Source organism: Paucibacter sp. KBW04 (assembly GCF_003852425.1).
GTDB lineage: Bacteria > Pseudomonadota > Gammaproteobacteria > Burkholderiales > Burkholderiaceae_C > Paucibacter_A.
The window spans coordinates 171,792-284,067 of the sequence record NZ_QAJN01000014.1; the positions used below are offsets into that span (position 1 = coordinate 171,792).

Below are 112,276 nucleotides of genomic sequence, written 5' to 3' on the forward strand. Positions count from 1 at the left end.
CGCGGTGGCCGATGTCCTGGCGGTACTGCTTGCCGTCGAACTGGATCTTGACCACGGTATCGTAGGCCAGTTGCTGGGCCGTGCGCACCGACTCGCCCAGCGCCGTGACGCAGAGCACACGGCCACCCGAGGTCTGCAAAGCGGTCTCGGTCTTGGTGGTGCCGGCATGGAAGACCATCACGTCTTCCGCGTCGGCCGGCAGGCCACTGATGGCGTCACCCTTGCGGGGGCTGAGCGGATAGCCTTCGGCCGCCAGCACCACACCCAGGGCCACGCGACGGTCCCATTGCAGCTCGACCTGGTCCAGCGTGCCATCGGTGGCGTGCAACAAGACCTCCAGCAGATCGCTCTTCAAGCGCATCATGATGGGTTGGGTCTCGGGGTCACCCATGCGGGTGTTGAACTCCACCGTGCGCGGCTGGCCGTTGGCGTCGATCATCAGACCGGCATACAAGAAGCCGGTGAAGGGGATGCCGTCGCGCGCCATGCCCTGGATGGTGGGCATGATGATCTCGTGCATGGTCTTGGCATGCACATTGGGGGTGACGATGGGCGCAGGCGAGTAAGCGCCCATGCCGCCCGTGTTCGGGCCTTCGTCGCCATCCTTCAGGCGCTTGTGATCCTGGCTGGTGGCCAGCGAGACCACATTCTTGCCGTCGCACAGCACAATGAAGCTGGCTTCCTCGCCCTGCAGGAACTGCTCGATGACAACGCGCGCGCCACCGGCGTTGTGCACCACACCTAGCTTGTTATCTGCCAGGATCCAGTCGATGGCCTCATGCGCCTCGGCCAGGGTCATGGCCACGACCACGCCCTTGCCCGCCGCCAGACCGTCGGCCTTGATGACGATGGGGGCGCCCTTCAGATCCACATAAGCATGGGCCGCAGCGACATCGTCAAAGGTCTCGTATTCCGCCGTGGGAATGCCGTGACGCTTCATGAAGTCCTTGGCGAAAGCCTTGCTGGACTCCAGCTGAGCGGCCGCCTTGCTGGGGCCAAAGATGCGCAGGCCGCGCGCACGGAACTCGTCCACCACACCGGCGGCCAGATAGGCCTCGGGGCCGACCACGGTCAGGCCGATCTTGTTTTCGATCGCGAACTCGGCCAGTTCCTTGACGTCGGTGATGGGGACGTTCTTCAGGCGTGAATCACGCGCCGTGCCGCCATTGCCCTGCGCCACAAACACCTGACTCACCCGAGCGGCTTGCGCCAGCTTCCATGCCAGCGCGTGCTCGCGCCCGCCATTGCCCAGAACCAAAACCTTCATTCGTTGATGCTCGCATTGTGGAAGACGTCTTGCACGTCATCCAGGTCTTCCAGCACGTCGAGCAGCTTTTGCATGCGCGTCGCGTCCTCACCTGTCAGCTCGATGGTGTTCTCGGCCCGCATGGTCACCTCGGCCATCTCGGCCTTGAAGCCCGCGGCCTCCAGCGCTTCCTTGACCGCTTCAAACTCGGTCGGCGGTGTCAGCACCTCGATGGCGCCATCGTCGTCGGTGATCACATCGTCGGCGCCCGCTTCCAGGGCCACTTCCATGATCTTGTCTTCATTGCTGCCGGGGGCAAACACCAGCTGGCCGCAATGTTTGAACTGGAAGGACACCGAACCATCGGTACCCATATTGCCGCCGTACTTGCTGAAGGCATGGCGCACCTCGGCCACCGTGCGGACCTTGTTGTCCGTCATGGTGTCGATCATGATGGCCGCGCCACCGATGCCATAGCCCTCGTAGCGAATCTCTTCGTAGCTGATGCCGTCCAGATTGCCCGAGGCCTTGTCGATGTTGTACTTGATGCGATCGGCCGGCATATTGGCGGCCTTGGCCTTTTCGACCGCCAGACGTAGGCGGGGGTTGTCCTTGACGTCGGGGCCGCCTTGACGGGCTGCGACCGTGATTTCACGGATGATGCGTGTCCAGATCTTGCCGCGCTTCTCGTCTTGCCGGCCCTTGCGATGCTGAATATTGGCCCACTTGGAATGACCCGCCATAAGGCTCCTGCTCCTGCTGCTGCAAGCCGCCACGGGCTTGCACTTTAGTTGGTTAGACTGCGATTTTAGCTTTGCGCGACGCACCCCACCATGTCCGACCCGATTCTGCTGGCTCGCCACGACAACACCGAGTGCTTTTTGCTCCCCGCCCTGGCCAATCGCCACGGCCTGATCACGGGCGCCACCGGCACCGGCAAGACCATCAGCCTGCAGACCTTGGCCGAGAACTTCAGCCGCCTGGGCGTGCCGGTTTTCATGGCCGATGTGAAGGGCGACCTGACTGGAATCTCGCAGCCAGGCGCCCCCAGCCCCAAGCTGCTGGCCACCTTGAAAGAGCGTGGCATCGAAGCCCCCAGGGCGCTGGCCTGCCCCACCACCTTGTGGGATGTGTTCGGCGAACAAGGCCACCCGGTGCGCGCCACCGTCTCCGATATGGGCCCCCTGCTGCTGGCCCGCATGCTGGCCCTGAACGAGACGCAGCAAGGCGTGTTGCAGCTGGTCTTCAAGATCGCCGATGACAACGGCCTGCTCTTGCTGGACCTGAAAGACCTGCGCGCCATGCTGCAGTATGTGGGCGACAACGCCAGCCAGTTCACCACCGAATACGGCAATGTCTCGGCCGCCAGCATAGGCGCCATCCAGCGTGGCCTCTTGCAGATCGAGACCCAGGGCGGCGACCAGTTCTTCGGCGAGCCCATGCTGAACATCGCCGACTTCATGCAGACCGAGGGTGATCTGGGTGTGATCAACATCCTGGCCGCCGACAAGCTGATGAACGCGCCGCGGCTCTACGCCACCTTCCTGCTGTGGATGCTGTCCGAGCTGTTCGAGCAGCTGCCCGAAGTGGGCGATCTGGAAAAACCCAAGCTGGTGTTCTTCTTCGACGAGGCCCATCTTTTGTTCAAGGATGCGCCCGCCGCCTTGGTTGAGCGCATCGAGTTGGTGGTGCGACTGGTGCGCTCCAAGGGCGTGGGCGTGTATTTCGTCACCCAGAATCCGCTGGATATTCCCGACACCGTGCTGGGCCAGCTCGGCAACCGGGTGCAGCACGCCCTGCGCGCCTTCACCCCGCGGGATCAAAAAGCCGTCAAAGCGGCGGCGGACACCATGCGCGCCAACCCTGGCCTGGACATCGCCACGGCCATCACCGAGCTGGGCGTGGGCGAGGCCCTGGTCAGCCTGTTGGACGAAAAAGGCCGCCCCAGCATGACCGAACGCGTGTTTGTGCTGCCTCCGGGCAGCCAGATTGGGCCCATCACGCCCGAGCAGCGCCAGGCCTTGATCAAGAACTCCCTGGTCGCCGGCGTCTACGAAAAAACGGTGGACCGGGAGTCGGCCTTTGAGCGCCTCAAGGGGCGGGTCGAAGGGCAAGCCGCCAATTCAGGCGGCAGCATGGCCGATGAAGCCACGGGCGCGGCACGTGCCCCCCTGCCCGGCGGCGCCGCCCCCACCGAAGCGGGCGGCGGGCTCTTGGACGGTTTGAAGGATGTCTTGTTCGGCAGCACCGGCCCGCGCGGCGGTCGCCACGAAGGCCTGGCCGAGACGGCGGCCAAATCGGCCATACGCGCCATGAGCTCCACGGCGGGCCGCGAGATCATCCGCGGTGTGCTGGGCAGCATTCTGGGCGGGGGCAAGAAGCGCTGATCGCGGCGACCGTTCGCGACCATTCGCGCCCACGACCAGCGATTCGCGCCGCAGCGAGGCTCTTGGTCGCAAGCGGCTTTGGATTCGGCGCGGGGTTTTGCATGATGAAGTCATTCCCGCTTCAGTCATCCCACCCCTTCTGACAGGACTCGCATCATGCAAAGCAGCAACAGCCCCCTCCTCGCCATCCTCGGCCACGTCCCGCTGTGGGTCTGGGCCATCCTGGCCTTGCTCTTGGCCCTGGGGCTGAAGCAGAGCCGGGATCAGCACCTGCCGCGCGCCCGCCTAGCCTTGCTGCCCATGATCTGGCTGGCCTACGGCGTCTGGGGCGTGCACAGCGCCTTCGGGGCCAGCGCCCACACCCTGCTTGCCTGGGCCCTGGCTCTGATCGTTTCACTCAAGCTCATGCGCGAACTCGGCGCGCCCGCCGGCAGCCGGTTTGACAGTGCAAGCCAGCAATTCTTTGTTCCGGGCAGCTGGCTGCCGCTGGCGGTGATGCTGAGCTTGTTCTGCGCCAAGTTCGCCTTGGGGCTGAGCCTGGCCCTGCGGCCGGAACTGGCGGCCAACAGCGTCGTGGCCATGGGCTTTAGTGCCTTGTTCGGCGCCCTGAGCGGCTGCTTGCTGGGCCGCGCCCGCAATATCCTGGGCCTGCAGCGCTTGAGCTCCGGCCAAGCCACGCTGACGCCAGCCCCCCTCTGAACCCGACTCCCGCGCGCCATGAAGCTCCCCAACACGGACCACTCTTTCAGGGCTTTTGGCGCCTTGGGCAGCAACGAGGCGGCGCAGATCACCTACAAGCAGTGGCTGCTGCGCCAGGCGCGCATCGTGCTGATCATCTCCCTGGTGCTGGCCACCTTGATGCGGGTGCTGGCGGGGCAGGCCTTCATCCCCTCGTTCTTGTTTTGCCTGTGCATCTCGATCTGCTGCTCCAGCCTGATCCAGACCATGAGCTATGGCGCCACCTGGCTGATCAACCGCTGGCGCGGGCCCGAGGCCGAGCAGGCCAGCTGGCCCGGCTGGCCCTTGATGCTGGTCTGCCTGATCGTGGGCAGCACCTTGGGCTATGGCCTGGGCAATGAGCTGGGGCGCTGGCTCACCGGCATCGAGTCGGTCGGCATTCTGCGCGCCGGCCCAAAGCAAGGCCTGAGCATGGTGCTGCTGTCCCTGCTGCCCGGTCTGGCGGTGACTTACTTCTTCGTCAACCGCACCCGCTTGCAAGCCGCCCAGGTACAGGCCCAGACGGCCCAGCGTCAGGCGGCCGAGCATCAGCTGCGCCTGCTGGAGTCCCAGCTGGAGCCGCATATGCTGTTCAACACCCTGGCCAATCTGCGGGTGTTGATTGCCCTGGACCCGCAGCGCGCCCAGGCCATGCTGGACCAGCTGATCGCTTTCTTGCGCGCCACCTTGACGGCCTCGCGCGCAAGCACCCACAGCCTGCGCGAAGAGTTCGCCCGCCTGCAGGACTATCTGGCCCTGATGCAGATCCGCATGGGCGCCCGCCTGCGACCCTCGCTCGACCTGCCCGCCGATTTGTCCGAGCTGCAAATGCCCCCTCTGCTGCTGCAAGCTCTGGTGGAAAACGCCATCAAACACGGGCTGGAGCCCAGCATCGAAGGCGGCGAGCTACACATCAGCGCCCGCCTGCAAGGCCAGGGCGATGCGGCCCAGCTGCTGCTGGAGGTGCGCGATGGCGGCGTCGGCCTGGCCTCGCGCTCGCCCAGTTCAGCCGGCACTGGCTTCGGACTGCACCAGGTGCGCGAGCGCCTGCAGACCCAGTTCGGCCCGGCCGCCAGCTTCCAGCTGACCCCGCGCAGCGATGGCCAAAGCGGCAGCCTGGCCAGCATCCGCATGCCGATTCAAACCACCACCCCCGCGCGCCCCGCATGAACACTCCGCAACGCCCCACCGCCCTGATCGCCGAAGACGAAGGTCTGTTGGCCGAGAATCTGCGCCAGGAATTGGCCAAGCTCTGGCCGGCGCTGGAAATCGTGGCCATGGCCCCGCATGGCCAGGCTGCACTGGACCTGGCCCTGCGCCATCGGCCCGATCTGTGTTTTCTGGACATCCGCATGCCCGGCCTGAGCGGCCTGGAAGCCGCCGCCGCCCTGGCCGAGGATTGGCAAGAAGGCCCCGGCGCCGAGCGCCCCTTCCCCTTGCTGGTCTTCGTCACCGCCTACGACCAATATGCTTTGCAAGCCTTCGAGCTGGCGGCGGTGGACTATGTGCTCAAACCCGTGCAGCCCGAGCGGCTGGCCCAGACCTGCCAGCGCCTGCAGCAGGCCCTGAACCAACGCCAAGCGCCGAGCCAGGCAGCCAGCGCCAGCGATGCGCCCGAGCTGCAGGCCGCCGTGGAGCAGCTGCGCCGTCTGCTGGGTGCGCCTCAAGCCCCAGCAAGTGCGGCGAGCCCGGCGGCGGCGCCCCTGCGCCTGCTGCAGGTCAGCGTGGGCAATCAGATCCTGATGGTGCCGGTGGACGAGGTCATCTACTTCGAGGCGGCCGACAAATACGTGCGGGTCATCACCGCAAGCAAGGAGCACCTGATCCGCATCTCGCTGCGCGAGCTGCTGCCCCAGCTGGACGGCCAACGCTTCTGGCAGGTGCACCGCAGCCTGGTGGTGCGCAGCGACGCCATCGCCCGCGCCGTGCGCGACGAGGCCGGCAAGATCAGCCTGCATCTGCATGGCAGTGCAGAGAAGTTGGCCGTCAGCCGCATGTACGCGCATTTATTCAAAGGCATGTAATCGCGAAGCCAAGAACGGCCACAATGCAGGCCTTCTCCAACTTTGCCTGCCGCTCCCATGAAGCTTGCCAACACCAAAGCCTTGTCCACGCTGGGCCTTGCCGGGCTCTTGCTGGCCTTGAGTACCACCGCCCAAGCCCAAGCCTTTGATGCCTTCCGCAACTACGGCGCCAAGATCAACGAAGACGGCGGCACCATGGGCGCAGGCGCCTTCTACGGCAATAAGTACCGGGGCTCCAAGGACCAGGAATGGCGTGTGCTGCCCCTGCTGGACTACCGCTGGGCCAATGGCTTTTTCGCCGGCACCCGCAACGGCCTGGGCTATGACTTCTCGCGCAGCGAGGGCGAGCAGTACGGCCTGCGCATCACCGCCGATCTGGGCCGTGACGAGACCGACAACCCGCGCCTGACGGGCCTGGGCGACATCCAGATCCGCCCCGAGATCGGCGGCTTCTTCAACTACAGCCTGGGCCAGGGCCTCAGCTTCACCAGCTCTCTACGCTACGGCTCCGGCAATGACCGCAAAGGCCTGGTGGCCGATCTGGGTCTGAGCTATTTTCGGCCACTCACGCAACAGCTCTACCTGGGCTTTGGCGGCGGCTTGACTGTGGTCAACAGCAGCTATATGCAGGAGTACTTCGGCGTTTCAAGCGCCCAGGCCGCCAGCAGCGGTTTGAAAGCCACCGAGGCCAAGGCCGGTGTGCGCGATGTGCGCGCCAATGTCTTGCTGAGTTACTACCTGAGCCAGCGCATGGGCGTCTCATTCGGCCTCTCGGCCAGCCAGCTGCAAGGCGATGCCAAGAACAGCCCGGTCACCGAGAAGAGCACCAGCGTCAGCGCCCTGGGCGGTTTCAGCTACACGTTCTAAGCCATTCCCTCGGGAATTCGTCGCTGCGCCGGGGTTGCCCCCTGGCGCACCGATAAAATCACTCGCTTCAATTCATTCCAAACCAGCGGCCGACCCCGGTCGCTCTGACCATCCGATGTCCCATCCCACCGAAGACGCTCTCAAGCCCAGCAATTTCCTGCGCGCCATCATCGAACGCGACCTGGAGCAAGGCAGTCTGCAGGGACGTCACTTCGCCGGCACGCCGGGCGATGCGGCCCACCACGAGGCCGGCCCGCTGGACCCCGCCAAGATCCGCACCCGTTTCCCGCCCGAGCCCAATGGCTATCTGCACATCGGCCACGCCAAAAGCATCTGCCTGAACTTCGGCCTGGCGCGCGATTACGGCGGCATCTGCCATCTGCGTTTTGACGACACCAATCCTGAGAAAGAAGAGCAGGAGTACGTCGACGCCATCAAGGAGATGGTGAGCTGGCTGGGCTGGAAATGGGATGTCGCCGACGCGGCCGGCCACAACACCTCGCACCTGTTCTACGCCAGCAATTACTTCGACTTCATGTACCGCGCCGCCGAGTATCTGGTGAGCGCCGGCCTGGCCTATGTGGACGAGCAAACGCCCGAGCAGATGCGCGTCAACCGGGGTGACTTCTCCACCCCCGGCACCGACAGCCCTTTCCGCAGCCGCTCGCCCGAAGAAAACTTAGCCCGCCTGCGCGAGATGAAGAACGGCGTCCATCCGGACGGCGCCATGGTGCTGCGCGCCAAGATCGATATGGCCTCGCCCAATATCAATCTGCGTGACCCGGCGCTCTATCGCATCCGCCGCGCCACCCACCACAACACCGGCGACACCTGGTGCATCTACCCGATGTACACCTTTGCCCATCCCATCGAGGACGCACTGGAACGCATCACCCACAGCGTCTGCACGCTGGAGTTTGAAGACCAGCGCCCCTTCTACGACTGGCTGCTGGGCAAGCTGGCCGAGGGCGGCCTGCTGGCCCATCCCCTGCCGCATCAGTACGAATTCGGCCGCCTCAACCTCACTTACGTCGTCACCTCCAAGCGCAAGCTGCGCCAGCTAGTGGATGAAGGCCATGTGAAGGGCTGGGACGACCCGCGCATGCCCACCCTGGTCGGCATGCGCCGCCGCGGCTACACGCCCGAGAGCATCCGTGCCATGGTCGAAGCCACCGGCGTGACCAAGAGCAATGCCTGGCTGGACTACTCGGTGCTGGACGGCTGCCTGCGTACCGACCTCGAAGGCAAGGCTGCCCGCGCCAGCGCCGTGTTGGACCCGCTCAAGCTCAAGCTGACCAACTGGGCGGAGCTGTTTGGCAGCGAAACTCATCGTGAAGCCTGCAGCGCCCCGGCCCACCCGCATCACCCCGAGATGGGTCTGCGCCAGTTCACGCTGGGCCCCGAGGTCTGGGTGGAGCAGGAAGACTTCATGGAAGTGCCCAGCAAGGGCTATCACCGCCTGTTTCCGGGCAACAAGACCCGCCTGAAATACGGCTATGTGATCGAGTGCACCGGCTGCGAGAAAGACGCAGACGGCAAGGTCACGGCCGTGCTGGCCACCGTCGTGCCCGACACCAAGAGCGGCACACCGGGTGCGGACAGCATCAAGGTCAAGGGCGTGATCACCTGGGTGGGCGCGCATGAGGCCGTCGCGGCCGAAGTGCGGCTGTATGACCGCCTCTTCACCACCGCCCAGCCGGGCGCGGGTGAGATCGATTTCCTCACGGAGATCAATCCGGCCAGCTGCAAGATCGTGCAAGCCTATCTGGAGCCCTCACTGGCCCAGTGGCCGGCGGCGCAACAGGTGCAGTTCGAGCGTCACGGCTATTTCGTCAGCGACCGAGAGGATCACCAGGCCGACAAGCCGGTCTTCAACAAGATCACCGGTCTGCGCGACGGCTGGGGCAAGTAAGCAAGCCCAGCGTCGCCAAGGTGGTGCAGGGCAAGACTTGACCCCGCTGCGCTGACCTTCTTCTTTCTTTCCGATGCCGAGGCCTTGCGCCTCGGCATTTTTCTTTGCATGCCTGAAATGGGCTGCCCGGCCTTTCGGCAGGGCAGCGCGGCAGCTCAAGCCGGGTCGCAAGCCTGCACCAGGGGTGCGGCGTACTCGCGTCCCACCACGGCGCGGGCGAAGAGGTAGTTTTCCAACGCCTTCGCGCTCAGCGCATCCAACTGCACATCGCCATGGGCGTTGCAGGGAAAGGCCAGGGCCTTGCCGGTGTGAAACAAGGATTGGAAGCGCAACTCAAACTGGCTCGCCTCGCGGGCATCACGTGGCTTTGGGGTGTTCAACTGCAGGTCCATGCTGTTCTCCAACGATGTCACCATATTCAAGGGCTCCATGCTTCAAGACTAGGCCCCAGATGAGGGGGAAACCATGTGCAAAGGTCTCGAAATGAGGTCAGACAAAAGCCCCAATCACACTAGGACTTGCGCTGACATCAATAAATCACGAAAGAGACGCTGCACTGCTACAACGCGAACGCTGCATCTTCGGTTGATCCCCGCTGCGCGAGGGACAGTTTGGGAAGAGGCCCGACTCTAGATTCAAAAGTGCTGGGCCTCGTGACCAGCCACTCGGCGGCTCAGCCGAGCTCAACCAGATCGGCCATACGGCGCACCTTGACCTTGCGGCCCTTGAGCTTGCCGTTGGACAGGCGCTTGACGGCCTCGCGCGCGATCTCGCGCGACACCGCCACATAGCTGTGGAACTCGGTGATATTGATCTTGCCGATCTGCTCGGCCTTGAAGCCAGCCTCGCCGGTCAAGGCGCCCAGGATGTCGCCGGGGCGGATCTTTTCCTTGCGTCCACCGAGGATCTGCAAGGTGTCCATGGGCGGCAGCAGCGGGCCACCCGCAGCCGGCTGCAAATCCTCCAGCTTTTGCCACTTGAACTCGCGGCCCAGCATTTGCTCGATGCGGCCGACCCGGCCCATCTCGTCCAAGCTGGCCAGGCTCAGGGCCAGGCCTTCGGCGCCGGCGCGGCCGGTGCGGCCGATGCGGTGCACATGCACCTCCATATCGGGCGTCATCTCCACATTGATGACGCACTCCAGCTGGGCAATGTCCAGGCCACGCGCCGCCACATCGGTGGCCACCAGCACGGAGCAGCTGCGGTTGGCGAACTGGATCAGCACCTGATCGCGGTCACGCTGCTCCAGATCGCCGTGCAAGGCCATCGCGATCAAGCCCTGGGCCTGCAGGACATCGACCAAGTCGCGGCACTGCTGCTTGGTATTGCAAAAGGCGATGGTGCTGGCCGGGCGGAAATGCGCCAGCAGCTGCGAGACCGCATGCAAGCGCTCTTCCTCGCGCACCTCAAAAGCCAGCTGGCGGATTTGCGACGGAGCTTGGGTCGTCGCCGCGGGAGACAGTTTGACCTCCTTGGGCTCGCGCATGAACTGGGCGCTGAGCTTGGCGATGCCTTCGGGGTAGGTGGCCGAGAACAGCAGGGTCTGGCGCTTCTTGGGTGCTTGCTTGGCGACGGTGAGGATGTCGTCGAAGAAGCCCATGTCCAGCATGCGATCGGCCTCGTCCAAGACCAAGGTGTTGAGCGACTTCAGGTCCAGGCTGCCGCGCTCCAGATGGTCCATCACCCGGCCGGGCGTGCCCACGGCGATATGGCAGCCAAAGCCCAGGCTGTCCATCTGGGGCTTCATGGGCGTGCCGCCGCACAGGGTCAGAATTTTGATGTTGTCGGCCGCGCGGGCCAGGCGACGCAGCTCCTGCGTCACCTGATCGGCCAATTCGCGGGTGGGGCACAGCACCAGGGCCTGCACATTGAAACGCTCGGCATCCAGGCGATGCAGCAGGGAAAGGGCAAAGGCGGCGGTCTTGCCGCTGCCGGTCTGGGCCTGGGCGATCAGGTCATGCCCCTCCAGGGCCAGAGGCAGGCTGGCGGCCTGGATGGGCGTCATCTGCGTATAGCCCAGCTGGGCCAGATTGGCCTGCATGGCGGGGCTCAGCGAGAGTTGAGCGAAGGAGAGTTTGTCTATCGATTGGGGGGCGTTCATCGATGGATTATCCCAGCATGCCCGCAAGACGCGGTCTGGAAGGGGCGTCGCCACCACAAAGTCGGCCCAAACACGGCAGGCCAGGCCTGCAAATCAAACAGCTCTGGCTATCATCCCAAGAACAATTTCAGACCGCGCACAAAGGCGGTTAGCAATCGCTTCGCCCTCCAGCAGATCCCAAACCCCCAAGCCCCCGCAAGCGCCGCGACCGTCAAGGGACGATATGCCAGACGCCGACCTCGAGATTTCGACGCACAAGCAGCAAGATTCGAAAATTGAAGCCGAAGCGCATGCGCAGCACTTGCAGCGTCGCGTGATGCTGAGCGCATTGGCCGCCATCCTGCTCTTGTGGCTCGCGGTCAGCGCCCTGCTCCTGCTGCGAAGGCAGGAAGCCATCGACGGCCAGTTCCAGCAAAACGCCAATCTCGCCCGCGCCTTTGAGGAGCAGACCTTGCGGGTGCTGGAGGCCGCCAATCAGGCCACTTTGCGCGCCCGCGATGGCATAGCCGCCGGCCATGGCGAATCCTCCGAGCTGGTGCGTTTTGCCAACGAGACGGGGCTCGCACCCAAGATCCTGGCCCAGCTTTCCTGGGTGGACAACAACGGCCATCTCGTCGCCAGCAATCTGGACCCAAAGGCATGGAGTGCAAAGGGGCTGGATCTTTCCGCGCGCGATCACATCCGGGTCCACCTCGCGCCGCAAAGCCTGCCAGAGCAGGCTCGCTTGAGTGAACCCGATGCGCTCTATATCGGCAGGCCCGTGCTCGGCAAGGTGTCGAACAAATGGACCATACAGCTCTCCAGGCGTGTTGCCGATGCGCAAGGCCGCTTGCTGGGTGTGGTCGTAGCCTCGCTCGATCCCAGCTATTTTGAGGACGTGTTCCGTCGGGTTGACCTGGGTCGCACAGGCGGTGTGACCTTGATCGGCCAGGATTTGCTCATACGCTCCCGCGTCATTGGGGGCGCGGTCGCCAAACAAGGCGGCAGCTTTCCGCCGCACTCAGTCTTTGCTCAACAAGCCTTGGGCAAGCAAGAAGCTCGTTTGATTGGCATTGGCACGGTCGACGGCATTGATCGCTTGATCACGTCCAGACATATCAGCCCCTACCCTCTGTATCTGCTGATCTCCGTCGGCCGGGAGGAGGCTTTGGCGCGCTGGCACGACGCCACCGTGGCCACCCTGGTGCTGAGCTTGCTGCTCAGTCTTTTGATCGCGGGCGCGGCAGCCGGTTTGATCGCCAGCCTGCGCCGCCAGGAACGCAGCGCCGCCGCCTTGCGCCGCAGCGAAGCCCAGGCCCAGGCGGCCAATCAGGCCAAGAGCGAGTTCCTCACCGCCATGTCGCATGAGTTGCGCACGCCCTTGACCAGCATCCGTGGCTTTGCCGAATTGATGGAGCAGCGCCTGGAGGACCCAAAATTCCGCAAGCAGGCCGGCCTGATACGCAAGGGCGCCGAGCACCTCAGCACCTTGCTGACCGAAATCCTCGACCTAGCCAAGGTCGAGGCCGGGGGCATGACGCTGAACCAGGACTTGGTCAACCCAGCTGAAATCGTGCAAGGCTGCGCGGACTTCTTCGCCCTCTCGGCCGCCAACAAAGGGCTGGAACTGAAGATCCAAGTCGACGAGCACTTGCCCGCCAGCCTCAGCTGCGACGGCCTAAGGCTCAAGCAAATCCTCAACAATCTTCTGTCCAACGCCATCAAGTTCACCGTGCAGGGCGGCGTGACGCTGTCGGCTCAAGTGCAGGCGGGGCGCATCGACTTTCATGTGGACGACACGGGGCCGGGCATTCCAGCAAGTTTGCAGCAGCGCATCTTCGAGAAGTTTCGCCAGGCCAATGATCAGGTCAGCACCCAACACGGGGGCACCGGCCTGGGCCTGGCCCTGTCGCGCGGCCTGGCCGAGCTGATGCAAGGTGAATTGACGGTGAGCTCAGTGCCTGGACAAGGTTCGCGCTTCACCCTGAGCCTGCCTATCGCGCCCGCAGCCGCAGAGCAGCCTGAGGCCTAAGCCCGGCGCTGCACTCAGCCGCCCGCCTGTTTCACCGTCCAAGTGCCCTTTTTCTTCAGCAGCTCGATCACCCGCTCGCGGTGGTCGCCCTGCACCTCGATCACCCCGTCTTTGACCGTGCCGCCCGAGCCGCAGGCGGTCTTCAACTCCTTGCCCAGGGCCACCAGGCCTGCCTCGTCCAGGGGCACGCCCTTGACCAGGGTGACACCCTTGCCCGCCCGTCCCTTGGTCTCGCGGGAGACGCGCACGATGCCATCGCCCTTGGGCAGCACTGGGCGGCCGCAGCGGCAGTCCGCCTTGGCCTGGCGGCAAGTTGGGCAGGTGCGGCCACTGTCGGTGGAATAGACCAGACCGGTCAGCTGGCCCAGAGCACCCAGGCCGGACAGAGGTTTATTGGATTTCATGAGATCAAAAAAAGAATAGTGAGGGACTCAGTCCACCAAGGCACAGAGTTCGGCCTCGGCGTGCTCAGTCTGCGGCGGCTCCACGCCGCGGCCAAACATCTGCGCGTGCAGATCGGCCGCCTCGTTGACCGTGCGCAGGCGCAAATAGGCTTCCTCGGCCTCCGGGTAGTGGCGGCGCAGATAGTGCAGCCATTGCTTGAGCCGGCCGGCCTGGTGGCGGGCGGCCACGTTTTGGCGCACCTGCAAAAAGAAGATTTCCATCAAGGGCAGCAGCTCGGGCCAAGTCAGCGCGGGCGCAGCCGGTGAGCGAATCGCCAGGGCCAGGCCCGGGTTGGCCACCATGCCACGGCCCAGCATCAAGTCCTGGCAGCCGCTTTGTGCACGCGCCGCTTGGGCGTCCGCCGGCGTCCAAATCTCGCCATTGGCCACCACGCCTACCCCCACATTCGCACGCACCTCGGCAATGCGATCCCAGTAGGCCGGGGGTTTGTAGCCATCGGCCTTGGTCCGGGCGTGGATGACCAATTCCTCCGCCCCACCCGCCACCATGGCCTGGGCGCAGTCCAGGGTGCGGTGGCTGTCCATATAGCCCAGGCGCATCTTGGCGGACAAGGGCATGCCCGCAGGCATGGCACGGCGCACGGCGGCGACGATCTCGTAGATCAGCTCGGGCTCGTCCAGCAGAACCGCGCCACCGCGATGGCGGTTCACGCATTTGGCTGGGCAGCCGAAATTCAGGTCGATGCCCGCCGGCCCCAAGGCCGCCAGCTTGGCCGCGTTCTCGGCCATGCAGACGGGGTCGGAACCCAACAACTGCGCCCGCACCGGCACGCCCGCGGCCGTCAGCCCGCCGTTCAGCAGCTCGGGCACGATGCGGGTGAAGACGCGGTTAGGCATCAACATATCCGTGATGCGTATGAACTCGGACACGCAGCGGTCGACGCCGCCCACCCGGGTCAAGGCATCGCGCAGCATGTGGTCGAGCAAGCCCTCCATGGGCGCAAGCAGAATCATTTGCAAGCCTCGGCCGCGAGCAAGTCCAGATGCGTCATGTACAGGCGCAGATCAAACTCCAGCTGGCCGTAGTTGGGCGCCATGTGATGGCAGAGCTGGTAGAAGGCCTTGTTGTGCTCCTGCTCCTTCAGGTGCGCCAACTCGTGCACCACGATCATCTTCAGAAACTCAGCCGGCGCCTCGCGAAACAAGGTGGCGACGCGAATCTCCCGCTTGGCCTTGAGCTTGGATCCTTGCACTCTGGAAGCGCGGGTGTGCGTGCCCAGGGCATGCTGGATGACCTTGAGCTTGGCGTCAAAACACACTTTGTTGAGCGGCTCGGAGCTGCGCAGATAACGCGTTTTCAGCGCCTGCGTGTACTCGAACAAGGCCGAGTCGCTGCGCACCTCGTTGGCCTCGGGGTAACGGCGCGCCATGGTCTCACCCAGGCGGCCGGCATCGATGATCTGGCGGACTTGGGCTTGCAGCTCGGGCGGGTAGCCGTTCAGGTACTTCAGGGAATTCACGAGGCGGAAACTGTTTCTGGCTGGCGGGGGAAGTGCTGAGCCACCCAGGCCTCGAAAGCCTGGCACATGGCCTCGTCACCGCCCGAATTGTCCGCGATCAGCTCGGCCCCATGCACCAGGCGGATGTGCGCGGCCAGATCATCGGCCGGCTTCAGCGCGATTTGTTCACGCTGCGCGGCCGCCGCCATGCAGGCCTGCGCCTGGGCCCAGGCCTCCTCCACCGACTCGTTGCAGGCCTCGGCCAGGTAGCGGGCCGAGAAGCCCTCGCCGGTGAGGCTGCGCAGGGTGGCGTCGTGATCGATGCTATTGCCCGGCACCCAGTAATGCTGGCAAAGCGCAGGGCCTATGGCCGGGTTGTCGGTCAAAAACCCCTGCTCGCGCAGGAAGAAGGCGCGGGTCTGGTAGACCGCCATATGGGCCAGCAGATAGCCCTGGTAAGAGGCGGCCGACTCCTGATTGAGCAGGTGCGGGATGGCCAACATGGGCCGAGGGCTGACCACGCCCAAGACCCGCAACTCGGTGGCGCGGGCCAGGTTGAGCACGGTCTCGGCCGTCAACTCCTCATCGCTCAAGGCGTACAAGGCCGCTTCAAAGTAGGGCACGACGGCGATGGAGCGCTCCTCAAAAGCTCGCAGCGGCTGGCTGCTGGCGATGCGCGCCTGGATCAAATCGTCGGGCATGGCCTCGCCGGCGGCATTGCGGGCATAACGCTTGAGCCAGTCGGCATCATTCAAGAGGCTGTCGCAGAACATGGACTGGGTCTCGGCATAGGCCATGGAGGTCGGCGCGAACTCCTGGGCAAAGCAAGGCGAGTTCTGCGCCACATTGGACATATGGGCCGCATGCCCGCCCTCGTGGAACAAGGTGTTGATGCCGCGCAGGCCGCTGCCCATTTGATCGGGCTTAGCCGTGGCGGTGAAATTGACCGCTGCGGCCACCCACTCGCCGCGCTCGTTCACATAGCAGGGCACGGGGCTGTGGCAGAAACCGTTTTGATACTTGCCCGGCCGCTCCAGCAGGTCCAGCTGCAAGGTGGCGCCGCGGTACTGGATGCCCAGGCGCTTGAAACTCTCCACCCAACGCCGCAGGGCGGCGGAGAAAGGCATGTACTCGTCCATGCGCCGCAACACATCGCCCGCGCTGTAGAAGCGCAGATTCCAGGGCTGCAAGGCCTGCATGCCATGCTTGGCGCTCAGCTCTCCATGGGCGCGCTGCTGCGCCGCCTGGGTGCGGGCCACAAAGTCGTCCAGGATGGCCATCAGCTGCTGGGGCGTCATGCGCTCGTTTTTGCGCAGCTTGAGCTCGAAGTAATTCGCAAAACCCAGGGCCCGAGCCAGGCGGTTGCGCAGCTTGACCAGGTCCAGAAAACCATTGGCCAGCACCCAGCGCTCGATCGCTTGCATGCCCTCAAAAGAGCTGCGCCGATGCGCCTCCACCGGATTGCTGGCCGCATTGGTGGCCAGCATGGACAGCGAGGCCACTTCCGACTGGCCATGCTCATTGATGTGACGAATCTCCAGCCCACGCTTCTTGCTGAACAAGGCCGCCTCGGCCTCGATCAAGGCCTGCATCAAGTCACGACCTACGTCGTTGTCGATGATATTGGCCTCGAACAGCGCCAGCCAACCGCGCAATCCATGGCTTAGCGCCGCATATTCAGCGGCCTCGGCGCCAGACGGTTTGTGGTTACCCAAACGCGCCAGATGCGCTCGCGTCTCCTGCAAGGCCTGCGGGTCGGAGATGAAATTTTTGTACGCCGACTCGGCCCTCGCAAAGCCCTCGGCATCCTCGCTGGTGGCCATATAAGTGGACCAAAACAGCAGCTCCTTGCTCTTGTGGACGGCGTTGTAAGCATTGTTGAGCTGATCGAAATAGGCGCGGGCGGCATGCATGGCGTGGCTCTTGTGGAGTCGTCAAAGAGGGCCGCAAGCATAGCGCCAGCCGCTCTTCAAAGCCCAGGACTTGGCACAAGTCCAGCACTTTTTGCGCACAAGCTTATGTGCAGGCACGGTCGGCCGCTCCGACAGAATGCCATGAGCATCTTATTTTTTGCTCGATGAGTAGGCGCAAAAAATGCCGCGCCGATTCACGTCAAATCTCGCTACCCAACATGACACTGCCTCTGAAGACGCTCACGACGGGTCTGCTAGTGCTCAGCCTTTACGGACTTTGGCTCGCCAGCGCAGGTGAAGGCGAAGGCGCCCAAGCCACCGAAAACACCAAGCCAGCGCCGGCCATCGCTCAACAAACAGCGGTGTCCGACCCAGTTGCGCCAACCGCCCCACATGCATCGCCCTCCGTCCCCGCAAGCTCGCATCCCGACACCGAGCCCGAAGTTGCAGGTGCCCGTTCAGCGCTGACATCGGAAAACTATGCCGAGTTGATACGCCAAGCCGCGGAAAGCAAGGACCCCAAGGATTGGCTGGCGGCCGCCAAGAGGATTGCAAATTGCCGATGGGTTCCGCGGCAGCTTGATTTCGTCCACAGCTACAAGGCCGAGCAAGCGCCGGGATCCTTCAACGAAGAGATCACGACGCTTGAAGCGGAAGCCCGCGCCTGCCAAATCTTGGGCAGCCAGCATCTCGCCCTGGAGTTAGACCTTTTGCGGCGGGCACTTGAGCAGCGGGCTCCCGGGGCCGCCCTCAGCCTGGCCACCGCCTTGGGCAGCAAACCCGCGCCCGCGGACAAGGCGCTGGCCTTGCAAGGCTTGCGCTCAGACGCCAGGTCGGCCCACATCGACAGCTTGAATTTTTTGGCAGCCTTTGGCGACCTGCGTTTCAATTTGACGGATGTGGCGCGGCGCAGCTATGTCTTGGTGCTGCAAGCCCTGGGCACGCCCAACAAGCCCTTGCTCAAGCACCACTTTGCAGAAGTCCTGCCCAGCGCTATTGCCAAGGGCCTGCCGGCGCAGCAAGAAGCCGCTGCAGCCGAGCAAGCCCGCCTCATCTTGAGCCAATAAACGGGGGGCTAAGCCCTGGCCGAGCCCAGCTTGAAAACCCCGACCGCCCGCACCAAGTTCTGCGCCTGCTGGCTCAGGCTCTCTGCCGCGGCGGCGGACTCTTCCACCAGGGCCGCGTTTTGCTGGGTGACCTGATCCAACTGGCTCACCGCATCGCTGACCTGGCCTATGCCCGTGGTTTGCTCCAGGGTGGCCGCGCTGATGGCGTTGATCAGCTGCGTCACCTGCTGCACCTGGGCCACGATTTCGCCCATGGTGGCGCCGGCCTCGCCCACCAGGCGGCTGCCGGCATCGACCTTGTCCACGCTATTGCCGATCAAGGCCTTGATCTCCTTGGCCGCCTCGGCGCTGCGCTGGGCCAGGCCGCGAACCTCGCTGGCCACCACCGCGAAGCCGCGGCCTTGTTCGCCGGCGCGGGCGGCTTCGACCGCCGCATTTAGGGCCAGGATATTGGTCTGGAAAGCGATGCTATCGATGACGCCGATGATGTCCGAGATCTTGCGCGACGCATTGTTGATCTCCTCCATGGTGGACACCACATCGCCCACCACCTGGCCGCCACGGCTGGCCACCGCGCTGGCCGCGCTGGCCAAGCCGCTGGCTTGGCGGGCCACATCGGCATTGCTGCGCACGGTGCCTGAAATCTCTTCCATCGAGGCCGCCGTCTGCTGCAGATTGCTGGCCTGCTCTTCGGTGCGCTGTGAGAGGTCGGAGTTGCCGGTGGCGATCTGGCCCGCGCCCATGGCAATGCTGTCGCTGCTGCTGCGCACGGTGCTGACCACGCGGCGCAGTGAGGCCTGCATCTCATGCATGGCCGCGATCACGCTGCCAGGTTGAGCCCGAGAGGTGTCGATTTCGGTCGTCAGATCACCGGCGGCCACCGCCACCGCGACCTTGGCCACATCGGCGGGTTCACCACCGAGCTGGCGGGTCAAATTGCGAGTCAGGACCACGCCTATCGTCACACCCACGGCGAGTCCGCCCAAGGTCAGCAGAATCATCACGCCACGGATGCTGGCGTAGATCTTGTCGGTTTCCTCGTTCAAGGCACTGGCGGTGGCATATTTGCGCTCGACCAGCTTGTCCATCAAGGCATCGGCGCGGTCCCCCGCGTCTCGCGCGCCACTCAGGGTGTTCACCGAGCCCAGGGCCTGGACATGGGCCTCATGACGCAGCTGCTCGACCACCTTGCGTATGCCTTGCTCATACTCCCGCGAAGCCGCCATCGCATCCTTCATCATGGCCTGACCGGCGTCGGTGGCGAAGGTCTTGCGAGCCGTCTCTAGCTCCTCATGCATTTCCTTCAGGTTTTCTTCCACTACGGCCAGCTGGCGGGCGCGCTCTTCGGCCGTGGTGGCGAGAATGGCGCTGCGCACATGGCGGCCGACGGCCAGCAAATGCATATTCGCCTCGGCCGTGTGGCGCAGGCCTACGGTCTCGCGCTCATACATTTGCGAGGCGAGATCGTTCAGCTCGCTGCTTTTCAAAACGCCGTGAGTGCCGATCAGGGCGCCGATGGCCGCCACGATCAGAAAGCCGCCAATCAGCTTGCTGCCGACCTTGAGGCTGTTGAGCCAATTCATGACGAAAACCCCCTGCTACCTACGCTTAGACCTTGGCCTGGACTGCGCTTCGGCTCAAACCAAGCGACCGGTTCGAGACGAAACAGCACACCTCTTCGATGAGGTTTTATGCCTGGAAGTCTGCCTGTTTTAGGCCTTAGCTGTTCCTTTCATTGACGTGAAAAATGCATGACTAATCAGCACAAACCCTCAGGCGAGAAGGAAGCGCGCCTAGCCAGGCCCAAGGCCGGGCCGGCCGGCTTTGAGGCCATCGGCACCGACTACCGCGTCGAGCTGCAGGGCCGGCTTCAAGCCATATTCCGCAGCCCAGCCGGGCAAAGCCTTTTGCAAGCCGCCCTGGCCCAGGGCGTGGCCCTGCCCAGCTCCTGCCGCAACGGCACTTGCCGGGCCTGCCTCTGCAAGCTGGTGGCGGGCGAGATCGCCTACCGCATCGAGTGGCCGGGCCTGTCGCGGGAAGAAAAAGCCGAGGGCTGGATCCTGCCTTGCGTGGCCGAATCACGCAGCGATCTGCGCCTGTTCTTGCCCGGCTGAGGCGCAGCAAAACCGAGCCCGCCGGTCGCGCCAGGCCAAGCGCGGGATAATCGGACCCTGACAAAGGCCCAAGAGCAGCCCGTCTGCTTTGGTCCCCCGGCCCTTGTTTCCCCCTCTCCTTGCCCTGCATCCGGCCCGCACTCCTGTGAACGGGCCGCCTCGAAGTACCTTATGCACAGAACCATTTTCACGACGCCGCTTGTCAACACGGCCCTGCGTGCCTTCTCCCTGGCCTTCCTCAAGCTCAAGGGCTGGAAGCTGGACGGCAGCCTGCCGGCCGGGCAGAACAAATGCGTGTTGATTGCCGCGCCCCACACCAGCAACTGGGACCTGCCCTATACCTTGATGGTGGCCTTTGCCCTACGCCTGAATATTTACTGGATGGGCAAGCGGCAAATCTTTCGTTTCCCTTTTGGCGGCTTGATGCGCTGGTTGGGCGGCATCGAGGTCAATCGCGAGCAGTCCAGCAATCTGGTGGCGGCCTCGGCCGCGGCCCTGGTGGCCGCCGACGGCCCGGTGCAGCTGATCGTGCCGCCCGAAGGCACGCGCAGCAAGACGCGCTACTGGAAGACGGGCTTTTACTGGATCGCCCATACCGCCCAAGTGCCCATCGTGATGGCCTATATGGACTACGAGCGCAAGCTCAGCGGCCTCGGGCCGGTGTTCCAACCCTCGGGCGATGTCGAGGCCGATATGCAGGCCATCAAAAACTTTTACGCCCAGTTCAAGGGCAAGAACTGGCAGCAGTTCGATCACGAATGAATCACAACGCCAAAGACCCTTTGCACGGCCTCACCCTGGAGGCCATCGTCACCGCCCTGGCGGACTATTTCGGCTGGCAGGAGCTGGGCGAGCGCATCGCCATCCGTTGCTTCCAGAGCGACCCCAGCGTTGCCTCCAGCCTGAAATTCCTGCGCAAGACACCTTGGGCCCGCGCCAAGGTTGAAAGCCTTTATCTCTTCATGCTGCGGGAACAAGCGCGGCAAAACGGCGGCCGTTGATACAAAAGGAGTCCCCGCCCACGGTCCGCTAGGAGTCTGCGCATTTTTTTGAATCCGACAACACCCTATTACCTGCCCGCCTCGGCGGCGCATATGCTGGGGCTGTGGTCAATGGGGTCAAGTCTTGCCTTGGCCCCGCTACACCAGAAGAAAGGGCTTGGCATGCAGAAATGGATCTCAGCCGGAACAATCGCCATCGTCGTGTTGTGGGGCTTGATCGCCCCGCAATCCATGTCGGTCTTTTTCAGTGGCGCCTTGGCGCAGGTCACCCGCAACTTTGGCTGGCTGTATTTGTGGATCGTGCTGGGCCTGGTGCTGATGTGCGTGGTGCTGGCTTTCAGCCGCTACGGCCAGCTCAAGCTGGGCAATGAGGACGACGAGCCCGAGTTCTCCGGCAGCGCCTGGTTTGCGATGCTGTTCTCGGCCGGCATGGGCATAGGCCTGGTGTTCTGGGGCGTGGCCGAGCCCATCTCTCACTACGTCAACCCGCCGCCCGGCGTGCTGCCACGCTCGGTGGACGCGGCCAACACGGCCATGCGCTACAGCTTCTTCCACTGGGGCATGCATCCCTGGGCGGTCTACAGCGTGGTGGGCCTGGCCATCGCCTTCTTCCAGTTCCGGCGCAACAAGCCGGCCCTGATCAGCTCGGCCACCGACGCCCTGCCCTGGCACTTCGCCCGCCGCATCGGGCCGCTGGCCAATGTGCTGGCCATCGTGGCCACGGCTTTTGGCGTGGCCGCTTCGCTGGGCGTGGGCGCTTTGCAGATCAATGCTGGCTTGAACCGACTGTTCGGCATGCCGCTGAACTTCAGCTCACAACTGATCATCATCGTGACGACCACCTCGCTCTTCCTGCTCTCGGCCGTCAGTGGCGTGGGCCGGGGCGTGAAATGGTTGTCCAGCGCCAATCTGGTCCTGGCGGCCCTGCTAGCCCTGGCAATTTTGGTGCTGGGCCCCACGGTCGCCATCATCGACACCCTGACCAACACCCTGGGCGCCTACCTGGGCGACTTTGTGCGCATGAGCTTGCGCATGACGCCCTTCCGCGACAGCGAGTGGGTGGGCAATTGGACGGTGTTTTACTGGGCCTGGTGGATCTCCTGGTCGCCTTTTGTGGGCGTCTTCATCGCCCGTGTCTCGCGCGGTCGCACGATTCGGGAATTCATCCTGGGCACGGTGCTGGCCCCCACCCTGGCCGCGGCGCTGTGGTTTTCCATCTTCGGCGGCACCGCCCTGAATCTGGAAATCTTCAAACAGATTCCGATCGCCGATGCCGTCAAGCTTGATGTGGCCACCGCCATGTTCGCCATGTTCGACGCCCTGCCTCTGGGCGGCTTGATGAGCGTGGCGGCCACCATCCTGGTCGCCGTCTTCTTCGTCACCTCGGGCGACTCCGCCACCCTGGTTTTGAGCATGATGAGCAGCGAGGGCAAGCCCGATCCCAGCAATCAGGTCAAGATCATGTGGGGTCTGCTGGTGGCGGCGATTGCGGCCAGCTTGCTGTCGGTGGGCGGGGTGGACGCGGTGCAGACGGCCACCATCGTCTTTGCCCTGCCCTTCTCTGTGGTGCTGATCCTGATCGCCGTCTCGCTATGGCGCGGGGTGCGTGAGGACTACCAGGAGGTCGAGAGGCAAGAGCGCAAGATGCGCCAACGCATGCGGCGCCTGATCGACGAGTAAGCCGGCGACAAAGCAAAAGAAAAGGGCGCCAAGCTATGCAGCTTGGCGCCCCTTTTTTTCGCTCGGCAACGAAGGCCTAGCGGGCCGAATCCGGCAGCTCGATCTTCACCTCCAGCACCTCCAGATCGCCGGAATGCTCGACATTGATCTTGAGGTCCTCGGCCTTGATATTGACGTATTTGGAGATGACGGCGATCAGCTCTTTTTGCAACTGCGGCAGATAGTCCGGCTTGGCCGAACGGCCATTGCGCTCATGCGCCAGGATCAGTTGCAGCCGCTCCTTGGCGACGCTGGCCGTGCTTTTCTTCTCGCCCAGAAAGAAACCTAGAAATCCCATGACCCGCCCTCCTTATTTGCCGCCGAAGAGGCGCTTGAAGAGGCTAGGCTTGACGGCCTCGATGAATCGCATGGGCTTTTCTTCGCCAAGAAAGCGCGACACCACATCCTTGTAAGCCTCGGACACATCGGTGCCCTGCATATGGATGGCGGGCGAGCCTTGGTTGGAGGCTTGCAAGACCACCTCAGACTCCGGGATCACGCCGATCAAGGGCGTGCGCAGGATCTCGTGGATGTCTTCCAGGGACAGCATATGGCCGCCTTCGACCCGGTTGGGGTTGTAGCGGGTGATCAGCAGATGCTCTTTGATCGGCTCCTTACCCTCGATGGCCCGCTTGGTTTTGCTGTTCAGCATGCCCAGGATGCGGTCCGAATCGCGCACCGAGGAGACTTCGGGGTTGGTCACCACCAGGGCCTCGTCGGCAAAGTGCATGGCCATCAGCGCACCGGTCTCGATGCCGGCGGGTGAATCGCAGACGATGTACTCGAAGTCCATGGTCTTGAGCTCTTCCAGCACCCGCTCCACGCCCTCGACCGAGAGCGCGTCTTTGTCGCGGGTTTGCGAGGCGGCCAGGATGTAGAGCTTGTCCAGCTGCTTGTCCTTGATCAGGGCCTGGCTCAGCTTGATCTCGTCGTTGATGACATTGATCAGGTCATAGACCACGCGGCGTTCGCAGCCCATGATCAGGTCCAGATTGCGCAGACCCACGTCAAAGTCGATCACGCAGGTCTTATGGCCGCGCAGGGCCAGGCCTGTTGCAAAACTGGCGCTGGTGGTGGTCTTGCCGACGCCACCCTTGCCCGAGGTCACCACGACTATCTTGGTCATCGAAATCAATCCTTTCAAAAACTCGATTCGAAAGTGCCGGCCGTTCTCGCCCGGCACCTGTTCAGAACATTCTTCTTGATAAAAATTCTTGGCCGCCGCCGATGGCGCGGCTCGCAGGCAGAGCACTCACAGCTTGAGCGGCTCCATCAGCAGTTTTTCGCCCTCCAGGCGAATCTGCGCCGCACGGCCCAGCACCGCTTCGGGCAGGGGATTTTCGGTGGTTCGGTAGGTGCCGGCGATGGCAATCAGCTCGGCCTCCAAGCTCAGCGCAAAGATGCGCGCGCTGGTATCGCCCTTCGCACCCGCGATCGCCTTGCCGCGCAGCGGGGCATAGACATGGATGCTGCCGTCCGCAATCACCTCGGCACCGGGGTTGACCACCGCCAACACCACCAGATCGCCGCCCTTGGCATAGACCTGCTGGCCCGAACGCAGGGGCTTGTCTATCACCAAGGTCTTGACCACGCCGCTATCGGCGGGCGCTGCGGGGGCTGCCGGTGCGGCGACCGGCACTTCCACAATCACCTCGCGTATCACTTCACGAATCACTTCTTGCACCGGGGCCGGCGCTGGCGCCTCGGCACGGGGCGCTTCCTTGCGCGGCGGCGCTTCGTCGGCCGGAGCCTCGGCCAGACCCAGGGCCAAAGCCTGGCTCAATTCTTCCGGCAAGGCTCCCCGCAAGGCCACGGGCTGCAAGCGGTACTGGCGCAGCAAAGCCACCAGGGCTGCCACATCAAGTGGCGCATCGCCGCTCTCACGCTTGAGCAAGCCCAGCTCCAGCAGCAGAGGCTCCTGGCTGAAAACATCGGGGGTATCGCCCAGCTTGGCCGCCAGTTCCGCCGCCAAATCTGGCAGGCTGGCAGATTTCAGGACCAGCGCCAGCAGGCTGAGGCTGGCACTCTTCAACTCGAAAACGTCAGCCGCTCTGGAGCTAGTCCGAGCCGCCGCCCTTCCCATCTGTGCCTGAGCCATCGAATGCTTTGCTGTTGTGCGAATCGAAAGATTCTAGTGGCTCAAAAATGAGGCTGACTCAGGCATTGCCCGCAAGCCACAGAGCGAGCCCCTGTCGCGCGCATCCAGCCCCTGCCCCATTTTCACGCATCCTAGGCAATAGCCTTGTAAATCAATCACTTAGACCTCGCTTTCCAACTTGGCCCACAGCGATATCCACAATCCTTGGGGATAGGTTCAGAGCAGGACGACCCGCCTTCTTGCGCGAGCCGACAGCTGTGTGCATTCAAATCACGGCGCGGCAGAAATTTTCCTAATCCAATCAAACACTTAGCTATCTTTTCGCAGGCCGCTTCAGCCTCGCCAAAAGCAGCTGGAAAACAGAAAACTCAGCTATTCGCACAAGAGAGATGGATTTATTGGGGCGCTGCACCCAATTTGAGCAGGCTAGCAAAGTCCTAGGCCCCACAAGCACTTAGCGAAGCTGTGGTCAGGTCACCCACAAAGATATCCACAGTCGCTGGGGATAGGCCGCCCACCAAGGCGTCGCCAAACACCAGAAAAGCCCAAAAAACTATGCTAGCCCGAGCGACTTATCCCCATTTTGAAGCGCCGTCAAGAGTTTGTAACCCACATTCGGGCAAGACCCGATATCGACGCCAAGTCAAGGCTAAGTGATTGATTCATATAGAAAGCCCGCAAGTGCCGCGAAATGAGGCAAGCTAAGCCTAGGCACGGCGGGACAAGGGTTTGGGGCCTATGCAGAGGCCTTGTCCACAAAGTTATCCACAGCTGCGGTGGATAGCCTTTTCAGGCCATAAGAATCAGCAACTTAGCGGCGTTGTTTGAAGCAATTTTGAAGTTCCGGCGCTAACTGAAGTTCAAAGTCGGGCCGATCAGACCAAGGGTCGGCAAGGCCACGGCGAGCCGCAAGTCCCTCGCAGCGGTTACATTGAAGGCAAACCCGCACATTGCGGGCCTCAAGCAGGAGCACGGCTTTGGCCACACCCAACTACTCATACGAAAAACGCCAACGCGAGCTGGCCAAGAAGCGCAAGACCGAAGAAAAACGCATGCGCAAGGCCAACAAGCCCGAAGGCGGTGACGCGTCGGGTCAGGACGAAACCCAGGACCAGGCCGAGGCCGGCAGCGAGCCCGGCGCGGCCGACACCACGCCACCCAGCACGACGGCCTGAGTTTTTTGGCTCCCTGCCGGGCACTGATTGCCGCGCGAACGCACAGGGCCTGAAGCAAGGAGCCAAACAAAGCCGGGGCACCGCCTGACGCGCAAGCTCAGCGGTTGCCCGCTCGGCACTGGCAGGGCTTATCGCCACTCTGCCCCTGGCCGCCCAGACTGCGCGCCAGGCAGGGCCTGAGCGGCCCTGCGCTTGCCCGCAAATGTGATGGCCTGCCAAGGCCTAAAATGCCTCTCTTGCTCTCCCTCCCGGCGCAGCCGCTGAGCCCACCTCACCGTCGCCCCAGACACCATGACTCGCAAGCTTTTCGTCACCACCGCCCTGCCCTACGCCAACGCCAACTTCCATATTGGCCACATCATGGAATACACCCAGGCCGATGTCTGGGTCCGCTTCCAACGCATGATGGGCCAGGAGGTGCATTTCGTCTGCGCCGATGACGCCCATGGTGCGCCCATCATGATTGCGGCCGAAAAGGCCGGCATCACCCCGCAGCAATTCGTGGCCAATATCGCTGCGGGCCGCAAAGCCTATCTGGACGGCTTCCATATCAGCTTTGACAACTGGCACTCGACTGACGGCGAGGAGAACCACGAGCTGTCCAAGGACGTCTACCGCGCCCTGCGTCGCCAGGAGCTGATCGATGTGAAGTCCATCGAGCAGTTCTACGACCCCGAAAAAGGCATGTTCCTGCCCGACCGCTTCATCAAGGGCGAGTGCCCCAAATGCGGCGCCAAGGACCAGTACGGCGACTCCTGCGAGAACTGCGGCGCCGTTTACACCCCGACCGAGTTGAATAACCCCTTCTCCGTGCTGACCGGCGCCACGCCGGTGCTGAAGAGCTCGGAGCATTACTTCTTCAAGCTCAGCGACCCGCGCTGCATCGCCTTCCTGGAAGAGTGGACGCAGAGCAGCGGCCGCCTGCAGCCCGAGGTCTTCAACAAGATCAAGGAATGGTTTGCCAAGGACGAAGAAGGCAAGGGCGGCCTGGGTGACTGGGACATCAGCCGCGACGCGCCCTACTTCGGCATCGAGATTCCTGACGCGCCGGGCAAGTATTTCTACGTCTGGTTGGACGCGCCCATCGGCTACCTGGCCTCGCTGAAGAATTACTTCGGCAAGACCGGCCGCGACTTCGACGCCTTCATGGCCGACGAGACGGTGGAGCAGATCCACTTCATTGGCAAAGACATCACCTACTTCCACACCTTGTTCTGGCCGGCCATGCTGCATTTCAGCGGCCGCAAGACGCCCAACCACGTCTTTGTGCACGGCTTCATGACCGTCAACAACGGCGAGAAGATGAGCAAGAGCCGCGGCACCGGCCTGGACCCGATGAAGTATCTGGGCCTGGGCCTGAACGCCGAGTGGCTGCGCTACTACATTGCCGCCAAGCTGAACAACCGGGTCGAAGACATCGACTTCAACCCCGAGGACTTCGTCGCCCGCATCAATAGCGATCTGGTCGGCAAGTACATCAATATCGCCTCGCGCGCGGCCGGCTTCCTGGCCAAGCGCTTTGGCGGCCATCTCTCCGGCGACCTCGGCGTGGAAGGCCGCAGCCTGCTGGACGGCCTGCGCGCCCAAGCGCCCGCCATCGCCCAGCTCTACGAGGAGCGCGAGTTCGGCAAGGCCTTGCGCGAGACCATGCTCTTGGCCGACCGCGTCAACGAGTATGTGGACCAGAACAAGCCCTGGGAGCTGGCCAAGCAAGAAGGCAAGGACGCCGTGCTGCAAGACGTTTGCAGTGTCTGTATCGAGGCCTTCCGTCTGCTGACCATCTACCTCAAGCCGGTGTTGCCGGCCCTGGCCGCCAAGGTCGAGGCATTCTTGCGCGTGCAGCCTCTGCAGTTCGCCGACGCCGCCCGCGCCCTGGGCGCCCACCAGATCGGCGCCTACGAGCATCTGATGCAACGGGTGGATGCCAAGATGGTGGAGGCCTTGTTTGAAGCGCCACCTGCGCCCAAGGTCGTGCCGGGCGGTGAGGACATCGCCCCCGAGATCAAGATCGACGATTTCAGCAAGGTCGATCTGCGCATCGCCAAAATCGTCAAGGCCGAACATGTGGAAGGCTCTGACAAGCTGCTGCGCCTGACCTTGGACGCGGGCGAAGGCCGCCTGCGCAATGTGTTCAGCGGCATCAAGAGCGCCTACAAGCCCGAAGACCTGGAAGGCAAGCTGACCGTGATGGTGGCCAATCTGGCGCCGCGCAAGATGAAGTTTGGCATCAGCGAAGGCATGGTGCTCGCCGCCAGCCACGCCGATCCCAAGGTCAACCCCGGCATCTTTGTGCTGGAGCCCTTCCCCGGCGCTCAACCCGGCATGCGTGTGGGGTAAATCGAATCAGCGCGGGCCATTGACAGGGCGCAAGCACTGTTAAAAAACGCCAACAAATCACGGGCCGCTCCCTGCAAATTGCAGGGGCGGCCCGTTCCCTTTTGCGGGCTCGCGGGCGCACAATGATTCGCACATGTTGCCCTCACTCCACCGCTTTCGCCCCCGCTCCCTGGAGCTGTTGAAGGATTACTCCCGCGCGCGTTTCGTCGGGGATCTTGGGGCGGGCTTCACCGTCGGCGTGGTCGCCCTGCCCCTGGCCCTGGCCTTTGCCATTGCCTCCGGGGTCAAGCCCGAGCAGGGCTTGTTCACCGCCATCATCGCGGGCTTTCTGATCTCGGCCCTGGGCGGCTCGAATGTGCAGATCGGCGGGCCGGCCGGTGCCTTCATCGTCATCATCTACGGCATCGTGCAGCGCTATGGCCTGGCCAATCTGCTGATCTCCACCATGCTGGCCGGCGGCCTGCTGTTTGCGATGGGTGCCTTGAAGCTGGGGGCCCTGGTGCGCTACATCCCGGTCAGCATCGTGATCGGCTTCACCAACGGCATCGCCATCCTGATCGGCTTGTCACAGCTGAAGGACTTCATGGGGCTCAAGATCGAGAAGATGCCGGCCGACTTCTTCAGCCAGATCGGCGTGCTGATGGGCCATTGGCGGGAGTTCAATCCCTGGTCCTTGCTGGTCGGCACGGGCTGCATCCTGATCGTGCTGCTCTGGCCCAAGACCTATGCAATGGAGCGCCACGCCCCGACCCTGGGCGGCAAGGCCAAGCGCTGGATGGCCCAGCTACCCGGCACCGTTATCGCCTTGGCGGCAGCCACCGCCGCCACCTACTTTTTGAAGCTGCCGCTGGACACGATAGGCAGCCGCTTCGGCGGCATACCGCAAGGCCTGCCCAGCTTTGCCTTGCCGGAGCTGAGCTGGGCCTCGGCGCGGCTGCTCTTCATGCCCACCTTGACCATTGCCATTTTGGGCGCGATCGAATCCCTGCTCTGCGCCCGGGTGGCCGACAACCTCACCGAGTTCAAGCGCCACGACCCCAACCAGGAGTTGATGGCTCAGGGCATTGCCAATATCGTGACGCCCTTCTTCGGCGGCATCCCCGCCACCGGCACCATCGCCCGCACCGTCACCAATGTGAAGGCCGGAGGCAGCAGCCCGGTGGCAGGCATGGTGCATGCCCTCTGCCTGCTCATCATCGTGCTGGTAGCCGCGCCGCTGGCCTCCAACATCCCCCTGGCTGCCTTGGCCGGGCTCTTGCTGGTGGTGGCCTGGAATATGGGTGAGTGGCACGAGTTCGCCCGCCTGCGCCATTTCAGCCTGCCCTATCGCACGATTTTGCTGGGCACTTTTGTGCTGACCGTGGTGTTTGACCTGACGGTGGCGGTCGAGGCCGGCCTGGTGCTGGCCTGCGTCTTCTTCATCTACCGCATGAGCACGCTGTTCAAGGTTCAGCCCCTGGAACTGCCTTATCTGGCCAGCGATGTCGCGAGTCAGACCCGTGTCTACGAGCTGTATGGCTCGCTCTTTTTCGGCGCGGTCGGCAAGGTGGAGGGCCTGGCCGAGAATCTTGGCAGCGAGGTGCGCACCCTGGTGCTGGACACCCAACGCCTGATCTCCATCGACACCTCGGGCCTGGACGCCCTGCTGCAGCTGCAGCGCATCCTGGAACGCCAGGGCCAGAAGCTGATCCTGTGCGGGCTCAATGAGCAGCCCGCCAGCCTGGTGCAGCGCGGCGGCCTGGCGCAAGCCCTGGGCCCCAAAGGCATTTACCCCGAGCTTTCAGACTGGTTGCTGAGCCAAATGCATATCGACCGGGTCAGGGGCGATGCCAGCCCTGTAAAATGAAGGCTTCGTCCGTCCGTAAACCCTCATCCCACACCGCCATGCCATTGTTCTGGAAAGCCTACAAGTCCGAAGCCACCACCTTCATCGACGAGCTGAAGGCAAAGCGCCCGACGCTGGAGCAAGAGCAACTGGCCGGTCGCGCCCTGCTGTGGGACAAGGCCGTGGACCGCAGCGCCCAAGCGGACTACCGCATCGCCCGCGTGGCCCAACAGCCCTACGTCTACCAGACCAAGTCTAAGTAAGCCCTGGGCTTCACTCAGACCCCTGTCATCGCCTCCCATTCTTCGCCTTGAGCCAGAAGGCTGAACTGAGCCTGCCGCCTCTGGCCGAGGCGGACCAGGACCTGCCCGGCCTGCCCGAGACGGTGGATGCCGTGGCGGTGGCCCGCCTCTACGGCGAGCCCTTGTTCCAGATGCCGCTGGACCTCTACATCCCGCCGGATGCTTTGGAGGTGTTTTTGGAGGCCTTCCAGGGGCCGCTGGATCTTTTGCTCTACCTGATTCGGCGCCAGAACTTCAATATTCTGGACATCCCCCTGGCGGATGTGACTCGCCAATACCTCAGCTACGTCGACCAGCTGCGCAAGCACAATTTGGAGCTGGCCAGCGAGTATTTGCTGATGGCGGCCATGCTGATCGAGATCAAATCTCGCATGCTGCTGCCGCCCAAGAAGACCGAGGACGGCAGCGAGCCCGAAGACCCGCGCGCCGAGTTGGTACGCCGCTTGCTGGAATACGAACAGATCAAGCTGGCTGCGGCCAAGCTGGACGCCCTGCCGGTGATGGGCCGGGATTTTCTGCGTGCCGCCGTGCATATCGAGCAGTCGCTTCAGCCGCGCTTCCCCGATGTAGAAGCGGTCGACCTGCGCGACGCCTGGCTGGACATTCTGCGCCGCGCCAAGCTCAACCAGCATCACCGCATCAGCCGCGAGCAACTCTCGGTGCGCGAGCATATGAGCATCGTGCTGCGCCGCCTGCAGGGCCAACGCTTTGTCGAGTTCGAGTACTTATTCGACGTCAGCCGCGGCCAAGCCGTGCTGGTGGTGACCTTTATCGCCATGCTGGAGCTGGCCCGCGAACGCCTGCTGGAAATCACCCAGGCCGAGGCCTTCGCCCCTATCTACGTCCGCCTGGCTTACCAACCAAGCTAGAACCGACTCAAGGCTGCCCGTTGCGCCAGGTGGAGAAATGCGCCTCCGGCTGCTTTTGCACCAACTGACCCACGGCCAGCACGGCCTGGGTGCGTGAACCCACGCCCAGGGCCTTGAGCACGGCGGCGACATGGTCCTTGATGGTTTCCACCGACACCCCCAGCTCGCGCGCGATGATTTTGTTGGGCTTGCCTTGCAGCAGCAGGGCCAGCACATCGGTCTGGCGCGGAGTCAGGGACAAACCCTCCAAGCCGGTCGTCGTCTGGTAGCTGGAGGCCAGGGCCTCTTGTTGAATCTGCTGCAGCTTGTTTTGCTGAGCGGTGGCCGGACCCTTGGCCGGCGTCGGGCTGGACGCCACCGCCTCCTGGCCCAAGGTCATGGGCGGCACATAAATGCCACCGGCCATCACCAGCTTGAGCGCCTGGGCCAGCAGCTCGGTGCTATTGCGCTTGGGCACAAAACCCATGGCGCCCTGGTCGATGGAGCGGATCACATCGCTGGCCCGATCCGAGGCCGAGATCACCACCACAGGCAGGGCCGGATAGCTCTCGCGGAACTCGTCCAGCACATCAAAACCGCTGGCGTCTCCCAGTTGCAGGTCCAGCAGCACCAGATCGAAATCGTCGCTCTGCTGCAAGGCCAGGCGGGCGGCCGCAGCGCTGTCCGCTCCGACCACCACCACCTCCTTGTTGAGGCCCTCGATCACCGTCTTCAAAGCGGACAAGATCAGCGGATGATCGTCAATCAACAAGACCTTCATGCCCACCCACCCCTGCTTTGCTTCAAATTCATCTTCATAAGGCTGGGCATGATAGGTCAGGGCCAGCGGAATTGGCACACCCACAAAGGGTGATATCGCAAGCCCAGGGGCGCCAAGCTCGCGCCTATTCGAACTGGTGGGTCAGCGATTCGGCAATGCAGACCGGTTTGTCCGAACCCTCACGTTCCACAGACACCTCGATGCTGATCTGCGCGCCTCCGGCGATGGGCTCCAGGCTCCTGAGCTTGAAGCGGCCACGCAGCCGGCTGCCCACCGGCACGGGCGCCGGGAAGCGCACCCGACCCAGGCCGTAGTTGAGGCCCATGCGCACGGTCTTGATGCGAAAGCCGGTCTCGAAAAAGATGGGCAGCAGGCTCAGGGTCAGAAAACCGTGGGCAATGGTGCAGCCAAAAGGCCCGGCGGCAGCGCGCAGCGGGTCGGTATGAATCCATTGCTGATCGTCGGTGGCGTCAGCGAACTTCTGGATGCGGTCCTGATCCACCAACACCCATTCGCTGACACCGATGTCCTGCCCCACCAGAGCGGACAGTTCCGCCAGATTCTCAAACTCACGCATGCCGACGCTCCAACCAAGCCACCAAGGGCTGCCACTGCTGCAGATCCCGCTCCACCCGACCGGGCGCAACATCCCAAAGCGTCAGGCCGCGAGCGGCCAGTTGCACATAGTTTTGTGTGTCGCGCAAAAAGCCAAGAAAAGGCGCATTCATCTGGGGTAAGAAATGTTGCAGCTGATCGACTGACAAAGTGCCTTCCTTGGCGCGCATGCCCACCAGCGCCAGCTCGGGCCGGTGCTTGGTTTGATCGGGCTGACGAAACTGTTCGTGCAAGTGGCTGACGAAGTCAAAGCTGGCCTGGATGTCGAACAAGCTGGGCTGCAAGGGGATGATGATTTTGTCGGCCAGCTTGTAGAGCAGCTTCAGCTTCTTGCCGTCCAGGCCGGCGGGAGTGTCTATCACCACATGGCTGACACCCTTGGGCGGTTTGACCGTGTCACGACCATCGAAGTCCCAACCCTGAATCTGCGGTAAATGCGGCGGGCGCAGAGCCAGCCAACGACGCGAGGATTGCTGCTTGTCCACATCGCCCAACATCACCTTGTGACCGCGCCAAGCCAGCATGCCGGCAATATTGGTGGCCAAGGTACTCTTCCCCACCCCACCCTTGGGATTCGCGACCAGGATCACGGGCATGTTGACTCCTTGCATGAGATGCGTGCGCGCAATGGTAGCGCCCCGGTCGCCGTCTCGGGTTAGGCTAGGTGCATGAGCGAGATCCTGATCCTTCAAGCCCACCCCGATCTGAACCGGTCCCGGGTCACCCGCGCGATGGCCCAAGCGGTCGCGGCGGCCGCCTCCCCGCGCATCGCGCTGAGGGACCTGTACCAGCGCTACCCCGACTACGCCCTCGATCTGGACGCCGAGCAAGCCGCCCTCGGCCAGGCCCGGCTGATCGTGCTGCTGCAGCCCTTGCACTGGTATGGCATGCCGGCCCTGCTCAAGCTCTGGGTGGACGAGGTGCTGGCTTTCGGCTGGGCCTATGGCCCCGGCGGCCGGGCGCTGGCGGGCAAGGACTGCTGGCTGGCCACATCGACCGGAGGCAGCCGCTCGGACTACAGCCCGCAAGGCCCGCACGGCCATGCCATCGAAGATTTTCTGCTGCCCTATGCCCAGATCGCGCGGCTTTGCGGCATGCGCCAGCTGCCGCCCCTGATCCTGCACGAGGCGCACCGGGTCTCAGACGCAGAACTGCACCAGCATGCGCTGGGCTTTGTGCAAACCCTGCTGGCCTATCCGCACATTGGCGGCGGCAACGCCGAGCCCACCGCCAGCCCGGCGGAAGAGCTGAGCCTGGATGAGCGCCCGCCGCTCTTCAGCCCCCTGCCTCCCCAGCAGCTCAGGAGCCTCTGAAATGGCCGTTGATTCCTGGTTGCATCTGCCCCTGGTCTTCCTCGCCGCGGCCGTGCTGGCCGTGCCCCTGGCGCGCTGGCTGCGCCTGGGCTCCATCCTCGGCTATCTGGTGGCCGGGGTTTTGATCGGCCCGGCCGTGCTGGGCCTGGTCAGCTCGCCTGCCACCATTCTGGAGGTGGCCGAGTTCGGCGTGGTCTTGATGATGTTTCTGGTCGGCCTGGAGTTGGAGCCCAAGCGGCTCTGGGCCATGCGGCGGCCGATTTTTGGCTGGGGCTCGGTGCAGCTGCTGGGCTCCACCGCCCTGCTATTCGGCCTGGCCCTGCTGCTGGGTGTGACTTGGAATCTGGCCCTGGTGGCCAGCCTGGGCCTGGCCATGTCCTCCACGGCCGTGGCCCTGGCGGTGCTGGCCGAGCGCAATCTGGGCCGCACCACGGCGGGCGAGAGCATTCTCAGCGTGGCCTTGCTGCAAGACATCGCCGCCATCCCCGTGCTGGCCCTGGTGCCCATCGTGGCGGCCAGCGGCGCGGCGACCGCCGCTGAGGGTTCAGGCGGCTGGCAGGCGGCCAAGGCACTGGGCGTGATCCTGGCCATCGTGTTTGGCGGTCGCCTACTCTTGCGCCCGGCCCTGCGCTGGATTGCCCAAAGCCGCACGCCCGAGATCTTCACCGCCGCCGCCTTGCTGCTGGTCTTGGGCACGGCGGCGCTGATGCATGAGGTGGGCTTGTCCATGGCCCTGGGCGCTTTCTTGGCCGGTGTGCTGCTGGCCGAGAGCGAATACCGGCGCGAGCTGGAGACCGATCTGGAACCCTTCAAAGGCCTGCTGCTGGGCCTGTTTTTCATCGCCACCGGCATGGGCCTGGATCTGAGCGTGGTGCTGACGCATGCACCCCTGGTTTTTGGCCCGCTGGCGGCCTTGCTGCTGTTCAAAGGCCTGCTGCTGACGCTGATGGCCCGCTGGATGAAGATCCCACTGCTGGAGCGGCCGGTGTTCGTAATCCTGCTGGCCCAGGGCGGCGAGTTCGGCTTTGTGGTGTTCCAGCTGGCCCAGAGCTCGGGCCTGATCAACGCCACGCAGAACTCGGCCCTGGTGGCGGCCGTGGCCCTGTCCCTGGCCTGCACACCCGCGCTTTTGCAGCTGGCCGACCGCTTGCTGCTGCCTCGTCTGGCCCGGCGCGCCTTGCCCGACGCGGCCAGCCAAGCGCCGCTCACGCCGGCACCCATCATCATTGCCGGCTTCGGCCGCTACGGCCAGATCGTCGGCCGCCTGCTCTACGCCAATGGCTATGAGGCCACGGTGCTGGACCAGGATGCCGAGATGATCGAGCTGATGCGGCAATTCGGCTGGCGGGTGTTTTACGGCGACGCCACCCGGCTCGATCTGCTGCGCAGCGCAGGTGCCGAGACCGCCAAAATCCTGGTGCTGGCGGTGGACGATGTGGGACAAAGCCTGGAGATCGCCACCCTGGCACGCAGCCATTTCCCGCAGCTGCAAATCGTGGCGCGCGCCCGCAATGTGCAGCACTACTACCGTCTGCGCGAATTGGGCGTCACGCTGATCGAACGCGAAACCCTGGACGCCGCCCTGATGAGCGGCCGCAGCGTGCTGGAGCTGCTGGGCTTGCAAGCCCATGCCGCGCGCAAACTGGCCTGGCGTTTTCGCCAACACAATCTGCAGCAATTGGAAACGACCCTGCCCATCGCCCGTGACCGGGCGGCGCTGATCGCGGTGGCCAAGCAGGGCCGGGAGCAGTTGGAAGCCTTGTTCGCCAAGGAACGTGCCGAGGGCCAAAGCCCGGCCCAGGACTGGCATGGCGAGCAGCGGCGACAATAGCCCCCATGTTTGCCCCCTCACAACTCGAAGTCCGGCGTTTTTTCTGCGCCACCTACCGCAAATTGCGCGATGGCGCGCCGCTGATTCCCATGGAGGTGATTGCCGCCGACTGGATCCGCGAGCATCCCGAATACCACGCCGAACTGGCCGACGAAGAGGCGGCGCTGGCGGCCGTCTACAGCGTGGAAGAAGGGCGCACCAACCCCTTTTTGCACCTGTCCATGCATCTGACCATCAGCGAGCAGCACTCCATCGACCAGCCCCACGGCATCCGTCAGGCGGTGGACCTGCTGGCCGCCCGCCGCAACTCTTTGCACGAGGCGCATCACGCCGCCATGGACTGCCTGGGCGAAATGATCTGGGCCTCGCAGCGCAGCGGCCTGCCACCTGACGGTCACGCCTATCTGGATTGCGTCAGCCGCAAGGCCACTCGCTGAGCTTGGCGCCGCCACAATGCAAAAGGCCACGCATGCGTGGCCTTTTTGCTGGGGTTGAGGCGGATCACTCAGGCCTGGATGGAGCCCCCCAGGCTCTTGCGTTCGGTCTTGCCCAGGGCGGAATAGACGGCATTGGCTTCGGCCGGCATCAACACATCGATGGCACGGTCCAGCGCGGCGGTGGCACGGGCCAGTGACTCGCGCTGAGCGGCAACGCGGCCGCCGGCCTGCACCAGGCGATGGCGCAGATGGGCGGGCACGGCGCCGCTACGAGCGGCTTCGCTGAAGGAGTTGATGGCCAGGGCCAGGGCTTGATGCAGCTTGGCGGCGTTTTGCTCGATCGCTTGGCTGTCGCGGCGCAGCAAGGCCTCGCCCAGCAGATTCAGGCAGTTTTCCACCTCCACCAGAGGCTGTTCAAGCTGCTGACTCGCCGCAGCGGCGTTCGGTTCGGAGGGAGGCAAAGCTTGCATGACTATCCCCGCCATCAGGCGTTGAGAAAGCGTGATCGAGACCGGCGAGCCCGTCAAACGGCCTCACCCATATCTTCAGTCCGGGCGGTGGCGGCAGCCCCAAGGCCTGGCCGCAACCGGGGCGAACAATCAGTGAGGCGCCATCCGGCCCATCAATTCCTGCGCATTGGCGATCAGCTTGTCGGCAATCGCGTCGGCATTGACTGTGAACTTGCCGTCGGTGATGGCCTGGGAAATCCGATCGACCTTGGCCGCATCGAAGCTACCCTCTTCCGAAACGCCCGACAGCAACTTGGTCGCGGCACTGGAGAGCTGGATGGTGGCGCTGGCTTGCGGAGTATTTTTTGCTCCACTGGCCGCACCAGCCCCCGGGGCCGGCGCACGACCGGCCTGGCCGGCCGCGGATTTCTCCGTGCCAACCGCGGTCGCGGCTATGTCTGGGCTATTACCGATTTTCATGATGTTCTCCATAGGCTTGGGCGCACCCAAACCTCTCTACGTTGTCCGGTGTATCGACGCGGGGCATGAAACCTTGAGGACTTTCGACACAAAACCCGCCAGCACCGGGCATTTCATCACTGGCAGGTCGCTTGCGCAGAGCCGGGCTCTCACAAGACTGAAATTTCGTGTTCATCTTCACAGCAGCACCTCGACCCGTCGTTCGCCAATCGCACGACCGGTCACAACGCGACCATTGTCAAACCGCACTTTGACGTTCTGCCCTTCCAGGCCGGCCGCCAAAGCTTGTCCTTCACCGGCCACGGAATAGCCCGGGCCGCTCGCCAAGACGGTGACGGTGTCACCCGCCGCGAAAACTTGGCGCAGCTTCAAGCTGCTGCTGCGTACCGCCTCACCGGCCGCCACGGGGCGGGCCAGCGCGCGGCCATTCAGGCTTGTTGCGTCGGTGAACACCGCGCCCGGTTCGGCGGCTATATCTATTTCGGCCATGGACAGCTGTTCCTGAGCCAAGACCGCCCCTGCAGGCAGGGGGTCGGTCGCCACCACGGCGCGGGCGAATACCCGCACCTTGACGGGCAGGCTGACATTCCAACGTGCTCGGCCATCCACACAGCGCAGGCCGATACGGGTCTGCCCCCACATCTGCAAGCCGGCAGGCAGATAGGGCTGCACCTGCAAGCAGGGCGCCAGACGCAGGCGCGGATCCAGCTTGCCCACTTCCACATCCACCCGGGCCTGAGCCGGCATACCGGCCCGCGCACCGTTCTGGGCCAAGGACTGCACCCGGCCCAGCAACTCGGGCGCCAGCACCCCAGCCTCCTGGGCCTGGGCCTGGGCCTGGGGCAGCACCAGCCCAGCGCAGGCCAGCACAGCCAGGGCCTGGGCGGCGCTGCGCTGCCAAGCAAGGCGGCGCAACTGGGAGGGGGGGCGAATTTGGAACATGGCTGGACTTTAGACCGATGAACCCTGGGCCTAGCGCCGAAATGCAGGCCAAAGCACTTGTTATTCCCGCTAATGTTTTTGAAGCAGGCCAACACAATCCGGTCACATCGTCTATTCACCCGCAGACCGAGACCCGCCATGCGCCGGGCAGGTTGGAGCGAAAGACGCAGGAATACAAGGGGTACGCATCATGCTGAACCGATTGACCGACTCGCTGAACTTTCAGACCCAGGCCCTGGCCTTGCGGTCGGAACGTCAGCGCATGCTCGCCAGCAATATTGCCAATGCCGACACCCCGGGCTATCAGGCCCGCGATATGGATTTCGCCCGCGCTCTGCGCGAGGCCACCGGGAGCAGCCTGAGCTCCGGCGCTTTGAACACCACCCAGAGCGGCCATATCGCTCCGGCCGCGGGTGCGCGCAGCGAATCGCAGCTGCTTTACGCCACCTCAGCGCAAACAAATCTGGACAGCAACTCGGTGGATATGGACCGCGAGCGGGCCAATTTTGCGGACAACTCGGTCAAGTACGAGGCCACGCTGCGTTTCATCAATGGCTCGGTGCGCACCGCACTGGACGCGATGAAGTCGCCCAACGCAGGCTAAGCCCTGAGCCGCAGAACAGGCAGGAGCCGCTCTTATGTCCATGTTTCAAATCTTCAGTGTGGCGGGCAGCGCGGTCAGCGCGCAAAGCCAACGTCTCAATGTGGTGGCCAGCAACCTGGCCAATGCCGACACCGTGGCCGGCCCCGATGGCCAACCCTACAAGGCAAGACAGGTGGTCTTCCAGACCGCCTTGATGGGTGCGGGCAATGACATCGCCTCCGCCGGCGTGCGGGTCAGCACCATCAGCGAGGACCAGACCCCCGGCCGCCGCGTGCTGGACCCCAAGCACCCCCAGGCCGATGCCGATGGCTATGTGACCTACAGCAATGTGAACACCGTGGAGGAGATGGTCAACATGATCTCGGCCTCGCGGTCCTATCAAAACAATATCGAGGTGATGAGCACGACCAAGAACCTCTTGCTCAAGACCTTGCAGCTGGGTCAGTCCTGATCTAGGCGCCTGCCGCTCATCCCTCCACAGGAGCATCCTCCATGGCCATCACCACAACTTCGCCCACCACCGCCACCAACGGTTCGGTCACCAACCTCACGGGCGGCGCGACCAAGAATGCGGCCGACACGCAGGACCGCTTCCTCAAGCTGCTGGTCGCACAGATGCAGAACCAGGACCCCATGAACCCCATGGACAACGCCCAGGTGACCAGCCAGATGGCGCAAATCCAGACGGTCAGCGGCATCAGCACCCTGGACAGCAGCATCAAGTCGCTGAGCACCCAATTCAATCAGATGCAGGGCTTGCAAAGCATCTCCCTGGTGGGCCACACCGTGACCACACCGGGCAATCAGCTGAACATCAACAACGGCGTCGGCGCCGGCAGCTACAGCCTGGATTCACCCGCCAGCGCGGTCAAGCTCGAGGTCCTCAATGCCGCCGGCATCGTGATGGACACGGTGCAGCTGGGCGCACAGGGCACGGGCCAACAAAACTTCACCTGGCCAGCCAGCAGCGTTGCAGCGAACGAAAAGATGACCTTCCGCATCACCGCCAGCAATGGCGCCAAGGCGGTCAATTCCAGCACCTTTGCACAGGACAAGGTGGTGGCCGTCAACACCAGCGGTACCGGCCTGAAGCTGCAATTGCAGAACCTGGGCTTGGTCGACTACAGCAAGATTGCCAGCCTCAACTAAGCCCGAGACACCCCTCCCGGCGCCCGCAAGAAGAACCCACCAGGACTCCACATCATGAGCTTTCAACAAGGTCTCTCCGGTCTCAATGCCTCCAGCAAGAATCTGGACGTCATCGGCAACAACATCGCCAACTCCAGCACCTACGGCTCCAAGTCCTCACGCGCGGAGTTTCAGGATGTGTATGCTGGCGCCTTGAATGGTGCGGGCTCCAATCCCGTTGGTATCGGCACCAGTCTCGCTGCGGTGGCTCAGCAATTCACCCAGGGCAATATCACCACCACCGAAAGCCCCATGGACCTGGCCATCAATGGCGGCGGTTTCTTCCAACTCAGCGACGGCGCCAACCCGGTGCAGTACAGCCGCAACGGCCAGTTCAAGGTGGACCGCGAGGGCTTTATCGTCAACAACAACCAGCTCAAGCTGATGGGCTACCCAGCCGACGGCTCGGGCATCATCCAGCCCGGCCTGGCCCAGCCTCTCAAGCTGCCCACCTCGGGCATCGCGCCCAAGACCACCACCAAGATCACCACCGAGTTCAATCTGGACTCGCGGGTCAAGGTCACGGCCCCCAATGACGGGGTCGACACCGGCATCGACCTGAAGAGCCCGCTGACCTATAACAACGCCACCTCGCTGACGGCCTATGACGCCAAGGGTCAGGATGTCGCGGTGACCCTCTACTTCCAGAAGGGCGCGACGGCCGACGACGGCAGCACCACCTGGAATGTCTACGCCACCGCCAATGGCACGCCGTTTGACACCGACTCCGCTGGCAACGCCATCGAAATCGACGCGGCCGGCAACCCCACCACGCCCTACACCACCGTGACCTTCCCGGCCACCGGCGGCTCACCCAGCTCGCCCACCACCGTGGTCAATATGGACATCCCGGCGGGCAAGAACGCCAAGGGTGCCGACACCCTGGCCATCCCCGGCATCAGCTTCGACATGCTGGGCGCCACCGAAAACGGGTCGGGCTTTGCCGTCACCAATCTGACCCAGGACGGCTACGCCCCGGGCCAGCTCTCCGGCATCTTGATCGACAACAGCGGCATCGTGATGGCGCGTTACTCCAACGGTCAATCCAAGCCGGCCGGTCAGGTCGAACTGGCCACCTTCCGCAATCCGCAAGGCCTGCAACCCATGGGCGGCAATGTTTGGGCCCGCACCTTCACCTCGGGTGAGCCGGTGGTGGGTGTGGCCGGCGACGGCAATCTGGGCAAGCTGCAATCGGGCGCCTTGGAGGAATCCAATGTTGACCTGACCGCCGAGCTGGTCAATATGGTGACGGCCCAGCGTGCCTACCAGGCCAATGCGCAGACCATCAAGACCCAAGACCAGGTGCTGCAGACCATCGTCAATCTGCGCTGATCTTTTCTTGCCTGACTCACACTGATCGGACGCCGCCATGGACCGCATGATTTACCTCTCGATGGCCGGGGCCAAGGCCTCGATGCAGCGACAGGACGTGCTGGCCAACAATCTGGCCAATGTCTCGACCAATGGCTTTCGGGCCGAGCTGCAAGCCTTTCGCGCCGTGCCCGTACAAGGCAGCGGCGCCAGCACCCGCGCCTATGCCTTGGAGACCACCACCGGCTACAACCCGGATGGCGGCGTCATCCAGTCCACCGGCCGCAATCTCGATGTGGCCATGAAGGGCAATGCCTGGCTGTCGGTGCAAGGGCTGGACGGCACCGAGGCCTACACCCGCGCGGGCGCCCTGGACGTCAGCTCCGAGGGCCTGCTGGTGATGCGCAACGGATTGCAAGTCCTGGGTGATGGCGGGCCCATCAATGTGCCACCCAATGCCGAGCTGAGCATCGCCGGTGACGGCACCGTCACCGCCACGCCGCCCAATGGCAAACCGACCGCGATCGGCAGGCTCAAGCTGGTCACGCCAGAAGCACCGCTGACCCGCGGCACCGACGGACTCTTCCGCGCCGCCGACGGTGACCTGCCCGCCGACGCCGCGGCGCGCTTGCAAGACGGCGCGCTGGAAGGCTCCAACGTCAGCCCGGTGGAGACCATGGTCAGCATGATTGCCGCGGCCCGCCAATTCGAACAGCAGATGAAGCTCTTGCAGATCGCCCAGACCCAAGGTCAGCAGTCCGCCAAGCTGCTCGGCACCAGTTAGACCTTTTCATAGGAACCCACCATGATCCGCTCACTCTGGATTGCCAAGACCGGCATGGAGGCCCAGCAAACCCAGCTGGACACCATCTCCCACAATCTGGCCAATGTCGGCACCAATGGCTTCAAACGCTCGCACGCGGTGTTTGAAGACCTGATCTACCAAAACCTGCGCCAAAGCGGCGCCAACAGCACCGAGCAAACGCAGTTGCCCACCGGCTTGCAACTGGGCCTGGGTGTGCGCCCCGTGGCCACCTCGCGCATCTACAGCCAGGGCAATCTGCAGCAGACCACCAACAACCTCGATCTGGCCATCAAGGGCAATGGTTTCTTCCAGGTGCAGATGCCCGATGGCACGACGGCCTATACCCGCGACGGCTCCTTCCAGCTCGATGCCAATGGCCAGATGGTGACCAACAATGGCTACACCCTCTTGCCGGGCATCACCGTGCCCAGCAATGCCACCAGCGTCACGATTGGCAATGACGGCACGGTCAGCATCACCGTGCCCGGCCAGACGACACCACAAACCTTGGGCCAAATTCAGCTGGCCAACTTCGTCAATCCGGCCGGCCTGGACCCCAAGGGCCAGAACCTGTTTGCCGAGACCGCCTCCTCCGGCACGCCCAATGCCGGCGCACCCAACGCCAATGGCCTGGGCGCCTTGCAGCAAGGCTATGTGGAAACCTCCAACGTCAATGTGGTGGAGGAGTTGGTCGCCATGATCCAGACCCAGCGCGCCTACGAGCTCAACTCCAAGGCGGTGCAGACCTCCGACCAAATGCTGCAAAAGCTGGCGCAGATCTAAGCGCCGAGTGAGGCAAGCCATGACAAAACTCAAAGCCATTCCTCTGCTGCTCCTCGCCCCGCTGGCGCTAACCCTGAGCGGCTGCGGCGCGCTCTACCCGCAACAGCATGTGGAGTTGCAGCACACCCCGGTGGTCAATCTGCCGCCCCTACCCACCCAGGCCCCGGCCAACGGCTCCATCTACCAGGCGGCCAGCTATCGGCCCTTGTTCGAGGACCACCGCGCCCGCCTGGTGGGCGACACCTTGACGGTTCAAATCGTCGAGAAGGTCTCGGCCAGCCAGTCCTCCACCAGCACCCTGGACAAGAGCGGCTCGCTGTCCGCGGGCGTCAGCGCCATCCCCTTCGTCAGCCCCGGCGCTTTTGCGCGGTCCACGGCAACCGGCAGTTCGGCCATCAAGTCAGAAGGCAAGGGAGCCAATGAGAACACCAATGACTTCTCCGGCAGCATCACCGCCGTGGTCACGGCCGTGCTGCCCAACGGGCACCTGATGATCTCGGGCGAAAAACAGATCGGCGTCAATCACAACGTCGATGTGCTGCGCTTCTCAGGCCAGGTGGACCCGCGCGCCATCGCACAGGGCAATGTGGTGCCCTCGGCCTCGGTGGCGAATGTGCGCATCGAGCAGCGCGGCCGCGGCCCGACTTCCGATGCCCACGGAATAGGCTGGTTGTCCCGCTTCTTTTTGAACCTTTCGCCGACTTAAGTTTGCCCAGAATCGGTCGTGAGAGTCCCTCTTCACGACCATCATGCAAACCTCCTCAAAAACCCAGCCTTTTTACAGCCTCGGCCACTGCTTCGTCCTGCTGTGCGCCCTGTTCGGCTGGCTGGGCTTGAGCACCGACGCTCTCGCCGCTCGCATCAAGGAAGTCGCCGCCGTGCAAGGCGTGCGCAGCAACTCCTTGACCGGCTATGGTCTGGTGGTGGGCCTGGACGGCACCGGCGACCAGACCACCCAAGCCCCCTACACCGGCCAAAGCTTGGCCGCCATGCTGCAGCAGTTTGGCGTCATCCTGCCGCCCGGCGTGACCATGCAGCCGCGCAATATCGCGGCCGTGATGGTGACGGCCTCCCTGCCCCCCTTCGCCCAGCCCGGCCAGCCGCTGGACATCAACGTTTCCTCGGTCGGCAATGCCAAGAGCCTGCGTGGCGGCACCCTGATCGCCACCCCGCTGCGAGGTGCCGATGGCCAGGTCTACGCCATGGCCCAGGGCAATCTGATCGTCGGCGGTGCAGGCGCCGCTGCCGGTGGCGCCAAGGTGCAGATCAACCATCTCTCGGCCGGCCGCATCCCCGGCGGCGCCACGGTGGAGCGCTCGGTGCCCACCCCACTGCAGAACAGCGAATTCGTCCAACTGGATCTGAACGCCAGCGACTACAACACCGCCCGTGCCGTCGCTGCTGCCATCAACAAGGCCAAGGGCGCAGGCCTGGCCCAGGCGGTGGACGGCCGTGTCGTGCGCGTGCGCGCGCCCAGCAACCCGGATGAGCGGGTCAATTTCCTGGCCGATATGGAGAACCTGACGCTGGAGTTGAGCGCACCCGCCGCCCGCATCGTCATCAACGCCCGCACCGGCTCGGTGGTGATGAATCAAGCCGTCACGCTGGCCGCATGCGCGGTGGCGCATGGCAATCTGTCCGTCACCATCAGCTCCACCCCCCAGGTCAGCCAGCCCAATGCCTTGTCGGGCGGCCAGACCACGGTGACCGAAAAGACCGACATCACGATCAAGCAAGACCCCGGCTCGCTGATCCAGCTGCCGGCCGGCGCCCGCCTGGCCGATGTGGTGAAAGCGCTCAACTCCCTGGGCGCCACACCGCAAGATCTGCTGGCGATTCTGCAAGCGATGAAGAGCGCCGGCGCCCTCAACGCTGAGCTGGAGGTGATTTGAAATGGGCATCTCACCCAGCACCATGAACAGCATGAGCGCCAGCCTGAGCAGCAGCCTCAAGAGCAATCTGAGCAGCAGCAACGCCAGTGTCGGCACCGACAACCGCTCCATCGAGGCCTTGCGCGCCGCTGCCGCACGCGACCCCAAGTCCAGCATCCGCGAGACGGCCAAGCAATTCGAATCGCTCTTCATGCAAGAGGTGATGAAGAGCATGCGCGCCTCCACCCTGGCCTCCGGCATGCTGGACAACCCCGGCTCGCAACTGGGCACCGAGATGCTGGACACCCAGTTTGCCGGCAAGATGACCGGCCTGCCGGGCGGCCTGTCCGACGCCATCCAGCGTCAGCTGCAGCGCCAGATGGGCATCAGCGAAAAAGGCGATGCCGCCAAGACCTTGCAGCCCCTGCCGGCCCTGGCCAAGAAGGGCATCGCGCCCCATGTGCAGAGCTTTATCCAGAAGCACGATGGCGCGGCCAAGGCCGCCGAGGCTGCCACCGGCATCCCCGCCAGCTTTATGCTCGCCCAGGCCGCTCACGAGTCGGGCTGGGGCCGCCGCGAGATCACGGCCAAGGACGGCACGCCCTCGCACAATGTCTTCGGCATCAAGGCCACGCCGGGCTGGACCGGCAAGGTCGCCGAGGTGCAGACCACCGAATTCATCGACGGCAAAGCCACCAAGGTCACGGCCAAGTTCCGCGCCTACGACAACTACCAGGACGCCTTCAAGGACTATGCCAAGCTGATCGGCAACAACGACCGCTACCGCAATGTGGTGGCGCAGGCGCAAAACGGCAGCGCCGAAGGCTTTGCCCGCGGCCTGCAAAAAGCCGGCTATGCCACCGACCCCGAGTACGCCGACAAGCTGGCCCGGGTCATCAACACCACGGTGCGTGTGCAACGCGCCATGGCTTGACACCACAGCACTAGGGAGCTTGCAGCATGGGCGCATTGCTATCCATCGGTATCCGAGCGATGTTCGCAAACCAGGCGGCCTTGCAGACCGTGGGGCAGAACATCGCCAATGCCAATACACCGGGCTACTCCCGCCAGTCCGTGGTGCTGACCACGCCCGACGGCCAGTACACCGGCTCGGGCTATTTCGGCAAGGGTGTGGCGGTGCAGACGGTGGAGCGCTCCTACAACGCCTTCCTGACCAAGAACGCCTCGGCCACCCAGGCCACGGCCTATATGGACTCCACCCGCGCGGCCTCCTTGGCCCAGCTGGAAAAACTCTTCCCGCCCGGCGAACAAGGCATTGGCAATGCCGCGGGCCAGTTCCTCAACGCCATGGTCGATGTGGCCAGCCGCCCCGGTGACCCTTCGGCCCGCCAGGTGGTGCTGGGTCGCGCGGGCGAGTTGGCCGCGCGCTTTTCCAGCGCCGGCCAGCAGCTGGTGGACATGCAGGCCGGCGTGGTCAGCGATCTGCGCGCCAATGTGGATGTGGTCAATCAGATCACCCAACAAATCGCCGCCGCTAACGACCAAGTCGCTCGGGCCAATGGCTCGGGTCACACGCCCAATGACTTGCTGGACAAGCGGGACGAGCTGATCGCCAATCTGAGCCAGTACATCCAGGTCACCACCCTGCCCGCGACCGACGGCACGGTCGGCGTCTTCATCGGTGGCGGCCAGCGCCTGGTACTGGGCAACAATGCCCAGACCTTGTCGGTCACGCCCGACCCTTACGACAGCAACCGTGCCCAGGTCAGCATCAACGAATCCAACGGCAGCCGGCCGCTGGACACCAGCGTCCTGACCGGCGGCTCCATCACCGCCTTGCTGCAGTACCAAAACGTTGACCTGCAGGATGCTAAGAATCTGCTGGGCCAGATGGCGGCGGCCTTCTCTGCCCGAGTGAACGACCAACAAGCCCTGGGCCTGGACCAGTCCAATCCGCCCGGCAAAGGTCCACCTATTTTCACGGTGGGTGCACCGCGCAGCTTGCCGGCCGCCAGCAATCAGCGCAATGCGGACGGCAGCTTCGCCGTCAATGTGGGCATCACCATCAGCAACCCCAAGCAATTGCAGGCCAGCTCCTACAAGCTGCAGGCCGATCCTGCGGGCACGCCCGGCTCCTATCAGATCACCCGTCTGAGCGATGGCCTGGTGCGCACCGTGGCCGAGGGCGACACCATCGATGGCTTCACCTTCAGCATGGGCGGCGCCACGCCGGCCCCGGGCGACTCCTTCTTGCTGGAGCCCGTCAGCCAGGCCGCCACCAATATGAAGCGCTCGCTGGACCAAGCCACCGGCATTGCCGCGGCCTCGCCGCTGACGGCCCGCACCGAGGTCAGCAACAAGGGCTCGGTGACGGTGGACTCCATGTACGCCGTCAACAGCAAGGTGGACCCCGGCAACGCCCCCATCAAGATCGCCTTTGGCGAGGCCGATCCGGCCGACGCCAGCAAAGTGCTCTACACCCTGACCCTGGCCGACGGCAGCGTCTACAACGGCTCCTGGAAGGCCGGCCAGCCGATTGGCAATGAACCCAACGCCAGCCCGCCCATCGACCTGGGCTTTGAGCTCAGGCTCAACGGCGTGCCGCGCAAAGACGACCAGGTCACGGTGGAAGCCACCAAGTTCACCAATGCCAATAACGGCAATGCCAAGGCCTTTCTGAACATTCAGACCGAAACCTTTGTCGGCCAGCGCCTGCAGGCCGATGGCAGCCTCGCCCAAGGCAGCACCATCAACGACGCCTACGCCTCGGCCATGAGCGATATCGGCTCGCGGGTGCAAGGGGCCACCTATCTCTCCAGCGTTTCCACCAGCGTGGCGGCCAATGCCGAGGCCGAGCGCAGCGGCCAGGCCGGCGTCAATCTGGACGAGGAAGCCTCGCGCCTGATGCAGTATCAGCAGGGCTACCAAGCGGCCGCCAAGGTCTTGCAAGCCGCCCAATCCATCTTTGACGAGCTGCTCAAGATAGCAGCGCGATAAGGAGTCGCCACCATGCGCCTGTCCACCGCCAATACCTTCAACGCCTCCATCGCCAACCTCCAGCAGCGCCAGCAAAAGCTGCAGGAAGCGCAGCAGCAACTCACCTCGGGCAAGAAGATCGCTTCGGCCAGCGACGACCCCACCGGCGCAGCCCGGGCGGAGCGCGCCCTGGTCTCCATCGGCCGGGTGGACGCCAACCAGCGCGCCCTGGAAGCCAGCCGCAACAGCATGACCTTGAGCGAGTCGGCCTTGGGCGACGCCAACGAGTTGCTGCAGCAGATGCGCGAGGCCATGATCTCCGCGGGCAATGCCAGTTATAGCGATGCCGAGCGCGCCGGCATCGCCAACAAAATTGCCGGCTTGCGTGACCAACTGCTGTCCATCGCCAACCGCCCCGATGGCTCGGGCGGCTATCTGTTTTCCGGCCAGGGCTCGGCCAACCCGCCGTTTCTGGATCAAAACGGTGGCGTGGCTTTCACCGGCGTCCCCGGCTCGATACAGACCGGCAATATGGACAACTTCCCGATCTCCCTCGATGGCGAGCAGGCCTGGATGCAGGCCGCCACCGGCAATGGCAGCTTCGAAACCCTGGCCTTGCCAAACAGCCTCAGTTCGGCAGCGGCCAAGGGCTGGATCGACACCGGCCGGGTCTCCGACCCCAGCGCCCTGACCGGCCACAACTACAACATCACCGTGAACGGCAGCCCTCCGCTGCAGACCTACAACGTCACCGACAACGATCTGGGCGGCACCGTGGTCAAGAGCGACAGCTTCAAGCCCGGTCAAGCCATCACCTTCGACGGCATGAGCATGACCATCTCCGGCGCCCCGGTGGATGGCGATCAGTTCCAGATCAAGCCCTCCACCAACACCTTGAAGGTGTTTGATGTGGTCGACCGCACCGTGGCCGAGCTGCGCACCCCCTTGCGCGGCCAGGCACAAATCTCGCAAAGCAACTCGGGCCGCATCCGCGACCTCGATGCGGTGATGGGAAATTTACAAAATGTGCGCAGCCAGGTCGGCGAACGCATGAACAATCTGGATGGCACCGAATCGCGCATGGCGGCGCTGAAGCAGTACAGCAAATCCGAGCAGTCGGCCGCCGAGGACCTGGACATGACCCAGGGCATCTCCGATTTCCAGAACCAGCAAACCGGCTACGACACGGCGCTGAAAACCTATGCCATGGTGCAGCGCATGACTTTGTTCCAATACATCAACGTTTGATTTCTCTGAACCCGGCCCCATGAATTACTCTGTTTTGGGCGCAGTCGCGCTCGGCTTCGCCCCCTTGATCGACCGTCAGCGCATGGTGACGGCGACTCAGCTGACCCTGATGCCGCTGCGCCCCGACGCCCGGCTGGACAGCGCCGAGGTGCTGGCCGCCGTGGCCGAGGTCTGGCCCGCCGCGGGCGGCGGCCAGCTCATCCTCAATGTGCTCAGCGAGCCCCTTTTGCGCGAGCTGCTGCAGGCAGCGCCGCCCGCCCACATCTGGCTGGAAGTGCCCAGCTTCATGGCCGCCGACCCGGCCTTGGGTGAAGCCCTGGCGGGGCTGAAACAAGCAGGCAATCGTCTGGTGCTGAAAGGCCTGCCCTCGCAAGCCCTAACGCCGGAGCTGAACGCCAGCTTCAAGAATGCCTTGCTGGAGCTGGACGAACACAGCCGTGGCGCCGCCACCCACAGCCTGCCCAAGCTGCCGCTCTTGCTCGGCGGTGTGCGCAGCGCCGAGGACATTGACGCCGCGTTCAAGCGCAATGCCGAGGGCGTCATTGGCTGGCCCATGCAAGGCGCGTTCGAGCCCCAGCCGGGCGCCGGCAAGAACGAGATTCAGGCCGATCTGCAGGTCATCGTCGAGCTGATGTCACGCGTCGACCAAGACGAGGACATCGAGCGCCTGGAACAAACCCTCAAGCGCGACCCCAGCCTGGCCTTCAAGCTGCTGCGCTACCTCAATTCAGCCGCCTTTGGCTTGCCGGTCGAGGTCTCCTCCTTCCGCCACGCCATCATGCTGCTGGGTTACCCGCGCCTGAAGCGCTGGCTGGCCCTCTTGCTGACGACGGCCAGCAAGGACCACAGCATGCGCCCCATCATGTTCGCCGCCCTGCGCCGCGGCCTCTTGATGGAAGAGCTGGCCAAGAGCATGAGCGACAGCGAGCTGCGCGACGAGATGTTCATCTGCGGCCTGTTCTCCCTGCTGGACCATATGCTCAAGCAGCCCTTCACCAAGCTGCTGCAATCCATCCCCATGCCCGAGCGCGTGCGCCAGGCCTTGGTGGACGAGTCCGGCCCCTATCAGCCCTATCTGGAACTGGTGCGCGCCATCGAGCAGTCCTCGGTCTATGACTACCGCGCCGCCGCCGAAGGCCTGATGTTGGGTGCAGAAGAAATCAATCAGTGCATCTTGCGGGCCCTGTCCAAGGCTGCCCAGCTCGAGTGAGATCCAGCATGCTGCCGGGCACCGTAAACTCGGGCGCAATGCCCAACACCTTGTCCCCGCTCTCGCAGCTCTCACTCTTGCCCCAAGATCTGGCCGCCTTGCGCGGCCTTTTGCTCTTGATCAGCGATCCGGTCCTGCTGCTGGGCGAAAACCTGGAGCTATTGGAGGCCAATCCGGCCGCCCAACAGCTGCTGGGTCAAGGCCCGGGCCAGCAAGCCAAGCCGCTGCACACCCTGCAGACCAGCCATGGCGGCCGCCTGGGTGATTGGCTGCGCCTGGCCAGCCGGGCCCAGCTGGATGGCCGTCGCGGCCCACCCGCCCCCGGCCTCAAGCTGGACAAGGGCCAACACGCCACCCTCTCCCTGGTGGCCCTGGAGGCGCAGGAAGACAATCCCGCGCGCTGGCTGCTGCACGCCCGCAGCGAAGAAAAAACCAAGCCCAAGAGCAGCCTGCCCAAAACGCCGCTGAGTGCCAAGCCCGCTACGGCAGGCGCCACGACTGAGGGGCAGGACAGCCCGCCAGCCTCGGTTGAATCCTTGACGCAGCCCGGAGAGGCGAGCGTCCCGGCAGCCACGCCAATCGCGGGCAGCCCCCCGGCCTCCAGCTTAGCCATGCCGACCGACCAGGGTCTGGCCGAACAACTGGCACAGCAGCAAGCGCGTGAGCAAATCCTGCGCGAACAGGCCGAACGCACCCAGACCGAGTTGGCGAGCTGGCTGGCCCTGAGCCCCCTCCCCATGGTTTTGTTCGACGAGAACGGCCTGCTGCTCAAGAGCAACGCCGCCTTCGCCGCCCTCTCCCTGCAAATGCCCGTCACCCTGCAGCAGGCCGAAGAAGCTTTGCAACAGCTGCTGGCCTGGGAGCACAAAAAACCCTCGGCCGCCCTGACCAGCGCCAGCAGCTGCCTGCTCACCCAGGCCAGCCTGATCGACCCCAGCGGCCGCACCCGCTGGTTGGCCGGCCGGGTGCAAGCCCTGGACAGCACGGCCGCCAACCGCAGCCTGCCGCGCCGCTTCATGGCCATCCTGGAAGACCGGAGCTCCGACCAGGAGCGCGATCTGGCCTACCAGCAGCTGGACGCCTTGATGGACACGGCCGGCGTCGGCCTGGCCACCTTTGCCCAGGACGCGGGCTGGCTGCGGCCGCGCACCTCGCGGGTCAACAAAAGCAGCGGTGAGGCCAAACGCAACAGCCTGGCCGGTCTGCAAGGCGTGGGCCGCGACATCGTCGAGCCCGCCTCCCTGCCCGAATTCGAGCGCCTGCAAAAAGCGCTCAAAAAAGGCGACCGGGTGGAGGTGCGCTACGCCGTGCGCCACCCCGAGCTGGGCCGTCGCTGGCTGCTGACCCGGGTGGAGCCCGGCCAGCTGGCCTCGGGCCAGCGCACCACCTCGGTCGTCACCCTGGACGTGACCGCCCAGGCCCAGGCCGAGAACCGCAGCGAGCAGTTGCTGCACGAGCTGCGCACCATCATGGACGGCGCCGGCCTTGGCCTGGCCTATTTCCGGGGTGACAAGCTGCAGCGCTGCAACCAAGGTTTTGAACAGATGTTGGGCTTGGAGGAAGCCATGCCCGCCGGGGCCACCGTGGCCCAGCTGTTTGCCGCCCTGCCCGAGCTGTCCGACAAGATCCAGGCCGTGCTCGGTGAGTTGGACGAGTTGGAACACAAACAGGGCTTTGAGGCCGAATTTCTGCAAGTGGGCAGCGAGGCCGACCAAGCACGCTGGCTCTCGCTCAGCCTGCGCCGGGTCTCCTCGGTCGACAAAGAGTTCGACGTCGGCCCCAGGCTGGAGCGCTACGAGACGATTGCCGTCATCAGCGACATCAGCCGCCTCAAGGCCCAGCAAGCCGAGCTCGAGGCCCTGGTACAGGACCGCGAGCTGATGTTCAGCCTCTCGGACGTGGGCATCGCCATTCTGCGCAACGGCCGCATCGCCCGCGCCAATGACGCCCTCGCCAGCCTGACCGGCTACCGCATCCATGAGCTCAGCGGCCTCAAGCATCAGGACTTGTTCGAAGACCCGCTGGATTACGAACACCACAGCGCCCTGGTCAAGGAAGACCTGCAACGCCAGGGCCTCTGGCGCGGCGAGCGCCGGGTGCGCCGCCGCGACGGCTCGGCCCTGTGGATGCAGGTCAGCAAGCGGGTGATGCGCCCCGGCGCCCCCGATGAAGGCCTGATCGCCACCTACGTGAATGTGGACGACCGCTGGCGCGCCCAACAGTCGCTGATGTTGCAGACCGAGCGCGAGCGCGCCGTGCTGGACTCGGTGCTGGTGGGCATCGTCACCGTGGGCCGTGGCGGCATCGAGTGGATGAATCGCTCGGCCCGCCGTATGTTCGGTGGCGACCTGAGCGAATTCGCGGGCCTGCCCATGAGCATGGTGGCAACACCTGACCCCGAGCATCCCTTCCGCCACACCCACTATCTGGACGAGCTGACCGAGGGCGAGACCGAGGCCTTCGAGTGCCGCCTCAAGGCCCGCGATGGTCGCGAGTTCTGGGTGGTGGGCAATGCGGTGGTGACCGGCTCACGCAGCAGCGGCCGCCAGCTCACCTATGCCTTGCTGGACATCGACCGCCGCCGCCAGGCCGAGGCGCAAACCCAGCAGGCCCAGGCCTCGCTGTCCCGCATCATCGAGGCGGCGCCCCTGGCCATCAGCTTGCATGACGCCAAGACGCTGCGGGTCGAGCAGATCAACCAGGCCGCCGCCGAGCTAGCCGGCCGCAGCGAGCAATCCCTGCTGGGCGCCAGCCCCGAGGATTTATTCGGCCGCGAGCAAGGCGAGATAATACGCCGCGACATGCTGGAAGCCCTGCAAGCCGGCGCCGTCACCCAGCGCGAGTACCGCCTCGGCGAGGGTGAGCAGATACGGGTCTGGGATGCGCGCTTCCTGCATCTGGCCGGCACCGGCGACGGGGCCGACGCCAGCAGCGACGGCTCGCCCGAACAGCTGCTGCTGGTGGCCAGCGATGTGACCGAGCACCGCGCCGCTGAAGAAGCGCGTTTGCACGCCGCCATCTCACAGCGCGAGCTGCTGGTGCGCGAGGTGCATCACCGCATCAAAAACAATCTACAGGGCGTGGCCGGCCTGCTGCAACAAATCGCCGCGCGCCGCCCCGAGGTGGCCAGCGTGATCAGCGAGGCCATCGGCCAGGTGCATGCCATCGCCCAGGTCTACGGCCTGCAGGTCGGCAGCTCGGGGCCCTTGATGGTGCGCCGGGTGATGGAGGCCATCATCGGCTCGGTGCAACGCATGTCGGGCCGCAATATCTCCACCCAGGTGACGGGCGAGACGGCCGAGCAGTCCTATGCCTGGGCGCTGCCGGAGGCGGAATCCATCCCCATCGCGCTGACGCTCAATGAGTTGCTGACCAACGCCATCAAACACAGCCCGAATAGCGATGTGCATTGCACGCTGATCTGTGGCGTGGACCGGGTGGCGGTGGAGATCGTCAACCCCGGTCGCCTGCCGTCCGAGTTCAATCTGGCCCAGGTGCCCGGTGGCGTTTCGGGCCTGGGCCTGGTGCGCGCCCTGCTGCCCCGCCGCAGCGCCATTCTCAGCCTGAGCCAGCGGGGCGAGGACGTGGTCTGCCGGGTCGAGTTGCTGCCGCCCAGCGTCAGTCTCAGCGATGCCCCCCAGGCGGGGGGGCTCTGAGCTTGTATGGGATGGATTGGGCGACAATGAAGCGCCACGGCCTTTACCGACAAGACCGGCAACAGGGGAGATTGGCTACAGTGAGCAGCAAGGGCAAGATTCTGGTTGTTGATGATGACCGACTGGTGTTGGCAACGCTGACCTATGGTTTGGCGCAGGCCGGCTTCGAGGTCATCGACGCGGACAATGGCGATGACGCCATCCTGCTGGCCCGCGAACACCGGCCCGAGCTGGCCCTGCTGGACATCCGCATGGAAGGCATGAGCGGCTTCGACGTCGCCGCCTATCTGCGCGAGTATCTGCAGATCCCCTTTATGTTCCTGTCCGCTTTTGCCGACGAGGAAACGGTGGCCAAGGTCAAGGAGCTGGGCGCGGTGGCCTATCTGGTCAAGCCCCTGGACATCCACCAAATCGTCCCCGCCGTCGAGGCCGCTTTTGCCAATCGCAGCCTGCAAGTGGCCAGCGCGGCAGCAGGCAAACCGCTGCCCGCCACGGCCGCCAAGCCGCCGGTGCTGGACCAGGTCGCGGCCCTGGCCGTGGGCATTCTGATGCACCGTTACTCGCTGTCACGCCAGGAGGCCTTGCAGCGTTTGCAGGCCCTGTGCCAAGCCGATGGCCGGGATCTGGATGAACAGGCGCTGCGCCTGGTGGAAGCGGTGGAGCTGCTGGCCCTGCCGGCCAATCAAGCCGCCAAGGTGAAGTAAAAGCGCGCGCCGGCGCCCACCTCGGCCTCGGCCCAAATCTCCCCGCCATGGCGGCGCACGATGCGCCGCACCGAGGCCAGGCCCACACCCGTGCCCTGGAAGTCGCTGGCGCTGTGCAGGCGCTGAAAAACGCCGAAGAGGCGGTCCGCAAAGCGCATATCAAAGCCGGCCCCGTTGTCGCTGACGCAGAACACCGGCTGCGAGCCACCCGCCTTGTCGGCTTGCAATTCAAAACGGATCTCTGCCTGCGCGCATTTGCCGCTGTACTTCCAGGCATTGCCCAGCAGGTTCTCCAGCACCATGCGCAGCAAGGTCGGGTCGCCCTGCACCACCATCTGCGGCTGCACAAACACCGCAACCTGGCGCTCGGGCGCCGCGCGGGCCAACTCCTCGATCACGAACTCCGCCATCTGCGAGAGATTGACAGGCTGGCGTGCCAGCGGCTGCGAGGACAGCTGGGTGAGCGAGAGCAGCGAGTCGATCATGCTGTTCATGCGCGAGGCCGCACCCATCACCCGGTCGAGGTGGTCGTTGCCGATGCGGTCCAGCAGGCGGCCGTAGTCTTCTTTCAGAATGCGGGCAAAGCCCTCCACCACCCGCAGCGGTGCGCGCAAATCATGCGAAACGGTGTAGCTGAAGGAGGCTTGTTCATGCGCCTCATTGGCCTGCGCCTCCATCTGTGCCTTCAGCTGTGCCGCCATCAAGGCCTGGGCGGCCACCTGCTCGGTCGCCAAGCCCACCACCTGGGCGGTTGCCGCCATGGAGCTCTGCAAGGCGCGCGCTTCCAGCTGCGCATTGGGCGAGAGGCTGACCAGGGCCAGCGGACGCGAGCCCTCCTCGAAATTGTGCGGCAGCTGTTCGGCCAAGGCCTGGTGCAGGCCGCTGGGCATGACGGTGGCCATCTGGCTCAGGCATTGCGACCAGGGCGTGCCCAGCAAGGTGCCGGCCTCGCACAGCTCGGCCGCCTTGCGGTTGAGCGCCAGCAAGGGCGAGGGCGCCTCCCCGCTGAGCAACCAGGCCGGGCCGGGCAAGGCCTCCAGCCAGGCCGGCGTGCAAGCCAGAACAGGCCCGGACGATGCCGGCGTTGTCGGTGTGGCCTGGGGTCTTGTCATGGGCAGAGGCCGAGCCAGACCCTGGTAGCCCTGAAAGCGCCCCTGCCCGTCCAGGCAGGCCAGGCCTTGCAGCAGCCAGACCTGATCCGGCGCCTCATGCGGGCAGACCTGGCAGACCAGCTCCGGCAGTTGTTGCTGCAAGAGCTGTTGCAAACCCAGCACCGAGGGTGTGGCCGGCGCCTGGCCACTGCCTGCCCGGGTTTCGGCCAGCTTGAAGTGATCCCACAAGCTGGAGCCGGGCGTTGCCAGATCAAGAGCCGCACTTGTCTGCATCAAGGTCTGCGCGGGGCCACGCCACTGCAACAGGCGATGCTGGGCATTGCTGCGCCATTGCCAGTCGGGCTGCAGCTCCAACAGGTGCTGAACTCTTTGATTGCTTTGCTGCAGGCCTTGCAGCGACTCACCGAAGGCCTGTCGCGTTAGGCGCTGGCCAAGGCCCCAGCCCAGGGCGCCCACCGCGCCCACCAGAAGCAGCAGCGACCACAGGCCCAGGATCAGCGCAGCCAGGCTGCTATTGCCGTCTTTTTGCAGCAAAAGCAGCAAGCCGAACAGGCCTGGCAGCAGCAGAAGCAGCGCCAGCCAGAAGACGGGGCCAGCAAGCCTCCAACTCTTGGGGTGTAGCGTGTTGCGGGCATCACTGACACTGTTCATGGCTGGCATTGTAAGGACGCTCCCGGCGCAGGCGATGGGCTGTATTTTGAACATCACAAACAAGAACAGGCAAAGGATTCGGCGGCCGGTTCGCCCGGCAGGGTGCACCCGGCGCAAGCGCGCAGGGCGGCGGATTCTGCCCAAGCCCGCAAGCCCTGCCTTTGCTTTGTCGCAATAACAGGCTTGTTTCTGGCCCTTGACCTCGTATTGAGCCCGGCGAGATCGGGCTACATTCCAGCGTGAGCTTGTCGTCTGGAATTTTTCATCCCGAGTCTCAAAACGCCTCAATGCCCAGCCCATCGCCTGATCGGCCCCGCCTTCTGCCCTCGTCACCGCCTATTGCGTCGCGCATCGCACAGGCCGGGATATGCCTTCTGGCTGGGCGCTCTGCGCATGGCAGTATCCCGCTCAGCTTTGCAGCGGCCGGAGCAAAGCGCACAAAGCGCGGTTGCCCGGTCCAGCTCGCCAGGCAAAGCCGCAATAATTTAACGCTCACCCCCTTGTTTACATCATGCTGTCGCGCCCTATGCAAGACACTGCATCGCTTGAAAAGCCAAACGATGCGAACCGCTTCAGCTCTTCCCCGCGCACATCGCTTGATGGAGGCGTCATGACCAATCAAAACAGTGCTGTGCCCCCCCTTGCCGAAACCGCCTCGCCCGCCTGCCTGGACCCCGAGTCCCTGGCGCGCCTGCACGAGCTCGACCCGGACGGCCACAACAAATTGGTGGAGCGCGTCATCGACGCTTATCTGAAGTCCCTGGACAAGCTGGTGCCCGAGCTGCACAAGGCCCGCCAGAGTCCGCCTGATTTCAACGTCATGCGCCATGTGTGTCACACGCTCAAATCCTCCTCGGCTGCGCTCGGTGCCCTGCAGTTGTCGGAACGCTGTGCAGAAATCGAACAGATGGTGCGCAATGGTCAAACTGACGGCATCGAAGGCCGTTTAGACCTTATGCTTGCAGGCCTTGCTGAGGTGCAGCAAGCCTTGACGACGCTTTTGAAGAGTCAGCAATGAATCCAGCCGGACCCCCGCTCGATCTCGATCTGCCGATGCAGCCCAAGGTGCTGCTGGTCGACGACGACGAGGTCAATCTGCTGCTGACCGCCAGCGCACTGCGACAGCGCAATTTCGAGGTCACCGTCGCCCCCAGCGGCACGACGGCGCTGGGCATGCTGGCGGCCGATGCGCCCGACATCATCGTGCTCGACGCCATGATGCCCGAACTGGACGGCTTCGAGACCTGCAAGCGCCTGCGCGAGATGCCGGGCTTTGAATCCACCCCGGTGCTGATGTTGACCGGCCTGGACGACGAGGCCTCCATCAACCACGCCTACCAGGTGGGCGCCACCGACTTCTTCGTCAAGACCCCGCAGTGGAGCTTGCTGGCGGGGCGGCTGCGCTATCTGCTGCGCTCCTCGCGCACCCGCATTGAGCTGGAGCGCAGCAAGGCCAAGCTGGCGCGCGCCCAGGATCTGGCCCGCATGGGCAGTTTCGAGTGGCAGGCCCAGCGCGGCTTTCATCTGGCGACCGAGGCCTTGCGGGTGTTTGGCCGCGGCCCGCATGAGCGCCTGGATTTCATCGGCGTCATGCGCATGGTGCCGCACGAAGAACGCGTCATTTTTCTGCGCCTGCTGCGCGATGTGATCGCGCACAACTCGGTGCTGGTAACCGATCTCTCGGTGACTTTGGTGGACGGGCGACATCGCGTCGTCCACATCGAGGCCGAGCCCGAATTCAACGAACACGGCAATGCCAACGGCTATACCGGCGTGCTGCAGGACGTGACCGACCGCCGACAGGCCGAGGATCGCATCCGCCAACTCGCGCACTTCGACGCCCTCACCGGCCTGCCCAATCGCCGCCAGCTGATCTGGCGAGTGGAGCGCGCCATCGAGCAGGCGCGGCGCGGCAATCACGAGGTCGGCCTGCTGCTGATCGATCTGGACCGTTTCAAAATCATCAACGACACCCTGGGCCACACGGCCGGTGACGAATTGCTGATCGAGGTGGGCCGCCGCCTGCGCAGCTGTGTGCGCCATTCCGATCAGGTGATGGAAGGCATGCTGGAAACCATTGGCGGCCACTCACACCGCAGCCTGGAGGCCGTGGGCCGCCTGGGCGGTGACGAGTTCGTCGCCCTGCTGCCCGAGATTGCCGACGAGCGCGACGCCGAGCGCGTGGCCGAGCGGGTGCTGGAGGCCTTGCGCGAGCCCATCTTCATCTCCGGCCAGGAGTGTTTCGTTACCGCCAGCGTGGGCATTGCCATCTACCCGCGCGACGGCCTGACCATGGCCGATTTGCTGCGCAATTCCGACGTCGCCATGTATGCGGTGAAGTCGCAGGGCCGCAATGCCGCAGCGCTTTACACCCCCATGCTGGCCGGCCAAGGCCGCGAGAAGCTGGAGCTGGAAAGCGCCCTGCACAAGGCCCTGGAGCGCGGCGAGATCGTCCTGCACTACCAGCCCAAGATCGATGTGCGCGCCGCCCGCATGGTGGGCGCCGAGGCCTTGATGCGCTGGAAGCGCGGTGGCAAGCTGGTGCCGCCCGGCGACTTCATCCCCCTGGCCGAGGAAACTGGCCTGATCGTGCCCCTGTCCGAGTGGGCGCTGAAGGAAGCGGCCCGCCAGGCCAAGCTTTGGCAGCTGAACTTCGGCTTTAGCGACTCCATCGCCGTCAATCTGCCCAGCCGCATGTTCGAGCGTTCGGACCTGGTCGAGCACATTCATCAATGCGTCAGCGCCTACGGCGTGCCGCATCGGGCGATCCAGCTGGAGATCACCGAAAACAATCTGATGAAGGATTTGCAAAACGTCATTCCGGCCCTGCACCGCCTAAACGAAGTGGGGGTGGAAATCTCCATCGATGACTTCGGCACGGGCTACTCTTCGCTGGCCTATCTGACCACCCTGCCCATCTCCGAGGTCAAGATCGACCGCACTTTTGTGCGCGATCTGGGCATCACGCCGCAGAGCTCGGCCGTGGTCACCGCCATCATCGCCCTGGCCCGCGCCATGGGCTTGCGCGTCATCGCCGAGGGCGTGGAGACCCTGCGCCAAATGGACGTGCTGCACCGCCTGGGCTGCAGCCTGATGCAAGGCTTTTTGTTCAGCAAGCCACTGCCACCTGAGGAGGTGGAGCAATGGTTGTCGCAGACCGTGCTGCCGCGCAAAGCGCCTTGGATCGCCCGCGCCGATGCCGACCCGCTGGCTGAGATCGCCTCCGGCGCCATCCTGATCGACGACTTGTCCACCGGTTCGCCGCGGCCGCTTGGCAGCCGGCGCTGAACCCCAAGAATCTAGAGAGAAGGCTGTACGCATGGAAGAGCGCCGCCCCCCTACCGCCCGCGTCTCCCCCGGAGCCACGGCCGCGCAGATCGCCAAGGCCGCTTTTCTCCGTCTGGCCCAGGCTCAGCTGGAGCCCACCCCCGAAAACTACGCCCGCGCCTACGCGGTGGAGTCCGGCACCGAGGCCGCGCCCGTGGCCTTGCCCGAACGCGCCCAGACCTTGCTGGTCAAGCTCTTGTCGCTCGGTGTCGCCAGCGGCCAGGCGCGCCTGGACCTCCAGGTCTGCGTGCGCGAATCACGTTGGGATGAGGCCTTGCGCCAGGTCGAGCGCCTGCAGCAAACCGCCAGCCCGAGCGCCCAGGCCGAGGCCCTGGCCCAGGTGATGGAGCGCCTGGTACGCGGCCTGGAGCGTGGTGGCCGGCAATGGACGGTGGCACGCAAGAAAGACGGCCTGCAGCGCGTGCTGGAAGGCAATCGCACGGACAGCCAACGCCTGGTCAAACGCCTGCAACAGCTGGTGGCCAGCTGGGACTCCGATGTGGCCGACGCCAGCATCGCCACCCAGGACAGCGCCGAAGAGGCCGGCGGCACGCCCAGCCAGTTCTTCATGGACGAGGACCAGGGCACGGGCAGCAATTTCGCCACGTTGGATGAGCTGAGTTTCAGTAACGCTGAGGCCTCCTTGCCCCAGGCTGCGGGTGGCGCCACGCCAGCCGCGCCCGCGCCCCTCGCCAATCTCTGGCCCGGCATCGAGACCAGCTTGCACGACACCGTGCAGCACGCCTTGCAAAGCCCCGAACGCTATGCCGACGAGTTGATGGCCGAGCTGTTGAGAGCCCAAAACCAACTCTTGATCCAAGGCCCGAACTCCGAGCGCGCCGCGCAGATGGAAAAGCTCTGCCAGCGCGCCCGCCATATGCTGGACCATCGCCAGCATATGTTTGGCGAGCTGGGCCAACTCTGCCGCGAACTCAGCGCCAGCCTGGTCGATCTGGCCGAGGACGACTCCTGGGCCCGCGGCCAATGCGAGGCCATGAATAGCACACTGGAACTGGGCCTGAGTGGCCGAGGCGTGCGCTCGGTCACCGAGATGCTCAGCGGCACCCGTGAGCGCCAACGCGCCCTGCGCGAGGAACGCAAGAATGCCCGCGATTCCCTCAAATCCCTGATCCACCAGATGCTGGCGGAATTGGGCGAATTGGGTCAGCACACCGACCGCTTTCAAAACAGCGTCGGCCGCTATGCCGATGTGATCGAAAAAGCCGACAGCCTGGAAAGTCTGGCCGGCGTGGTGCGCGAGATGGTGGAAGAAAGCCGCAGCGTCCACACCCTGGTGCAGCAGACCCAGGAACGTTTGAGCCTGGAACACCAGCGCGCCAGCGATCTCAACCAAAGAGTCGGGGAGTTGGAGAGCGAGTTGCTGCGTCTGTCCAACGAGGTGCAGACCGACCAGCTGACCCAGATCGCCAATCGCCGCGGCCTGCTGGCGGCCTTTGCCACCGAGCAGGCCAAGCTGGAGCGCGGCAGCGGCGAAGCGGCCGAAGCCGCCGGCGACGCAGAGCCCAGCGGCATCGCCCTGGCCTTGCTGGACATCGACAATTTCAAAAAGCTCAACGACAGCCTGGGCCATGGCGCCGGCGACGAGGCGCTCAAATCACTGGCCGAACGGGTCTCGCAAAACCTGCGGCCCGGCGATCTGGTGGCCCGCTACGGCGGTGAAGAATTTGTGCTGATGCTGCCGGGCACTCCCCTTAGCGAGGCACAAGCCGTGCTCGCCCGCCTGCAGCGCTCTCTCTCCGCCAGCCTCTTTATGCACGAGGGCAAGGATGTGTTCGTCACCTTCTCGGCCGGTGTGACCCTGTACCGCAACGGCGAGACCCTGGAAGCCGCCCTGGACCGCGCCGATGTGGCGCTCTACGAGGCCAAGCACACGGGCAAGAACCGGGCTTGCGTGGCGCCCTAAGCGCGAGTTTCAGCGGCCCATAAAAAAAGCGGATCGTCTGATCCGCTTTTTCTTTGCCCGGCGTCCGAATGCCGCTGCCGCCCAAGCCCTGCCTGGGCCGCCGGCCTCACCAGTCGCGCAACTTGACGCGCAGCCGGGCGATCGCCTGGCTGTGCAGCTGGCAGACGCGCGATTCGGTGACCTTGAGCACCACCGCGATCTCCTTCAGATTCATATCGTGCTCGTAGTACATGCTCATCATGAACTGCTCGCGTTCGGGCAGATTCTTGATGGCGGCCACCAGGGCTTCGCGCATGCGATGGTCCTGCAGCTTGAGCATGGGGTTGTTGCTGTGATCGGCCACATGGCGATCCAGAAAGTCCTCATCGCCTTCGTCACCGGACATGTCTTCCAGATACACCAGCTGGGTGCCACGCACCTTGCCCAAGAGGTCTTGGTACTCGGCCAGGGGGATGCCCATCTCGGCAGCGATCTCGCTCTCGGCCGGTGCGCGGCCCAGCTTTTGTTCCAGCTTGCGCACGGCGCTTTCGATATCGCGCTGCTGGCGGCGGGTGCCGCGGCTCATCCAGTCGCCGCCGCGCAACTCGTCCAGCATGGCGCCACGGATGCGCTGGGTGGCAAAGGTTTCGAACTGCACGCCCTGGCCGACATCGAAACGCGAGAGCGCATCGGTCAGGCCGATCAGTCCGACCTGAATCAGATCGTCGATCTCGATATTGGCGGGCAGCTTGGCGATCATCTGATGCGCCAGCCGACGCACCAGCGGGCTGTACTGCTTGATCAGCGAGGAGTTATCGAGGCGGCCTTTGGCGGTATACATGATCAGCTCCAGCGGCTTTTCAAAGAGTGGCGGCGAGGGAGGCGCGGGCAGCAGCCAAGCGCGTATTGCTGGGTCGCACAGGCGGGCGCAGCGGGCTGGCATTGACCGACGCTTCCAGCGCCGCTCCGGGAGGCGCGGCCATCAGCAGCTCGCGCGCCAGATGGCGGATTTCAGCGGAAATAGGGGCGGTGGGCGGCGTCTTGGGGTCCAGGCAGGCCCAGTCGCGCAGCACGGCGCCGAGGAAGCCGTCGGCGCAATTGCTCATCTGCTCGGCGATGCGGTCCGACAGACGCAGCTGCGGCGAGCAGGCCATCAACAGGCTGTAGACCATCAGGCCCGCGCGGTTGGCCAGCCACTTCATGCCGGCATAAGCATGGGTGACGCTTTGCGAGTCGGTGTCGGCCAGCAGCACCGGGCGCACCTCACGCAAGGCCACGACCCGGGCCAGCTCGGCGGCGCTGGCATGCAGCAAGACCACATCGGCCTGCGGTGCGGCGTCGGTCACCACCTCCAGAAACTGGGCGGCCGAGCCGTTGGCATTGATATAGCGCATGGGCAGGCCACGCGCGGCCAGATAGGACACGTCCTTGGACAGACGCTCGATGCAGGCACCCAGATCCACCGAGGCCAGCTCGGAGGGCTGGGGCGCCGTCTCACCCGCGTCCACCACCAGGGTGTGCAGGCCCAGCTCGGCAAAGGCCGCGCACAGGCCTTCGAGCAAGACGCCACCGCCCATCACATGGGGGTTGCTGACCACGGGGATGAAGCGCACCCGTGAGCTGGCGAAGAGCCGGCGCAGCCCATGGGCCTGGTCTTGCGGAGCGAGGGTGTGAGGATTGGCGTCGCGCATCATGATGGGGTCCGTATCTTTTGTTTTCTTGAGGCTGCGGGCTGGCTGCTTGCGTGCTTAATGGGTGCCCATGGCGGCCGGGTGCGCGGAGGCCAGCGCGGGGCTTCCGGCAAAGATCAGGTTCACGTCGGCACTGTCCATGCGCCAGGCGCCACCGGCCGTGCTGCGCAGGGCGCGTTGCACCAGGGCCTGGGCCGAGAGGCGGTGCCAGTCTTCCGGCACGCGCTGGCCATTGGCCACGCCCAAGACCTTGAGCTTGTGGCGGATCAGGGTGTCCAGCGCCGGGGCCAGCTTGACGGCCTCGTCGATCTTGGACAGCACCACGCCATGGCATTCCTGGGCACGCCAGGCGGTGATCACGTCTTCAATCGTCTCGCCCTGTTGAGCGGCGTTGACGACCAGGATCTTGCGCACGCTGGGGTGGGCCAGCATGTCCAGCAACTCGGTGGTGCGGGTGTCGCGCTGAGCCATGCCGGCGGTGTCGATCAAGACCATCTTCTTGCCAGACAGCAGTTCCAGCAGGTCTTCCAGCGAGGCGCGGTCATGCGCGGTATGCACAGGCACACCCAGGATGCGGCCGTAGGCGCGCAGCTGCTCGTGGGCGCCAACCCGGTAAGCGTCCAGCGTGATCAGGCCCAGATTGGCAGCGCCATAACGGGTCGCGAAAGCGGCAGCCAGCTTGGCTGTGGTGGTGGTCTTGCCCACACCGGTGGAGCCAATCAGGGCGAACACACCGCCTTGGTCTTCCAGCGCCGGCGAGCGCTCGTCGGTGATCAGATTGCGCGAGAGCACATGGGCGGCCCAAGACGTTTCGTCCTGCGCCTCGCCCTTGGGCGCATTCAGGCCCTTGAATTCATTGGGGCAGCCTTCGACCAGCTTGCGCACCAGAGCGGGCGAGAAGCCGACTTCCAGCATCTTCTGGGTCAGGCGGGCCTGGGTGGGTTGGCGCTGCAGCTTTTCCATAAAGGCCAGGGCGCCGAAGCGCTCTTCGATCAAGCCCTTCATGGAGCGCAGCTCGTTCATCATGTCTTGCTGGTCGCGGCGGCCCCGGCCGGGCAGATCGGGCAAGTCACCGAACTCGCTCAGGCTGGGCAGATCGCGGCTGGCAGCAGCGGCCGGCATGCGAATCTCGTCGCGCAGCACCGGTGGGGTGCGACGGGCAGGCGCCATCGGTGCTGGCGCGGGCGCTTCGGCGCGGCGCGGCTGCATGGCGGCCAGGGCGGCTTGGGCGCGTTGTTGGCGGGCCGCAGCCAGCGAGGCGGTGCCGGCGGGCAGCTCGGGCTCCAGATCGGCGGCCATGGTGCTGACCGGGTCGGGCAGACCGTCGAGCTCGGCCTGGCGGCGCTTGAGCACGCGTTCGCGCACATAGTCCTGGAAGGACAAGGTGCTCATGGCCAGGGTCTCGACATCGGCGCCCACTTCATTGGCGGGGTCGGCATAACCAAAGCTGGGTTCGGCGCGCTGACCCGCTTGCTGGCCGGTGCGAGCCGCAAAGCTGCGTGCTGCCGGGGCCGCTTGCCCCCCCGCCACGGAAGCGGCCTGGGCGGTATTGGGAGCGCCGACGGGGCGGGCCTGAACACGGCCGGGCGAGCTGATGCGCGGGGCGGTAGCCGCCACGCGTTCGATCTGCGACATGCCTTCCGGGGCCATGGCCAAGACCTCCACGCCTTCGGCGCAGGGCTTGTTGGACAAGACGACGGCGTCGTCGCCAAAGGCCCGGCGCACCAAGGCCATGGCTTCACGCGAATTGCGGGCAGTAAAGCGCTTCACATTCATGCTGTGCCCCCGATGATGGAACCAATGCGGATGGAATGGGTTTCAGGAATTTCGCTATGGCCCAGCACCTTCAGGCGCGGCGCGGCGCGGCGCAGCAGGCGGGCCATGGGGGCGCGGATCAGGTCCGGCACCAGCAGGCAGGCAGGCACACCACGGTCTTCCTGGGATTGAGCGGTTTCGGCGGCGCTGCGGGCCAGGGTGTCGGCGACACCGGGGTCCAGGGCGGCGCCGTGGGGGGAATTCAGGGCTTGGGTGACCAGACGTTCCAGCTCGGGCTCCAGCGCGATCACGTCCAGCTCCTTCACCGGGCCATAGATCTGCTGCACGATGGCCGGGGCGATGTGGACGCGGATGCGGCGGGCCAACTCGGCCGGGTCGGTGATGTTGCTGTTCTCGGCCACGCTTTCGACGATGGAGCGCATATCGCGGATGTGCACACCCTCTTCCAGCAGCAGCTGCAGGACTTTTTGCAATGAGGCGATGCCGAGCATTTTGGGTATCACGTCTTCGATCAGTTGAGGCGCTTGTTTGGTCAGGTGTTCGACCAGCGCCTGGGTCTCCTGGCGGCCCAGCAACTTAGCTGCGTGGACCTGCATCAAGTGTGAAAGATGGGTGGCGATCACGGTCGAGCAATCAACCACGGTAAATCCGGCCATTTGCGCCATTTCCTTCTGGCGATCGTCAATCCACACCGCCGGCAGGCCGAAAGCGGGGTCGGTGGTGGTCGTGCCAATCAATTTCTGGGTGGCGCCGCCGGGGTTGATGGCCAGCCACATGCCGGGGAAGGCCTCGGCCTCGCCGATCACCGCGCCACGCAGGGACAGGCGGTACTGGCTGGGCCGCAGCTCCAGGTTGTCGCGGATATGGACCGAGGGCGGCAAGAAGCCCACTTCCTGGGCGAACTTGCGTCGCACGCCCTTGATGCGGCTGAGCAGATCGCCTTCGCGCGATTTGTCCACCAGAGCAATCAGGCGGTAGCCCACCTCCAGACCCAGGGTGTCCACCGGCACCAGATCGTCCCAGCTGGCCTCGGCATTGGGCTCGGGCGCGGCCTGGGCCGGGCTGGCCTTGGCGGCGAGCTCTTCGACCGCCTGCTTTTGCTGCTTGGTCCGCAACCACCAGGCCAGATAGCCCAGGCCGCCCGAGATCAGCAGGAAGACCACATGAGGCATGCCGGGGATCAGGCCCAACATGCCGATCACGCCGGCCGTGATGGCCAGGGATTTGGCCGAGCCGAACACCTGCTTGCCGATCTGGCTGCCGATGTCTTTGTCCGTGCCCACGCGGGACACCACCATGGCCGCCGCCACCGAGATCAGCAGGGCCGGCACCTGGGCCACCAGGGCATCGCCCACGGCCAAGAGGATGTAAGAGTCCGCCGACTGGCCCGCGCTCAGGCCATGCTGCACCATGCCGATGATGAAGCCGCCAACGATATTGATGAACAAAATCAAGATGCCGGCCACCGCGTCGCCGCGCACAAACTTGCTGGCACCGTCCATGGAGCCGAAGAAGTCGGCCTCGTCGCCCAGCTCGGCACGGCGGCGCTTGGCCTCTTTTTCGTCGATCAGGCCGGCGTTGAGGTCGGCGTCCACCGCCATCTGCTTGCCGGGCATGGCATCCAAGGTGAAGCGAGCGCCGACCTCGGCGATGCGCTCCGCACCCTTGGTGACCACGATGAAGTTGATCACCACCAGGATGGCGAACACGATCAGGCCAACCGCGAAATTGCCACCAATCAGGAAGTGACCAAAGGACTCGATCACCTTGCCGGCCGCGCCGGTGCCGGTGTGACCTTCCATCAACACGACGCGGGTCGAGGCCACATTGAGCGAGAGGCGCAGCAAGGTGGTCAGCAGCAGCACGGTCGGGAAGGCCGCGAAGTCCAGGGGCTTGACCATATTGGCCGCCACCATCATCACCATCACCGCCATGGCGATATTGAAGGTGAACATCAGGTCCAGGGCGAAGGGCGGCAGGGGCAGCACCATCATGGCCAGGATCAGGATCACGGCCACCGGGGCGCCCAGGGCGCTCAGCACGGCGGCGCGCGGGCCCAAGAGGGCCTGCAGGCGTGCGGTTATCTCATTCATGCCGAGGCTCCAAACTCATCTTCTGGGTCCAGGTCGGCGGGCCGCCAACCGGGTTTGTTATGCGGGTCCAGCTCCGGCGGCACGACCGGATCAGGTTGCTCGGGCGCGGCCATGCGCGTGGCCATGGCCTGCTTGAGCTGGTAGACATAGGCCAGCACCTGGGCCACGGCGCCGAACAGCACGGCGGGGATCTCGCGATCCACCTCGGCGTGGGCGTAGAGGGCACGGGCCAGCACGGGCGACTGCAGCACCGGCACCTTGGCGTCCTTGGCCAGATCGCGGATCTTCATGGCCAGCAGATCGGCGCCCTTGGCCACCACCTTGGGGGCGGCCATGCTTTTGTCGTCGTACTTGAGGGCGACGGCATAGTGGGTGGGGTTCATCACCACCAGATCGGCCGTGGGCACGGCGGCCAACATGCGACGCTTGGCCATCTCGCGCATCTTGGCGCGCATACGGCCCTTCATCTCCATATTGCCTTCGTTCTCCTTCATTTCCTGCTTGACCTCTTCGCGCGTCATGCGCATGCGGCGCATATACAGCTGTTGCTGCAGAGGCAGGTCGATGACGGCGAACAAAGCCAGGGTGATCGCCAGCAGGCCCAAGCCTCCCATCAGCTGCTGACCGGCATAGGCCAAGGCGGCAGGAAGAGGCACGGACATGATGCCCACATAGGCGGCCAGGCGGTCCTTCAAAATCATGGCGCCCACAATGCCCAGCACCAGGGCCAAGGCCACGGCCTTCATGGCCTGGCCCAGGCCTTGGCCGCTGAACATGCGGCCAAGTCCGCTTAAAGGATTGAGGTGGGAGAACTTGGGCGCCAGCGGCTTCATGGTCCAGTTCCAACCACCCGAGGCGATATTGCTGGCAATGCCCACCAAGGTCAGGATCAGCGCGATGGGCAGCACGACCAACAAGAAGCTCAGCGTTAGCTCCCAGAGACGCTCCCCCATCAAGCCCGAGCGCGCCAACATCTGGGCGTCGAAATGCAGGGCATGGATCAGCATCTGCTTGAGCGTGTCGACGATGCGCGAACCGCCGACGCTGAGGATGATGCCGCCCGCCACCATCATGGCAAAGTGGGCCAGATCACGCGAACGCGGCAGCTGGCCCTCGGCCCGAGACCTTTCGATCTTCTTGGGCGAGGCCGGTAAATTTCTGTCCTGTGCGTCTTGGTCGGCCATGGCGAATAGATGGAGACGAGCCTAGAAAAGCTCGCATCGCCATTGTTCGCGGCCCGGCGGAAAACTTAAGCGAGATAAGGGCCAGGAAAGCGCCGGTGATCCGGGCTCAACAAGCTTGACCCTCCCGCAAAAGCTGGGTGCAAAAAAACCCGCCGCGGCGGGTTGTTTGCTTGCAGTGGCAGCGGCAGCTGCCCTGCGCGGGCTCAAAAGCCCAGGCTGGCCAGCAAGTCGTCGACCTCGCCCTGATTGGCCACCACATCGGTGCGGCCTTCGGGGTTGACCACGGGGCCTTGCAAGATATTGGGGTCCACCTTCTCGCGCTGATCGGGCGGCACCACAGACACCAGCAGCTTGACCAGGCTGTCTTCCAGGTCATTGGCCAGGGTCACGACCTTGGCGACCACCTGGCCGGTCAGGTCGTGGAAGTCCTGCGACATCATGATGTCGGTCAGATGCGAATCGATGCGGGCCGTGCTGGTTTCCACGTCCTTGACGAAGTTCAGCAAGGCGCCGCTGGCCACGGCCTTGACCGGGTCGGACATGATGGCCTCGGCCATGGCCCGGGTGGCGGTCGTGATGTGGGCGTGATCGGCCTTGGCCTGATCGACCGAGTTCAAGACCTTGTTGGCGGCCTCGGCCGTCTTGGTGGCGATATAGCTCAGGCGGCTGCGTGCGTCGGGCAGGCCATCGGTGGCGATCTGCAGCTTGGGCATCACGCCCAGTTGCTGCATGGTGTCATGCAAAACCCGGGTGATGGTGCCGATTTGCTGAAATACCTCAGGCGACACCGTGAGCGGATCGGTGCCGTGATTCAATTTGGCGAGATCTTCCAATTGCATGGCCAACTCCAGGTTCAGGCCGCAGCGGCCAGTTTTTGCATGATCTTCAGAACCTTTTCCTCCAAGGTGGCCTTGGTGAAGGGCTTGACGATGTAGCCAGCTGCGCCAGATTGGGCCGCCAGCACGATGTCTTCCTTGCGGGCTTCGGCGGTGACCATCAAAACCGGCAGATGCTTGAGATTGGGATCTTCCTTGATCGCCTTGAGCAGCTCAAAGCCCGTCATATTGGGCATATTGATGTCGCTCACGACGAAATCAAACTTGCTCTGCTTGAGCATATTGAGGGCTTCCACCCCATCCTCAGCTTCTTCGCAATTGTTGTAGCCGATCTCCTTGAGCAAACCACGCACGATGCGGCGCATGGTAGAAAAGTCATCGACAACCAAAAATTTCATGTCTGCGCTCATGGCAATCCTCGCTGGGGCTAAATGGTTTTATCGGGGCTTTGTGGGCAAACTTGAGGGGCTTTTCACCGGCTCGGCCGCTGGGGCTTCGTTGGGTGCTGCTTCTTCCTCGTCCGGAACATTCTTCAACACGGCATCCTCGGCATCGCGGTTCATCACAATAATGCTGATGCGTCGATTGATGGGACTATCGGGCTGCTTGCTGTCTAGCAGCTTGCTGGAGGCCAGGCCTTGCACACGCAAGGTCCGCGCTTCCGGCAATCCGCCAGCAATCAATTCTCGCCTGGAAGCGTTGGCCCGATCGGCTGATAACTCCCAATTGCTATACCCACGATCGCCACCCGAAAACGGCTGGGCGTCAGTATGACCTTCCAAAGTCAAACGATTCGGAACTTCCGACAAGACCGCGCCCAATTCGTGTAGCAATTCATGCATATATGGCTTCACCACGGCGCTGCCGCTGTCGAACATGGGCCGGTTACCCTCGTCAACGATCTGGATGCGCAGGCCTTCCTTGGTCATATCCAAGCGGATCTGCCCGCCCAATGCCGCCAGCTTGGCGTTATTGGCCAGCACGTCCTCGACCTTGGTCTTGAGTTGCTCCAAACGCGCCTTTTCTGCCTTGCGCTGCTCTTCCTTGAGTGCGCGCAGATTGAAGGTTCGCTTTTGTGATTCTGTCTCACCGGACTTCACCTGCCCAGTCTCGCGGCTCAAATCTCTGCCGCCGCCCTTGACCAGGCTGGAGGAGTCACCGGAACCCGAGCCGCCCTGCATGGCGATCTTCAGCGGTGAGCTGAAGTAGTCGGCAATACCTTTTTTGTCGCCCTCGGTGGTCGAACCCAGCAGCCACATCAAGAGGAAGAAGGCCATCATGGCCGTCACGAAGTCAGCGTAGGCGATCTTCCAGGCGCCGCCATGCGCTGCATGGCCCCCCTTCTTGATCTTCTTGATGATGATGGGCTGAAGCTTTTTGGCGTCACCGGCCATGACCGACCTCCTGCCCTGCGCTTGAAATTCTCATCCTTGCCTGCGACCTTGGCTTACTTCTTCTTCACATGAGCTTCCAGCTCACTGAAGGTAGGGCGATCACCCGAGTAAAGCACCTTGCGGCCGAACTCGATCGCGACCTGGGGGGCGTAACCCTGCATGCTGGCCAAGAGTGTGGTCTTGATGCACTGCAGCTCCTTGCCGGCGTCTTCCACTTTTTGCTCCAGCAAGCCACCCAGGGGCTCAACAAAGCCATAGGCCAGCAAAATGCCCAGAAAGGTGCCCACCAAGGCGGAGCCGATCATGCCGCCCAGCACGGCCGGGGGCTGGCCCACCGAGCCCATGGTGTTCACCACACCCAGCACGGCCGCCACAATGCCGAATGCCGGCAGACCGCCGGCCAAACGGGCGATGGCGGCCACGGCCGCATGTTCTTCCTGGTGATGGGTTTCGATCTCGGCGTCCATCAGGGACTCGATCTCGTGCGCGTTCAGATTGCCCGACACCATCATGCGCAGGTAATCGGTAATGAAGTCGGTCACATGGTGGTCATTGCCCACCGTGGGGTATTTTTGGAACAGCGGCGAGGAATGCGGATCCTCGACGTCTTTTTCGATGGACATCAAGCCCTCTTTGCGGGCTTTTTGCAAGATGTCATACATCAAGGCCAGCAGCTCCATATAGCGGGCCTTGCTGAACTTGCTGCCCTTGAAGCACTGCCCCAGGCCCTTCATCGAGGCCTTGACCACCTTCATCTGGTTATTGGCAAGAAAAGCGCCGGCAGCGGCGCCGAAAATGGTGATCATCTCGAAAGGCAGGGCGTGCAGAATCACGCCGATATTGCCGCCGTGGGCAATATAGACACCGAAGATACAACCGAGCGCGATGAGCCAACCAATGATGACAAACATGGTGTTTTCTATAGAGACTTAAGCAGCCTTATCGGCCTTTGACCGACGCTCTTGAGTTTGCCTGTGCGCTAGGGCGGCCAATCCACGCAAGAAGCCGGCTTTGCACCGGCTTTCATGGCCTTGCCCTCATGCCCGGGCTGGCATACGGTAGACCCACAGCCGATGAGCACGGGGCAGATCGATGCTGGCCAAGGCGCCCTGCCCTTGAATCTCAAAGTCCAGACTGACCAGCCAAGCCCCCGGCGCCAGCTGCTGGCAGGCCTTGGCCCAGACCCGCTCCATGGACTCCGGGCGCTGGAAGACATAAACCATCTGGAAGGGCTGCCAGTCCTGCGCCCACATATCGCCACGGCGGATGCGAGCCCAGGGGCAGAGCAGGCGCACGGCACCGGCCAGCAGCAGACTCCATTCAATCCCCTCGATGCTGGCCTGCGGATAGATGCGACGCAGCTCGCGCAAGCCATGGCCCAGGCCGCAGCCGGCGTCAAGAATGCGCGCCTGCGGCGGCAGGGGCGCCAGCTCGGCCAAGCCTTGCAAGGCGTTTTTGGGGGTTGGGAACAAGGGGGCGTCGCCCCAGCTGCGGCGCGGGTATGCCAGCGCCAGCAAGAGCAAAGGAATCAACCAGGCCCAGGCCGGCAGGTCCAGCGAGCGGGCGCTGATCAACAAAGAAAGCGGAAAACCCGCCGCCACCATCAGGCGGCGCCAGCGCGGCAGCTGCAAGAACGCCAGCGCCAGACCCAGGGCGGCTGCCATGACGAAGGCGGACAAGGCCTCAAGACCCGCCGAGCGCAGGGCCAGAAACAAGCCCCAGGCCAAGCCCCAGCTCAGCAAGGCGGGTACAGGCCAGCGCAGCAAAGGCATGGCGAGCAGGCTCCGAGCGATTTAGTGCATCTGGATGGAGCCGCTGGCGCGACCCTTGCCTGCGCGTGCCGGCGGGTTGCACATGCCGCAGACGTAGTGACGGGCGATCTCGTGCGGATGGGTCACGAAGTGGCCACCGCAGGTCGAGCACTTGGTCATGGTCAGCATGCCGTTGTCGATGAACTTCACCAAGCGCCAAGCGCGGGTGACCGACAGCATCGCCTCCAGGCCCTGGGCCTGGGTTTGTTCTTGATAGAGCTGGTAGGCCTTGATGACCGCGTCGATCTCGTCCAGCTCCGAGACCTTGTTCAGGTACTCGTGCACATTCAGGAAGAGCGAGGCATGGATATTGGGCTGCCAGGTCATGAACCAGTCCGTCGAGAAGGGCAGTTGGCCCTTGCTGGGGCTCTTGCCCGAAACTTCTTTGTACAGGCGCAGCAGGCGCTCGTAGGACAGATCGGTCTCAGACTCCAGCACTTGCAAGCGCGCACCCAGATTGATCAGGGTCACCGCACGTTCGATTTGGCGGGCTTCGGTCAGGATGCTTTTGTTGCGCATGATGGAGTCTCTCTTCTTGGGTTTCTTTTGGACGGGGCGGACGGATCAGGCCGCTTCTTGGTGGCGGCCGGCCATCAGAATGCTGGCGTGCAGGCGGCTGACGCCGTCGTTAGCGGCCGACTTGCCATGGCTGGTCAGCAGACCCCAGACCAGGTCGTCGTCCATGCGGAAGCGGCACAGCAAGGTATTGCCCGAGGCAATCTTCATCAGCTGGGCCGGGCTCAGCGTACCGATCAGGGTGGCCGTGTCTTCCGAGATGCCCAGGCGGTAAAGCGCTTGCTCACGGTCCGCACGGATCAGGCTTTGCGCCAGCATCAGATAGGACAGATTGGCTTCGCGAATCTCGGCGAGGATTTGGTCTGCGTTCATGTTGCGGCTCCGGTAAAAACTGTGTTGGGTGTTGAAAGCATTTGCTATCAACTTGCAACGAATTGTGAAGACCGGAAGTAATCCTCAACATCGGCGCATTTCCGTCCCTGAAGTCCTCTTTCCTCCCTCCCCTCTGTCAGGTTTCTTCCTACAAGCGAGCTGAAGACGGCACTTTCCTAGCCTTTTCAAGGCTCGCGAATCAGGGCGGAGGATCGCCCACTGTCATAGGAGAAGCTGAGGCTTGGGCCTGTTTTTCAGCGCACTTCACAGCGCGCTTGGGCTTGTAAGGCTTTTTCATCGGCCCGGCCACGGACGCGCGACGCCTGCGTGCCTGACAGGCAGGTCTTAGAGCCTGTTAAGGCCATGGAAATAGGCCTAGGCAGCCGGCGCTTGCAGGCCAAATGCTTGCCGCAGGGCCTGGGCTTCAGGCGCCCTGCCCGTTCCTTCCAGCAACAAAGCCAGATTGTGGGCGGCAGAAAAACTGCCACGGCCGGCGACGGCGCCGCTTTGCTCCGGTCGTTCACCCAATTCCAGGCAGCGCCGCCAGGCGTCTTCGATGGTGGGCAGCAAGAGCTCGGCCTGGGCCGGCTGATCGGCCGCAAAGTCCAGCAGCAAATCGCCGAGGGTGAAGAAAAAGTCGGGCGACTCGGCGCAGATTTGCAGCTGCGTCTCGGCAAACTGGATGCCGGCCTCGTGCTGCTTCAGTTGCTTGAGGCCAAACAGACGGCGCGCGACCAGATCGGTCCACCAGGCATGGGGCAGTTCGGTCAGCTCGGCGGCGCAGGCAAAACAGCTCTCGGCCTCGGCATAGTCCTCGTAAACCGAGGCGTCCTTGCCGGTCTGGTACCAGAGATAGGCATCCCCCGGTCGGTGCGCCAGTTCCTGCCGCAAGAGCGCCTGGTTACGGCCCCGCTTGCGCTGCAAATGCTCGGGCAGATAGCCATCGTGGCCGATACGCAGGGCCAGTGGTCGCAAAGCCAGGCCGTGCAGCACTTGTTCATGCACACGCCCGGCGTAGCGCAAGGCCCCGGGCAGGATGCGAGACAGGCGGGAGATCGCTTGCTGGGTGCGCCCACCGGAGGCCGTGTCGGCAAACTGGTCCAGCAGCGCTATCGTGCCGACGAAGTCGGGGCGTTGCTGGCGCAGCGCGGCCAGGGCCTCGCCGCCAGAGATCAGCCACTCATCTGCGTCCAGCACCACATGCCAGTCGGCAGCAGCCAAGTCCAGGGCGGTATTGCGCGCCGCCGCGAAATCATCGCACCAGACAAAGTGCTCTACCCGCGCGCCTGCGGCCTGCGCCAGGGCTGGGGTGTCATCGCTGGAGCCGGTGTCCAGCACCAGCATTTCGTCCACCCAGGGCCGCAAGCTATGCAGCAGGCGCTGGATATGCGCGGCTTCATCGCGGGCAATGACGACGAGGCAGACTCGGTACATGGGCGAGACGGTGCGCGCGAAGCTTGCGATCAGTGCATCTGGATGGAGCCGCTGGCGCGACCCTTGCCGGCGCGTGCCGGCGGGTTGCACATGCCGCAGACGTAATGGCGGGCGATCTCGTGCGGATGGGTCACGAAGTGCCCCCCGCAGGTCGAACACTTGGTCATGGTCAGCATGCCGTTGTCGATGAACTTCACCAAGCGCCAAGCGCGGGTGACCGACAGCATCGCCTCCAGGCCTTGGGCCTGGGTCTGCTCTTGATACAGCTGGTAGGCCTTGATGACCGCGTCGATCTCGTCCAGCTCCGAGACCTTGTTCAGATACTCGTGCACATTCAGGAAGAGCGAGGCGTGGATGTTCGGCTGCCAGGTCATGAACCAGTCGGTCGAGAACGGCAGTTGGCCCTTGCTGGGGCTCTTGCCCGAGACTTCTTTGTACAGGCGCAGCAGGCGCTCGTAAGACAGATCGGTCTCAGACTCCAGCACTTGCAAGCGCGCACCCAGATTGATCAGGGTCACCGCACGTTCGATTTGGCGGGCTTCGGTCAGAATGCTTTTGTTGCGCATGATGGAGTCTCTCTTCTTGGGTTTCTTTTGGACGGAGCGGACGGATTAGGCCGCTTCTTGGTGGCGGCCGGCCATCAGGATCGAAGCGTGCAGACGCGACACGCCGTCGTTGGCGGCCGACTTGCCGTGGCTGGTCAGCAGACCCCAGACCAGGTCGTCGTCCATGCGGAAGCGGCACAGCAAGGTGTTGCCCGAGGCAATCTTCATCAGCTGGGCCGGGCTCAGCGTGCCGATCAGGGTGGCCGTGTCTTCCGAGATGCCCAGGCGGTACAGGGCTTGTTCGCGGTCAGCGCGGATCAGGCTTTGCGCCAGCATCAGATAGGACAGATTGGCTTCGCGAATCTCGGCGAGGATTTGGTCTGCGTTCATGTTGCGGCTCCGGTAAAAAACTGTGTTGGGTGTTGAAAGCATTTGCTATCAACTTGAAACGAATTGTGAAGACCGGAAGTAATCCTCAACATCGGCGCATTTCCGTCCCTGAAGTCCTCTTTCCTCCCTCCCCTCTGTCAGGTTTCTTCCTACAAGCGAGCTGCGAGACCTCGGCAAGCCCGCCGCCAATCGCAGGTTTTTGCGCGGTGAGCCCGCAGCCCAGAGTGGCGAGCCGCAGGCGTAAGGCAGACAGCCGCCAATTCCAGGCTGCTTTCACTTCATCGAGAACGGGGCGGATGACAAGCCGCCGACCACGCGCGGACGCTTGGAGCAAGCTCAACATGCGTCGTGTGGTGTGCGTCTGCGGACCAAGAAGTTAGGCCGGCGAAGGCTAGGCCAATTCCCGGCGCAAGCGCTAGTGCGGGCCGATCAGCTGCGGCGGGAATACTGCTCAGCGAGGGGGCTTTGCGGCACAGGCCGACGGCGACAAAGCCAAAAGGCCCGAGAACAATTTGACAGTTCTAGGCACACGGAACTCATTGCCGATGGGGCGCGGCCTGAGGAGGCGCGCGCCCCAGCCAGGCATCAAGACTCAGCGATTCGCGCTGTCAAGCAGTGCGTCCAATCGCGCCAACTCGATGCGCGCGATCTCCGCAAGCTCGGGCGCTTCGTCCATCAGATTGCTCAAGGCAGGGCCTTGCAGCAAAAGCTCCAGCGCTTCCTTGCCGCGCAGGACTTGACCCTGGCCCGACAGTGCAAAGGCAAGGGTGTAGAGACTGGCACCGTGGGCAGGTTGCAAGAGCAAGGCCCGCTCGGCCGCAGCCTGGGCTTCGGCCAGCTTGCCGGCACTCAGCAACAAGGCCGCCATATCGCTGAGCAGGTCATGGGCCATGGGCTCATGGCTCAGCGCCTCATGCAAGACGCTCAGACCCAGGTCCAGATGGCCGCGCGCCACCTCGGCGAAGGCACGGTTGCGCGCCTCGGCCAATAGCAAAGCGCCTTCGGCGCTGAGGCTTTCAATCAGGCCGCGTTCATTCGTCATCTCACCCAAGTGCTGCTGAGCATGCAGCGTTGTAGGCGTCGTTGCTTGCGTCATGGCATGCATAAGGATCTCCAATAGCTTGAACAAATTGTTCGGTATGCGCCAGCGGCGCCAGCCTGAAGGGCGATCCCACCATTTCCCTCCACCCTTGGGGCGGGCCCACACGAGGCGAGCGAGGGGCGCAGTTTCGACTTCAGTAAAGGAAACTTTAGGGCTTGCCGGCAGGGCTATTCGTTAGAAAAGCCCGCTCTTGCGCCCTCTTCTTCAAGCCTTGTGCTTGACCCGGCAACCGAAAACAAGGACAGAGCCGCTGCAAGACACGGAGACCCCCGAGAGGGGCCCGCTTGCCCAGCCACTCTGTGACCTGACTCCTGATTTCAAACACCGCGACTTCAGCGACAACAAAGAAGGTTCCGCCCAAGAAACAGCTCAGCCCGCCAACCCAGTAAGCGACGCACCGGCCCCTCGCCACTCGCCTCCTCTGCTCACGCGGACCCAGCGAAAAGTCGATCCAAGGAATAAGCCGAAAGCCCAGTCGCTTTTCAACAGATCAAGCCTATTGACAAACAGTCCTCAAGTTCTCTTGAGTGCTGTCCGATACCCATTTCAACGGGTCTGGAAACGGACACGTGGTCCGGTAAGTAGGCCGCAAGTTGAAGCTCCCCCGATTGGGGAGTCCAGGGTTGCAAAGCTTGACTGAGCCGGGCGGGGCGGGGGAACTTGCTCCTTAGGAATCAAGTCCCCGCGTAACGGATGTCTCTCGTTAGGGGGGTGTTCGCAACACGTCGGCGCTCAGCCGGAAAAACTTTGTAGCTGAAACAGGAGTCAATCATGCCCGCAATCATCAATACCAATCAGCTGTCCCTGAATGCACAGCGCAATACCTCGACCTCGCAAGGCTCCTTGGCCGTTTCCATGCAGCGCCTGTCTTCGGGTCTGCGCATCAACTCCGCCAAGGACGACGCCGCCGGTCTGGCCATCTCTGACCGCATGACCAGCCAAGTGCGCGGCATGAACGTCGCGATGCGTAACGCCAATGACGGCATCTCCATGGCACAGACCGCCGACGGCGCGCTGAGCAAGGTGACCGACGCGCTGCAACGTATGCGTGAACTGGGCGTGCAAGCACGTAACGCCACCAACACCACCTCCGACCTGGATTCGATCGGCAAGGAATTCGCGCAACTGGGTTCGGAAATCACCCGCGTTCTGGGTGGCACGACCTTCAACGGCAAGTCCATCCTGGCCACGGCCGGCACCTCGACTTTCCAGATCGGCGCCAACACCACGGGCAATGACTCGGTGGATGTGACCACCACCGATCTGACGGCCGACGCCAGCATCACCGCCGTCACCGGCGCCACCATCAGCAATACCGACACCGCGGCCACGCTGAAGACGGTGATCGACAATATCGACACGGCCATCACCACCGTCAGCGGCGAGCGCGCCACCTACGGTGCGGTGCAGAACCGCTTCGACGCGATCACCTCGAATCTGCAGATCTCGGTGGAAAACCAAAGCGCCGCTCGCAGCCGCATCACGGACGCAGACTACGCGACGGAAACCGCCAATCTGAGCCGCTCGCAGATCCTGCAACAAGCAGGTAACGCGATGATCGCGCAGGCCAACCAGTTGCCGCAGCAAGTCCTCTCCCTGCTTCGATGATCCCGGGCCGCTCCAGCCGGCCCTGAGTAATCAAACCAGTACAGGAAGACTCATGCCTCCGGCACAAGCCCCCTGACCTCAAGCCCCCACCGCCGCTCGTCACAGGACGAGCGGCACTTTTGATGAAAAGGCCTTAAGTCAAGCCAAGGTGTCGACGATAAACAGTCAACGGGTCCGAGAAAGTGCAAGGACTACGTGGTCCGGTCAACCGGTTCAAGCGCAGCGCGATTTCAGCGCGTGATTGACCAAGACGCGGACGGTGCAAGCCCCCGGGTGAAAGCCTGGGATTTTGCTGACAGGGTCGCTCCCAGGAGCGATCAAGTTATCGACCGCGAATACCGGGATTCCGGCAAGTCGTTCAACACCGAAAAAGGATTGTCATGGGCTCCATCATCAACACCAATCTGATGTCGCTGAATGCTCAGCGCAACACCTCCACCTCGCAAGGCTCGCTGGCCATTTCCATGCAGCGCCTGTCTTCAGGTCTGCGCATCAACTCCGCCAAGGATGATGCCGCCGGCCTGGCCATCTCCGATCGCATGACCAGCCAGGTGCGCGGCATGAATGTGGCCGTGCGCAATGCCAATGACGGCATCTCCATGGCGCAGACCGCCGACGGTGCGCTGGCCAAGGTCACCGATGCCCTGCAGCGCATGCGTGAACTCAGCGTGCAAGCCCGCAACGCAACGAACACCACCACCGACCTCGATTCCATCGGCAAGGAATACGCGCAGCTGGGCGCTGAAATCGGCCGCGTCGTGGGCGGCACCACCTTCAATGGCAAGGCCATCCTCGCCACCACCGGCACCTCGACCTTCCAAATCGGCGCCAACACAACGGCCAATGATTCGGTCGATGTGGCCACCACCGATTTGACCCTGGACGCCACCATCACGGCCGTGACCAGCGCATCGATCAGCAATGCCGACACCGCCGCCACATTGAAGACGGTGATCGACAATATCGACACGGCGCTGACCACGGTGAGCGATCAGCGCGCCACCTTCGGCGCGGTGCAAAACCGCTTCGAAGCCATCATCTCCAATCTGCAGATCTCGGTGGAGAACCAGACCGCTTCGCGCAGCCGCATCACCGACGCCGACTACGCCTCGGAAACCGCCAATCTGAGCCGTGCGCAAATCTTGCAGCAAGCGGGCAATGCCATGGTTTCGCAGGCCAACCAGATGCCGCAACAAGTGCTCGCCTTGTTGCGCGGCTGAGTCCGCGCATAGAGGGCCGGAAGGCGCTTTGTGGCTGACGAAGGATTCGCCGCGATACAAGCGGCGAAGCTGAGGCTCCCTCATCGACCGCCCGTCCCAAGCATTGAAAACAGCTCCAGCTCTGACTCGCGTCGGGGCCGGAGCTGTTTTTTTTTGGCCGTGGTTTCCCGCCCTTATTGGGCTTTTGAAAGGCGACAGCACTCAGAGAATTTGCACATCGGGTTCAAAAGTGATTGAGGACTCGACGTCCGCCGCCAAGAGAGATGCACTGAATCTGATTTCTTGGTTTGGCCGGGCCGCTTGGAAAGTTTTGGTCCTTCACACCGATCGCGACGATCCAGATCACGCCGGCCCGCGCCGGGATTACCGGATTTTGCAGGAGTGCTCAAATGCCCCAAACCATCAACACCAATATTGGCTCGCTGAACGCCCAGCGCAACCTGAATATGTCGCAAGGCTCGCTGGCCGTGTCCATGCAGCGGCTGTCCTCAGGCATGCGAGTCAATTCCGCCAAGGACGATGCCGCCGGTCTGGCCATCGCCGAGCGGATGAACTCCCAGGTTCGCGGCATGAATGTTGCGATCCGCAATGCCAACGACGGCATCTCGCTGGCGCAAACCGCTGAAGGCGCCTTGTCCAAGGTGGGTGACAACTTGCAGCGCATGCGTGAGTTGGCGGTGCAGGCGCGCAATGCCACCAACACCACGGCCGACCTGGACTCCATCGGCAAGGAGTACACCCAGCTGGCCTCGGAAATCACCCGGGTGCTGGCGGGCACGACCTTCAACGGCAAGAAGATTTTGGGCGCCGATGCCACGACACCGCAGGACTTCCAAGTCGGCCCCAACACCGGCCCGGAAGACGTCATCACCGTGACCACCTCGGACATGACGGCAGACCCCACCATCCTGGCGGTGACGGCCTCCTCCATTTCGGCCGCCGACGACTCGGCCTCCTTGAAGACCTCGATCGACGCCATCGACGCGGCCATCAACACCGTGTCCAGCCAGCGCGCTACCTTGGGCGCCTCGCAAAACCGCTTCGACGCGGTGATCGCCAATCTGCAGGTCTCGGTGGAAAACCAGAGCGCTGCCCGCAGCCGCATCATGGATGCGGACTACGCGGCGGAAACCTCGAACCTCAGCCGCACCCAAATCCTGCAGCAGGCCGGCAATGCCATGGTGGCCCAGGCCAACCAGATGCCGCAGCAAGTCTTGGCCCTCCTGAAGGGCTAAGGACGGAATCGCCCGCCTCGGGGCAAAAGCAGTAATTTTTCTCAAGGCGGCTCGGCTACGGCTCGGCCGCCTTTAGTTTTTCTTGCCGCAACCGACAACATCGATATCCCGTGATTGCCTTGGGCCTCGCAAGAGCCCACGCCTTCTCGGTTCACTGGAGATCTGACCATGGCCACTATTTCATCGATCGGCGCAGGCAGCGGCTTACCTGTTGAGGAGATCATCGCCAAGCTGATGTCCATCGAGAGGCAGCCCGTCGTTGATCTGCAGACCAAGGCGACCAGCTTGCAGGCCAAGCTGTCCTCCTACGGCAAGCTGCAAAGCAATATCAGCGCGGTGAAAGATGCGGCCACCAAGCTCAATGACCCCGTCACCTGGGGCGCCAATCTGTCCACCTCCTCGGACGCGACTTCGGTCACCGCCTCGACCACCCAAGCCTCGGTGGCCGGCACCTATGCGGTCAGCGTTTCCAAGCTGGCGGCGGCGCAGACCATCACCGGCGCAGCCATTCCCAGCGACGCCACCACCATAGGTCAGGGCTCCATAACCATTGAGTTGGGCGCCTGGAATGCCGACAACACGGCCTTCACCCCCACCGCCGGCAAGTCGGCGGTCACCATCAATATCGGTGCGGGCGAAGACAGCCTGACGGCGGCGCGGGACAAGATCAATGCCTCGGGGGCCGGCGTCGTCGCCTCGGTGGTGAGCGACGCACAGGGCTCCCGCCTGGTGCTGCGTTCGGCCAATACCGGCGCCAGCAACGCCTTTCGCGTCAGCGCCACGGAAACGGCCCCCGGCCCTAACGGCGGCCCCGGCCTTTCATCACTGGCCTACGACCCCAGCAATGGCATTACCACGGCCAAGGTGGCGCAGTACGCGCAAAGCGCCGTGGGCAAGATCAATGGCATCGATGTGGTGTCCGAGAGCAATACCGTCAGCAATGTGATCGACGGTCTGACCGTCAATTTCAGCAAGGTCACCAGTGCCGACGTGAGCGTCACCGTCGGGGCAGACAAGGAAGCGATCAAGAAGGCCATCAATGATTTCGCCACGGCCTACAACGCCTTGGCGACCTTCATGAAAGACCAGACCAAGTACACCCCCAAGTCCGGCACCACCGCCGCATCGTCGGGGCCCTTGCAAGGCGACAGCACCGCCATCACCATGCAAAGCCAGCTGCGCACCCTGGCCAGCAGTTCCAGCACCTTGGGCGGCAGCCTCACCCGCTTCGCCGACATCGGCCTGGACCCGCAGGCCGACGGCACGCTCAAGGTCAACGCGGCCAAGCTGGACGGCGCCCTGGGCAATTTGCCCTCGCTCAAAAAGATGCTCTCGGGCCTGGACAGCGCCGACCCGAACAACAACGGCATTACCCAAAGAATGGCGGCACTGACCACGGCGGCCCTGAGTTTTGATGGCTCGCTGAACTCCAAGCAAACCGGCCTGCGCGAAACCATCAACCGCAACGGCGATGACCAGGACAAGATCAATATGCGCTTGACCCTGGTGGAAGCCCGTATGCGCGCGAGCTACACCGCCCTGGACAAGAGCATGGCCAAGCTGACCGGCCTGCAAAGCTACGTCAACCAGCAGTTCGGCGTGAAGTAAATCACGCGCAGCGCCCCGCACCCCAGTGCTCAACGCCCAGTGCGCCCTTGCGGGCTCGCCGGGCGTTTTTCATGGGCCGAACCCCGCGAGCGCTGCGCACACTGGCGACGAAACAAGCCCGAACGCAGTTCGCACAAGGCAGGCCCTTCAACACGGAAGGGGCTACAAATCCTCACATCCGGCGACTCAAGTTTGCCCACCCCAGGCCGAAAACTATTCAAGACGGACAAAACTGGGAAACAACACATGTACGGCAACACCTCATCCCCCTTCGCATCTCGCGGCCAGAAGGCCTCGATGTATAGCAAAGTGGGCTTGGAAACCGACGTACACGGCGCCAGCCCGCATCGCCTGATTGCGATGCTGTTCGACGGCCTCTTCGACGCCATGAACCAAGCCCAGGTCGCCATCCAAACCAAGAATTTGGAGCTGAAGAATCGCAGCCTGATGCGCGCCGTGCGCATCCTGGACGAGGGCTTGAAGGCTGGCCTGAATCTGGAATCCGGCCCTCTGGCGGCCGACCTCAACGATTTGTACGCCTATATCTGCATGCGTTTGACCCGCGCCAATCTGCACAGCGATGCCGAGGCCGTGGCCGAATGCCAGCGCATCCTGACCCCTGTTCGCGAGGCTTGGACGGCCATCGGCAGCAACCCCGAGTTGCAGCGCGCCGCCTGATCAAGGTCACCAGCCCACACACTCAACACTGTCTCCTGCGGAACTAGCGATGAATACCCAACTCCTGAGCTATTACGAAGCCATCGAACAAGCCAGCGCAGACATGCTTTGCGCCGCCCGTTCCGGCAACTGGGATGAAGTTGTCAAGCTCGAGGGCGCTTGCGTGCTGCTGATCTCGCAGCTCAAGCATGCCGCTTCCAGCGAGAAGCTCGCCCCCGACGAGGCCAAGCTGAAGACCCGCATCATGCAGCGCATCCTGGTCAATGACGCCGAGATCCGCCACCTGGCCGAGCCCTGGCTGGATGATCTGGACCGCGTCATGACCGGCAAGAGCAAAACCCTGCACTGAGTTTGTCTCAACCAGCCCAGGGGCGCGAATCAGCGCTCCGGCTTGACACCCGATGAGCCGCTTCAACAGCCCAATCCATCCCGCCTCGCCCGACGCCTCCGATCCGGAAGCCTCGGGCGATTTTCGTATCCAGGGCAGCGCCGAGGTGCTGGTCCTGCTGCAGGCTTTGCAAGAGCAGCAGATCCCCATCACCCTCAGCACCCCGGCAGGCCTGTCGGTGCAGAGCTGCCTGAGCGCCGTCGACGCTCAATTTGGCGCCCTGGGTTTCGATGTGCACCCCGACGATCCCTTGCTGCCCGAATTGCTCAGTGCCGAGGAGGTCACGGCCGTGGCCTATCTGGACCAGATCAAGCTGCAGTTCGAGCTTGAAGGCCTGCTGCTGCTCAATAGCAAGGCGCTGGCTCACGGCGCCGTCCTGCGCAGCCCCATGCCCAGCCGGCTTTACCGCTTCCAGCGCCGCCAGGCCTTCCGCGTGCGGCCCAGCACCCGCACACCGCAGCTACGCCTGCCCCACCCCCAGGAAGCCGGGCAGACGCTGCAACTGCGCATCCTGGATCTGAGCCTAGGCGGCGTGGCCGTGCTCTGGCCGGCGGGGTTAGAGGCCCCCGAGGCGGGCAGCGGCTTCGTCAGCGCCCAAGTCGAGTTGGACCGCGACACCCGCTTTGAAGCCGGCCTGCGGGTGCAGAACATCCGGCCCGAGGCCGAGGGCGGCGTGCTGCTGGGGCTGAACTTCGCACGCATAGACAACGAAGCCGAACGGCTCTTGCAGCGCTATATCGACCAGGTACAAAAGCTCGGTCGCCTGCTGCGCAAAAAGCCCACGCCATGAACACCGCCCGCCCGCTGCAGAAAGGCTTCACCTTGCTGGAGGCGGTCGCGGTGATGGCCATCACCGGCATCTTGATGGCCGTGGCCGTGCCCAGCTATCACAATCTGCTGCAGCGCCAGCAGCTGCGCCACGCCGCTGAGGCCCTGGCTCAAGACATGCGCATGGCGCGCGAGCTGAGCATTCGCGAGAACACGCCCATCTTCATCAGCTACAGCCCGGGCAAGCAATGGTGCTGGGGCGTCAGCCGCGGCCAAGCCTGCGATTGCGCCGCACCGGCCGGCCGCGCACAAACCTGCAGCATCAGCCGCATGGACAAGACGGAGTTCCCCAATGTGCTGCTGGACATCGCGCAGGAAGCCGCCTTCTCGGCGGGTCGCGGTCAGGTGGAACAGTTTGGCGATGCGGCCTTCAGAACCGAGCGAGGCCACAATCTGCGCGTCTCACTCAACGCCATGGGGCGGCCCAAGCTCTGCGGGCCCGACGCGCCTGAGCATCAACCCTGCTGAAGTCCACCGCCTCAAAGGGTGAGGGTTTTCGTAGCGAGCAGGCGTCAGGCTAGGCGGCCAGAGCACAGGAGGCGGAACGTACTTCCTGTACCTGAGGATTCCGAGCATCTGGCCAACAAGGCATGGCGGCTGCGCAGTAGAAAGCCCTTGCCCTTCAGACCTGCATATTCATGATTTCGGAATAGGCTGAGACCAGCCGGTTGCGCACCTGCAAAGTGGCTTGAAAACCGATCTGCGACTTTTGCATCGCGATCATGGTCTCTTCCAGGCTGACGGTGGGGTTGTCTAACTGCACCTCACGCTGCAAGCGGGTCGCTTCCGTCTGCGCCTGGCTCACCCCCTTCATGGCCTGCGCCATCGCATCACCAAAGCTGGGGCCGCCCACGGCCTTGGGCTTGGCCAAGGGCTGGCCGTTGACGGCCAAGCCGGCACGGGCCGCGGCTTGGGCGAAATCAAACGGTTTGAGCTTCAGATCCATGGTGAACCATCCTTGCCTGGGCTGGCCAGATGCGGGACGCAGGAGTGGCGATGGAGAGAAGTCTAGGGCTAAGCCTCCGCCCTGAAGGAGGGAGATAAGGCCGCTTCCTCGGCTTGTTCGCCGCTTTCTTTAGGGTGCAAATCCGAATAATTCAGTCATCGCGTCACCTTGGCGGTGGCGCTGTGAATTCGCTCACGATTTGCCCAGCCAGCCCACGCCATCCACCGGATCACCTCTCGGTCAGCTCATGGACAACGCCCTCAGCCCCAACGTCACCGCCTTGCCCGTGGCCGTCCCCAACGGCAGCGAGAGCTTCGGCACACGCCTGGCCGCCCTGCCCATGCGCAACAAGCTGATGATGGGTGCAGGGCTGGCCATGTTGGCCGCCGCCGTGCTGGCCATCACCCTGTGGTCCAACCAGGGTGACTTCCGCCCCGTTTTCACCGGCCTGTCAGACAAGGATGGCGGCGCCGTCATCGCTCAGCTGACCACCTTGGGCGTGCCCTATCGCAACGAGCCCGGCGGCACCATTCTGGTCCCCGCCGCCCAGGTCTACGACGTGCGCATGAAGCTGGCCTCGGCCGGCCTGCCCAAGGGCAGCACCGTGGGCTTCGAGCTGATGGACAAGACCTCCATCGGCCAGACCCAATTCAATGAACGCCTGAACTTCCAACGCGGCCTGGAAGGCGAGCTGACCCGCACCATCACCGCCCTGGCCGATGTGGCCGATGCGCGGGTGCATCTGGCCATGCCGCAGCAAAACGGCTTCTTCCGCGAGCAGCAAAAGCCCAGCGCCTCGGTCATGCTGACCCTGCGCGGCGGCCGCACGCTGGACCGCGCCCAGATCGCCGGCATCGTGCATCTGGTCTCGGCCTCGGTGCCCGAGCTCTCGCCCAAGGCCGTCAGCGTGCTGGATCAGACCGGCGCCCTGCTGTCCAACACCAGCGACAACGGCAACGGCCTGGACAGCCAACAGCTGCAATACAAGCAGCAGATCGAAGCCAATATCAACAAGCGCATCTACGAGCTGCTGGAACCAGTGGTGGGCCGTGAGAATCTGCGCGCCACGGTGACGGCCGATGTGGACTTCTCCCAGATCGAATCGACCGCCGAAGAGTACAAGCCCAATCAGGGCAACAACCTCACGGCCGCGGTGCGCAGCTCGCAGACCAACGAAAGCCAGAACGGCACGCCCGCCCTGCCTACCGGCGTGCCTGGCGCTGCCACCAACCAGCCGCCGGTACCCGCCACCGCCCCCATCAACGGCGCCTCGGCTCCGCTGCAAACCGCTGGTGGCGCGCCGGGCAGCAATAGCAGCCGCCGTGAAGCCGTCACCAATTACGAGCTGGACAAGACCGTGCGGGTGGTGCGTAACGCCACCGGCACCGTGCGTCGCCTCAATGCCGCCGTGGTGCTCAACCATCGCTCCAGCACCGACCCCAAGGGCAAGGTCAACAGCCAGCCCGTGCCCCAGGAAGAGCTGGACAAGCTGACCGCCCTGGTCAAGGAAACCATGGGCTTCAACCAGGAACGGGGTGACTCGCTGAAGATCGTCAGCGCCCCCTTCATGGTGGACAAGCAAGACAGCGCCGATGTGCCGCTGTGGAAGCAGCCTTTTGTGCTGGACATGGTGCGCAGCTCCATCGTGCCCCTGGCCCTGGTGGCCGTCGCCCTGATCGCCGTCTTTGGCATGGTGCGGCCCGCCATTCGCGCGGCCTACCCGCCGCCACCCGAGCCGGCCGAGGACAAGGACGCTGAGAGCGCCGAACTCAAGGCCGTCGTTGACGACGAGAACCAGCTGCCCGCTCTGGGCCATGGCGGTCTGCCCGCCCTGGAAGCACCGCTGGCCAATGACAAGCTCGAACGCGCCCGCCTCTTGGCCCGCGAGAACCCGATTGCCGTGGCCAACATCATGCGCTCCTGGATGTCGGGAGAAACCGCTTGAGCGCGGCCGCCCTGACCCATTCAACCTGACCGACGCAGAGAATACCCATGGACGAATCTGGAGTCGAAGACGCCGCCATCCTGCTGATGTCGCTTGGCGAGGAAGAAGCCTCCGAGGTCTTCAAGCATCTGCAACCCAAGGAGGTGCAAGCCCTGGGCGAGCAGATTGCCAAGCTCAAGGTGGTCTCGCGTGAGAAGGTGGAGCAGGTGCTGGTCCGCTTTGACGAGGTGGCCGGCACCCAGAGCACCCTGGTCAGCGATACCGATGAATATGTGCGTTCTGTGCTGCGCAAGGCCCTGGGCGACGACAAGGCCAATCTGCTGCTGGACCGCATTCTGCAAGGCAGCGATGTCTCCAGCATCGAAAGCCTGAAGTGGATGGACGCCACCTCGGTGGCCGAGCTGCTGCGCAACGAGCACCCGCAAATCATCGCCGCCGTGCTGGCCCACCTGGACTTTGACCAGACCAGCTCGGTGCTGCGCGTCTTCACCGAGCGCCAGCGCAATGAGGTGCTGGTGCGCATCGCCACCCTGGACGGCATCCAGCCCACGGCGCTGAAGGACTTGAACGAGGTGATGAGCCAGCTGCTGGCCGGTGGCGAGCGCATGAAGAAGTCCAATCTGGGTGGCGTCAAGTCGGCCGCCGAGATCATCAATATGCTGGGTTCCAGCGTCGAGGCCTCGGTGCTGGACTACATCCGCGAAGCCGACGCCGACCTGGCCCAGAAGATCATGGACAACATGTTCACCTTCGACGATCTGGAGAAGATCGACGACAAGGGCATCCAGGCCGTGCTCAAGGAAGTCCAGTCCGAGTCCCTCATCGTGGCCCTCAAGGGCGCCAGCGCCGAGCTGCGCGAAAAGATTCTGCGCAATATGTCCTCGCGCGCCGCCGAGACCCTGCGCGAAGACCTCGAATCCCGCGGCCCGGTGCGCCTCTCCGAGGTGGAAGCCGAGCAAAAGGAGATGCTCAAGATCGTGCGTCGCCTAGTCGACGAAGGCACCATCGTGCTGGCCGGCGGTGGGGACGATCAGTTCGTCTAAGCGCTGAATCATGTCCGCCAACCGTCCCCCTCCCCGCCAGGTGCCGCCACCGCAGCGCGATGCCAACGCGCCGCGCGCCAGCAGCTACAGCCGCTTCATCCCACGCGAGGAGTTGCAAGACTTTGCCGCCTGGAACCCAGGCGCCTTGCATGGCGCCATGAACGAGAAGCGGCCCTCGGTCAGCGCCCCCGCGCCTGCCCCCACGAGCCCACCACCGACGCCTGAACCTGAACCCGATCTGCAAGAACTGCTGCATGAGGCGCGCCAGGCCGGCTATCAAGACGGTTACCGCGATGGCATGGCTGCGCTGGATGCTTTCAAACAAAGCTTTGCCAAGCAGATGGCCGCTCAGCTGGGCGTGCTGGTGCAGAACTTCGATGCCGACTTTCGCGCCATGGAAGACGAGATGGCCCAGACCCTGGCGCGCTGCGCCCTCGAGTTGGCACGTCAGGTCGTGCGCAGCGAGATCAGCCAAAGGCCCGAGCACATTGCCAAGGTGGCGCACGACGCGGTGGAAGCCTTGCAGCTCTCGGCCAAGCATGTGCGGGTGCGCGTCAACCCGGCCGACTATCCCCTGGTGATGGACGGTGCAGGCGAAGAAATGCGGGCTCGCGAAGCCCAAGTCCTGCCCGACCCCGAGGTGCCGCGTGGCGGCTGCAAGGTGGAATCCGATATCAGCAGCGTGGACGCCAGCCTGGCGGCCCGCTGGCAGCAAGCGGCAGCGGCCATGGGCCAAGCCTCGCTGTGGGAGGACCGCCGAGGTGGCCGCAACGGTGACAGCAACTCGGCAGCCAGCCAGAGCGACGACGCCGAGGAGACCTTGTGATGAGCGGTTTCGCAGACCTCGATCTGGGCGGCCTCAGCGCCACCAAGCCCGAGCAGGAAGCAGGCAGCACGGCCCCACGCTACAGCACCCGCACGGGCCGCTGGCAGCAATACCTCAGCGATATGCAGGCCTTTGCCGGCAACCCCGTGCCGCTGGAGTCACAGGGCAAGCTGGTGCGGGTGGCCGGCCTCGTGCTGGAGGCCACCGGCGTCAAGGTGCCGGTGGGCTCGGTGTGTGAGATTCAAATGCCCAGCTCGGGCGCCAACCCGCAACGCGGCCTGCGTCCGGTCAAGGCCGAGGTGGTGGGCTTCTCGGGCGACCGCGCCTATCTGATGCCTACCGATGATATTCAGGGTTTGTCCAGCGGTGCCATGGTGCTGCCGCGTGCCCTGCCCCTGATCAGCCCTCAGCTGGGCAAGCCCATGCACCCCTGGCGCCGTGGCGAAGACCGTGGCCTGCATCTGCCCATGGGCGACGGCCTCTTGGGCCGGGTGGTGGACTCCCACGGCCACCCGCTAGACCGCGCCGGCCCGCTGCAGATGACGCATGCCGAGCCCATGGTGCGACGCCCCATCAATGCCATGGACCGCGACCCGGTGCGCACCCCGCTGGACACCGGCGTGCGCGCCATCAACACCATGCTCACCGTAGGCCGAGGCCAGCGCCTGGGTCTGTTTGCCGGTACCGGCGTGGGTAAGTCGGTGCTGCTGGGCATGATGGCTCGTTACACCCAGGCCGATGTGATCGTGGTCGGCCTGATCGGTGAGCGCGGCCGGGAAGTGAAGGAATTCATCGAGGACATCCTGGGCGAGGAAGGCCTGCGCCGCTCCGTCGTTGTGGCCGCCCCGGCCGATGCCCCACCCCTGGTGCGCATGCAGGGTGCGCATTACGCCACGGCGATTGCCGAGAACTTCCGCGACCGCGGCCAGCATGTGCTCTTGCTGATGGACTCGCTGACCCGTTACGCCATGGCCCAGCGAGAGATCGCCCTGGCCATCGGCGAGCCACCGGCCACCAAGGGCTACCCGCCCAGTTGCTTCGCCAAGCTGCCCCAGCTGGTGGAGCGCAGTGGCAACGGCCTGGCGGGCGAAGGCTCGATCACCGCCTTCTACACCGTGCTGAGCGAGGGCGATGACCAGCAAGACCCGATTGCCGATGCGGCACGCGGCATCTTGGACGGCCACATCGTGCTGAGCCGCGAGCTGGCCGAGGCCGGCCACTACCCGGCCATCGACATCGAACGTTCGATCTCGCGGGTGATGACCAATGTGGCGACCCGCCCGCATATCGAATCCGCTCGGCGTTGCCGTCAGCTGCTCGCCAAATACAACAAGGCGCGCGACCTGATTCAGCTGGGCGCCTATGTGCCCGGCAACGACTTTGAGCTGGACCTGGCCGTGCGCCTGCACCCAGACATCACCCGTCTGCTACAGCAAGACATGCACAGCCCGGCCCACCTGAATGAAAGTATTAACCAGTTATCGGCCGTCATTAAGGAAGCTTAAGAACGGCCGATATGCGCGATAACAGGAGCTCGGCCGCAAACCCCTTGCGCCGCTGCTCCCCCTGGAGTGAGTTTCATGAGTTCATCCAATCTGCAAGTCCTGAGCATCCTGCTGGAGCGCGCCGAAAGCGAGCGCGACGAAGCCCTGCGCCTGTTCCAGGACGCGGAAAAACGCGCCCAACAAGCCCGCCAGCAACATGGCGAGCTGTCTCAGTACCGCAGCGACTACCAGCAACGCTGGACCCAGCAATTCGCGGCCCGCGGCACCATGGACATCGTCGGCTGCTACCAAAGCTTTGGTGGCCGCCTGGACGAAGCCATCAGCAGCCAGAGCAATATCACCCAGTACGCCGACCAACGCATGGCGGTCAGCCGTGACAAATTGCGCCAAGCCGAGATGCGCGTGGCCTCCATCGCCAAGCTGATGGAACGCCGCCGCCTGGAGATCAGCCGCGCCACCCAGCGCCAGGAACAAAAAGCCTGCGACGAGCAAGCCGCCCGCAGCACGCAAGCTGCCTACAACCCCTTTGTGCGCTTGCACGTCTGAGCCCCGCCCGCCTCAGCGCAGCCATTGAAAGTACCCCATGAGTACGCTAACCAGCAGCATTTACGGAAACACCGGCCCCCTACGCCCGCCCACGCCCAGCACGACGGACCGGGCGAGCGCCGGCACCCAGCCGGGTAGCGCCCAGTTCGCCACCCTGCTCAACAACTTCACCCCGCCCAAACCCAGCCTGCCGCCCAGCGCCCAGCTGCCCCCACCCCCNNCCTGCCCACCCCGGTGCCGCCCCCCTCGCAAACCGCCCAGCAAGAGCAGGCCCATGCCGAGAGCAATGGCAGCGCCAGCAAGGATCTGGAGCGCAGCACGACGGCGCGCCGCGAAGCGCAGCAGCAAGAAGCCCGTCTGACGGCGCGCCGCAGCCAGAACGGCGGCGGCAATGCTTCTGGCAACGGCATCACCGACCGGGTCGGCCGCTCCACCCAACCCACCCCCGCCTACACCGGCAAAGTCGCCCTGCCCGCCGAAGACGGCGGCACGCCCAAGCCCGAAGCGAGCGAAATCGCCGCCCAAGGCGAGGAAGCCGTGGCCAGCAGCGCCAGCGCCAAGAGCAAGAAGGCCGAGGCCAAGGATGGCAGCGAAGACGCGGCGGCCAGCGATGCCAATGGCACGAACGCCAGCAAGCCCGACATCGACGCCAAAGCGGTCTTGCCGGTGAGCGATCAGGCCGGTGGCCGGCCCTATGGTGGGAACGGTGGAGGCCCAGGCGATGAAGACGACAAGCCCGGCAAGCCGCAAGCGTCCAGCGACGAAACTGGCCCCCTGCTCGCCGCCCACCATGTGCGCCGCGGCGGCGCCAACGCCCTCGACGGCGCAGGCGGCGCGACCCAAGCGGCCGCGAGCCGCAGCGCAAGCGCCAGCGCTGAGGCTCTCGACAAGCGCACGGCCGAAGGCGCCGACAAGGCCACGGCAGCCTTGTTTGGCCAGACCTCGCAGGCCGCGGGCGCTTCGGCGGCAGCCGGCCCCGCCGCCGCGCCTGCTGCCGAAGCCGGTGCAGACTTCAGCGCAGCACTGAACGCGGCCACGGCCGGGACAGCAGCTGGAACAGCGGCCGGCAGCGCCAGCGCTGCGGCCAGGCCCGAGGCAACGCCAATGGGCAGCAATCCCATCCTGCTGGCCCAGCCCCTGCACAGCCCGGCCTTTGTGCCCGAGATGGCGGCCCGCCTGAGCGTGTTGGCGGCCGAGGGCGTGCAAGAGGCGCAGCTGCATCTGAACCCCTCGGAAATGGGCCCGGTGGCGGTGCAGATCGTGGTGGACGGCCAGCAAGCCCAGATCTCATTCCATGCCGAGAATGCCGAGACCCGTGCCGTGCTGGAGCGTGGCCTGCCCGACCTGGCGGCCGCCTTGCGCGACAACGGCCTCACCCTCAGCGGTGGCGGCGTGTTTCAGCAGCAGATGAACCAGCAAGGCCAGGCCTCGGCTCAAGCTGGTGACGAAGGCCGCCGGGCTAATCGTCCATCTGATCGCAGCACATTGCCCATCGAGCAAAACGTCGGCGGCCTCGGCCAGCCAATCAGCAGCCGCAAGAGCCAGGGCGTGGTCGATCTCTACGCCTGAGGGCCGGTTCAGCGGCCTGGCCTGAGCCCGAAATTTCAAACGAAGAGAGATTAAGCGAGCCCCCGTCCTTCTTTTCACGGTTTGCCCGTTTGCTGCCGCCTCAATAATGGGCCTCAACAAGCGCCCTTTGCTACTCTTGTTTGGACAAGAGGCCGAGGGCCGGATCGAATATCACAGGAGTTCTCATGGCCACTGCAGCCGCAGCCGCTGAAGCCCCCAAGGGCGGGGGCAAGAAAAAACTGATCATCATCATTGCTGCCGTCCTGCTGCTGGTCCTGATCGGCGGCGGTGCTGCACTGATGCTGATGAAGAAGAAGGCCCCTGCCGATGGCGAAGAGGGGGGCGAAGAAGCGGCCCATGAGGCACCGGCTCCGGCGGCTCATGCCCCCAAGCCCGGCACCCCACCGACCTTCGTGCCCTTGGACCCCTTCACCGTCAATCTGTCGGACAAGGAAGTCGACCGCTTTGCCCAGATCGGCGTCACGCTGGAAGTGGGTGACGCCCACACGGCAGACCAGATCAAGGCCTATCTGCCGGCCATCCGCAGCAATATCTTGATGCTGCTCTCACACAAGTCTTCGGCCGAGTTGCTGACCCTGGAAGGCAAGGAAAAGCTGGCCCGCGAGATCAAGCGCGAGTCGGTGCGCCCCATGGGCATTGAGCTGGACGACGAGGACGAAGATCCGCCGCCGGAAGGCACCAAGAAAAAGAAGAAGAAAAAGCGCCACGTGGAAAGCCCCGTGAGCAATGTGCTGTTCTCGACCTTCATCGTCCAGTGAGCCTGCTGTGCAAGGGTGATTCGCCATGAATCAACAAATCCTCTCCCAAGACGAAGTTGATGCGCTACTTCAGGGCATCACCGGCGAAAGCCAGAAGCTCGACGCTGAAGAAGAGCAGGTCGGCGGCATACGCGACTACAACCTGGCCAGCCAGGAACGGATTGTTCGTGGGCGCATGCCCACGATGGAAATCATCAACGAACGCTTCGCCCGCAATATCCGCGTCGGCCTGTTCAACTTCATCCGCAAGAGCCCTGAAGTCGCCATCGGCGGCATCAAGGTGCAGAAGTACAGCGCCTTCTTGCGCGAGATCGTGGTGCCGACCAATTTCAATATCGTGTCGGTCAAGCCCCTGCGCGGCTCCGGCCTGATCGTCTGCGACCCGACCCTGGTGTTCGCGGTGATCGACTCGCTATTCGGCGGCATCGGCAAGTTCCACGCCCGCATCGAAGGTCGTGATTTTTCGGCCACCGAGCAGCGGGTGATTCTGCGCTTGGTGGAGGTGATCACGGCCGAGTATCACAAGGCCTGGAAGGGCATCTACCCGCTGGAGCTGGAGTTTCAGCGCTCGGAGATGCAACCCCAGTTCGCCAATATCGCCACGCCCAGCGAGATCGTGGTTTCGACCTCGTTCACGCTGGAAATCGGCGAGACCAGCGGCACAGTGTACTTCTGCATCCCCTACGCGACGCTGGAGCCGATTCGCGATGTGCTGTACTCCACCACGGTGGGCGACTCGACCGAGCCGGACCGCCGCTGGGTGAATCTGCTCAAGCACCAAATCCAAGATGCCAAGGTGGAGCTGGTGGCCGAGCTGGGCACGGCCCCGGCCACGGTGGAACAGCTGCTGGCCTTCAAGCCCGGCGACTTCATCGAGCTGGACCTGGAAACCATGATCAAGGCCAAGATCGACGGCGTGCCCGTTTACGACTGCCACTACGGCACTTCCAACGGCAAGTACGCGATCAAAGTTGAAAAAATGCTGACCAGCCCCGACCAGGGCTGGCTGGGAGCACGCAATGTCACCTGATACCCCCTCCTCCGAAGAACAAGACGCAATGGCGGCCGAATGGGCCGCCGCCCTGGCCGAAGCCAAGCCCAATGATGTGGCGGAAGAGGTGCAGCAGGCCTCCGAGCAGGTGGCCCCGGCCAGCTTCGCCAATTTCTCGCCCACGCCCAACAATCTGCCCAGCGGCGACATCAACATGATTCTGGACATCCCTGTCCAGCTGACCGTTGAGTTAGGCCGCACCCGCATCCCCATCAAGAACATCCTGCAACTGGCTCAAGGCTCGGTGGTGGAGCTGGACGCTCTGGCCGGTGAGCCCATGGACGTGCTGGTCAACGGCTATCTGATCGCCCAGGGCGAGGTGGTGGTGGTGAACGACAAATTTGGTATCCGCTTGACCGACATCGTGACGCCGTCAGAGCGCATGCGCCGCCTGTCCAAGGCCTGAATGCCCAGGGCCTGAGTCGAATATGAGGGTAGGCAAGACCTGACCCTCTCCGTATCACCAAGCGCCGCATTTCCCTGCGGCGCTTGGTTCTTGGTAGGCCGCTTTCCTGCCCTTTTTAGGCGCATTGCCCAGAGCCCCGCTGGAGACAATCTCCAGCATGAACTCCTCCCTGCTTCCCTTTGTGTGGTTTCTGGCCATTCTGTGCCTGATCCCCCTGGCCTTGTGGCTGCTCAAGCGAACCCCGCTAGGCGGCGGAGCACATACCCAAGGCATCATGCGCGTGGTCGCACAACTGCCCATCTCGCCCAATCAGCGCCTGCTGACCGTCGAGGTTGGCCAAGGCGAAGACCGCCGTTGGCTGGTGCTGGGCGTGACCGGCCAGCAAATCAGTGCCCTGCACGAGATGCCCCCACAGGCGGAAAGCCCCACTTCGTCCTTGAGCGCGCCCTTTGCTCAGATGCTGGGCGCGCGTTTGCGCGGCGCCAGCAGCGAATCGAAAGCCGAGGGAGAGCGCAATGCCTAAGCCGGCCGGCCCGCGCGGCCTCGCTCGATTTGCTCTGTTCGCCCTGCTAAGCCTGCTTGGCAGCGCGGCCTGGGCCCAAACAGCAGGCCCCAACCCTCCCCCCGCCACCCTGCCCTTGCTGATCGGCCAGAGCGGTGGCGGCAGTAGCTATTCGGTGCCCATCCAGACCCTGCTCTTCTTCACGGCCCTGGGCTTCTTGCCCGCCGTGCTCTTGATGATGACGGGCTTCACACGCATCGTGATCGTGCTGTCACTGATGCGCCAAGCCCTGGGCACCCAGGCAGCGCCACCGAATCAGGTGATCGTGGGCCTGTCCCTATTCCTGACCTTTTTTGTCATGAGCCCGACCCTGGACAAGGTCTATGCCGAAGCCTGGCAGCCCTATAGCGCGGGTCAAATCCCCTTCGAGCAAGCCATCCAAAAGGCCGAGCCGCCGATGCGCAACTTCATGCTCAAGCAGACCCGCCAAGCCGATGTCGCCCTGTTCACCCGCCTGGCCAAGCTAGACAGCAGCATCAAGCCGGAGGACGTGCCCTTCAAGGTCCTGGTTCCGGCCTTTGTGACCAGCGAACTCAAGAGCGCGTTTCAGATCGCCTTTCTGATCTTCATCCCTTTCTTGGTGATCGACATGATCGTCTCCAGCGTCTTGATGAGCTTGGGGATGATGATGCTGTCGCCCGTGCTGGTGGCCCTGCCCTTCAAGCTGATGCTCTTTGTGCTGGCCGATGGATGGAACCTATTGCTCGGTTCCTTGGCCGCCTCCTTCGTGACCTGATTCCAGCAAAAAATGGACGCACAACAAGTTTTCACCGTAGGCCAACAAGGCCTCTACATCCTGATGCTGGTGGCCGCGCCGGTGCTGCTGAGCGTGCTGCTGGTGGGCGTGCTGGTGAGCGTGTTCCAGGCCGCTACCCAGATCAATGAATCCACCCTGAGCTTTGTGCCCAAGGTCATCGCCGCCGTGCTGGTGCTGGCCATCACCGGCCCCTGGATGGTGACCACCTTGGTGGAATACATCCAGCGCACCCTGCAATCCATTCCCCAGGCCGTGGGCTGATCTCAGGGCTTAGACCGAGGCCATGATTTCCTTCACCGAAGCCCAGCTGCTGGGCTGGCTTAACCCCCTGCTCTGGCCTTTCATACGCACGCTGGCCTTGTTCGCCGGCATGCCCATCTTCAGCCAGCGCAATGTACCCATGCGGGTACGGGTGGGCCTGGCCATGTTCATCTCCATCGCGGCCCAGCCCTCGCTGCCGGTGATGCCGCTGACGCCGCTGGACTCTTTGCCCACGCTGATGCTGCTCTTGGTGCAGCAGCTTTTGATTGGCCTGTCCATGGGTTTTGCGGTGCGCCTGGTGTTTGCCTCGCTGGAGTTTGCGGGTGAGTTGATCGGCCTGCAGATGGGCCTGAACTACGCGGGCTTCTTCGACCCCGCCACCGGCAGCCAGGGCACGGCCAGCGCGCGCTTCTTCGGCAGCATGGTGGCTTTTCTCTTCATCGCTATCAACGGTCATCTGCTCTTGATCAATGCCTTGGTGCAGAGCTTTCACGCCTTCCCCATCGGCGACGAACCGTTTCACTTCCTGCGCGTCGCTCAGCCCCAAACCTGGGGGGCAGACATCTTCCGCATGGGTTTGTGGATCGCCCTGCCCCTGATCACCATGCTGATGTTTGTCAATCTGGTCTTGGGCGTGATCTCGCGCGTGGCGCCACAGATCGGCGTGTTCTCGGTGGGCTTCCCGCTCACCGTCAGCATCGGTTTGATTGGCATGGTCGCCACCCTGCCCCTGATGCAAACACCGTTTATGGTGGCACTGGAGCGCATGCTGGCGGTGTTTGGCTGAATCTAGCTCCGCGGCTCCGGCTCGGCCAGCTCAACAGCTGCCTCAGCCTGGTTCGCCCAAGCGTGCGACTCGGCGGACGGCGAATCGTTCAAACCGCTGCGCTGGCGAAACAGCACGGACGCCGCTCTCAGCACAAAGTCCAAACTGGCCCGAATCTCTGGACTCAAACCGGGATCTTGCTCTGTCACCGACTTCATGGACATCTCCTGCTACGCCCCTTACTTCGGCAGTTAGGAGAAGAAATTCAGTCCTTCACAGGACCGCCATCCAAAGTTTGGATGAGCACAGAGACAGATGGAAAACTTGTGGTGCCCAGGACGGGACTTGAACCCGTACGACCGTTAAGTCGGCGGATTTTAAGTCCGCTGCGTCTACCAATTTCACCACCCGGGCGGGTCGTTTTGGAGCTGCCCGCATTATCTCTGCGGCACAGACTCCAGAAACAAGAAAGGGAAGCCTAGGGCTTCCCTTTTTGATTTGGAGCGGGAAACGAGACTCGAACTCGCGACCTCAACCTTGGCAAGGTTGCGCTCTACCAACTGAGCTATTCCCGCATTTCGCCAGAAACCCAAAAGGCTTCCGGCCCGGTGCGTACCGGTTTGTTGGAGCGGGTAACGAGGCTCGAACTCGTGACCTCGACCTTGGCAAGGTCGCGCTCTACCAACTGAGCTACACCCGCATGGTGTTTGGAGGCGCGATCCAGAGTCGAACTGGACTAACCGGATTTGCAATCCGGGGCATAACCGCTTTGCTATCGCGCCGTAAAACTTCAAAGTCATGACCTTTGGTGAGGCCCTGACTAAAAAAGGAAGCCAAAGCTTCCTTTTCATCAAATTGTGGAGCGGGAAACGAGACTCGAACTCGCGACCTCAACCTTGGCAAGGTTGCGCTCTACCAACTGAGCTATTCCCGCATCGATTGAAACTAACAAAGCAGTATTTTGACATGGCATTTTATTGCCCGCAAAACTTACTCTGTTTGAATCAAGACCAAGATTGTATGCTGAATTTGACCGGCTTTGCAAGCTTTCGCGAAATTTTCGCGCGGTCAAATCCGCATAGCGCTCCTGTCAGTGCGTGGCTGCTGGCGTCGCCACCACCTCGGCCGGCTTGGCCGCGACGGCGGGTTCTTCCTCAGGCAGAGGCACGGGAGCGGACTCCAGCGCCACTTCCAGCACCCGGTCAATCCAACGCACCGGCACGATCTCGAGCTGATCCTTGACGTTGGCCGGGATGTCCTGCAGGTCCTTGACGTTGTCTTCGGGGATCAGCACGGTCTTGATGCCGCCGCGATGTGCCGCCAGGAGCTTTTCCTTCAAGCCGCCGATGGCCGTGACCTCACCACGCAGGGTGATTTCACCCGTCATGGCCACATCAGCACGCACGGGGATGCCCGTCAGCGCCGATACAAAAGCCGTGGTCATGGCCGCACCGGCGCTGGGGCCGTCCTTGGGCGTGGCGCCATCGGGCACGTGAACGTGCACATCGCGCTTCTCGAAAAGTTCGTCCTTGATGCCCAGACGGCGAGCGCGAGAGCGCACCACCGTGCGAGCCGCCTCAACGGACTCCTTCATCACATCGCCCAACGAGCCGGTGCGGATGATATTGCCCTTGCCCGGCATGGCCGTGGCTTCGATGGTCAGCAGATCGCCGCCCACTTCTGTCCATGCCAAACCGACCACCTGGCCGACCTGATTCTTCTTCTCGGCGCGGCCGAAGTCGTACTTGCGCACGCCCAGATAGTCGTTGAGGTTGTCCTCGGTGACGACGGCCTTGCCCACAAAAGTCTTCAGCGCCAAGCCCTTCACCACCTTGCGGCAGATCTTGGAGACTTCACGTTCCAGCGAACGAACACCGGCTTCACGCGTGTAGTAACGGATGATGCCGCGGATGGCGGATTCGGTGACTTCCATCTCCGAATCCTGCACACCGTTGTTCTTGCACTGCTTGGGCAGCAAATAGCGCTGGGCGATATTGACCTTCTCGTCCTCGGTGTAACCCGAGAGGCGGATCACTTCCATCCGGTCCAGCAGAGCCGGCGGGATATTCATCGAGTTCGAGGTGGCGATGAACATCACATCGGACAGGTCGAAATCGACCTCGACGTAGTGGTCACCGAAGGTGTGGTTCTGCTCCGGATCCAGCACCTCGAGCAGGGCCGAAGACGGGTCGCCGCGGAAGTCCATGCCCAGCTTGTCGATCTCGTCCAGCAGGAACAGCGGATTGCGGGTGCCGACCTTGGACAAGCTCTGCAGCACCTTGCCCGGCATGGAGCCGATATAGGTGCGGCGGTGGCCACGGATCTCGGCCTCGTCACGCACGCCACCCAAGGCCATACGAACGAACTTGCGGCCGGTAGCGCGCGCCACCGACTGGCCCAGCGAGGTCTTGCCGACCCCCGGAGGACCCACCAGGCACAGAATGGGTGCCTTGACCTTGTCGACCCGCGTTTGCACCGCGAGATACTCGAGGATGCGGTCCTTGACCTTTTCCAGACCGTAGTGATCTTCGTTCAGCACGCTCTCGGCGTTAGACAAGTCGTGCTTGATCTTGGTCTTCTTGCTCCAGGGCAGATTGACCAGGGTCTCGATGTAGTTGCGCACCACCGTGGCTTCGGCCGACATGGGCGACATCAGCTTGAGCTTCTTCAGCTCGCCATCGGCCTTTTTGCGGGCGTCCTTGGGCATCTTGGCGGCCTGGATCTTCTTGTCCAGCTCCTCCAGATCGGCACCTTCTTCGCCATCACCCAGTTCCTTCTGGATGGCCTTGACCTGCTCATTCAGGTAGTACTCGCGCTGGCTCTTCTCCATCTGGCGCTTGACGCGACCGCGGATGCGCTTTTCCACCTGGAGGATGTCGACCTCGTGCTCGAGCAGATCGAGCAGCGTTTCCAGGCGCTTGCCCACTTCGGACAGGTTGAGCACCGATTGCTTGGCATCCAGCTTGAGCGGCAGATGGGCGGCGATGGTGTCGGCCAAGCGGCCTGCGTCGTCGATGCCGGCAATGCTGGTCAGGATCTCGGGCGGGATCTTTTTGTTCAGCTTGACGTACTGGTCAAACTGCTGGGTCACGGCACGGCGCAGAGCCTCGATCTCGGGCTTGGGATCGGCCTCGGGCGGGATGGGCATCACCTCAGCGATGAAATGCTCCTCGCCGTCGGTGATGGTTTGCGTGGTGGCGCGCTGCAGGCCTTCGACCAGCACCTTGACGGTGCCATCGGGCAGCTTGAGCATTTGCAGAATGCTGGAGACGCAACCCACCTCGAACATATCGTCCGACTTGGGCTCGTCTTTGCCGGCGGCCTTTTGTGCCACCAGCATGATTTGACGACCAGCTTCCATCGCGGCTTCCAAAGCCTTGATGGACTTGGGGCGACCCACAAACAGCGGGATCACCATATGCGGGAACACGACCACATCGCGCAGCGGCAGCAGCGGGAGAGTGATGAGTTCCGCAGGCAAAACGGGATGACCGGACATGAAAACCTCTCTTTCTCAGACCTCAGTTGCGGCCTGAGCGGGCAATTGCAAGACGCCGAATTTGCTTTAACAGCGGCCGACTAAGCCGCTGTTTTTCGGTGAGGGTGATTAAGCGCTGGCTTTCGCCTGTTCGCGGTAAACCAGCAGCGGCTTGGCGTTCTCTTCGATGGTGTGTTCGTCCAGTACGACTTTGGCCACGCCGTCCAGAGCGGGCAACTCAAACATGGTGTCGATCAGCGAGAGCTCCATGATGGAGCGCAGGCCGCGCGCACCGATCTTCCGAGCCAGGGCCTTCTTGGCAATGGCCGTCAGGGCCGAGGGGCGGATCTCCAACTCCACACCGTCCATGGCGAACAACTGCTGGTACTGCTTGACCAGGGCGTTCTTGGGTTCGGTGAGGATTTGGATCAGCGCGTCTTCGGTCAACTCACCCAGGGTGGCGACCACAGGCAGGCGGCCCACCAGCTCCGGAATAATGCCGAATTTGATCAGGTCGGCGGGCTCCACCTCACGGAAGATTTCCGAGATGCGGCGCTCGTCCTTGCTCTTGACCGAGGCACCAAAACCGATGCCGGTCTTCTCGGAGCGGTTCTGGATGACTTTTTCCAGGCCGTCGAAAGCGCCGCCGCAGATGAACAAGATATTGGTCGTGTCGATCTGCAGGAAGTCTTGGTTAGGGTGCTTGCGGCCGCCTTGCGGGGGCACGGAGGCCATGGTGCCTTCCACCAGCTTGAGCAAGGCCTGCTGCACGCCCTCGCCCGACACATCACGGGTGATGGAGGGGTTGTCGGCCTTGCGCGAAATCTTGTCGATCTCGTCGATGTAGACGATGCCGCGCTGAGCCCGCTCCACATCGTAATTGCAGTTCTGCAACAGCTTCTGGATGATGTTCTCGACGTCCTCACCCACATAACCGGCTTCGGTCAGGGTGGTGGCATCGGCGATCACAAAAGGCACGTTGAGCAAGCGAGCCAAGGTCTGGGCCAGCAAGGTCTTGCCCGAGCCGGTGGGGCCGATCAAGAGGATATTGCTCTTGGCCAACTCGACCGAGTCTTTGGCACCGGCCATATGGCGCAGGCGCTTGTAATGGTTGTAGACCGCCACCGACAAGGTGCGCTTGGCCACGTCTTGCCCGATCACATACTGATCAAGGCTGGCCTTGATCTCGCTGGGCACGGGCAGGTCCGACTTGCTGGCGCGGGTTTGCGGCGTTTCGGCCGGGACTTCGTCTCGCACGATGTCGTTGCACAGCTCGATGCATTCATCACAGATGAACACCGACGGGCCAGCAATCAACTTCTTCACCTCATGCTGGCTTTTGCCGCAGAAGGAGCAGTACAGGACTTTTTCGCTGGAGTTGCCTTTTTTCTCGGCCATGGATCTGCTTGTCTTTCAGGCGTTAATGCCTGCTGTGATGATAGTTCAAACGCATATGGGGCCCTTGTCTTGATAAGGGCCCCGTTCCGCCACCAGTTGGCGTCGAAAGAGGGGGATCTTCTCGCCCACCCACGCCGGCCAGAAGCCGGCGGGAGAGCACAGCATTGTGCCGCGCGGAGCTTACGCCGCCCTGGGGCCGCGGCGAAAGGCCCCGGCCCCCAGCGCCAAATGCGACCGGCAACAGGCCTGAATTAGGGCCGCTTCTCCAGGACCTGGTCGATCAGGCCATAGGTTTGCGCTTCCGCGGCAGACATGTAGTAGTCACGCTCGGTGTCGTTCTGGATTTTTTCCAGGCTTTGACCCGAACGCTCGGCCAGGATGCGATTCAATTGCTCGCGGGTCTTGAGGATCTCGCGGGCATGGATCTCAATGTCCGTGGCCTGACCTTGGGTGCCGCCCAGAGGTTGATGAATCATCACCTTGGCATTGGGCAGGGCGAAGCGCTTGCCCTTGGCACCCGCAGCCAGCAAGAAAGCGCCCATGCTGGCGGCCATGCCCATGCACAGGGTCGAAACCTGGGGCTTGATGAACTGCATGGTGTCGTAGATGGACATGCCGGCCGAGACGCTGCCGCCGGGCGAGTTGATGTAGAGGGAGATGTCCTTGTCGGGGTTCTCGCTCTCCAGGAACAGCAGCTGGGCCACCACCAGATTCGCCACGGCGTCGTTGACCGGGCCGACCAGAAAGATGATGCGCTCGCGCAGCAGACGGCTGTAGATGTCGTAGGCGCGCTCGCCGCGGCCCGACTGTTCGATGACGATGGGCACCATGCCCAGATTGTTGATTTCCAGCGCGCTCATGAAGAATCCTCTGAAAGTAGCTCTGTTGGATAACCCTGCCTAGCCGTCGATCCCCAGCCGCATTGCCGGGCCAGGTTCTCGTCGTCTAAGACAGTGATGGGGGCTGATTATGGAGGCACAAGAGCTGCGCCTGCAGCGAGCACCAAAATGCAAAAAGCGCCGCCCTTGCGGTACGGCGCTTCTCGATCCGGGCTTACTCAGCGAAGCAGGCCCGGGCTCGTTTCAACCTATCAGTTGGCGGCGGCCATCAATTCGTCGAAAGGCAGTGCTTTCTCGCTGACCTTGGCCTTGGCCAGAACGAAGTCGGTCACGTTGTTTTCAACCACAACGGCTTCCACTTCGGCCAGGCGATTGCGGTCGCTCAGGTACCAACGCACCACTTCCGCGGGCTTCTCGTAGCTCTGTGCCAGCTCTTCGATATGGGCTTGCAGCTGCTCGGGCTTGGCTTGCAGATTGTTCGAACGAACCAACTCACCCACCACCAGACCCAGGCGCACACGGCGCTCGGCTTGGGGACGGAAGATTTCCTCGGGGATGGGCGCCTTGTCGGCATCCTTCACGCCACGCTTCTTCAGGTCTTCGCGGGCTGCGGCCACCATGCGCTCGGTTTCACCGGCGATCAGGGCATTGGGCACGTCGAGTTCAGCAGCGGCCACCAGAGCGTCCATGACGGCGCCCTTGTTGCGAGCCAGCACGCGGAACTTGACTTCGCGCTCGAGGTTCTTCTTGATGTCGGCGCGCAGGCCTTCAACGCTGGCGTCAGCAATGCCCAGGGACTTGGCGAAAGCCTCGTTCACTTCGGGCAGGTGCTGGGTCTCGATCTTCTTGACCGTCACCAGGAAATCGGCTTCCTTGCCGGCCACGTCCTTGCCGTGGTAGTCCTCAGGGAAGGCCAGGGGGAAGGTCTTGGAGTCGCCCGCCTTCATGCCGCGCACAGCCTTCTCAAAAGCTTCCAGCATCTGGCCTTCGCCGATGATGAATTGGAAGCCTTCGGCCTTGCCGCCGGCGAAAGGCTCGCCGTCCAGCTTGCCTTCGAAGTCGATGGTGACGCGATCGCCTTCGCCTGCCACGTCAGCGGCAGCGCGCTGGGCGAAGCTGCGACGCTGCTTGCGCAGGATGTCGACGGTCTTGTCGATGGCTTCTTCGGTCACTTCGCTGACCACGCGCTCGACGTCTGCAGCAGCCAGATCACCGATCTTGACTTCGGGGTAGACCTCGAAGGTGGCGTCGAAAGCCATTTGGCCTTCGGGCGATTCATCCTTCTGGGCGATCTTGGGAGCGCCGGCGACGCGCAGCTGCGCTTCGTTGGCGGCGGCCGAGAAGGCCTCGCCCAGCTTGTCGTTCATGACTTCGTACTGGACGGAGTAGCCGTAACGCTGGGTGACCACGCTCATCGGCACCTTGCCGGGGCGGAAGCCGTCAGCCTTGACGGTACGGGCGAGCTTCTTCAGACGAAGTTCCACTTCGCTGTTGATGTCAGCAGCCGCCAGCGTGAGCGTGATGCGGCGTTCGAGCTTTTCGAGGGTTTCGACGGTGACAGCCATAGTTGACTCAATACAAAGTTATCTGGTGCGCGGGGCCGGACTCGAACCGGCACGCCGGTGAAGGCGTCAGGACCTAAACCTGGTGCGTCTACCAATTTCGCCACCCGCGCTAGAGGATTTCAGACCCGCTTGAAGTTGGACCCCATGAATTTGTGAGACTTGAAGCTCAAGCAAACTCGGCGCCCGACCGCTCAGCAAGACTGCGGCAATTCGGCAAACCGTGGATTGTAGCCATTTGCGAGAGCGATTTTCGCGACCTAGGAAAACCCAGGACAGGATTTGCTCTCGACAGGCCTGATTCCAGGCCCGGTATGCCGAGAAAAATTTACTCAAACAAACGCTGCATGCCGGTCTGGGCGAGGCACAAGCCATCACCTGACCGACTCTTGCAGCGCCACTCAGTCCGGCCGCTTGATGCGGAACCAGGCCGCGTACATGGCAGGCAGGGCCAGCAGCGTCAGCGCGGTAGCCACAATCAGCCCACCCATGATGGCCACGGCCATAGGCCCCCAGAACACGCTGCGAGACAGGGGCACCATGGCCAGCACCGCGGCGGCGGCCGTCAGCACGATGGGGCGGAAGCGGCGCACGGCCGACTCCACCACCGCCTGCCAGTCCGGCACCCCACGCGCGCGGTCCTGCTCGATCTGGTCGATCAGGATCACCGAGTTGCGCTGAATCATGCCCATCAAGGCAATCACACCCAGCAAGGCCACAAAACCAAAGGGCTTGCCCGAAAGCAGCAAGGCCGCAGCCACACCGGCGATGCCTAGCGGCCCAGTCAGGAAGACCAGCATGGAGCGCGAGAAGCTCTGCAACTGCAGCATCAGCAAGGTGAAGGTGATGAAGAGCATGATGGGCACGCCGGCGGCGATGGAGCCCTGACCCTTGCTGCTTTCTTCCACCGCACCGGCCACCGAGATGGTGTAGCCCGGCGGCATCTTGGCTTGCAAGGCCTGCATCTGCGGCCAAACCTCGGCCGTCACGGTGGCCCCCTGCAGGCCTTCACTCACATCGCCCTGCACCGTCACCGCGTAATTGCGACCTTCACGCCACAGCACGCCGGGCTCCCAGGCAAAGCCCACCTTGGCGATCTGGGTGAGCGGAATGGCTCGGCCGCTGCTGGTGGCCACATAGGAATTGCCGATATCGGTGATGGCATTGCGCTCGTCCAAGGGCTGGCGCAAGACGATATCGATCAGCTTGTCGCCCTCGCGGTACTGGCCGATGGTATTGCCTGACAGCAGGGTGCGCGAGGTCTGCGCCAGGGCCTGGCTGCTCACGCCCAGGGCGCGCGCCTTGTCCTGATCGATCTCCAATTTCAAGACCTTGATGGACTCGTTCCAGTTGTCATTGACCCCGCGCATATGGGTGTTGGCGGCCAGAATCGCCTTGGCCTCATCACCCCAGCGCCGCACTTCCTGGACGTTCTCACCGGCCACGCGGAACTGCACCGGATACTGCACCGGTGGGCCGTTAGGCAGCAGCTTGATGCGGGTGCGCACCTCGGGAAACTCGGCCGCCATCAAGGCCGGCAGACGCTTGCGCAAGGCCTCGCGTTCATGCAAGTCCTTGGGCAAGACGATGGCCTGGCTGACGCCGGGCTGAGGGAAGACCACATCCAGCGGCAGGTAGAAGCGCGGCACGCCGGAGCCGATCCAGGTGCTGACCGTGGCCACGCCCTGCTCCTGCATCATGCGGGCCTCAAAGCGCTTGGCCACGGCCTGGCTTTGCTGAATGGTGGAGCCTTCGGGCAGCCACAGATCGACAAGAATCTCCGGCCGGCTGGAGTCCGGGAAAAACTGCTGCTGCACCCGGCCCATACCGACCAGGCCCAGCGCAAACACCAGCAAGGTCATGCCAATCGTCTTCCAGCGATTGAGCACGCACCAGCGCACCAGGCTGCGGAAGCGGTTGTAGAAAGGCGTGTCAAACAACTCATGCGCTTCGCCGCCCTCGTTGGAGCGATGCGTCTTGAGCAGCAGGGCGCCCAGGTAGGGCACGAAATAGACCGACACCAACCAGCTGATGACCAGGGCCGCCGCCGTCACCGCAAAAATGGCGAAGGTGTACTCACCGGTGCTGGACTTGGCCAAGCCAATCGGCAAAAAGCCCACGGCGGTGATTAAGGTGCCGGTCAGCATGGGCATGGCCGTGGCGTCGTAAGCGAAGGTGGCCGCCGTCATCTTGTCGTAGCCCTCCTCCAGCTTGCGCACCATCATCTCCACCGCAATGATGGCGTCGTCCACCAAGAGCCCCAGGGCAATGATGAGCGAGCCCAGCGAAATCTTGTGCAGGCCCACGCCCCAGTAAAACATGGTGACGAAGGTAATCGCCAGCACCAGGGGGATGGTGATGGCCACGACCAAGCCCGGCCAGATGTCCACGCGCAGGGGCTTGGTATGCAAGCCCAGGGAGATGAAGCTGACGGCCAGCACAATCACCACCGCCTCAATCAAGACCTTGACGAACTCGTTCACCGAACGCGTCACCGCCTGGGGCTGGTCCTGGATCTGCTCCAGCTCGATGCCGGCGGGCAGGTTTTTGCGGATATCGACGACCGCGGCCTGCAAGGCCTGGCCCATGGCGACGATGTCGCCGCCCTTGGCCATGGAGATGCCCAGGGCGATCACGTCCTTGCCCTGGTGACGCACCATCACGGTCGGTGGGTCCACATAGTCGCGCTTGATCTCGGCGATATCGCCCAGGCGTAAGGAACTGGCCTGGCCGGTGCTGGGGTTGAGCGCGCGAATGGGAAAGTCCTTCAGCGCCTGCACCGAGTTGAACTGCCCCTGCACCCGCACCTGCAGGCTGCCGCCGCCGGCGTCCAGCACCCCGGCGCTCTCCACCGCGTTCTGCGCGCCCAGCTGAGCAATCACCTGGTTGACGTCCAGACCCAGATTGGCCAGCCGCTTTTGCGAGATCTCGACGAAGACCTTTTCCGGCTGCACGCCAAAGGCCTCCACCTTGGCCACATCGCGCACTTTCAGCAGAGCCGAGCGCACCCGCTCCGACTGCTCGCGCAACTCCTCGCGCGAGAAACCGTCGGCGGAGAGCGCGAAGATGGAGCCGTACACATCGCCGAACTGATCGTTGAAGACCGGCCCAATCACTCCTTGCGGCAAGGTGCGCGACATATCACCCACCCGCTTGCGCACCTGGTACCAGATCTCGTTGACCTCCTTGGCCGGCGTGTCTTCCTTGAGCATGAAGATGGTCAGGGACTCACCCGGCTTGGTGTAGCTGCGCACCCGATCGGAGTAAGGTACCTCCTGCAAGGTCTTCTCGATTTTGTCGGTCACCTGCTCGGCCACCTGCTGGGCCGTGGCGCCGGGCCAGAAGGCCTGCACCACCATCAGTCGGAAGGTGAACGGCGGGTCCTCATCCTGGCCGAGTTGGAAATAGGCCACAAAGCCCATCAACATCAGCACCACCATCAGATAACGCGTCAGGGCCGGATGCTCCAAGGCCCAGCGCGAGACATTGAAATTGCGGCGACCGCTGCCCGGGCTCACCGAATTGCCCGAGGTCTGTTCTTCTTGATTGCTCATCGATGCTCCCGGCTCAACGAGCGGCTGAGGCCGGCTGCGTGCTGGCCGCTGGCGACTGGTAACGCTGCACCTTCTGGCCCGCCTTGAGCACATGCACACCGGCGACCACCACCTCCTGGCCGGGCTGCAGGCCAGAGGCGATCACCACCTCATTGCCCTCCGCGCCGGCGATCTTCACCGGCTGCGCTTTCAAGCTCATAGACCCGGGGTCGAGCACCCAGACCGAACTCTTGCCCTGCTCCTGCAACAAGGCCGTCAGCGGTAGCTTGATGACTTGCTCGGTGCGCGGCGGCTGCAGGCTGACCACGGCCGTCTGGCCCAGGCGGGCGTCCACCCGGCCCACATCCGCCTTGATCAAAAAGGTGCGTGTCACCGGATCGGCCGCGGCCGAGACCTCTCGCAAACTGGCTTCGCTACTCGCCTGGCCAGGGCCCCAGAGCTTGAATTTCAAGGCACCCGGCTTGGCGGCCACTTGGCGGAACATGGCGACTTGGTCCTCGGGCACCGAAAACACCACGTCCCGCGGCCCGTCCTGGGCGATGCGCAGCACCGGCGTGCCGGCCGCCACCACCATGCCGGGCTCGGCATCCACCCCGGTCACCACGCCCGCCACATCGGCGATCAGCTGGGCGTAGCCGGTTTGATTGTCCTGCGCGCTGCCCTGGGCCTTGGCCTGATCCAGCTGAGATTGCGCGGCCTTGAAGGCCGAGCTGCGACGCTCCAGCTCGGCCGCGCTGATGAACCCTTGTTTTTCCAGATCGATATAGCGCTTGTAGTCGGCGCCGGCCTGATCGCGGTTGGTGCGGGCTGCCGCCACGCCGGCCTCGGCCGCGGCACGAGCCAGCTGCAAATCTTGCGCGTCCAGCTGGGCCAACAGCTGGCCGGGCTTGACCACATCGCCCAGATTGACCTTTCGGCTCAGGATCTTGCCGCCGACGCGAAAGGACAAGCGCGACTCGGTGCGGGCGCGAATCTCGGCCGCGTACTCATACGTCATGCCCGCGGAGTCCCATTGCAGGACCTGGGTGCGCACAGCGCGCTCCGGTTCGGGATGGCCGTCTTGCTTGCTGCAGGCGCTCAACAAGGCCAGCAAGAGAAGCAAGGGCGTCAGCAGCAAGGCCTTGGGCGAGGGATGGGGCATGAACAACCTCAGATATTTGCGTTCCCGGCACCCGCAGCAAGCCACCAGCAGGGCCTTGCAACAGGGCAAAAACGTTATTGACTAATGGGTCAGTAATGTATGCAAGGGGCCAAGCCCTGTCAAACAGAGCGGGGCCGGGCCCCACAAAAAAACCTCTCACCAGCGCCGCAAGCCGCCCGCAGGGGCATATTCACCTGTTTTTTTCTAGCCAAGCTCTGGCTCGCCGAAGAGCGGCTGGAATCCCCACACAATCTGGCCTGTGAGCATAGAACACTACGAAAATTTCCCCGTTGCCTCCTGGCTCTGCCCCAAGCCTCTGCGCCCGGCCATTGCCGCCATCTACCATTTCGCTCGCACCGCCGACGATCTGGCCGATGAAGGCGAGGCCAACCAAGCCCAGCGCATCCAGGACCTGCAAGACTATCGCGCCGACCTGCGCGCCGCCGCAGAGGGCCGAGCACCCTCGCCGCGCTGGGCCAGCCAGGTCTTCAATCCTTTGATCCCCGTCCTGCAGCAATATCGGCTCCCCCTGCCCTTGCTTGAACAACTGCTGGACGCCTTTGAACAAGACCTGCACCAGCAGCGCTACAGCGACCGGGCCGAATTGCTGGCCTACTGCAGCCGCTCAGCCAATCCGGTGGGGCGCCTGCTGCTGCATCTTTACGGGCTGAACGAGGCCAGCGCCCTGCGCCGCTCCGATGCCATCTGCAGCGCCTTGCAGCTGATCAACTTCTGGCAGGACTTCACGCGCGACGGCCCCAAGGGCCGGGTCTATGCGCCACAAAGCGATCTGCAGCGCCACGGCCTGGACGCGCAAGCCCTCTTGGCCTGCCAGGACAGCCCGGCCGCAAGAGCCCTGATCCGCGATTTGTGCGACTGGGCCGAGCAATTGATGCTGGAGGGCGCCCCCCTGGTGCACCAGATCCCGGGGCGTGCCGGCTGGGAGCTTCGACTGGTGGTACAAGGCGGCCTGCGAATTCTTGAGAAAATCCGCGCGATGCAATATGCAAGCCTTGTTCAACGCCCCAAACTCGTCGCCCTTGACGCCCCTGCCCTGCTCTTTCGCGCCCTGAGCATGCGTGCCGCAGGCGCGCCCACACCTTCAAAGGAAGCCCTGTGAACCCCGAGCAGTACGTGCAGGAAAAGGCCGCCAAGAGCGGCTCCAGCTTTTATTACGCCTTCTCCTTCCTGCCTCCGCCGCGGCGCGCGGCCATCACCGCTTTCTACGCGTTTTGCCGCGAGGTCGACGATGTGGTGGACGAGACCGAGGATCTGGGCGTGGCCGCCACCAAGCTGGCCTGGTGGCGCAAGGAAGCCGCCAATGCCTTCGCCGGTCAGCCCCAGCATCCGGTGATGCGGGCCTTGATGCCGCATTGCGCGGCCTTTGACATCCGTCTGGAGCACCTGAACGCCGTCATCGACGGCTGCCAAATGGATCTGGAACAAACGCGTTACCTCGACTACCCCGGCCTACAGCGCTACTGCCATCTGGTGGCTGGCGTGGTGGGCGAAGTCGCCTCGGGCATTTTTGGCCGCAGCCAGCCCGAGACCATTGCCTACGCCCACAAGCTGGGGCAGGCCATGCAACTGACCAATATCATCCGCGACGTGGGCGATGACGCTCGCCGTGGCCGCATCTATCTGCCCATCTCGGAGCTGCAGCAATTCGATGTCAAAGCGCATGAAATCTTGCTGCGCACAAAGCCCTGGGGCTATAGCGAGCGCTTCACCGCCCTGATGAAGTTCCAGGCCCAGCGGGCCCACCAGCTGTATGACGAGGCCTTCGCCCTCTTGCCCGAGGCCGATCGCAAGGCCCAAAAACCCGGCCTGATGATGGCCAATATCTACCGCGCCCTGCTGCGCGAGATCGAGCTGGAAGGCTTTCGCGTGCTGGAGCAGCGCATCTCCCTGACCCCGCTGCGCAAGGTCTGGATCGCCATGCGCACCAACTGGACGGGCCGTTGAGCCAGCCGCTGAGAATTGCCGTTATCGGCGGCGGTTGGGCCGGCATCGCGGCGGCCGTCACGTCCTGCCAGCAGGGCGCGCAAGTCACGCTCATTGAGATGGCTGGGCAGTTGGGCGGTCGAGCCCGCAGCCTGGCCACCGGCGAGGCCGCGCCCTTCGCTCAGCTGGACAACGGCCAGCACATCCTGATCGGCGCCTACAGCCAGAGCTTGGCCCTAATGCAAAGCCTGGGTGTCGATTTGGCGCAGGCTTTTTTGCGCACACCGCTGCGCCTGCGCTACCCGCGCCACGAGGGTTTGCAGCTGCCAGCGGGTGCGCCACTGATCAGCTTCGCGCGCGGCGTCTTGGCCTATTCAAATTGGCCGCTCCTGGCTCGCTTGCGCCTTTTGGCGGCCGCCGGCGGCTGGCTTTTGCGCGGTTTCCACTGCCCGCCCGCCTGGACGGTGCAGACCTTGTGCGCCGGGCTGCCGCCATGCGTCAAACAAGACTTGATCGAGCCCCTGTGCGTGGCCGCGCTCAACACCCCGGCGAGCCATGCCAGCGCCCAGACCTTTTTGCGCGTGCTGCACGACGCCTTGTTCAGCGGCCCAGGTAGCGCCGATCTGCTCTTGCCCCGGCTATCGCTCAGCGAGTTGCTCGCCACACCGGCGCAACGCTGGCTGCAAGCGCATGGGGTCAAGCTGCACCTGGGCCAAAGGGTGCAGCAATTGAGCCGCAGCGACAAGGTTTGGCTTGTTGATGGCCAAGCTTTCGACCAGCTGATCCTGGCCTGCAGCCCTGTGGAAGCCGCCCGGCTGTGCGCCGAGATCCAATCCAGCTGGGCGGCACAGGCCGCGCAGCTGCGCTATGAGCCCATCATCACCGTCTATCTGCACAGCCCCGGTAGCCGCCTGCCCGCGCCCATGGTGGCCCTGCAGGAGGGTCCCAATGCCCCGGCGCAGTT

Annotated in this window: 103 protein-coding genes and 6 tRNA genes (2 of these 109 only partly in view); 61 read left to right on the forward strand and 48 right to left on the reverse strand. The window is 63.7% G+C overall.

Translation table 11 applies throughout. From position 1 onward, the window contains the following. Positions 1-1,267 carry the 5' portion of a phosphoribosylamine--glycine ligase gene (purD, locus tag DBR47_RS17690; RefSeq protein ID WP_124452460.1) on the reverse strand. It extends 14 nt beyond the left edge of the window, so only the first 1,267 of its 1,281 coding nucleotides appear in the window; the start codon lies at positions 1,265-1,267; its stop codon lies beyond the left edge, outside the window. Next, positions 1,264-1,989, reverse strand: a complete 726-nt coding sequence (locus DBR47_RS17695) for a YebC/PmpR family DNA-binding transcriptional regulator (protein ID WP_124452462.1) — start codon at positions 1,987-1,989, stop codon at positions 1,264-1,266. The genes purD and DBR47_RS17695 overlap by 4 nt, the downstream gene beginning before the upstream one ends. A gap of 90 nt (positions 1,990-2,079) precedes the next feature. Between DBR47_RS17695 and DBR47_RS17700 the strand changes: the two genes are divergently transcribed. From DBR47_RS17700 to DBR47_RS17725, 6 genes are all read left to right on the forward strand, one after another. Then, positions 2,080-3,633, forward strand: a complete 1,554-nt coding sequence (locus DBR47_RS17700; RefSeq protein WP_124452464.1) for a helicase HerA-like domain-containing protein — start codon at positions 2,080-2,082, stop codon at positions 3,631-3,633. Between the two features lie 156 nt (positions 3,634-3,789). Then, the gene (locus tag DBR47_RS17705; protein WP_124452466.1) at positions 3,790-4,332 is read left to right on the forward strand and encodes a DUF6622 family protein; all 543 of its coding nucleotides are present in this window, start codon (positions 3,790-3,792) and stop codon (positions 4,330-4,332) included. 18 nt (positions 4,333-4,350) lie between these two features. After that, positions 4,351-5,520 carry a sensor histidine kinase gene (locus tag DBR47_RS17710; protein WP_231512368.1) on the forward strand — a complete coding sequence of 390 codons (1,170 nt, stop codon included), beginning with the start codon at positions 4,351-4,353 and terminating at the stop codon, positions 5,518-5,520. Continuing rightward, positions 5,517-6,374: a LytTR family DNA-binding domain-containing protein gene (locus DBR47_RS17715; RefSeq protein ID WP_124452468.1), complete on the forward strand. Its 858-nt coding sequence runs from the start codon at positions 5,517-5,519 to the stop codon at positions 6,372-6,374. The genes DBR47_RS17710 and DBR47_RS17715 overlap by 4 nt, the downstream gene beginning before the upstream one ends. 57 nt (positions 6,375-6,431) lie before the next feature. Next, positions 6,432-7,241: a MipA/OmpV family protein gene (locus tag DBR47_RS17720; RefSeq protein WP_124452470.1), complete on the forward strand. Its 810-nt coding sequence runs from the start codon at positions 6,432-6,434 to the stop codon at positions 7,239-7,241. Positions 7,242-7,356: 115 nt separating this feature from the next. Next, positions 7,357-9,153, forward strand: a complete 1,797-nt coding sequence (locus DBR47_RS17725; protein ID WP_124452472.1) for a glutamine--tRNA ligase/YqeY domain fusion protein — start codon at positions 7,357-7,359, stop codon at positions 9,151-9,153. A gap of 155 nt (positions 9,154-9,308) precedes the next feature. Here DBR47_RS17725 and DBR47_RS17730 read toward each other — a convergent pair whose 3' ends face one another. Together DBR47_RS17730 and dbpA are read right to left on the reverse strand one after the other, a co-directional pair. After that, a complete protein-coding gene (locus tag DBR47_RS17730) occupies positions 9,309-9,545 on the reverse strand; it encodes a hypothetical protein (protein ID WP_124452721.1) in 237 nt (78 codons plus the stop codon). A gap of 281 nt (positions 9,546-9,826) precedes the next feature. Then, the gene (gene dbpA / locus DBR47_RS17735; RefSeq protein ID WP_124452474.1) at positions 9,827-11,254 is read right to left on the reverse strand and encodes an ATP-dependent RNA helicase DbpA; all 1,428 of its coding nucleotides are present in this window, start codon (positions 11,252-11,254) and stop codon (positions 9,827-9,829) included. Between the two features lie 316 nt (positions 11,255-11,570). Between dbpA and DBR47_RS17740 the strand changes: the two genes are divergently transcribed. Continuing rightward, complete coding sequence (locus DBR47_RS17740) at positions 11,571-13,265, forward strand: ATP-binding protein (RefSeq protein WP_231512369.1); 1,695 nt, start codon at positions 11,571-11,573, stop codon at positions 13,263-13,265. 14 nt (positions 13,266-13,279) lie between these two features. On the opposite strand, the gene DBR47_RS17745 is transcribed toward DBR47_RS17740, so the two are convergent. From DBR47_RS17745 to DBR47_RS17760, 4 genes are read right to left on the reverse strand one after another with little or no spacing between them, the layout of a single operon-like run. Next, on the reverse strand, positions 13,280-13,669 hold the full coding sequence (locus DBR47_RS17745) for a translation initiation factor Sui1 (protein ID WP_197047139.1): 390 nt from the start codon (positions 13,667-13,669) through the stop codon (positions 13,280-13,282). A 27-nt stretch (positions 13,670-13,696) separates the two neighbouring features. Beyond that, on the reverse strand, positions 13,697-14,683 hold the full coding sequence (locus DBR47_RS17750; RefSeq protein WP_231512370.1) for a tRNA-dihydrouridine synthase: 987 nt from the start codon (positions 14,681-14,683) through the stop codon (positions 13,697-13,699). After that, a complete protein-coding gene (locus tag DBR47_RS17755; protein WP_124452478.1) occupies positions 14,680-15,189 on the reverse strand; it encodes a M48 family metallopeptidase in 510 nt (169 codons plus the stop codon). The genes DBR47_RS17750 and DBR47_RS17755 overlap by 4 nt, the downstream gene beginning before the upstream one ends. After that, a complete protein-coding gene (locus tag DBR47_RS17760) occupies positions 15,186-17,081 on the reverse strand; it encodes a M3 family metallopeptidase (protein ID WP_124452480.1) in 1,896 nt (631 codons plus the stop codon). Before DBR47_RS17760 ends, DBR47_RS17755 begins: the two co-directional genes overlap by 4 nt. A 218-nt stretch (positions 17,082-17,299) precedes the next feature. On the opposite strand from DBR47_RS17760, the gene DBR47_RS17765 reads away from it, so the two are divergent. After that, a complete protein-coding gene (locus DBR47_RS17765) occupies positions 17,300-18,148 on the forward strand; it encodes a hypothetical protein (RefSeq protein WP_124452482.1) in 849 nt (282 codons plus the stop codon). Positions 18,149-18,156: 8 nt separating this feature from the next. Here the strand turns inward: DBR47_RS17765 and DBR47_RS25380 are convergent, their stop codons facing one another. Then, positions 18,157-19,731 (reverse strand): methyl-accepting chemotaxis protein, encoded by a 1,575-nt coding sequence (locus DBR47_RS25380; RefSeq protein WP_124452484.1) that lies wholly within the window; start codon positions 19,729-19,731, stop codon positions 18,157-18,159. A gap of 168 nt (positions 19,732-19,899) precedes the next feature. On the opposite strand from DBR47_RS25380, the gene DBR47_RS17775 reads away from it, so the two are divergent. The 4 genes from DBR47_RS17775 (at position 19,900) to DBR47_RS17790 (ending at position 22,943) form a co-directional block, all read left to right on the forward strand. Further along, positions 19,900-20,262: a 2Fe-2S iron-sulfur cluster-binding protein gene (locus tag DBR47_RS17775; protein WP_124452486.1), complete on the forward strand. Its 363-nt coding sequence runs from the start codon at positions 19,900-19,902 to the stop codon at positions 20,260-20,262. Between the two features lie 171 nt (positions 20,263-20,433). Continuing rightward, entirely contained in the window at positions 20,434-21,024 is a 591-nt protein-coding gene (locus DBR47_RS17780) for a 1-acyl-sn-glycerol-3-phosphate acyltransferase (RefSeq protein ID WP_124452488.1), read from the forward strand. Further along, positions 21,021-21,263 carry a VF530 family DNA-binding protein gene (locus DBR47_RS17785; RefSeq protein WP_124452490.1) on the forward strand — a complete coding sequence of 81 codons (243 nt, stop codon included), beginning with the start codon at positions 21,021-21,023 and terminating at the stop codon, positions 21,261-21,263. The genes DBR47_RS17780 and DBR47_RS17785 overlap by 4 nt, the downstream gene beginning before the upstream one ends. Positions 21,264-21,425: 162 nt before the next feature. Beyond that, positions 21,426-22,943: a BCCT family transporter gene (locus DBR47_RS17790; RefSeq protein ID WP_124452492.1), complete on the forward strand. Its 1,518-nt coding sequence runs from the start codon at positions 21,426-21,428 to the stop codon at positions 22,941-22,943. A 76-nt stretch (positions 22,944-23,019) separates the two neighbouring features. Here DBR47_RS17790 and minE read toward each other — a convergent pair whose 3' ends face one another. The 3 genes from minE to minC form a co-directional block, all read right to left on the reverse strand. Then, positions 23,020-23,280 (reverse strand): cell division topological specificity factor MinE, encoded by a 261-nt coding sequence (gene minE / locus DBR47_RS17795; protein WP_124452494.1) that lies wholly within the window; start codon positions 23,278-23,280, stop codon positions 23,020-23,022. A 12-nt stretch (positions 23,281-23,292) separates the two neighbouring features. Then, positions 23,293-24,108, reverse strand: coding sequence for a septum site-determining protein MinD (gene minD, locus DBR47_RS17800; RefSeq protein ID WP_124452496.1), 816 nt, complete (start codon positions 24,106-24,108; stop codon positions 23,293-23,295). Positions 24,109-24,234: 126 nt separating this feature from the next. Continuing rightward, positions 24,235-25,065: a septum site-determining protein MinC gene (gene minC, locus DBR47_RS17805; RefSeq protein ID WP_124452727.1), complete on the reverse strand. Its 831-nt coding sequence runs from the start codon at positions 25,063-25,065 to the stop codon at positions 24,235-24,237. 992 nt (positions 25,066-26,057) lie between these two features. On the opposite strand from minC, the gene DBR47_RS17810 reads away from it, so the two are divergent. The 5 genes from DBR47_RS17810 to DBR47_RS17830 all read left to right on the forward strand — a co-directional run bounded on the left by DBR47_RS17810 (position 26,058) and on the right by DBR47_RS17830 (position 31,588). Next, positions 26,058-26,255 carry a hypothetical protein gene (locus DBR47_RS17810; RefSeq protein ID WP_124452498.1) on the forward strand — a complete coding sequence of 66 codons (198 nt, stop codon included), beginning with the start codon at positions 26,058-26,060 and terminating at the stop codon, positions 26,253-26,255. 291 nt (positions 26,256-26,546) lie between these two features. Next, positions 26,547-28,592, forward strand: a complete 2,046-nt coding sequence (gene metG / locus DBR47_RS17815; protein WP_124452500.1) for a methionine--tRNA ligase — start codon at positions 26,547-26,549, stop codon at positions 28,590-28,592. Positions 28,593-28,725: 133 nt separating this feature from the next. Continuing rightward, a complete protein-coding gene (locus DBR47_RS17820) occupies positions 28,726-30,438 on the forward strand; it encodes a SulP family inorganic anion transporter (RefSeq protein ID WP_124452502.1) in 1,713 nt (570 codons plus the stop codon). 38 nt (positions 30,439-30,476) lie between these two features. Next, the gene (locus tag DBR47_RS17825) at positions 30,477-30,680 is read left to right on the forward strand and encodes a DUF3460 family protein (RefSeq protein ID WP_124452504.1); all 204 of its coding nucleotides are present in this window, start codon (positions 30,477-30,479) and stop codon (positions 30,678-30,680) included. A gap of 65 nt (positions 30,681-30,745) precedes the next feature. Further along, complete coding sequence (locus tag DBR47_RS17830; RefSeq protein WP_231512383.1) at positions 30,746-31,588, forward strand: ScpA family protein; 843 nt, start codon at positions 30,746-30,748, stop codon at positions 31,586-31,588. Between the two features lie 7 nt (positions 31,589-31,595). Here the strand turns inward: DBR47_RS17830 and DBR47_RS17835 are convergent, their stop codons facing one another. The 3 genes from DBR47_RS17835 to DBR47_RS17845 form a co-directional block, all read right to left on the reverse strand. After that, on the reverse strand, positions 31,596-32,348 hold the full coding sequence (locus DBR47_RS17835; protein ID WP_124452506.1) for a response regulator transcription factor: 753 nt from the start codon (positions 32,346-32,348) through the stop codon (positions 31,596-31,598). A gap of 124 nt (positions 32,349-32,472) precedes the next feature. Then, the gene (locus DBR47_RS17840; protein ID WP_124452509.1) at positions 32,473-32,925 is read right to left on the reverse strand and encodes a MaoC family dehydratase; all 453 of its coding nucleotides are present in this window, start codon (positions 32,923-32,925) and stop codon (positions 32,473-32,475) included. Beyond that, positions 32,918-33,559, reverse strand: coding sequence for a ParA family protein (locus tag DBR47_RS17845; RefSeq protein ID WP_124452511.1), 642 nt, complete (start codon positions 33,557-33,559; stop codon positions 32,918-32,920). Before DBR47_RS17845 ends, DBR47_RS17840 begins: the two co-directional genes overlap by 8 nt. A gap of 72 nt (positions 33,560-33,631) precedes the next feature. On the opposite strand from DBR47_RS17845, the gene DBR47_RS17850 reads away from it, so the two are divergent. The 3 genes from DBR47_RS17850 to DBR47_RS17860 are packed head-to-tail and all read left to right on the forward strand — an operon-like array spanning position 33,632 to position 36,544. Beyond that, positions 33,632-34,276, forward strand: a complete 645-nt coding sequence (locus tag DBR47_RS17850; protein WP_124452513.1) for an NAD(P)H-dependent oxidoreductase — start codon at positions 33,632-33,634, stop codon at positions 34,274-34,276. 1 nt (position 34,277) lies between these two features. After that, positions 34,278-36,107 (forward strand): glutathione-regulated potassium-efflux system protein KefC, encoded by a 1,830-nt coding sequence (kefC, locus tag DBR47_RS17855; RefSeq protein WP_124452515.1) that lies wholly within the window; start codon positions 34,278-34,280, stop codon positions 36,105-36,107. A gap of 5 nt (positions 36,108-36,112) precedes the next feature. Continuing rightward, entirely contained in the window at positions 36,113-36,544 is a 432-nt protein-coding gene (locus tag DBR47_RS17860; protein ID WP_124452517.1) for a DUF1841 family protein, read from the forward strand. A gap of 68 nt (positions 36,545-36,612) precedes the next feature. On the opposite strand, the gene DBR47_RS17865 is transcribed toward DBR47_RS17860, so the two are convergent. From DBR47_RS17865 to flgA, 3 genes are all read right to left on the reverse strand, one after another. Continuing rightward, positions 36,613-37,014 (reverse strand): hypothetical protein, encoded by a 402-nt coding sequence (locus DBR47_RS17865; RefSeq protein WP_124452519.1) that lies wholly within the window; start codon positions 37,012-37,014, stop codon positions 36,613-36,615. A gap of 129 nt (positions 37,015-37,143) precedes the next feature. Next, positions 37,144-37,473 (reverse strand): flagellar biosynthesis anti-sigma factor FlgM, encoded by a 330-nt coding sequence (gene flgM, locus DBR47_RS17870; protein WP_124452521.1) that lies wholly within the window; start codon positions 37,471-37,473, stop codon positions 37,144-37,146. 177 nt (positions 37,474-37,650) lie between these two features. Next, positions 37,651-38,415 (reverse strand): flagellar basal body P-ring formation chaperone FlgA, encoded by a 765-nt coding sequence (gene flgA / locus DBR47_RS17875; RefSeq protein WP_124452523.1) that lies wholly within the window; start codon positions 38,413-38,415, stop codon positions 37,651-37,653. A gap of 190 nt (positions 38,416-38,605) precedes the next feature. Between flgA and flgB the strand changes: the two genes are divergently transcribed. From flgB to DBR47_RS17945, 14 genes are all read left to right on the forward strand, one after another. Beyond that, complete coding sequence (gene flgB / locus DBR47_RS17880) at positions 38,606-39,019, forward strand: flagellar basal body rod protein FlgB (protein ID WP_124452524.1); 414 nt, start codon at positions 38,606-38,608, stop codon at positions 39,017-39,019. Positions 39,020-39,053: 34 nt separating this feature from the next. Further along, entirely contained in the window at positions 39,054-39,470 is a 417-nt protein-coding gene (flgC, locus tag DBR47_RS17885) for a flagellar basal body rod protein FlgC (RefSeq protein ID WP_124452526.1), read from the forward strand. Positions 39,471-39,511: 41 nt separating this feature from the next. After that, positions 39,512-40,168 (forward strand): flagellar hook assembly protein FlgD, encoded by a 657-nt coding sequence (locus DBR47_RS17890; protein ID WP_124452528.1) that lies wholly within the window; start codon positions 39,512-39,514, stop codon positions 40,166-40,168. A 54-nt stretch (positions 40,169-40,222) separates the two neighbouring features. After that, entirely contained in the window at positions 40,223-41,539 is a 1,317-nt protein-coding gene (gene flgE / locus DBR47_RS17895) for a flagellar hook protein FlgE (RefSeq protein WP_124452530.1), read from the forward strand. 37 nt (positions 41,540-41,576) lie between these two features. Beyond that, the gene (flgF, locus tag DBR47_RS17900) at positions 41,577-42,302 is read left to right on the forward strand and encodes a flagellar basal-body rod protein FlgF (protein ID WP_124452532.1); all 726 of its coding nucleotides are present in this window, start codon (positions 41,577-41,579) and stop codon (positions 42,300-42,302) included. Between the two features lie 21 nt (positions 42,303-42,323). Further along, a complete protein-coding gene (gene flgG / locus DBR47_RS17905; protein ID WP_124452534.1) occupies positions 42,324-43,106 on the forward strand; it encodes a flagellar basal-body rod protein FlgG in 783 nt (260 codons plus the stop codon). 19 nt (positions 43,107-43,125) lie between these two features. Continuing rightward, positions 43,126-43,812, forward strand: coding sequence for a flagellar basal body L-ring protein FlgH (locus DBR47_RS17910; protein WP_124452536.1), 687 nt, complete (start codon positions 43,126-43,128; stop codon positions 43,810-43,812). Positions 43,813-43,855: 43 nt separating this feature from the next. Further along, entirely contained in the window at positions 43,856-44,998 is a 1,143-nt protein-coding gene (locus tag DBR47_RS17915; protein ID WP_124452538.1) for a flagellar basal body P-ring protein FlgI, read from the forward strand. Between the two features lie 31 nt (positions 44,999-45,029). Then, positions 45,030-45,911, forward strand: a complete 882-nt coding sequence (flgJ, locus tag DBR47_RS17920; protein WP_124452732.1) for a flagellar assembly peptidoglycan hydrolase FlgJ — start codon at positions 45,030-45,032, stop codon at positions 45,909-45,911. A gap of 26 nt (positions 45,912-45,937) precedes the next feature. Further along, positions 45,938-47,935 (forward strand): flagellar hook-associated protein FlgK, encoded by a 1,998-nt coding sequence (gene flgK / locus DBR47_RS17925; RefSeq protein WP_124452540.1) that lies wholly within the window; start codon positions 45,938-45,940, stop codon positions 47,933-47,935. A 12-nt stretch (positions 47,936-47,947) separates the two neighbouring features. Next, the gene (gene flgL, locus DBR47_RS17930) at positions 47,948-49,162 is read left to right on the forward strand and encodes a flagellar hook-associated protein FlgL (protein ID WP_124452542.1); all 1,215 of its coding nucleotides are present in this window, start codon (positions 47,948-47,950) and stop codon (positions 49,160-49,162) included. A 19-nt stretch (positions 49,163-49,181) separates the two neighbouring features. Continuing rightward, positions 49,182-50,372 carry an EAL and HDOD domain-containing protein gene (locus tag DBR47_RS17935; protein WP_124452544.1) on the forward strand — a complete coding sequence of 397 codons (1,191 nt, stop codon included), beginning with the start codon at positions 49,182-49,184 and terminating at the stop codon, positions 50,370-50,372. A 77-nt stretch (positions 50,373-50,449) separates the two neighbouring features. Further along, on the forward strand, positions 50,450-54,028 hold the full coding sequence (locus DBR47_RS17940) for a PAS domain S-box protein (RefSeq protein ID WP_231512371.1): 3,579 nt from the start codon (positions 50,450-50,452) through the stop codon (positions 54,026-54,028). 80 nt (positions 54,029-54,108) lie between these two features. Beyond that, positions 54,109-54,732: a response regulator gene (locus DBR47_RS17945; RefSeq protein WP_231512384.1), complete on the forward strand. Its 624-nt coding sequence runs from the start codon at positions 54,109-54,111 to the stop codon at positions 54,730-54,732. On the opposite strand, the gene DBR47_RS17950 is transcribed toward DBR47_RS17945, so the two are convergent. Continuing rightward, positions 54,711-56,495, reverse strand: a complete 1,785-nt coding sequence (locus DBR47_RS17950) for an ATP-binding protein (protein ID WP_124452551.1) — start codon at positions 56,493-56,495, stop codon at positions 54,711-54,713. The genes DBR47_RS17945 and DBR47_RS17950 overlap by 22 nt on opposite strands. 511 nt (positions 56,496-57,006) lie before the next feature. Here DBR47_RS17950 and DBR47_RS17955 point away from each other — a divergent pair. Genes DBR47_RS17955 through DBR47_RS17965 form a run of 3 tightly spaced genes read left to right on the forward strand, consistent with a single transcriptional unit; the run spans position 57,007 to position 61,746 of the window. Next, positions 57,007-57,513: an Hpt domain-containing protein gene (locus tag DBR47_RS17955; protein WP_124452554.1), complete on the forward strand. Its 507-nt coding sequence runs from the start codon at positions 57,007-57,009 to the stop codon at positions 57,511-57,513. Continuing rightward, entirely contained in the window at positions 57,510-59,783 is a 2,274-nt protein-coding gene (locus DBR47_RS17960) for a bifunctional diguanylate cyclase/phosphodiesterase (protein ID WP_124452556.1), read from the forward strand. Before DBR47_RS17955 ends, DBR47_RS17960 begins: the two co-directional genes overlap by 4 nt. A 31-nt stretch (positions 59,784-59,814) precedes the next feature. After that, a complete protein-coding gene (locus DBR47_RS17965) occupies positions 59,815-61,746 on the forward strand; it encodes a diguanylate cyclase (RefSeq protein WP_124452558.1) in 1,932 nt (643 codons plus the stop codon). A gap of 106 nt (positions 61,747-61,852) precedes the next feature. Here the strand turns inward: DBR47_RS17965 and DBR47_RS17970 are convergent, their stop codons facing one another. The 16 genes from DBR47_RS17970 to DBR47_RS18045 all read right to left on the reverse strand — a co-directional run bounded on the left by DBR47_RS17970 (position 61,853) and on the right by DBR47_RS18045 (position 76,863). Continuing rightward, positions 61,853-62,566: an RNA polymerase sigma factor FliA gene (locus tag DBR47_RS17970; RefSeq protein WP_124452560.1), complete on the reverse strand. Its 714-nt coding sequence runs from the start codon at positions 62,564-62,566 to the stop codon at positions 61,853-61,855. A 19-nt stretch (positions 62,567-62,585) separates the two neighbouring features. Continuing rightward, complete coding sequence (locus DBR47_RS17975) at positions 62,586-63,419, reverse strand: flagellar biosynthesis protein (RefSeq protein ID WP_197047141.1); 834 nt, start codon at positions 63,417-63,419, stop codon at positions 62,586-62,588. A 54-nt stretch (positions 63,420-63,473) separates the two neighbouring features. Beyond that, positions 63,474-65,192, reverse strand: a complete 1,719-nt coding sequence (gene flhF / locus DBR47_RS17980) for a flagellar biosynthesis protein FlhF (RefSeq protein ID WP_124452562.1) — start codon at positions 65,190-65,192, stop codon at positions 63,474-63,476. Then, entirely contained in the window at positions 65,189-67,285 is a 2,097-nt protein-coding gene (gene flhA, locus DBR47_RS17985; protein ID WP_124452564.1) for a flagellar biosynthesis protein FlhA, read from the reverse strand. The genes flhF and flhA overlap by 4 nt, the downstream gene beginning before the upstream one ends. Beyond that, on the reverse strand, positions 67,282-68,469 hold the full coding sequence (flhB, locus tag DBR47_RS17990; protein ID WP_124452566.1) for a flagellar biosynthesis protein FlhB: 1,188 nt from the start codon (positions 68,467-68,469) through the stop codon (positions 67,282-67,284). The genes flhA and flhB overlap by 4 nt, the downstream gene beginning before the upstream one ends. Before the next feature lie 203 nt (positions 68,470-68,672). Beyond that, complete coding sequence (locus tag DBR47_RS17995) at positions 68,673-69,308, reverse strand: protein phosphatase CheZ (protein ID WP_124452568.1); 636 nt, start codon at positions 69,306-69,308, stop codon at positions 68,673-68,675. A 14-nt stretch (positions 69,309-69,322) separates the two neighbouring features. Beyond that, positions 69,323-69,715, reverse strand: coding sequence for a chemotaxis response regulator CheY (cheY, locus tag DBR47_RS18000; protein ID WP_124452570.1), 393 nt, complete (start codon positions 69,713-69,715; stop codon positions 69,323-69,325). Between the two features lie 27 nt (positions 69,716-69,742). Then, positions 69,743-70,699 carry a flagellar motor protein MotB gene (gene motB, locus DBR47_RS18005; protein WP_124452572.1) on the reverse strand — a complete coding sequence of 319 codons (957 nt, stop codon included), beginning with the start codon at positions 70,697-70,699 and terminating at the stop codon, positions 69,743-69,745. 53 nt (positions 70,700-70,752) lie between these two features. Further along, positions 70,753-71,610 (reverse strand): flagellar motor stator protein MotA, encoded by an 858-nt coding sequence (motA, locus tag DBR47_RS18010; protein ID WP_124452574.1) that lies wholly within the window; start codon positions 71,608-71,610, stop codon positions 70,753-70,755. A gap of 126 nt (positions 71,611-71,736) precedes the next feature. Beyond that, a complete protein-coding gene (locus DBR47_RS18015; RefSeq protein WP_124452576.1) occupies positions 71,737-72,471 on the reverse strand; it encodes a trans-aconitate 2-methyltransferase in 735 nt (244 codons plus the stop codon). 21 nt (positions 72,472-72,492) lie between these two features. Then, positions 72,493-73,029, reverse strand: a complete 537-nt coding sequence (gene flhC, locus DBR47_RS18020) for a flagellar transcriptional regulator FlhC (RefSeq protein ID WP_124452584.1) — start codon at positions 73,027-73,029, stop codon at positions 72,493-72,495. A gap of 45 nt (positions 73,030-73,074) precedes the next feature. Next, positions 73,075-73,398 carry a flagellar transcriptional regulator FlhD gene (flhD, locus tag DBR47_RS18025; protein ID WP_124452580.1) on the reverse strand — a complete coding sequence of 108 codons (324 nt, stop codon included), beginning with the start codon at positions 73,396-73,398 and terminating at the stop codon, positions 73,075-73,077. 375 nt (positions 73,399-73,773) lie between these two features. Then, the gene (locus DBR47_RS18030) at positions 73,774-74,832 is read right to left on the reverse strand and encodes a glycosyltransferase family 2 protein (protein ID WP_124452582.1); all 1,059 of its coding nucleotides are present in this window, start codon (positions 74,830-74,832) and stop codon (positions 73,774-73,776) included. Positions 74,833-74,861: 29 nt separating this feature from the next. After that, a complete protein-coding gene (gene flhC / locus DBR47_RS18035; protein WP_124452584.1) occupies positions 74,862-75,398 on the reverse strand; it encodes a flagellar transcriptional regulator FlhC in 537 nt (178 codons plus the stop codon). A 45-nt stretch (positions 75,399-75,443) separates the two neighbouring features. Further along, complete coding sequence (gene flhD / locus DBR47_RS18040; protein ID WP_124452580.1) at positions 75,444-75,767, reverse strand: flagellar transcriptional regulator FlhD; 324 nt, start codon at positions 75,765-75,767, stop codon at positions 75,444-75,446. Between the two features lie 592 nt (positions 75,768-76,359). Beyond that, complete coding sequence (locus DBR47_RS18045) at positions 76,360-76,863, reverse strand: hypothetical protein (protein WP_148090429.1); 504 nt, start codon at positions 76,861-76,863, stop codon at positions 76,360-76,362. A 777-nt stretch (positions 76,864-77,640) separates the two neighbouring features. Here DBR47_RS18045 and DBR47_RS18050 point away from each other — a divergent pair. From DBR47_RS18050 to DBR47_RS25385, 8 genes are all read left to right on the forward strand, one after another. Beyond that, positions 77,641-78,477, forward strand: coding sequence for a flagellin (locus DBR47_RS18050; protein WP_124452588.1), 837 nt, complete (start codon positions 77,641-77,643; stop codon positions 78,475-78,477). Between the two features lie 380 nt (positions 78,478-78,857). Beyond that, positions 78,858-79,697, forward strand: a complete 840-nt coding sequence (locus tag DBR47_RS18055) for a flagellin (RefSeq protein ID WP_124452590.1) — start codon at positions 78,858-78,860, stop codon at positions 79,695-79,697. A 389-nt stretch (positions 79,698-80,086) separates the two neighbouring features. After that, positions 80,087-80,932: a flagellin gene (locus tag DBR47_RS18060; protein ID WP_124452592.1), complete on the forward strand. Its 846-nt coding sequence runs from the start codon at positions 80,087-80,089 to the stop codon at positions 80,930-80,932. 168 nt (positions 80,933-81,100) lie between these two features. Continuing rightward, a complete protein-coding gene (gene fliD, locus DBR47_RS18065; protein ID WP_124452594.1) occupies positions 81,101-82,540 on the forward strand; it encodes a flagellar filament capping protein FliD in 1,440 nt (479 codons plus the stop codon). A 297-nt stretch (positions 82,541-82,837) separates the two neighbouring features. Then, entirely contained in the window at positions 82,838-83,218 is a 381-nt protein-coding gene (gene fliS, locus DBR47_RS18070; protein WP_231512372.1) for a flagellar export chaperone FliS, read from the forward strand. A gap of 49 nt (positions 83,219-83,267) precedes the next feature. Next, positions 83,268-83,567 (forward strand): flagellar protein FliT, encoded by a 300-nt coding sequence (locus DBR47_RS18075; protein ID WP_124452598.1) that lies wholly within the window; start codon positions 83,268-83,270, stop codon positions 83,565-83,567. A 52-nt stretch (positions 83,568-83,619) separates the two neighbouring features. Further along, positions 83,620-84,396, forward strand: a complete 777-nt coding sequence (locus DBR47_RS18080; RefSeq protein WP_124452600.1) for a flagellar brake protein — start codon at positions 83,620-83,622, stop codon at positions 84,394-84,396. After that, positions 84,393-84,902: a Tfp pilus assembly protein FimT/FimU gene (locus DBR47_RS25385; protein ID WP_124452602.1), complete on the forward strand. Its 510-nt coding sequence runs from the start codon at positions 84,393-84,395 to the stop codon at positions 84,900-84,902. Before DBR47_RS18080 ends, DBR47_RS25385 begins: the two co-directional genes overlap by 4 nt. Positions 84,903-85,056: 154 nt before the next feature. On the opposite strand, the gene fliE is transcribed toward DBR47_RS25385, so the two are convergent. Further along, entirely contained in the window at positions 85,057-85,380 is a 324-nt protein-coding gene (gene fliE, locus DBR47_RS18090; protein ID WP_124452604.1) for a flagellar hook-basal body complex protein FliE, read from the reverse strand. Positions 85,381-85,627: 247 nt separating this feature from the next. On the opposite strand from fliE, the gene fliF reads away from it, so the two are divergent. The 13 genes from fliF (at position 85,628) to fliR (ending at position 97,417) form a co-directional block, all read left to right on the forward strand. Beyond that, complete coding sequence (fliF, locus tag DBR47_RS18095) at positions 85,628-87,325, forward strand: flagellar basal-body MS-ring/collar protein FliF (RefSeq protein WP_124452606.1); 1,698 nt, start codon at positions 85,628-85,630, stop codon at positions 87,323-87,325. Between the two features lie 47 nt (positions 87,326-87,372). After that, complete coding sequence (fliG, locus tag DBR47_RS18100; RefSeq protein ID WP_124452609.1) at positions 87,373-88,368, forward strand: flagellar motor switch protein FliG; 996 nt, start codon at positions 87,373-87,375, stop codon at positions 88,366-88,368. A 10-nt stretch (positions 88,369-88,378) separates the two neighbouring features. Next, positions 88,379-89,194, forward strand: a complete 816-nt coding sequence (locus tag DBR47_RS18105; RefSeq protein ID WP_231512373.1) for a FliH/SctL family protein — start codon at positions 88,379-88,381, stop codon at positions 89,192-89,194. A gap of 122 nt (positions 89,195-89,316) precedes the next feature. After that, the gene (gene fliI, locus DBR47_RS18110) at positions 89,317-90,699 is read left to right on the forward strand and encodes a flagellar protein export ATPase FliI (RefSeq protein ID WP_124452734.1); all 1,383 of its coding nucleotides are present in this window, start codon (positions 89,317-89,319) and stop codon (positions 90,697-90,699) included. A 75-nt stretch (positions 90,700-90,774) separates the two neighbouring features. After that, on the forward strand, positions 90,775-91,245 hold the full coding sequence (fliJ, locus tag DBR47_RS18115; protein WP_124452613.1) for a flagellar export protein FliJ: 471 nt from the start codon (positions 90,775-90,777) through the stop codon (positions 91,243-91,245). Between the two features lie 234 nt (positions 91,246-91,479). After that, positions 91,480-92,814 carry a flagellar hook-length control protein FliK gene (locus tag DBR47_RS25390; protein ID WP_124452615.1) on the forward strand — a complete coding sequence of 445 codons (1,335 nt, stop codon included), beginning with the start codon at positions 91,480-91,482 and terminating at the stop codon, positions 92,812-92,814. 185 nt (positions 92,815-92,999) lie between these two features. After that, complete coding sequence (fliL, locus tag DBR47_RS18125; RefSeq protein WP_124452617.1) at positions 93,000-93,593, forward strand: flagellar basal body-associated protein FliL; 594 nt, start codon at positions 93,000-93,002, stop codon at positions 93,591-93,593. Between the two features lie 25 nt (positions 93,594-93,618). Then, a complete protein-coding gene (fliM, locus tag DBR47_RS18130; RefSeq protein WP_124452619.1) occupies positions 93,619-94,623 on the forward strand; it encodes a flagellar motor switch protein FliM in 1,005 nt (334 codons plus the stop codon). Continuing rightward, on the forward strand, positions 94,613-95,050 hold the full coding sequence (gene fliN, locus DBR47_RS18135; protein ID WP_124452621.1) for a flagellar motor switch protein FliN: 438 nt from the start codon (positions 94,613-94,615) through the stop codon (positions 95,048-95,050). Before fliM ends, fliN begins: the two co-directional genes overlap by 11 nt. 157 nt (positions 95,051-95,207) lie before the next feature. Then, the gene (locus DBR47_RS18140; RefSeq protein ID WP_124452623.1) at positions 95,208-95,573 is read left to right on the forward strand and encodes a flagellar biosynthetic protein FliO; all 366 of its coding nucleotides are present in this window, start codon (positions 95,208-95,210) and stop codon (positions 95,571-95,573) included. After that, positions 95,566-96,348: a flagellar type III secretion system pore protein FliP gene (gene fliP, locus DBR47_RS18145; protein ID WP_124452625.1), complete on the forward strand. Its 783-nt coding sequence runs from the start codon at positions 95,566-95,568 to the stop codon at positions 96,346-96,348. Before DBR47_RS18140 ends, fliP begins: the two co-directional genes overlap by 8 nt. A gap of 12 nt (positions 96,349-96,360) precedes the next feature. Then, the gene (gene fliQ, locus DBR47_RS18150; RefSeq protein WP_124452627.1) at positions 96,361-96,630 is read left to right on the forward strand and encodes a flagellar biosynthesis protein FliQ; all 270 of its coding nucleotides are present in this window, start codon (positions 96,361-96,363) and stop codon (positions 96,628-96,630) included. 22 nt (positions 96,631-96,652) lie between these two features. Continuing rightward, on the forward strand, positions 96,653-97,417 hold the full coding sequence (gene fliR, locus DBR47_RS18155) for a flagellar biosynthetic protein FliR (RefSeq protein WP_124452629.1): 765 nt from the start codon (positions 96,653-96,655) through the stop codon (positions 97,415-97,417). A gap of 306 nt (positions 97,418-97,723) precedes the next feature. Here fliR and DBR47_RS18160 read toward each other — a convergent pair. The 12 genes from DBR47_RS18160 to DBR47_RS18215 all read right to left on the reverse strand — a co-directional run bounded on the left by DBR47_RS18160 (position 97,724) and on the right by DBR47_RS18215 (position 109,368). After that, positions 97,724-97,810 (reverse strand) — tRNA-Leu (locus DBR47_RS18160). An 85-nt stretch (positions 97,811-97,895) separates the two neighbouring features. Beyond that, positions 97,896-97,971 (reverse strand) — tRNA-Gly (locus DBR47_RS18165). Positions 97,972-98,020: 49 nt separating this feature from the next. Further along, a tRNA-Gly gene (locus DBR47_RS18170) sits at positions 98,021-98,096 on the reverse strand. Between the two features lie 8 nt (positions 98,097-98,104). After that, a tRNA-Cys gene (locus tag DBR47_RS18175) sits at positions 98,105-98,178 on the reverse strand. 76 nt (positions 98,179-98,254) lie between these two features. After that, positions 98,255-98,330 (reverse strand) — tRNA-Gly (locus DBR47_RS18180). Positions 98,331-98,486: 156 nt separating this feature from the next. Next, positions 98,487-100,895 carry an endopeptidase La gene (gene lon / locus DBR47_RS18185; RefSeq protein WP_124452631.1) on the reverse strand — a complete coding sequence of 803 codons (2,409 nt, stop codon included), beginning with the start codon at positions 100,893-100,895 and terminating at the stop codon, positions 98,487-98,489. Positions 100,896-101,003: 108 nt separating this feature from the next. Next, on the reverse strand, positions 101,004-102,272 hold the full coding sequence (gene clpX / locus DBR47_RS18190; protein ID WP_124452633.1) for an ATP-dependent Clp protease ATP-binding subunit ClpX: 1,269 nt from the start codon (positions 102,270-102,272) through the stop codon (positions 101,004-101,006). 251 nt (positions 102,273-102,523) lie between these two features. Continuing rightward, positions 102,524-103,132, reverse strand: a complete 609-nt coding sequence (gene clpP / locus DBR47_RS18195; RefSeq protein ID WP_124452635.1) for an ATP-dependent Clp endopeptidase proteolytic subunit ClpP — start codon at positions 103,130-103,132, stop codon at positions 102,524-102,526. Positions 103,133-103,362: 230 nt separating this feature from the next. Continuing rightward, a complete protein-coding gene (tig, locus tag DBR47_RS18200) occupies positions 103,363-104,676 on the reverse strand; it encodes a trigger factor (protein WP_124452637.1) in 1,314 nt (437 codons plus the stop codon). A 23-nt stretch (positions 104,677-104,699) separates the two neighbouring features. Next, positions 104,700-104,786 (reverse strand) — tRNA-Leu (locus DBR47_RS18205). A gap of 288 nt (positions 104,787-105,074) precedes the next feature. Beyond that, entirely contained in the window at positions 105,075-108,227 is a 3,153-nt protein-coding gene (locus tag DBR47_RS18210; protein WP_124452639.1) for an efflux RND transporter permease subunit, read from the reverse strand. A gap of 13 nt (positions 108,228-108,240) precedes the next feature. Continuing rightward, a complete protein-coding gene (locus tag DBR47_RS18215) occupies positions 108,241-109,368 on the reverse strand; it encodes an efflux RND transporter periplasmic adaptor subunit (protein ID WP_124452641.1) in 1,128 nt (375 codons plus the stop codon). A 259-nt stretch (positions 109,369-109,627) separates the two neighbouring features. On the opposite strand from DBR47_RS18215, the gene hpnC reads away from it, so the two are divergent. The 3 genes in view from hpnC to hpnE are tightly spaced (each overlapping or abutting the next) and all read left to right on the forward strand, a layout consistent with a single transcriptional unit that may run on beyond the window. Next, the gene (gene hpnC / locus DBR47_RS18220) at positions 109,628-110,488 is read left to right on the forward strand and encodes a squalene synthase HpnC (RefSeq protein WP_124452643.1); all 861 of its coding nucleotides are present in this window, start codon (positions 109,628-109,630) and stop codon (positions 110,486-110,488) included. Continuing rightward, on the forward strand, positions 110,485-111,333 hold the full coding sequence (hpnD, locus tag DBR47_RS18225) for a presqualene diphosphate synthase HpnD (RefSeq protein ID WP_124452645.1): 849 nt from the start codon (positions 110,485-110,487) through the stop codon (positions 111,331-111,333). Before hpnC ends, hpnD begins: the two co-directional genes overlap by 4 nt. Next, a protein-coding gene (gene hpnE / locus DBR47_RS18230; protein WP_231512374.1) for a hydroxysqualene dehydroxylase HpnE crosses the window boundary here: on the forward strand, positions 111,330-112,276 show its 5' portion. It continues 355 nt past the right edge of the window; the window shows 947 of its 1,302 coding nt (coding positions 1-947); its start codon is at positions 111,330-111,332; its stop codon lies beyond the right edge, outside the window. The genes hpnD and hpnE overlap by 4 nt, the downstream gene beginning before the upstream one ends.

What these genes read in the sequence shown, in the direction of transcription:
- DBR47_RS17695 (WP_124452462.1), bottom strand. Translation starts at nt 1,989, where the DNA reads ATGGCGGGTCATTCCAAGTGGGCCAATATTCAGCATCGCAAGGGCCGG.
- DBR47_RS17700 (WP_124452464.1), top strand. Translation starts at nt 2,080, where the DNA reads ATGTCCGACCCGATTCTGCTGGCTCGCCACGACAACACCGAGTGCTTT.
- DBR47_RS17705 (WP_124452466.1), top strand. Translation starts at nt 3,790, where the DNA reads ATGCAAAGCAGCAACAGCCCCCTCCTCGCCATCCTCGGCCACGTCCCG.
- DBR47_RS17710 (WP_231512368.1), top strand. Translation starts at nt 4,351, where the DNA reads ATGAAGCTCCCCAACACGGACCACTCTTTCAGGGCTTTTGGCGCCTTG.
- DBR47_RS17715 (WP_124452468.1), top strand. Translation starts at nt 5,517, where the DNA reads ATGAACACTCCGCAACGCCCCACCGCCCTGATCGCCGAAGACGAAGGT.
- DBR47_RS17720 (WP_124452470.1), top strand. Translation starts at nt 6,432, where the DNA reads ATGAAGCTTGCCAACACCAAAGCCTTGTCCACGCTGGGCCTTGCCGGG.
- DBR47_RS17725 (WP_124452472.1), top strand. Translation starts at nt 7,357, where the DNA reads ATGTCCCATCCCACCGAAGACGCTCTCAAGCCCAGCAATTTCCTGCGC.
- DBR47_RS17730 (WP_124452721.1), bottom strand. Translation starts at nt 9,545, where the DNA reads ATGGACCTGCAGTTGAACACCCCAAAGCCACGTGATGCCCGCGAGGCG.
- dbpA (WP_124452474.1), bottom strand. Translation starts at nt 11,254, where the DNA reads ATGAACGCCCCCCAATCGATAGACAAACTCTCCTTCGCTCAACTCTCG.
- DBR47_RS17740 (WP_231512369.1), top strand. Translation starts at nt 11,571, where the DNA reads ATGCTGAGCGCATTGGCCGCCATCCTGCTCTTGTGGCTCGCGGTCAGC.
- DBR47_RS17745 (WP_197047139.1), bottom strand. Translation starts at nt 13,669, where the DNA reads ATGAAATCCAATAAACCTCTGTCCGGCCTGGGTGCTCTGGGCCAGCTG.
- DBR47_RS17750 (WP_231512370.1), bottom strand. Translation starts at nt 14,683, where the DNA reads ATGATTCTGCTTGCGCCCATGGAGGGCTTGCTCGACCACATGCTGCGC.
- DBR47_RS17760 (WP_124452480.1), bottom strand. Translation starts at nt 17,081, where the DNA reads ATGCATGCCGCCCGCGCCTATTTCGATCAGCTCAACAATGCTTACAAC.
- DBR47_RS17765 (WP_124452482.1), top strand. Translation starts at nt 17,300, where the DNA reads ATGACACTGCCTCTGAAGACGCTCACGACGGGTCTGCTAGTGCTCAGC.
- DBR47_RS25380 (WP_124452484.1), bottom strand. Translation starts at nt 19,731, where the DNA reads ATGAATTGGCTCAACAGCCTCAAGGTCGGCAGCAAGCTGATTGGCGGC.
- DBR47_RS17775 (WP_124452486.1), top strand. Translation starts at nt 19,900, where the DNA reads ATGACTAATCAGCACAAACCCTCAGGCGAGAAGGAAGCGCGCCTAGCC.
- DBR47_RS17780 (WP_124452488.1), top strand. Translation starts at nt 20,434, where the DNA reads ATGCACAGAACCATTTTCACGACGCCGCTTGTCAACACGGCCCTGCGT.
- DBR47_RS17785 (WP_124452490.1), top strand. Translation starts at nt 21,021, where the DNA reads ATGAATCACAACGCCAAAGACCCTTTGCACGGCCTCACCCTGGAGGCC.
- DBR47_RS17790 (WP_124452492.1), top strand. Translation starts at nt 21,426, where the DNA reads ATGCAGAAATGGATCTCAGCCGGAACAATCGCCATCGTCGTGTTGTGG.
- minE (WP_124452494.1), bottom strand. Translation starts at nt 23,280, where the DNA reads ATGGGATTTCTAGGTTTCTTTCTGGGCGAGAAGAAAAGCACGGCCAGC.
- minD (WP_124452496.1), bottom strand. Translation starts at nt 24,108, where the DNA reads ATGACCAAGATAGTCGTGGTGACCTCGGGCAAGGGTGGCGTCGGCAAG.
- minC (WP_124452727.1), bottom strand. Translation starts at nt 25,065, where the DNA reads ATGGGAAGGGCGGCGGCTCGGACTAGCTCCAGAGCGGCTGACGTTTTC.
- metG (WP_124452500.1), top strand. Translation starts at nt 26,547, where the DNA reads ATGACTCGCAAGCTTTTCGTCACCACCGCCCTGCCCTACGCCAACGCC.
- DBR47_RS17820 (WP_124452502.1), top strand. Translation starts at nt 28,726, where the DNA reads ATGTTGCCCTCACTCCACCGCTTTCGCCCCCGCTCCCTGGAGCTGTTG.
- DBR47_RS17825 (WP_124452504.1), top strand. Translation starts at nt 30,477, where the DNA reads ATGCCATTGTTCTGGAAAGCCTACAAGTCCGAAGCCACCACCTTCATC.
- DBR47_RS17835 (WP_124452506.1), bottom strand. Translation starts at nt 32,348, where the DNA reads ATGAAGGTCTTGTTGATTGACGATCATCCGCTGATCTTGTCCGCTTTG.
- DBR47_RS17840 (WP_124452509.1), bottom strand. Translation starts at nt 32,925, where the DNA reads ATGCGTGAGTTTGAGAATCTGGCGGAACTGTCCGCTCTGGTGGGGCAG.
- DBR47_RS17845 (WP_124452511.1), bottom strand. Translation starts at nt 33,559, where the DNA reads ATGCCCGTGATCCTGGTCGCGAATCCCAAGGGTGGGGTGGGGAAGAGT.
- DBR47_RS17850 (WP_124452513.1), top strand. Translation starts at nt 33,632, where the DNA reads ATGAGCGAGATCCTGATCCTTCAAGCCCACCCCGATCTGAACCGGTCC.
- kefC (WP_124452515.1), top strand. Translation starts at nt 34,278, where the DNA reads ATGGCCGTTGATTCCTGGTTGCATCTGCCCCTGGTCTTCCTCGCCGCG.
- DBR47_RS17860 (WP_124452517.1), top strand. Translation starts at nt 36,113, where the DNA reads ATGTTTGCCCCCTCACAACTCGAAGTCCGGCGTTTTTTCTGCGCCACC.
- DBR47_RS17865 (WP_124452519.1), bottom strand. Translation starts at nt 37,014, where the DNA reads ATGCAAGCTTTGCCTCCCTCCGAACCGAACGCCGCTGCGGCGAGTCAG.
- flgM (WP_124452521.1), bottom strand. Translation starts at nt 37,473, where the DNA reads ATGAAAATCGGTAATAGCCCAGACATAGCCGCGACCGCGGTTGGCACG.
- flgA (WP_124452523.1), bottom strand. Translation starts at nt 38,415, where the DNA reads ATGTTCCAAATTCGCCCCCCCTCCCAGTTGCGCCGCCTTGCTTGGCAG.
- flgB (WP_124452524.1), top strand. Translation starts at nt 38,606, where the DNA reads ATGCTGAACCGATTGACCGACTCGCTGAACTTTCAGACCCAGGCCCTG.
- flgC (WP_124452526.1), top strand. Translation starts at nt 39,054, where the DNA reads ATGTCCATGTTTCAAATCTTCAGTGTGGCGGGCAGCGCGGTCAGCGCG.
- DBR47_RS17890 (WP_124452528.1), top strand. Translation starts at nt 39,512, where the DNA reads ATGGCCATCACCACAACTTCGCCCACCACCGCCACCAACGGTTCGGTC.
- flgE (WP_124452530.1), top strand. Translation starts at nt 40,223, where the DNA reads ATGAGCTTTCAACAAGGTCTCTCCGGTCTCAATGCCTCCAGCAAGAAT.
- flgF (WP_124452532.1), top strand. Translation starts at nt 41,577, where the DNA reads ATGGACCGCATGATTTACCTCTCGATGGCCGGGGCCAAGGCCTCGATG.
- flgG (WP_124452534.1), top strand. Translation starts at nt 42,324, where the DNA reads ATGATCCGCTCACTCTGGATTGCCAAGACCGGCATGGAGGCCCAGCAA.
- DBR47_RS17910 (WP_124452536.1), top strand. Translation starts at nt 43,126, where the DNA reads ATGACAAAACTCAAAGCCATTCCTCTGCTGCTCCTCGCCCCGCTGGCG.
- DBR47_RS17915 (WP_124452538.1), top strand. Translation starts at nt 43,856, where the DNA reads ATGCAAACCTCCTCAAAAACCCAGCCTTTTTACAGCCTCGGCCACTGC.
- flgJ (WP_124452732.1), top strand. Translation starts at nt 45,030, where the DNA reads ATGAGCGCCAGCCTGAGCAGCAGCCTCAAGAGCAATCTGAGCAGCAGC.
- flgK (WP_124452540.1), top strand. Translation starts at nt 45,938, where the DNA reads ATGGGCGCATTGCTATCCATCGGTATCCGAGCGATGTTCGCAAACCAG.
- flgL (WP_124452542.1), top strand. Translation starts at nt 47,948, where the DNA reads ATGCGCCTGTCCACCGCCAATACCTTCAACGCCTCCATCGCCAACCTC.
- DBR47_RS17935 (WP_124452544.1), top strand. Translation starts at nt 49,182, where the DNA reads ATGAATTACTCTGTTTTGGGCGCAGTCGCGCTCGGCTTCGCCCCCTTG.
- DBR47_RS17950 (WP_124452551.1), bottom strand. Translation starts at nt 56,495, where the DNA reads ATGAACAGTGTCAGTGATGCCCGCAACACGCTACACCCCAAGAGTTGG.
- DBR47_RS17955 (WP_124452554.1), top strand. Translation starts at nt 57,007, where the DNA reads ATGCTGTCGCGCCCTATGCAAGACACTGCATCGCTTGAAAAGCCAAAC.
- DBR47_RS17960 (WP_124452556.1), top strand. Translation starts at nt 57,510, where the DNA reads ATGAATCCAGCCGGACCCCCGCTCGATCTCGATCTGCCGATGCAGCCC.
- DBR47_RS17965 (WP_124452558.1), top strand. Translation starts at nt 59,815, where the DNA reads ATGGAAGAGCGCCGCCCCCCTACCGCCCGCGTCTCCCCCGGAGCCACG.
- DBR47_RS17970 (WP_124452560.1), bottom strand. Translation starts at nt 62,566, where the DNA reads ATGTATACCGCCAAAGGCCGCCTCGATAACTCCTCGCTGATCAAGCAG.
- DBR47_RS17975 (WP_197047141.1), bottom strand. Translation starts at nt 63,419, where the DNA reads ATGATGCGCGACGCCAATCCTCACACCCTCGCTCCGCAAGACCAGGCC.
- flhF (WP_124452562.1), bottom strand. Translation starts at nt 65,192, where the DNA reads ATGAATGTGAAGCGCTTTACTGCCCGCAATTCGCGTGAAGCCATGGCC.
- flhA (WP_124452564.1), bottom strand. Translation starts at nt 67,285, where the DNA reads ATGAATGAGATAACCGCACGCCTGCAGGCCCTCTTGGGCCCGCGCGCC.
- flhB (WP_124452566.1), bottom strand. Translation starts at nt 68,469, where the DNA reads ATGGCCGACCAAGACGCACAGGACAGAAATTTACCGGCCTCGCCCAAG.
- DBR47_RS17995 (WP_124452568.1), bottom strand. Translation starts at nt 69,308, where the DNA reads ATGCAATTGGAAGATCTCGCCAAATTGAATCACGGCACCGATCCGCTC.
- cheY (WP_124452570.1), bottom strand. Translation starts at nt 69,715, where the DNA reads ATGAGCGCAGACATGAAATTTTTGGTTGTCGATGACTTTTCTACCATG.
- motB (WP_124452572.1), bottom strand. Translation starts at nt 70,699, where the DNA reads ATGGCCGGTGACGCCAAAAAGCTTCAGCCCATCATCATCAAGAAGATC.
- motA (WP_124452574.1), bottom strand. Translation starts at nt 71,610, where the DNA reads ATGTTTGTCATCATTGGTTGGCTCATCGCGCTCGGTTGTATCTTCGGT.
- DBR47_RS18015 (WP_124452576.1), bottom strand. Translation starts at nt 72,471, where the DNA reads ATGCCTTTGCTGCGCTGGCCTGTACCCGCCTTGCTGAGCTGGGGCTTG.
- flhC (WP_124452584.1), bottom strand. Translation starts at nt 73,029, where the DNA reads ATGCGCAACAAAAGCATCCTGACCGAAGCCCGCCAAATCGAACGTGCG.
- flhD (WP_124452580.1), bottom strand. Translation starts at nt 73,398, where the DNA reads ATGAACGCAGACCAAATCCTCGCCGAGATTCGCGAAGCCAATCTGTCC.
- DBR47_RS18030 (WP_124452582.1), bottom strand. Translation starts at nt 74,832, where the DNA reads ATGTACCGAGTCTGCCTCGTCGTCATTGCCCGCGATGAAGCCGCGCAT.
- flhC (WP_124452584.1), bottom strand. Translation starts at nt 75,398, where the DNA reads ATGCGCAACAAAAGCATTCTGACCGAAGCCCGCCAAATCGAACGTGCG.
- flhD (WP_124452580.1), bottom strand. Translation starts at nt 75,767, where the DNA reads ATGAACGCAGACCAAATCCTCGCCGAGATTCGCGAAGCCAATCTGTCC.
- DBR47_RS18045 (WP_148090429.1), bottom strand. Translation starts at nt 76,863, where the DNA reads ATGACGCAAGCAACGACGCCTACAACGCTGCATGCTCAGCAGCACTTG.
- DBR47_RS18050 (WP_124452588.1), top strand. Translation starts at nt 77,641, where the DNA reads ATGCCCGCAATCATCAATACCAATCAGCTGTCCCTGAATGCACAGCGC.
- DBR47_RS18055 (WP_124452590.1), top strand. Translation starts at nt 78,858, where the DNA reads ATGGGCTCCATCATCAACACCAATCTGATGTCGCTGAATGCTCAGCGC.
- DBR47_RS18060 (WP_124452592.1), top strand. Translation starts at nt 80,087, where the DNA reads ATGCCCCAAACCATCAACACCAATATTGGCTCGCTGAACGCCCAGCGC.
- fliD (WP_124452594.1), top strand. Translation starts at nt 81,101, where the DNA reads ATGGCCACTATTTCATCGATCGGCGCAGGCAGCGGCTTACCTGTTGAG.
- fliS (WP_231512372.1), top strand. Translation starts at nt 82,838, where the DNA reads ATGTATAGCAAAGTGGGCTTGGAAACCGACGTACACGGCGCCAGCCCG.
- DBR47_RS18075 (WP_124452598.1), top strand. Translation starts at nt 83,268, where the DNA reads ATGAATACCCAACTCCTGAGCTATTACGAAGCCATCGAACAAGCCAGC.
- DBR47_RS18080 (WP_124452600.1), top strand. Translation starts at nt 83,620, where the DNA reads ATGAGCCGCTTCAACAGCCCAATCCATCCCGCCTCGCCCGACGCCTCC.
- DBR47_RS25385 (WP_124452602.1), top strand. Translation starts at nt 84,393, where the DNA reads ATGAACACCGCCCGCCCGCTGCAGAAAGGCTTCACCTTGCTGGAGGCG.
- fliE (WP_124452604.1), bottom strand. Translation starts at nt 85,380, where the DNA reads ATGGATCTGAAGCTCAAACCGTTTGATTTCGCCCAAGCCGCGGCCCGT.
- fliF (WP_124452606.1), top strand. Translation starts at nt 85,628, where the DNA reads ATGGACAACGCCCTCAGCCCCAACGTCACCGCCTTGCCCGTGGCCGTC.
- fliG (WP_124452609.1), top strand. Translation starts at nt 87,373, where the DNA reads ATGGACGAATCTGGAGTCGAAGACGCCGCCATCCTGCTGATGTCGCTT.
- DBR47_RS18105 (WP_231512373.1), top strand. Translation starts at nt 88,379, where the DNA reads ATGTCCGCCAACCGTCCCCCTCCCCGCCAGGTGCCGCCACCGCAGCGC.
- fliI (WP_124452734.1), top strand. Translation starts at nt 89,317, where the DNA reads ATGCAGGCCTTTGCCGGCAACCCCGTGCCGCTGGAGTCACAGGGCAAG.
- fliJ (WP_124452613.1), top strand. Translation starts at nt 90,775, where the DNA reads ATGAGTTCATCCAATCTGCAAGTCCTGAGCATCCTGCTGGAGCGCGCC.
- fliL (WP_124452617.1), top strand. Translation starts at nt 93,000, where the DNA reads ATGGCCACTGCAGCCGCAGCCGCTGAAGCCCCCAAGGGCGGGGGCAAG.
- fliM (WP_124452619.1), top strand. Translation starts at nt 93,619, where the DNA reads ATGAATCAACAAATCCTCTCCCAAGACGAAGTTGATGCGCTACTTCAG.
- fliN (WP_124452621.1), top strand. Translation starts at nt 94,613, where the DNA reads ATGTCACCTGATACCCCCTCCTCCGAAGAACAAGACGCAATGGCGGCC.
- DBR47_RS18140 (WP_124452623.1), top strand. Translation starts at nt 95,208, where the DNA reads ATGAACTCCTCCCTGCTTCCCTTTGTGTGGTTTCTGGCCATTCTGTGC.
- fliP (WP_124452625.1), top strand. Translation starts at nt 95,566, where the DNA reads ATGCCTAAGCCGGCCGGCCCGCGCGGCCTCGCTCGATTTGCTCTGTTC.
- fliQ (WP_124452627.1), top strand. Translation starts at nt 96,361, where the DNA reads ATGGACGCACAACAAGTTTTCACCGTAGGCCAACAAGGCCTCTACATC.
- fliR (WP_124452629.1), top strand. Translation starts at nt 96,653, where the DNA reads ATGATTTCCTTCACCGAAGCCCAGCTGCTGGGCTGGCTTAACCCCCTG.
- lon (WP_124452631.1), bottom strand. Translation starts at nt 100,895, where the DNA reads ATGTCCGGTCATCCCGTTTTGCCTGCGGAACTCATCACTCTCCCGCTG.
- clpX (WP_124452633.1), bottom strand. Translation starts at nt 102,272, where the DNA reads ATGGCCGAGAAAAAAGGCAACTCCAGCGAAAAAGTCCTGTACTGCTCC.
- clpP (WP_124452635.1), bottom strand. Translation starts at nt 103,132, where the DNA reads ATGAGCGCGCTGGAAATCAACAATCTGGGCATGGTGCCCATCGTCATC.
- tig (WP_124452637.1), bottom strand. Translation starts at nt 104,676, where the DNA reads ATGGCTGTCACCGTCGAAACCCTCGAAAAGCTCGAACGCCGCATCACG.
- DBR47_RS18210 (WP_124452639.1), bottom strand. Translation starts at nt 108,227, where the DNA reads ATGAGCAATCAAGAAGAACAGACCTCGGGCAATTCGGTGAGCCCGGGC.
- DBR47_RS18215 (WP_124452641.1), bottom strand. Translation starts at nt 109,368, where the DNA reads ATGCCCCATCCCTCGCCCAAGGCCTTGCTGCTGACGCCCTTGCTTCTC.